General features: G+C 66.8%; 94 protein-coding genes and 1 riboswitch (1 of these 95 running past the window's edge). Of the genes, 62 read left to right on the forward strand and 32 right to left on the reverse strand.

Going from position 1 to position 115,343, the window contains the following annotated elements:
• Positions 1-42: 42 nt before the first annotated feature.
• From QZ709_RS13585 to QZ709_RS13600, 4 genes are all read left to right on the forward strand, one after another.
• Complete coding sequence (locus QZ709_RS13585) at positions 43-807, forward strand: ABC transporter ATP-binding protein (RefSeq protein ID WP_294637843.1); 765 nt, start codon at positions 43-45, stop codon at positions 805-807.
• Positions 794-1,510, forward strand: a complete 717-nt coding sequence (locus tag QZ709_RS13590; RefSeq protein ID WP_294637845.1) for an ABC transporter ATP-binding protein — start codon at positions 794-796, stop codon at positions 1,508-1,510. The genes QZ709_RS13585 and QZ709_RS13590 overlap by 14 nt, the downstream gene beginning before the upstream one ends.
• A gap of 49 nt (positions 1,511-1,559) precedes the next feature.
• Entirely contained in the window at positions 1,560-2,726 is a 1,167-nt protein-coding gene (locus tag QZ709_RS13595) for an ABC transporter substrate-binding protein (RefSeq protein WP_294637846.1), read from the forward strand.
• 123 nt (positions 2,727-2,849) lie between these two features.
• Positions 2,850-3,647, forward strand: a complete 798-nt coding sequence (locus QZ709_RS13600) for an IclR family transcriptional regulator (RefSeq protein ID WP_294637847.1) — start codon at positions 2,850-2,852, stop codon at positions 3,645-3,647.
• Here the strand turns inward: QZ709_RS13600 and QZ709_RS13605 are convergent, their stop codons facing one another.
• Together QZ709_RS13605 and QZ709_RS13610 are read right to left on the reverse strand one after the other, a co-directional pair.
• Complete coding sequence (locus QZ709_RS13605; protein WP_294637848.1) at positions 3,648-4,100, reverse strand: PaaI family thioesterase; 453 nt, start codon at positions 4,098-4,100, stop codon at positions 3,648-3,650.
• 51 nt (positions 4,101-4,151) lie between these two features.
• Positions 4,152-5,957: an acyl-CoA dehydrogenase gene (locus tag QZ709_RS13610; RefSeq protein WP_294637849.1), complete on the reverse strand. Its 1,806-nt coding sequence runs from the start codon at positions 5,955-5,957 to the stop codon at positions 4,152-4,154.
• 180 nt (positions 5,958-6,137) lie between these two features.
• Between QZ709_RS13610 and QZ709_RS13615 the strand changes: the two genes are divergently transcribed.
• Genes QZ709_RS13615 through QZ709_RS13625 form a run of 3 tightly spaced genes read left to right on the forward strand, consistent with a single transcriptional unit; the run spans position 6,138 to position 11,158 of the window.
• Positions 6,138-8,240, forward strand: a complete 2,103-nt coding sequence (locus tag QZ709_RS13615; protein WP_294637850.1) for a 3-hydroxyacyl-CoA dehydrogenase NAD-binding domain-containing protein — start codon at positions 6,138-6,140, stop codon at positions 8,238-8,240.
• 9 nt (positions 8,241-8,249) lie between these two features.
• Positions 8,250-9,428: an acetyl-CoA C-acyltransferase gene (locus tag QZ709_RS13620; RefSeq protein WP_294637851.1), complete on the forward strand. Its 1,179-nt coding sequence runs from the start codon at positions 8,250-8,252 to the stop codon at positions 9,426-9,428.
• A 41-nt stretch (positions 9,429-9,469) separates the two neighbouring features.
• Entirely contained in the window at positions 9,470-11,158 is a 1,689-nt protein-coding gene (locus tag QZ709_RS13625) for a long-chain fatty acid--CoA ligase (protein WP_294637852.1), read from the forward strand.
• A gap of 25 nt (positions 11,159-11,183) precedes the next feature.
• Here the strand turns inward: QZ709_RS13625 and QZ709_RS13630 are convergent, their stop codons facing one another.
• The 5 genes from QZ709_RS13630 to ssb all read right to left on the reverse strand — a co-directional run bounded on the left by QZ709_RS13630 (position 11,184) and on the right by ssb (position 16,983).
• The gene (locus QZ709_RS13630) at positions 11,184-11,867 is read right to left on the reverse strand and encodes a PRC-barrel domain-containing protein (RefSeq protein WP_294637853.1); all 684 of its coding nucleotides are present in this window, start codon (positions 11,865-11,867) and stop codon (positions 11,184-11,186) included.
• Positions 11,868-11,987: 120 nt separating this feature from the next.
• Entirely contained in the window at positions 11,988-14,552 is a 2,565-nt protein-coding gene (gene ligD / locus QZ709_RS13635; RefSeq protein ID WP_294637854.1) for a DNA ligase D, read from the reverse strand.
• 11 nt (positions 14,553-14,563) lie between these two features.
• Positions 14,564-15,403, reverse strand: a complete 840-nt coding sequence (locus QZ709_RS13640) for a tetratricopeptide repeat protein (protein ID WP_294637855.1) — start codon at positions 15,401-15,403, stop codon at positions 14,564-14,566.
• On the reverse strand, positions 15,400-16,320 hold the full coding sequence (locus QZ709_RS13645; protein WP_294637857.1) for a Ku protein: 921 nt from the start codon (positions 16,318-16,320) through the stop codon (positions 15,400-15,402). Before QZ709_RS13645 ends, QZ709_RS13640 begins: the two co-directional genes overlap by 4 nt.
• 129 nt (positions 16,321-16,449) lie before the next feature.
• Positions 16,450-16,983, reverse strand: coding sequence for a single-stranded DNA-binding protein (ssb, locus tag QZ709_RS13650; protein WP_294637858.1), 534 nt, complete (start codon positions 16,981-16,983; stop codon positions 16,450-16,452).
• Between the two features lie 197 nt (positions 16,984-17,180).
• Between ssb and QZ709_RS13655 the strand changes: the two genes are divergently transcribed.
• On the forward strand, positions 17,181-17,951 hold the full coding sequence (locus QZ709_RS13655; RefSeq protein ID WP_294637859.1) for a class II glutamine amidotransferase: 771 nt from the start codon (positions 17,181-17,183) through the stop codon (positions 17,949-17,951).
• Positions 17,952-18,006: 55 nt separating this feature from the next.
• On the opposite strand, the gene QZ709_RS13660 is transcribed toward QZ709_RS13655, so the two are convergent.
• The 11 genes from QZ709_RS13660 to QZ709_RS13710 all read right to left on the reverse strand — a co-directional run bounded on the left by QZ709_RS13660 (position 18,007) and on the right by QZ709_RS13710 (position 31,567).
• Positions 18,007-19,197 carry an isovaleryl-CoA dehydrogenase gene (locus QZ709_RS13660; protein WP_294637860.1) on the reverse strand — a complete coding sequence of 397 codons (1,191 nt, stop codon included), beginning with the start codon at positions 19,195-19,197 and terminating at the stop codon, positions 18,007-18,009.
• Positions 19,198-19,266: 69 nt separating this feature from the next.
• Positions 19,267-20,178 (reverse strand): hydroxymethylglutaryl-CoA lyase, encoded by a 912-nt coding sequence (locus QZ709_RS13665; protein ID WP_294637862.1) that lies wholly within the window; start codon positions 20,176-20,178, stop codon positions 19,267-19,269.
• Between the two features lie 2 nt (positions 20,179-20,180).
• Positions 20,181-22,295 carry a biotin carboxylase N-terminal domain-containing protein gene (locus QZ709_RS13670; RefSeq protein WP_294637863.1) on the reverse strand — a complete coding sequence of 705 codons (2,115 nt, stop codon included), beginning with the start codon at positions 22,293-22,295 and terminating at the stop codon, positions 20,181-20,183.
• 17 nt (positions 22,296-22,312) lie between these two features.
• Positions 22,313-23,200 (reverse strand): enoyl-CoA hydratase-related protein, encoded by an 888-nt coding sequence (locus tag QZ709_RS13675; RefSeq protein WP_294637864.1) that lies wholly within the window; start codon positions 23,198-23,200, stop codon positions 22,313-22,315.
• 8 nt (positions 23,201-23,208) lie between these two features.
• Entirely contained in the window at positions 23,209-24,831 is a 1,623-nt protein-coding gene (locus tag QZ709_RS13680; RefSeq protein WP_294637865.1) for a carboxyl transferase domain-containing protein, read from the reverse strand.
• A 127-nt stretch (positions 24,832-24,958) separates the two neighbouring features.
• Positions 24,959-26,143, reverse strand: a complete 1,185-nt coding sequence (locus QZ709_RS13685; RefSeq protein ID WP_294637866.1) for a thiolase family protein — start codon at positions 26,141-26,143, stop codon at positions 24,959-24,961.
• A gap of 12 nt (positions 26,144-26,155) precedes the next feature.
• Entirely contained in the window at positions 26,156-26,944 is a 789-nt protein-coding gene (locus QZ709_RS13690; protein WP_294637867.1) for an SDR family NAD(P)-dependent oxidoreductase, read from the reverse strand.
• A gap of 181 nt (positions 26,945-27,125) precedes the next feature.
• Positions 27,126-28,646 (reverse strand): CoA-acylating methylmalonate-semialdehyde dehydrogenase, encoded by a 1,521-nt coding sequence (locus QZ709_RS13695; protein ID WP_294637868.1) that lies wholly within the window; start codon positions 28,644-28,646, stop codon positions 27,126-27,128.
• 23 nt (positions 28,647-28,669) lie between these two features.
• Positions 28,670-29,698 carry a Gfo/Idh/MocA family oxidoreductase gene (locus QZ709_RS13700; protein ID WP_294638135.1) on the reverse strand — a complete coding sequence of 343 codons (1,029 nt, stop codon included), beginning with the start codon at positions 29,696-29,698 and terminating at the stop codon, positions 28,670-28,672.
• A gap of 16 nt (positions 29,699-29,714) precedes the next feature.
• Positions 29,715-30,701, reverse strand: a complete 987-nt coding sequence (iolG, locus tag QZ709_RS13705) for an inositol 2-dehydrogenase (protein WP_294637869.1) — start codon at positions 30,699-30,701, stop codon at positions 29,715-29,717.
• Positions 30,698-31,567, reverse strand: coding sequence for a MurR/RpiR family transcriptional regulator (locus QZ709_RS13710; protein ID WP_294637870.1), 870 nt, complete (start codon positions 31,565-31,567; stop codon positions 30,698-30,700). The genes iolG and QZ709_RS13710 overlap by 4 nt, the downstream gene beginning before the upstream one ends.
• Positions 31,568-31,746: 179 nt before the next feature.
• Between QZ709_RS13710 and QZ709_RS13715 the strand changes: the two genes are divergently transcribed.
• Both QZ709_RS13715 and QZ709_RS13720 read left to right on the forward strand, forming a co-directional pair.
• Positions 31,747-32,985 (forward strand): FAD-dependent oxidoreductase, encoded by a 1,239-nt coding sequence (locus tag QZ709_RS13715; protein ID WP_294637871.1) that lies wholly within the window; start codon positions 31,747-31,749, stop codon positions 32,983-32,985.
• Positions 32,986-32,989: 4 nt separating this feature from the next.
• On the forward strand, positions 32,990-33,994 hold the full coding sequence (locus tag QZ709_RS13720) for a xylose isomerase (RefSeq protein ID WP_294637872.1): 1,005 nt from the start codon (positions 32,990-32,992) through the stop codon (positions 33,992-33,994).
• 30 nt (positions 33,995-34,024) lie between these two features.
• Here QZ709_RS13720 and QZ709_RS13725 read toward each other — a convergent pair whose 3' ends face one another.
• The 3 genes from QZ709_RS13725 to QZ709_RS13735 form a co-directional block, all read right to left on the reverse strand.
• A complete protein-coding gene (locus QZ709_RS13725) occupies positions 34,025-34,420 on the reverse strand; it encodes a SirB2 family protein (RefSeq protein ID WP_294637873.1) in 396 nt (131 codons plus the stop codon).
• A gap of 61 nt (positions 34,421-34,481) precedes the next feature.
• Entirely contained in the window at positions 34,482-34,796 is a 315-nt protein-coding gene (locus QZ709_RS13730) for a MocE family 2Fe-2S type ferredoxin (protein WP_294637874.1), read from the reverse strand.
• A 28-nt stretch (positions 34,797-34,824) separates the two neighbouring features.
• On the reverse strand, positions 34,825-35,937 hold the full coding sequence (locus QZ709_RS13735) for a fatty acid desaturase family protein (RefSeq protein WP_294637875.1): 1,113 nt from the start codon (positions 35,935-35,937) through the stop codon (positions 34,825-34,827).
• A gap of 199 nt (positions 35,938-36,136) precedes the next feature.
• On the opposite strand from QZ709_RS13735, the gene QZ709_RS13740 reads away from it, so the two are divergent.
• The 15 genes from QZ709_RS13740 to QZ709_RS13810 all read left to right on the forward strand — a co-directional run bounded on the left by QZ709_RS13740 (position 36,137) and on the right by QZ709_RS13810 (position 57,806).
• Entirely contained in the window at positions 36,137-37,186 is a 1,050-nt protein-coding gene (locus QZ709_RS13740; protein ID WP_294637877.1) for a LacI family DNA-binding transcriptional regulator, read from the forward strand.
• A gap of 142 nt (positions 37,187-37,328) precedes the next feature.
• Complete coding sequence (locus tag QZ709_RS13745; protein WP_294637879.1) at positions 37,329-38,141, forward strand: TIM barrel protein; 813 nt, start codon at positions 37,329-37,331, stop codon at positions 38,139-38,141.
• A gap of 71 nt (positions 38,142-38,212) precedes the next feature.
• Complete coding sequence (locus tag QZ709_RS13750) at positions 38,213-39,133, forward strand: sugar ABC transporter substrate-binding protein (RefSeq protein ID WP_294637881.1); 921 nt, start codon at positions 38,213-38,215, stop codon at positions 39,131-39,133.
• Between the two features lie 118 nt (positions 39,134-39,251).
• On the forward strand, positions 39,252-40,799 hold the full coding sequence (locus QZ709_RS13755) for a sugar ABC transporter ATP-binding protein (protein ID WP_294637883.1): 1,548 nt from the start codon (positions 39,252-39,254) through the stop codon (positions 40,797-40,799).
• A gap of 18 nt (positions 40,800-40,817) precedes the next feature.
• Entirely contained in the window at positions 40,818-41,840 is a 1,023-nt protein-coding gene (locus QZ709_RS13760; RefSeq protein ID WP_294637884.1) for an ABC transporter permease, read from the forward strand.
• 59 nt (positions 41,841-41,899) lie between these two features.
• Positions 41,900-43,837 (forward strand): 5-dehydro-2-deoxygluconokinase, encoded by a 1,938-nt coding sequence (iolC, locus tag QZ709_RS13765; RefSeq protein WP_294637885.1) that lies wholly within the window; start codon positions 41,900-41,902, stop codon positions 43,835-43,837.
• Between the two features lie 10 nt (positions 43,838-43,847).
• Positions 43,848-45,710 (forward strand): 3D-(3,5/4)-trihydroxycyclohexane-1,2-dione acylhydrolase (decyclizing), encoded by a 1,863-nt coding sequence (gene iolD / locus QZ709_RS13770; protein WP_294637886.1) that lies wholly within the window; start codon positions 43,848-43,850, stop codon positions 45,708-45,710.
• A gap of 30 nt (positions 45,711-45,740) precedes the next feature.
• Positions 45,741-46,661 carry a myo-inosose-2 dehydratase gene (gene iolE / locus QZ709_RS13775; RefSeq protein ID WP_294637888.1) on the forward strand — a complete coding sequence of 307 codons (921 nt, stop codon included), beginning with the start codon at positions 45,741-45,743 and terminating at the stop codon, positions 46,659-46,661.
• Positions 46,661-47,449: a 5-deoxy-glucuronate isomerase gene (gene iolB / locus QZ709_RS13780; protein ID WP_294637890.1), complete on the forward strand. Its 789-nt coding sequence runs from the start codon at positions 46,661-46,663 to the stop codon at positions 47,447-47,449. The genes iolE and iolB overlap by 1 nt, the downstream gene beginning before the upstream one ends.
• Positions 47,450-47,631: 182 nt before the next feature.
• Complete coding sequence (locus tag QZ709_RS13785; protein WP_294637892.1) at positions 47,632-48,843, forward strand: carbohydrate porin; 1,212 nt, start codon at positions 47,632-47,634, stop codon at positions 48,841-48,843.
• Between the two features lie 263 nt (positions 48,844-49,106).
• Positions 49,107-51,920 carry a phosphoenolpyruvate carboxylase gene (gene ppc / locus QZ709_RS13790; RefSeq protein WP_294637894.1) on the forward strand — a complete coding sequence of 938 codons (2,814 nt, stop codon included), beginning with the start codon at positions 49,107-49,109 and terminating at the stop codon, positions 51,918-51,920.
• 118 nt (positions 51,921-52,038) lie between these two features.
• On the forward strand, positions 52,039-53,913 hold the full coding sequence (gene recQ, locus QZ709_RS13795) for a DNA helicase RecQ (RefSeq protein ID WP_294638137.1): 1,875 nt from the start codon (positions 52,039-52,041) through the stop codon (positions 53,911-53,913).
• 207 nt (positions 53,914-54,120) lie between these two features.
• The gene (locus tag QZ709_RS13800; RefSeq protein WP_294637896.1) at positions 54,121-55,176 is read left to right on the forward strand and encodes a porin; all 1,056 of its coding nucleotides are present in this window, start codon (positions 54,121-54,123) and stop codon (positions 55,174-55,176) included.
• Positions 55,177-55,460: 284 nt separating this feature from the next.
• The gene (locus QZ709_RS13805; protein ID WP_294637898.1) at positions 55,461-56,522 is read left to right on the forward strand and encodes a porin; all 1,062 of its coding nucleotides are present in this window, start codon (positions 55,461-55,463) and stop codon (positions 56,520-56,522) included.
• Between the two features lie 213 nt (positions 56,523-56,735).
• Complete coding sequence (locus QZ709_RS13810) at positions 56,736-57,806, forward strand: porin (RefSeq protein ID WP_294637901.1); 1,071 nt, start codon at positions 56,736-56,738, stop codon at positions 57,804-57,806.
• Positions 57,807-57,813: 7 nt separating this feature from the next.
• Here QZ709_RS13810 and metW read toward each other — a convergent pair whose 3' ends face one another.
• Entirely contained in the window at positions 57,814-58,398 is a 585-nt protein-coding gene (gene metW, locus QZ709_RS13815; protein WP_294637903.1) for a methionine biosynthesis protein MetW, read from the reverse strand.
• A 17-nt stretch (positions 58,399-58,415) separates the two neighbouring features.
• Positions 58,416-59,627, reverse strand: a complete 1,212-nt coding sequence (locus tag QZ709_RS13820) for a homoserine O-acetyltransferase (protein ID WP_294637905.1) — start codon at positions 59,625-59,627, stop codon at positions 58,416-58,418.
• A gap of 52 nt (positions 59,628-59,679) precedes the next feature.
• A riboswitch (SAM riboswitch) is annotated at positions 59,680-59,754 on the reverse strand.
• Positions 59,755-59,929: 175 nt separating this feature from the next.
• Here QZ709_RS13820 and QZ709_RS13825 point away from each other — a divergent pair.
• The gene (locus QZ709_RS13825) at positions 59,930-61,594 is read left to right on the forward strand and encodes an FMN-binding glutamate synthase family protein (RefSeq protein WP_294637907.1); all 1,665 of its coding nucleotides are present in this window, start codon (positions 59,930-59,932) and stop codon (positions 61,592-61,594) included.
• A gap of 16 nt (positions 61,595-61,610) precedes the next feature.
• Here QZ709_RS13825 and QZ709_RS13830 read toward each other — a convergent pair whose 3' ends face one another.
• Positions 61,611-62,231 carry a glutathione S-transferase gene (locus QZ709_RS13830; protein ID WP_294637909.1) on the reverse strand — a complete coding sequence of 207 codons (621 nt, stop codon included), beginning with the start codon at positions 62,229-62,231 and terminating at the stop codon, positions 61,611-61,613.
• A gap of 212 nt (positions 62,232-62,443) precedes the next feature.
• On the opposite strand from QZ709_RS13830, the gene QZ709_RS13835 reads away from it, so the two are divergent.
• The 4 genes from QZ709_RS13835 (at position 62,444) to QZ709_RS13850 (ending at position 66,991) form a co-directional block, all read left to right on the forward strand.
• The gene (locus QZ709_RS13835; protein WP_294637911.1) at positions 62,444-63,694 is read left to right on the forward strand and encodes a DUF898 family protein; all 1,251 of its coding nucleotides are present in this window, start codon (positions 62,444-62,446) and stop codon (positions 63,692-63,694) included.
• 78 nt (positions 63,695-63,772) lie between these two features.
• Entirely contained in the window at positions 63,773-65,146 is a 1,374-nt protein-coding gene (purB, locus tag QZ709_RS13840) for an adenylosuccinate lyase (protein ID WP_294637913.1), read from the forward strand.
• An 18-nt stretch (positions 65,147-65,164) separates the two neighbouring features.
• Positions 65,165-66,004, forward strand: a complete 840-nt coding sequence (gene pyrF, locus QZ709_RS13845; RefSeq protein ID WP_294637915.1) for an orotidine-5'-phosphate decarboxylase — start codon at positions 65,165-65,167, stop codon at positions 66,002-66,004.
• Positions 66,005-66,058: 54 nt separating this feature from the next.
• Positions 66,059-66,991 carry a fumarylacetoacetate hydrolase family protein gene (locus QZ709_RS13850; RefSeq protein ID WP_294637917.1) on the forward strand — a complete coding sequence of 311 codons (933 nt, stop codon included), beginning with the start codon at positions 66,059-66,061 and terminating at the stop codon, positions 66,989-66,991.
• A 24-nt stretch (positions 66,992-67,015) separates the two neighbouring features.
• On the opposite strand, the gene QZ709_RS13855 is transcribed toward QZ709_RS13850, so the two are convergent.
• The gene (locus tag QZ709_RS13855; RefSeq protein WP_294637918.1) at positions 67,016-67,705 is read right to left on the reverse strand and encodes a TetR/AcrR family transcriptional regulator; all 690 of its coding nucleotides are present in this window, start codon (positions 67,703-67,705) and stop codon (positions 67,016-67,018) included.
• 132 nt (positions 67,706-67,837) lie between these two features.
• Here QZ709_RS13855 and QZ709_RS13860 point away from each other — a divergent pair, with 132 nt between their 5' ends.
• From QZ709_RS13860 to QZ709_RS13870, 3 genes are all read left to right on the forward strand, one after another.
• On the forward strand, positions 67,838-68,821 hold the full coding sequence (locus tag QZ709_RS13860; RefSeq protein WP_294637919.1) for an alpha/beta fold hydrolase: 984 nt from the start codon (positions 67,838-67,840) through the stop codon (positions 68,819-68,821).
• Positions 68,822-69,098: 277 nt separating this feature from the next.
• Positions 69,099-71,966 (forward strand): excinuclease ABC subunit UvrA, encoded by a 2,868-nt coding sequence (gene uvrA, locus QZ709_RS13865; protein WP_294638138.1) that lies wholly within the window; start codon positions 69,099-69,101, stop codon positions 71,964-71,966.
• 162 nt (positions 71,967-72,128) lie between these two features.
• Entirely contained in the window at positions 72,129-73,571 is a 1,443-nt protein-coding gene (locus QZ709_RS13870; RefSeq protein WP_294637921.1) for a hypothetical protein, read from the forward strand.
• A gap of 52 nt (positions 73,572-73,623) precedes the next feature.
• On the opposite strand, the gene metH is transcribed toward QZ709_RS13870, so the two are convergent.
• From metH to QZ709_RS13885, 3 genes are all read right to left on the reverse strand, one after another.
• Positions 73,624-76,437 carry a methionine synthase gene (gene metH / locus QZ709_RS13875; protein WP_294637922.1) on the reverse strand — a complete coding sequence of 938 codons (2,814 nt, stop codon included), beginning with the start codon at positions 76,435-76,437 and terminating at the stop codon, positions 73,624-73,626.
• 96 nt (positions 76,438-76,533) lie between these two features.
• On the reverse strand, positions 76,534-76,764 hold the full coding sequence (locus QZ709_RS13880) for a DUF465 domain-containing protein (protein WP_294637923.1): 231 nt from the start codon (positions 76,762-76,764) through the stop codon (positions 76,534-76,536).
• Between the two features lie 92 nt (positions 76,765-76,856).
• Positions 76,857-78,005 (reverse strand): patatin-like phospholipase family protein, encoded by a 1,149-nt coding sequence (locus QZ709_RS13885; protein WP_294637924.1) that lies wholly within the window; start codon positions 78,003-78,005, stop codon positions 76,857-76,859.
• Between the two features lie 209 nt (positions 78,006-78,214).
• Between QZ709_RS13885 and recA the strand changes: the two genes are divergently transcribed.
• The 22 genes from recA to QZ709_RS13990 all read left to right on the forward strand — a co-directional run bounded on the left by recA (position 78,215) and on the right by QZ709_RS13990 (position 101,632).
• Complete coding sequence (recA, locus tag QZ709_RS13890) at positions 78,215-79,270, forward strand: recombinase RecA (protein ID WP_294637925.1); 1,056 nt, start codon at positions 78,215-78,217, stop codon at positions 79,268-79,270.
• A gap of 22 nt (positions 79,271-79,292) precedes the next feature.
• Positions 79,293-79,793 carry a recombination regulator RecX gene (gene recX, locus QZ709_RS13895; RefSeq protein WP_294637926.1) on the forward strand — a complete coding sequence of 167 codons (501 nt, stop codon included), beginning with the start codon at positions 79,293-79,295 and terminating at the stop codon, positions 79,791-79,793.
• Between the two features lie 246 nt (positions 79,794-80,039).
• Positions 80,040-81,200 (forward strand): ADP-forming succinate--CoA ligase subunit beta, encoded by a 1,161-nt coding sequence (sucC, locus tag QZ709_RS13900; protein WP_294637927.1) that lies wholly within the window; start codon positions 80,040-80,042, stop codon positions 81,198-81,200.
• Positions 81,201-81,223: 23 nt separating this feature from the next.
• Positions 81,224-82,117 carry a succinate--CoA ligase subunit alpha gene (sucD, locus tag QZ709_RS13905; RefSeq protein ID WP_294637928.1) on the forward strand — a complete coding sequence of 298 codons (894 nt, stop codon included), beginning with the start codon at positions 81,224-81,226 and terminating at the stop codon, positions 82,115-82,117.
• An 88-nt stretch (positions 82,118-82,205) separates the two neighbouring features.
• Positions 82,206-82,901 carry a TerC family protein gene (locus tag QZ709_RS13910; RefSeq protein ID WP_294637930.1) on the forward strand — a complete coding sequence of 232 codons (696 nt, stop codon included), beginning with the start codon at positions 82,206-82,208 and terminating at the stop codon, positions 82,899-82,901.
• Between the two features lie 3 nt (positions 82,902-82,904).
• Positions 82,905-84,410: a serine/threonine-protein kinase gene (locus QZ709_RS13915; protein ID WP_294637932.1), complete on the forward strand. Its 1,506-nt coding sequence runs from the start codon at positions 82,905-82,907 to the stop codon at positions 84,408-84,410.
• A 57-nt stretch (positions 84,411-84,467) separates the two neighbouring features.
• Entirely contained in the window at positions 84,468-85,268 is an 801-nt protein-coding gene (locus QZ709_RS13920; protein ID WP_294637934.1) for a Stp1/IreP family PP2C-type Ser/Thr phosphatase, read from the forward strand.
• A gap of 31 nt (positions 85,269-85,299) precedes the next feature.
• On the forward strand, positions 85,300-86,037 hold the full coding sequence (locus QZ709_RS13925; RefSeq protein WP_294637936.1) for an FHA domain-containing protein: 738 nt from the start codon (positions 85,300-85,302) through the stop codon (positions 86,035-86,037).
• 29 nt (positions 86,038-86,066) lie between these two features.
• Entirely contained in the window at positions 86,067-86,891 is an 825-nt protein-coding gene (locus QZ709_RS13930) for a 3',5'-cyclic-nucleotide phosphodiesterase (RefSeq protein ID WP_294637938.1), read from the forward strand.
• A gap of 237 nt (positions 86,892-87,128) precedes the next feature.
• Complete coding sequence (locus QZ709_RS13935) at positions 87,129-87,539, forward strand: prepilin-type N-terminal cleavage/methylation domain-containing protein (RefSeq protein ID WP_294637940.1); 411 nt, start codon at positions 87,129-87,131, stop codon at positions 87,537-87,539.
• A 56-nt stretch (positions 87,540-87,595) separates the two neighbouring features.
• Complete coding sequence (locus QZ709_RS13940) at positions 87,596-88,780, forward strand: glycosyltransferase family 2 protein (RefSeq protein WP_294637941.1); 1,185 nt, start codon at positions 87,596-87,598, stop codon at positions 88,778-88,780.
• A gap of 85 nt (positions 88,781-88,865) precedes the next feature.
• Positions 88,866-89,570 carry a hypothetical protein gene (locus tag QZ709_RS13945; RefSeq protein ID WP_294637943.1) on the forward strand — a complete coding sequence of 235 codons (705 nt, stop codon included), beginning with the start codon at positions 88,866-88,868 and terminating at the stop codon, positions 89,568-89,570.
• A gap of 27 nt (positions 89,571-89,597) precedes the next feature.
• Complete coding sequence (locus tag QZ709_RS13950; RefSeq protein WP_294637945.1) at positions 89,598-90,806, forward strand: hypothetical protein; 1,209 nt, start codon at positions 89,598-89,600, stop codon at positions 90,804-90,806.
• Positions 90,803-91,651: a glycosyltransferase family 2 protein gene (locus QZ709_RS21325; RefSeq protein ID WP_366937181.1), complete on the forward strand. Its 849-nt coding sequence runs from the start codon at positions 90,803-90,805 to the stop codon at positions 91,649-91,651. Before QZ709_RS13950 ends, QZ709_RS21325 begins: the two co-directional genes overlap by 4 nt.
• A 10-nt stretch (positions 91,652-91,661) precedes the next feature.
• A complete protein-coding gene (locus QZ709_RS13955; RefSeq protein ID WP_294637947.1) occupies positions 91,662-92,909 on the forward strand; it encodes an oligosaccharide flippase family protein in 1,248 nt (415 codons plus the stop codon).
• A 93-nt stretch (positions 92,910-93,002) separates the two neighbouring features.
• Positions 93,003-93,665 (forward strand): DUF268 domain-containing protein, encoded by a 663-nt coding sequence (locus QZ709_RS13960; protein ID WP_294637949.1) that lies wholly within the window; start codon positions 93,003-93,005, stop codon positions 93,663-93,665.
• Positions 93,662-94,540 (forward strand): alpha-1,2-fucosyltransferase, encoded by an 879-nt coding sequence (locus QZ709_RS13965; protein WP_294637950.1) that lies wholly within the window; start codon positions 93,662-93,664, stop codon positions 94,538-94,540. The genes QZ709_RS13960 and QZ709_RS13965 overlap by 4 nt, the downstream gene beginning before the upstream one ends.
• Positions 94,541-94,575: 35 nt before the next feature.
• Positions 94,576-95,466 carry a glycosyltransferase gene (locus QZ709_RS13970; RefSeq protein WP_294637951.1) on the forward strand — a complete coding sequence of 297 codons (891 nt, stop codon included), beginning with the start codon at positions 94,576-94,578 and terminating at the stop codon, positions 95,464-95,466.
• 23 nt (positions 95,467-95,489) lie between these two features.
• Complete coding sequence (locus tag QZ709_RS13975; RefSeq protein WP_294637952.1) at positions 95,490-96,380, forward strand: glycosyltransferase; 891 nt, start codon at positions 95,490-95,492, stop codon at positions 96,378-96,380.
• Between the two features lie 89 nt (positions 96,381-96,469).
• Positions 96,470-98,518, forward strand: coding sequence for a transketolase (gene tkt / locus QZ709_RS13980; RefSeq protein WP_294637954.1), 2,049 nt, complete (start codon positions 96,470-96,472; stop codon positions 98,516-98,518).
• Between the two features lie 100 nt (positions 98,519-98,618).
• Positions 98,619-99,620: a type I glyceraldehyde-3-phosphate dehydrogenase gene (gap, locus tag QZ709_RS13985; protein WP_294637955.1), complete on the forward strand. Its 1,002-nt coding sequence runs from the start codon at positions 98,619-98,621 to the stop codon at positions 99,618-99,620.
• Positions 99,621-99,721: 101 nt separating this feature from the next.
• A complete protein-coding gene (locus tag QZ709_RS13990) occupies positions 99,722-101,632 on the forward strand; it encodes a S8 family serine peptidase (RefSeq protein WP_294637956.1) in 1,911 nt (636 codons plus the stop codon).
• Here QZ709_RS13990 and QZ709_RS13995 read toward each other — a convergent pair.
• The 3 genes from QZ709_RS13995 to QZ709_RS14005 are packed head-to-tail and all read right to left on the reverse strand — an operon-like array spanning position 101,616 to position 103,816.
• Positions 101,616-102,356, reverse strand: coding sequence for a hypothetical protein (locus QZ709_RS13995; protein WP_294637958.1), 741 nt, complete (start codon positions 102,354-102,356; stop codon positions 101,616-101,618). The genes QZ709_RS13990 and QZ709_RS13995 overlap by 17 nt on opposite strands.
• A gap of 18 nt (positions 102,357-102,374) precedes the next feature.
• Positions 102,375-103,292, reverse strand: coding sequence for a biotin--[acetyl-CoA-carboxylase] ligase (locus tag QZ709_RS14000; RefSeq protein WP_294637959.1), 918 nt, complete (start codon positions 103,290-103,292; stop codon positions 102,375-102,377).
• A 5-nt stretch (positions 103,293-103,297) separates the two neighbouring features.
• Entirely contained in the window at positions 103,298-103,816 is a 519-nt protein-coding gene (locus QZ709_RS14005) for an SET domain-containing protein (RefSeq protein ID WP_294637961.1), read from the reverse strand.
• Between the two features lie 145 nt (positions 103,817-103,961).
• Here QZ709_RS14005 and QZ709_RS14010 point away from each other — a divergent pair, with 145 nt between their 5' ends.
• The 7 genes from QZ709_RS14010 (at position 103,962) to QZ709_RS14040 (ending at position 113,090) form a co-directional block, all read left to right on the forward strand.
• Entirely contained in the window at positions 103,962-106,604 is a 2,643-nt protein-coding gene (locus QZ709_RS14010) for a DNA topoisomerase III (protein ID WP_294637962.1), read from the forward strand.
• A 108-nt stretch (positions 106,605-106,712) separates the two neighbouring features.
• Entirely contained in the window at positions 106,713-108,107 is a 1,395-nt protein-coding gene (locus tag QZ709_RS14015) for an MBL fold metallo-hydrolase (protein WP_294637964.1), read from the forward strand.
• A 69-nt stretch (positions 108,108-108,176) separates the two neighbouring features.
• Positions 108,177-109,190, forward strand: coding sequence for a protein-methionine-sulfoxide reductase catalytic subunit MsrP (gene msrP, locus QZ709_RS14020; protein WP_294637966.1), 1,014 nt, complete (start codon positions 108,177-108,179; stop codon positions 109,188-109,190).
• 10 nt (positions 109,191-109,200) lie between these two features.
• Complete coding sequence (locus QZ709_RS14025; protein ID WP_294637968.1) at positions 109,201-109,845, forward strand: sulfite oxidase heme-binding subunit YedZ; 645 nt, start codon at positions 109,201-109,203, stop codon at positions 109,843-109,845.
• 59 nt (positions 109,846-109,904) lie between these two features.
• Positions 109,905-110,891: an AEC family transporter gene (locus QZ709_RS14030; RefSeq protein ID WP_294637970.1), complete on the forward strand. Its 987-nt coding sequence runs from the start codon at positions 109,905-109,907 to the stop codon at positions 110,889-110,891.
• A 94-nt stretch (positions 110,892-110,985) separates the two neighbouring features.
• Positions 110,986-111,537: a GAF domain-containing protein gene (locus tag QZ709_RS14035; protein WP_294637972.1), complete on the forward strand. Its 552-nt coding sequence runs from the start codon at positions 110,986-110,988 to the stop codon at positions 111,535-111,537.
• Positions 111,534-113,090 (forward strand): EAL domain-containing protein, encoded by a 1,557-nt coding sequence (locus QZ709_RS14040; protein ID WP_294637973.1) that lies wholly within the window; start codon positions 111,534-111,536, stop codon positions 113,088-113,090. Before QZ709_RS14035 ends, QZ709_RS14040 begins: the two co-directional genes overlap by 4 nt.
• A gap of 20 nt (positions 113,091-113,110) precedes the next feature.
• Here QZ709_RS14040 and QZ709_RS14045 read toward each other — a convergent pair whose 3' ends face one another.
• Positions 113,111-115,343: the end of an excinuclease ABC subunit UvrA gene (locus QZ709_RS14045; RefSeq protein WP_294637974.1), read on the reverse strand. 3,845 nt of this gene lie beyond the right edge of the window; 2,233 of the gene's 6,078 nt are visible here — the last part of the coding sequence; its start codon lies off the right edge, out of view; the stop codon is at positions 113,111-113,113.

Here is a 115,343-nt window from a genome sequence, read left to right on the forward strand (position 1 = left end):
CGCCGGCCCCCCCTGTGTCGGCCCCCCGAACCGGAGCCCGCCATGCTTGAAATCCGCAACCTCACCAAGCGGTTCGGTGGCCTCACGGCCGTGAACGATGTGTCGGCCACTTTCGAGGCGGGCCGCATCAACGCCATCATCGGCCCCAACGGGGCGGGCAAGACGACGTTCTTCAACCTGATCGCCGGCACGCATGCGCCGTCGGCCGGGCAGATCATCGTGAAGGGCGAGGACGTGACCGGCATGCGTGCGGACCAGATCGCGCGGCTGGGCGTGGCGCGCACCTTTCAGGCCACCACGCTGTTCGACCAGGCCAGCGTGCTGGACAACCTCATCGTGGGCCACCGGCTGCGCACGCGGTCGGGCCTGTGGGACGTCATCCTCAACACGGCGCTGCTGCAGCGCGAGGAGCGGCTGTGCCGCGAGAAGGCCGAAGCCGCACTCGAGTTCGTGGGACTGAACCGCGTGGCGCACCGGCTGGCGGGCGATATCACGCAGGAAGAGCGCAAGCGTGTGGCCTTTGCGCTGGCGCTGGCCACCGAGCCCGACCTGCTGTTGCTGGACGAGCCGGCCGGCGGCGTGAACCCGGAAGAAACACTGGGCCTGGCCGAGCTGATCCGCAAGCTGGTGGCCCATGGCAAGACCGTGTGCCTCATCGAACACAAGATGGACATGATCATGAGCCTGGCCGACAAGATCATCGTGCTGAACCATGGCGAGAAGATCGCCGATGGCACGCCCGCCGAGATCCGCAGCAATCCGCACGTCATCGACGCCTACCTGGGAGCCGAGCATGTTGAAGCTTGAAGGGGTGTCGCTGTCGTATGGCAGCTTCCGTGCGCTGGACCAGGTCAGCCTGCATGCTGACAAGGGCGAGCTGGTGGTGCTGCTCGGCGCCAACGGGGCGGGCAAGAGCTCGATCTTCATGGCCATCAGCGGCATCCACAAGGCCTGCAGCGGCTCGATCGCGTTCGATGGCCAGGAGCTGGTGGGCATGCGGCCGGCTGCCATCGTGGCGCAGGGCGTTGTGCACTGCCCGGAGGGCCGCAAGCTGTTTCCGCAGATGTCGGTGCAGCAGAACCTGATGCTGGGTGCCTATGTGCACCGCAACGCGCCCGACACCCGCGCGCGGTCGCAGCAGATCCTCGACGAGGTCTACACGCTGTTCCCGATCCTCGCGCAGAAGCGCCACGACCCGGCGGGTTCGCTGTCGGGCGGGCAGCAGCAGATGGTGGCGATCGGGCGCGCGCTCATGGGCCGGCCCAAGGCCCTGTTGCTGGACGAGCCCTCGCTGGGCCTGGCGCCCCTGGTCGTCAAGCAGATGTTCGAGATCATCCAGCAGATCAACGCCAGCGGCGTGACGGTGCTGCTGGCCGAGCAGAACGCCTATTCGGCCCTGCGCATCGCGCACCGCGCCTATGTGCTGGAGCGCGGCCGCATCGTCATGGAAGGCCTGCCCGAGCAGCTGCTGCACGACGAGGGCATCCGCAAGGCCTACATCGGGGCCTGAGGGGCCTCATCCGTTTCTCGACGTTCCAACCCACAAGAGGAGACCGCACATGCCATCCCGTTTCTTTGCGCTCAAGCGCCTGCCGCTGACGGTGGCCGTGACCCTGGCCCTGGGCGCCGGCAGCAGCCTGGCCCAGGAGGTCGTCAAGATCGGCTACACCGGCCCGCTGAGCGGCGGTGCCGCCCTGTACGGCAAGAACGTGCTCAACGGTCTGCAGCTGGCAGCCAAGGAGATCAACGCCAAGGGCTTCGACGTCAAGGGCAAGAAGTACAAGGTCGAGATCGTGCCGCTGGACGACAAGTACGCGCCGGCCGAGTCGGCCATCAACGCGCGCCGGCTGCGGCAGCAGCATGGCGTGCCGGTGGTCTTCGTGCCGCACTCGGGCGGGGCGTTCGCGTTGCAGGCCTTCAACCAGCAGGAGAACTTCCTGCTGATGGCCTACACCAGCGTGCCGACCATCACCGAGAAGGGCAACAAGCTCACGATGCGGATCCCGCCGAACTTCCTGACCTACATCGAGCCCTTCATTCGCAGCCAGATGAAGTACGGTAAGAAGCTGGGCATGGCACCGGCGGATCACGACTATGCCAAGGCCTGGGTGGCGGCGTTCGAGCCGGCCTGGACCAAGGCAGGTGGCGCCGTGGTTGCGAACAACCCGATGTCGTACAACAAGTCGGCCGACTTCTACACCGGGGTCAGCCGCGTGCTGGAAAGCAAACCGGACGTGATGTTCATTGGCGGGCCGTCCGAGCCGACCGGGCTGGTGGCCAAGCAGGCGCGCGAGCTGGGCTTCAAGGGCCCGTTCGTCATCATGGACCAGGCCAAGATGGACGAGATGGCCCGCGTGACCGGGGGGCTGCAGATGCTGGAGGGCTCGATCGGCACGTTGCCGCTGACGGCGGACGAGCGCCCGGGCGCGAAGGCCTTCGTCGCTGCGTACCGCGCGTCCTACGGGGCCGACAGCAACCCGTCGTCGGAGGCGTCGCTGAACTACACGGCGCTGCATCTGGTGGTCCAGGCGATGCAGCTGGCGGGCAGCGTCAGTGAGCCGGCCGCCATCCGCGCACAGCTGGACGCGGCGGCCAAGGCCTTGCCCGATGCCGTCAATCCGAACGACCTCAACGGGGTCGACGAGAAGGGCGGCTCGGAGCTCAACACGGTGGTGGGCGTGGTTGAAGGCGGCAAGATGAAGGCGATGCGACTGAAGTCGCTGTAAGCGCCTCGAGAGCCCGCCGGTGCCTGGGAACGGGGCCCGGGCCGGCGGGCCGCCTGAGATAATGCCGACGTGGTCGCTGCCCGGTCGGGCGGCCGGCTGCGCAGTCAGGAGAAGAAGTCGATCATGCACGACCCCGTTGCCGCCGAGGTGGCCGAGAAGGAAGACCGCCATTTCGTGACCGCCCTGGCCCGTGGCCTGGAAGTCCTCTCGTGTTTCCGCTCGGGTGACAAGGCCCTGGGCAACCAGGAGATCGCCAAGCGCTGCAAGCTGCCGAAATCGACGGTGTCGCGGCTCACGTACACGCTCACCCGGCTGGGCTACCTGATCCAGATCGAGGGCAGCGGCAAGTACCGGTTGGGCACGGCGACATTGGCCCTGGGCAGCTACATGCTGGCCCGCCTGGATGTGCGCCAGCTGGCGCGGCCGATGATGCAGGAGCTGGCCGACTACTGCAAGGCCACCGTGTCGCTTGGCACCCGCGATCGCCTGTCGATGCTGTATGTCGAGAACTGCCGAAGCTCGGCGGCGCTCACCCTGAGCGTGGACGTGGGTTCGCGCATTCCCATCGTCAACTCGGCCCTGGGCCGGGCCTACCTGGCCGTGTCGAGCGAGGCGGAACGCCACGAGATCCTCGAACGCGTGCGCGAGTACGACGAGCAGGCCTGGCCGGCCATCCAGCAGGGCGTCGAGACGGCGCTGGCCGACTATCGCACGCTGGGCTGCACGCGCTCGTTCGGAGACCTGCAGGCCCACGTCAACGGCATCGCGGTGGCGTTCAATCCGGGCGGCGGTCTGCCGTGCATGGCCATCAGCTGCGCCGGCCCGGCCTTCAGCCTGTCACAGGAGTTCCTGCTGGACGAAGCGCGGCCCCGCCTGATCGAGCTGGTGCGCAAGCTGGAAGCGTCGGCCGGCCGGCTCTGATCAGGCCGGACCGATCACCGCAAAAGCCCCGCTGGCGCGCAGCAGCACGCGCTCGCCAGCGCGCAGGCGGCAGCTGGCGAAGGCCATGCGCTGCCCCAGGCGTTCGATCTCGACGTGGGCTTCCACCCAGTCGCCCAGGCGTGCGGCGGCCAGGAAGTCGGTGCTCAGGCTCACGGTGACGATGGACAACGGCCCCCCGCGCGCGTGGTTGATGGCGTGCCCCAGGGCGGTGTCGGCCAGCGTGGCCATCAGGCCGCCGTGCGGGATGCCGCGCAGATTCAGGTGATGGGGCGCGATGCGCAGGCCGATCACCGGCGGTCCGCCCGGCACGTCGCGCACATGCACCGGCCCGATGAGGCTGATGAAGCCGCCCGAAGCCGTGTGAAAGGGCGCGAACCCGGGCGGGACAGGCTGCGAGGGGGAGGGCGTGGATGACGGGTCTGGATGGCGCATGGACAGGGGCAGAGGGAGGGGCGGGGCGCTGGCGCACACCCGGACGGGGCATCAGAACCAGCCGGCGTTCATGTCCAGCGGCGTCTCGTCCAGCGTGCGCAGCAAGGCGTACTGTGCCTGTGTGCGCGGCAGTTCCCAACGGCAGAAGTACCGACAGGCCTGCAGCTTGCCCTCCAGAAAGGCCGCTTCGTCTGCGTGCGGCCCCGCGGACAGGGCCGAAGCGGCCACGCGCGCCTGCTCCAGCCACAGCCAGGCCAGCACGGTGTGGCCGCACGCCTCCAGGAACACGGCGGCATTGGCCAGGCCCCGCACCGGGTCTTCGGCCAGCACAGGGTGCAGCACGGCCTGCGTCGACTGCAGGTCGGCCAGTGCGGCGCGCACCGCCTCGGCCATCTCTTGCAGCATCGGGTTGAGGTGGGTGGCCTGGATGGTCTGGCTCATTCGATGAGCCAGCAAGGCCATGCCGGCCCCTTGCTGCATCATCATCTTGCGGCCGAGCAGGTCCATGGCCTGGATGCCGTGCGTGCCCTCGTGGATGGGGTTGAGCCGGTTGTCGCGGTAGAACTGCTCGACCGGGTACTCGCGGGTGTAGCCATAGCCGCCGTGCACCTGGATGGCCAGGTCATTGGCTGCCAGACACCATTGCGAAGGCCATGACTTCACGATGGGCGTGAGCACGTCCAGCAGCAGGGCGGCTTCCTGGCGCTGGGCCTCGTCGGGGTGCGTGTGCTGGTCGTCCACCAAGCGGGCTGCGTACAGACACAAGGCGTAGCCGCCCTCCACATAGGCTTTCTGCGCCAGCAGCATGCGGCGCACGTCGGCGTGCTCGATCAGCTTGCGCTGGGGTTCCTGCGGGTTCTTCGAGTCCGGCAGGCGGCCTTGCGGGCGGTCGCGTGCGTAATCGAGGGCCGCCAGGTAGCCGCGGTAGCCCAGCATCGCGGCCCCCATGCCGACCCCGATGCGGGCCTCGTTCATCATCTGGAACATGCACGCCAGCCCCTGATGCGGCGGGCCGATGAGCTCGCCATGGCAGGCATCGCGCTCACCGAACGACAGCATGGTCGAGGTCGTGCCCCGCCAGCCCATCTTGTGGATGAGGCCAGCCAGGTTCACGTCGTTGTGGGGGCCGAGCTGGCCGTCGTCGTGCACGCGGAACTTGGGCACGATGAACAGCGAGATGCCCTTGACGCCGGGCGGCGCGTCGGGCAGGCGGGCGAGCACCAGGTGAACGATGTTCTCGCTCAGCGCGTGATCCCCGGCGGAGATGAAGATCTTCTGGCCCTTGATGGCGTAACGGCCCTCGCCCATCGGGGTGGCGGTCGTGCGGATGTCGGCCAGGCTCGACCCGGCCTGGGGCTCGGTCAGCGCCATCGTGCCCATGAAGCGCCCACTGAGCAGGTGGGGCAGGTAGCGCTGGCGCTGGGCTTCGGTGCCGAAGCGCAGGATCACGTTGGCATTGCCCTGCGTGAGCCCCGCGTACGAACTGATGGCGATGTTGGCGGCCTTGAACAGCGAGCCGCAGGCCTGCGCCACCAGCGTGGGCAGTTGCATGCCCCCGAGCTCGAAGTCGTGGCTGGCGGCCAGCAGCCCGGCATCGCAGTAGGCGCGCAGCGCGTCGCCGACCTCGGGCGGCAGATGGACGCGTTCGCCATCGAAGCGGGGCTCGTGCTCGTCACAGAGGCGGTTCAGCGGCGCGAAGCGGTCGCGGGCGACGGCCTCGGCCGTGTCGATGGCCGCACTCAGGGTGGCGCGGGTGTGCTCGGCATGCCGCGGGCGCTCACACAGGCGCTCGGCCTGCAGCCAGTCGAACACCAGGAAATCGAGGTCGCGGCGGTTGATCAGAGGGGAAATCGACATGAAGGCCTGCATTGCAGAACAATGTTCTGTACTTTGGGGTTTTACAGGCTGCATTGTGAGAAAACGGCTGCCCACGAAAACGCACGTAAACCCTATTCACGGTGCACGCAGGCCGGGTTACGCTGAAAAAGTACAAAACACTGTTCTGCATTGCAGAACTTCATGGTGCCAGGAGACCCGATGCCGAACGCTCCCTACGTTCTGAATGGCCGTGTGGCCGTGATCACGCTGGACAACCCTCCCGTCAATGGCATGGGCCTCGCCGTGCGGCAGGCCGTCGTGGGCGCGTTGGATGCCGCCGCGGCCGACCCCGCCGTTGCGGCCGTGGTCATCACCGGCAACGACCGCTTCTTTTCAGGCGGGGCCGATGTGCGGGAGTTCGGCACGCCGCTGTCGACCCAGGAACCCACGCTGCACACGCTGATCGCGACGGTGGAGCGGTTGACCAAGCCGGTGGTGGCCGCCATCCAGGGTGTCTGCATGGGAGGTGGGCTTGAGCTGGCGCTGGGCTGTCATGGCCGCGTGGCCGGCCTGGATGCAACGGTGGCCTTGCCCGAAGTCAAGCTGGGCCTGCTGCCCGGGGCAGGCGGCACGCAACGCTTGCCGCGCGTGGTGGGGCTGGAGACGGCCCTCAACATGATCCTGTCCGGCGCCCAGGTGCCGGCCGCCCAGCTCGTGCACACCGCGCTGTTCGATGCGGTGGTGGCGTCCGAAGCGGTGCTGCCCGCCGCTCTGGCTCGGGCCGAACAGCTTGCGGCCCAGCAGGCCGAGCAGGGCACGCTGCCTCGCGTGCGCGACCGCGTTGTCGACGCCCCGCTGGCCGAGCCGTTCCTGCAGTTCGTCCGGCAGAACGTGGCGGCAGCATCCAAAGGCTACCCGGCTCCGCTGGCCTGTGTCGAAGCCGTGGCCGCCTCGGTCAGCAGCCCGTTCGACGAAGGCCTGCGCCGTGAGCGCGAGGGCTTTCTGGCGCTGATGCAGACGCCGGAATCCCGCGCGCTGCGCCATGTCTTCGCGGCCGAGCGGGCGGCGCCGAAGATCCCCGACGTGCCGGCCGACACACCGCTGCGGCCGGTGGGCCTGGTGGGCGTGATCGGCGCCGGCACCATGGGCGGTGGCATCGCGATGAACTTCCTCAACGCGGGCATCCCGGTCGTGATCCTGGAACGCCAGCCCGAGGCGCTGGAGCGCGGGGTCACCACCATCCGTCGCAACTACGAGAACTCGCAGAAAAAGGGCAAGCTCACGGCCGCGCAGGTACACGAGCGCATGGCCTTGCTCAAGCCCACGCTGTCCTATGGTGATCTGGCCAAGGCCGATCTGGTCATTGAAGCGGTGTACGAAGACATCGGCGTCAAGGAGGAGGTCTTCCGTACGCTCGATGAGGTCTGCCGTCCCGGGGCCATCCTGGCCTCGAACACCTCCACGCTGGACCTGAACCGCATTGCCGCCTTCACCCGCCGGCCGCAGGACGTGATCGGCCTGCACTTCTTCAGCCCCGCCAACGTGATGCGCCTGCTGGAAGTGGTGCGGGGCGAGCACACCGCCAAGGATGTGCTTGCCACGGCCATGCAGCTGGCGCGCACCCTCCGCAAGATTGCGGTGGTGTCCGGTGTGTGCGACGGCTTCATCGGCAACCGCATGATCCATCGCTATGGCGCGGCGGCCAACGACCTCATCGTGCAGGGGGCCTCGCCCCAGCAGGTGGACCGCGCGCTGGAGCGCTTCGGCATGGCCATGGGGCCGTTCCGCATGGGCGACCTGGCCGGGCTGGACATCGGCTGGGCGATCCGCAAGCGCCGCGCAGCCGAGCACCCGGACGATGCGCGCCCCAGCGTGGCCGATGCCTTGTGCGAGGCCGGACGCTTCGGGCAGAAGACCGGCGCGGGTTGGTATCGCTATGAAGCCGGCCAGCGCAACGCCGTGCCCGACCCGGATGTGGATGCCCTGATCGCCCGCTTCCGTGCCGAGCAGGGCATCACACCGCGCCGCATCACTGACGAGGAGATCATCGAGCGCTGCATCTATGCCCTCGTCAACGAGGGCGCCCGCCTGGCGGAAGAGGGCATTGCGCAACGCGCGTCCGACATCGACATCGTCTACCTGAACGGCTACGGCTTTCCGGCCTACCGCGGTGGCCCCATGCGCTATGCCGACGAGGTGGGGCTGGTGAACGTGGTGCGGGCGCTGAACCGCATCGCCGCCGAGCCTGGCGTGGACCGCGCCTTCTGGACACCCGCGCCCCTGCTGGCCCGCCTGGCCGCCGAAGGCCGCAGCTTCAACTGAGGAATGCACATGACCGACGCCGTCATCGTTTCCACGGCCCGCACGGGCCTGGCCAAGTCCTGGAAGGGCGCGTTCAACATGACCTACGGGCCCACACTGGGTGCCCATGCCGTGTGCCACGCGGTGCTGCGGGCCGGCATCGAAGCCGACGAGGTCGAAGACGTCATCATGGGCGGCACCTTCGGCGAAGGGACCACAGGGGGCAACGTGGCCCGGCAGATTGCCCTGCGCGCGGGCCTGCCCGTCACCACCGCCGGCATGACCGTCAACCGCTTCTGCTCGTCGGGTCTGCAGACGATTGCCCTGGCTGCGCAACGCGTCATCGCGGGGGAGGGGCAGGTGTTTGTGGCCGGCGGCGTCGAGAGCATCTCGTGCGTGCAGAACGAAGCCAACACCCACATGCGGCGCGACCCGTGGCTGGTGGCGAACAAGCCCGAGATCTACTGGAACATGCTGCAGACGGCCGAGCAGGTGGCCGCGCGCTATGGCGTGAGCAAGGAAGCGCAGGACGCGTACGGCGTGCGCTCCCAGCAGCGCGCCGCAGCGGCGCAGCATGCCGGCCTGTTCAACGACGAGATCGTGCCGATGACCACCACCATGGCCGTGGTCGACAAGGCCACAGGCCGCTTCACCACGCGCGAAGTGACGATCTCGTCCGACGAGGGCATACGCCCGGACACCACGCTGGAGGCCGTGCAGAAGATCCGCGCGGCGCTGCCCGGTGGCGTGGTGACCGCCGGCAATGCGAGCCAGTTCTCCGATGGCGCCTCGGCCTGCGTGGTGATGGACCGCCGCCTGGCCGAACGCCGCGGCCTGAAGCCGCTGGGCATCTTCCGGGGTTTTGCCGTGGCGGGCTGCGAGCCCGATGAAATGGGCATCGGTCCGGTGTTTGCCGTGCCCAAGCTGCTCGCCAAGGCCGGCCTGAAGGTCGATGACATCGGGCTGTGGGAGCTCAACGAGGCCTTTGCCGTGCAGGTGCTGTATTGTCGGGATCGTCTCGGCATCCCGGATGAGCGGCTCAATGTCAACGGGGGCGCCATTGCCGTCGGCCATCCCTACGGGGTCTCGGGCTCGCGGCTCACGGGGCATGCGTTGATCGAAGGCCGGCGCCGCGGCGTGAAGTACGTGGTGGTCACCATGTGCATCGGCGGCGGGCAAGGCGCAGCCGGCCTGTTCGAAGTGTGTTGATGCCCCCTGCGCCCTCCCGCCTGCCCAACTCCCTTTCTGCCATGTCCGATCGCCACTTCGCCCACTGGCCCCGCCATGTCAGCCGCCACCTGAGCGTGCCGGCCACCAACCTGTACACCAACCTCGAGATCTCGGCCCTGCGCTTTCCCGACAAGCGCGCGCTGGTCTTCTACGACTCGGTGACCACCTACGCCGAACTGAAGGACCAGACCGAGCGGCTGGCCGGCCATCTGCAGCAGGTGTGCGGCGTGAAGGCGGGCGACCGCGTGCTGCTCTACATGCAGAACAGCCCGCAGTTCGTCATCGGGTACTACGCCATCCTGCGTGCGAACGCGGTGGTGGTGCCGGTCAACCCGATGAACCTGACCGAGGAGCTGCGCCACTATGTGAGCGATGCCGATGCCCGCGTCGTGCTCTGCCCGCAGGATCTCTTTGCCCAGGTCCGCCCGCTGCTGCAGGAAGGCCGCGCGGCCGCGTCGGTCGATGACGCCGCGCCGGGGCTGCGCCATGCCCTGGTCGCAGCCTACAGCGACCACCTGACGGTGCCCACCGAACTCCCGGTGCCGGCCTTCGTGAAGGACCCGCGCCAGCCGCTGGACGAGCCGGGTGCCCAGGGATGGGTGGACGCCCTGACGGCGAACCACCGCCCCGGCCCCCTCACGCAGGGCCCGGACGACCTGGCCGTGATGCCCTACACCTCGGGCACCACCGGCCATCCGAAGGGCTGCATGCACACACACCGCAGCGTCATGTACAACACCGTGGCCGGCACGCAGTGGCTGATGACCACGCAGGATGCGGTGCAGCTGGCGGTGCTGCCCTTCTTCCATGTCACGGGCATGGAAAACGGCATGAACGGCTCGATCTACGTGGGCGCGACCATCGTGGTGCTGCCCCGCTGGGACCGTGATGCCGCGGCGCAACTCATCCAGCGCTACCGCGTCACGGGCACGCAGATGATCGTCACCATGGTGATCGACCTGCTGTCCAACCCGCGGCTGGCCGAGTACGACCTGTCCAGCATTTCGCGCCTCAGCGGGGGCGGAGCCGCCATGCCCGAGGCCTTGGCCACGCGCCTGAAGGAGATGTGCGACCTCGACTACCTCGAAGGTTATGGCATGTCGGAGACCATGGCGCCCACGCACATCAACCCGCCGCAGCGGCCGATGAAGCAGTGCCTGGGCATCCCCATCTTCGACGTCGACGCCCGCGTGGTCGACCCCGACACCTTTCATGAGCTGCCGCCCGGCGAAGTCGGCGAGATCGTGGTGCACGGCCCGCAGGTGATGCAGGGCTACTGGAAGCAACCGGCCGCCACGGCATCGAGCTTCATCGAGCTGGATGGCAAGCGCTTTCTGCGCACCGGCGACCTGGCCCGCACCGACGAGCACGGCTACTTCTACATGGTCGACCGGCTCAAGCGCATGATCAACGCCTCGGGCTTCAAGGTCTGGCCGGCCGAGGTCGAGGCGCTGATGTATGCCCACCCGGCCATCCAGGAGGTCTGCGTGATCGCGGCCCGTGATGAGCGGCGCGGCGAGACGGTCAAGGCCGTCGTCGTGCTGAAGGAGGCGCACCGCGGCCGCGTCACCGAGCAGGAGATCGTCGACTGGGCGCACGAGCACATGGCGGCCTACAAGAGCCCCCGCGTGGTCGCCTTTGCCGACACGCTGCCGAAGTCGGGCGCCGGCAAGGTGCTGTGGCGCGCGCTGCAGGCTCAGGAAGCCTGACGCAGCGCGCGGGGCGGGGCGCCACTCAGTGGTACGCCGGCCAGCTTTGCAAGGTTTCCTTGTCGGCGCTCACGTAGACCGCATCGTGCTCGCGGTCGATGCCGCGGGTCAGCGCGACCGGCACGGCGATCTCGCCGCCAGGCCGCCACCGTGCGGTGTCGACCACCAGTTGCTGCACCGCCCAGGTCTGCTCGTCGATCAGCAGGTCTTCCACCTTGCCGATCTGGCCGTCCGGCGTGGTCAGGGTGTAGCCCAACACCTCGCGTGTGCAGTGGACATGGGCCTCGGCCAGCGGCCGGGTGGCATCCAGTTCCAAGGCCTGCCCGTCGATGCCGGATGCCGGCGGAACCGGGAGCTCACCGGCTTCCATCGGATCGGGCAGGCGTTCCCAGTACAGCGGGGTGTCGTAGTACGCGGCATAGGCGCGCTCCTGGCGGCGTGTCAGCGGCCGTTCCCCGTCGAACTGCGGCCCGTGGAGCACGTCCTCCTTGAGCAGGGCGAGCTGAAGTTGCCGGTCGGTGGACGCATCCTGCCGAACGGCGGTCGGTGGAATGAGCAGGTGCCGCTCGCTGGGCCAGTGGCCTGTGCGCACGCCGAGGTAGCGGATGCCCCATTGCTCGTCGTCGAAGTACAGGGCGTCGACCACGCCCACCTCGCCGTCCAGCGCCGTGACGACGGCGCCCTTGAGTTGGCTGGCTTTGTGCAACATGTCGAATCTCCTTTCTTGAGGGATGCCGATCCGGTTGCGGCAAGGGGCGTTCCCAGCACATCGCCGGGTGCATCGCCCGATGGTTCGGGCGCGGGGTTTGCCCGCGCGTTCTCATCCCGCTCAAGCCGAGCGTCGCGGTGTGGGCCGCGCAAACCCGAGCGCCTTCATCGCGCCCGCAAGCTCCTGTTTCGCGCTGCCGTGGTCGCGCCACGGGTCCTGGGTCTGAAACGACAGGTGGTCCCGGGCCGTGGCGATGGTCCAGTGCGCTCCGCTTCGGAGTTGCATCAGGTCGGCCCAGTCCACGGGCATGGAGACCCCCAGCCCCGGTCGCGCCCGCGCCGAGAACGCCGCCACGGTCGTCGCCCCATGGCCATTGCGCAGGTAATCCACGAAGATGCGCCCCACGCGGTGCGAGGCCCCTGGCTTCGCGACAAAGCGTGACGGGATCGTTTGAGCCAGATGCTGCACGATGGCCTGCGAGAAGGCTTTCACCGTGTCGAAGTCATGGCGCGGCTTCAAGGGCACCACCACATGCAGGCCCTTGCCGCCGCTGGTTTTCAGCCACGACCGCAGTCCGACCGCCTCGAGCAAGGTCTTCACCAGCAGCGCAGCCTCCTGAACTTCGGGCCACTTCGTGCCTTCTCCCGGGTCCAGGTCGAAAACCATGCGGTCGGGCGCCCCGATCTTCTTGGCCGCGGCGTTCCAGGTGTGGAACTCGATGACGTTGAACTGCGCTGCCCCGACCAGGGCGCTGACGTTGTCCACCGACAGCAAGGGGTCATGGCCCGGCCACAGCGACGCAGCGAGCTCGGTGATGTGAGGAACGCCCGTCTTCCCGCCATGCTTCTGGAAGAACAGCGTCCCCTCGATGCCATGGGGGCCGCGCACCAACGAACAGGGGCGCCCTCGCAGATGCGGCAACATCCATTCCGCCACCGATTCGTAGTACCGCACGAGGTCGAGCTTGGTCAGGCCCGTCGAGGGGTCGATGACGCGTTCGCCATGGCTGACCTGCATGCTGCCCACCCGGGACGGTGGGGCCGTCTGCAGCGTCACCGCGCCTGGGTCCTTGGCCGTCTCCTGGACGACGGACCGGGCCGGTTTGTCGGCACGCAGGGCGATGTAGACCGCGTGGCGGATCTGCTTGTCCGGTGTCCACGCCGCAAACTCGACTTCTGCCACCAGCGTGGGCTGCACCCACCGCTCGCTCCCCGGGCGCCTTCGTGACCACCGGTGTGTCTTGGCGCCGTGGTCCGCGAACGGGGGATCACGGACCTCGAGCCGTGCCAGCCGCTTCTTCAGCGCCTCGGCCTCATCGGCGCGCCAGCCCGTCCCCACGCTGCCCACGGACACCAACTGCCCGCGCTCATCGTGCACCCCGAGCATCAGGCTGCCGATCCGCAGGCTGCCATCCGTGCGGTCGGCGTAGCCGCACACCACGAATTCCTGACGCTGCCGGCATTTGAGCTTGAGCCAGGTGTCATTGCGGGTGGATGTGTACGGTGCATCAAGGCGCTTCGCGATGACCCCTTCCATCCCCATGCGGCAGGCACTGCTGAGCATCGACGTCGGGTCACTGTCGAAGCTCTCACTGAAACGCACGTGCTCGGTGCCTTTCTCCTGAAGCCATGCCTTGAGCAGCTTCCGCCGGTCGGCCAGCGCGGCCCGCCGCAGGTCGTGGCCTTCAAAGAACGGCACATCGAAGAGGAAGTAGACCACCTCGTCGGTGCCGCTGCGGCCGTCAAAGGCCGTCTGCAGTGCATGGAAGTCCGGTGTGCCGTCTTGGCCCAGCACGACGATTTCGCCGTCCAGCCAGCCGGATCGCATGCCGAGCCGGGCGAGTTCGTCCAGCAGCGCGGGCATCTTCGCCGACCAGTCATGCCCGCCCCGTGTGATCAGCGTGGGCCGGCCTTGTTCGAAGCGCGTCAGCAGGCGGTAGCCGTCGAACTTCAACTCGTATGTCCACTGCCCGGTCGAAGGGATGCCGGTGGCCAGCGTGGCGAGCTGGGGCGCAAGCCGATCGGGCAAGGGCGCTTTGACGGCGCCGGGCAGGATGCCGCCCCGGCCCTCGGCCACGGAGGAAGGCGGTGGCACGGGCTTGCTGCCACGCCGTGCCGGCTGCAACGGTCGGGCGATGACGCTGTCCGGATGCGCCGCGGTGACGTCGAACTCGGCTCGGGGCCGCGCAAAACCGTCGCGCTTCTTGAACAGGATCCAGGGCACCTGCTTTTCGCCGCCCTTGGCGATCCTGACCAGTTCCCACAGTCCGGCCATCTTCCGGCCATTCAGGTGAAAGACGAGCTTGCCCTTGGCCAGCCCCTCGTGTGGGTCGCCCACTGGTTCCCAGGTGCCGTGATCCCAGACGATGACGGTGCCGGCGCCATACTGCCCGGGTGGGATGGTGCCCTCGAAAGAACCGTAGGACAGGGGATGGTCCTCGACGCGGATCGCCATGCGTTTGTCGCTCGGGTCGTAGCTGGGGCCCTTGGGCACAGCCCATGACAGGAACACCCCGTCGAGCGCCAGCCGGAAGTCGTAATGCAGGCGCGTGGCCGCATGCTTCTGGATGACGAACGACAGCGCCTTGCCGGCCTTTCGCCGTGCGCCCCGCGGCTCGGGCGTGACGCTGAAGTCGCGTTTGGCCCAGTAGCGTGCCAGGGGCTCCGAAGGATCCGAGGTGGCCATGGCCGTTCCCGTTACGCCGAAGTCTGCTGCAGTCGCTTGTAGGCGCTGAAGTGGCGCAGCGCCATCTGTGTGTCGCCCAGGTGCTCGTACAGCCGGGCCGCATTGAAGTGCGCGTCGGCCAGGCTGGGGTCGAGCGACAGACACCGTTCGTAGCTGGACAGCGCCTGCGCATGCTCACCCTGGTCTTCCAGCGCGATGGCATGGTTGAAATGCAAGAGGGGGGAGCCGGGGCAGCGCGCCACCGCGTCGCGGTACAGCGCCACCGCTTCGCCGCAACGGTGGTGCTCACACAGCAGGGCGCCCAGGTTCAGCAGGGCGTCGCAGTAGTCAGGCGCCAGATCGAGGGCGGTGCGATAGGCCGCTTCTGCGGCGTCGTGGTCCAGCGCCTCGATGGATTCGCCACGCGCCAGCCAGGCCTTGGGGTCGGCGCCTGCGGGGGGCTCGGGCGCCAGGAACGCGATGCCGTCGGGTGAGGGCGCGGCCTCGAAGTCCAGCAGCATCTGACCCGACTCCGCGCCCCAGGCGCCCTTGGGATCGCGCACCGCGACCTCGGCGCCCACGGCGGTGATGCGCAGCCCCGTGAGCGGCATCTCATCAGGCAGCCGCTGCCGCAGCGAAGCGAGCGAACGCAGGATGCGGCGGCCGGGCACCTTCGCCTTGCGCAGGTCCCGGGCCGTGCGCAGCAGCACGAGGTCCTGGAACGAGAAGCGCCACTCGTTGCGCGGGCCGCGCGCCGGGGAAATCACCCCTGCTCTGACGAACACGTCGATCGCAGCCCGTGACATGCCCAGCATGTCCTGGGCACGCCGCAGGCTGTAGGTCGATGCAGCAGAGGGCGGCGAGGTCGTCATCGACGGGCGCGTGCACGGGTGGGGGTGGCGACCGGCTCCTCCGTTCTGGTGGCGCGCCGGGCGCTCTTGCGTTCCTTGGTGTCGAGGGCCGCCACAGGAGGGGCCTTCGCGCTCGCCTTCGGTGGCGCCGTCTTCGCTGCGGGCTTCTTGCCCAGGCTGGCTCGAAGGGCCTCCATCAGGTCGATGACCTGACCGCTGCCTGCCTCTTCCTGGGGCGCCGTGGCGACGACCTGCTTGCCCGCGATCTTCTCGTCGATCGCGGCCAGCACCCGCTTCTTCTCTTCGTCCTCGAACCGGGTCGGGTCGTAGGTGTCTTCCGAGATCTGGTCGATGAGTTGCAGCGCCAGTTGAAGCTCAGACGACGACACCTGGACGTCCTCGATGTCGAGGTCCCTGAGCGACCGCACCTCTTCGGCATAGAGCAACTGCTGGAGGACGAGGCCGTCGTCGGTGGCCCGCACCTGCACGACGTACTGTTTGGCCTTCCAGGCCCACTTGGCCAGGGCGCATTTGCCGCTCTTCTGCATGGCCTCCTTGAGCAGGCCGTAGGGCTTGCCGCCTCGCTTGTCAGGCGCCAGCAGGTAGGCCTTGTCGTAGAACAGGGGGTCTACGGCCTTCTCGGGGATGAAGGAAACGATCTCGACCGCGTGGCTGCTTCCTTCCTCCAGCTTCTTGAGCTCCTCGGGCGTGAACAGCACGAAGCGGTCCTTCTCGAACTCGTAGCCCTTCACCATCTCGTCGCGCGGCACCACCTTGTGCGTCTTTTCAGAGACGTACTGCTGCTTCAGCCTGCCCCCGGCCTTGTCGAGCAGGTTGAACCGGATGCCGGCCGAGGCATCGGTCGCGGAGTAGAGCTTCACCGGGATGGACACCAGTCCGAAGCTGAGGGTCAAGGAAGCGATGGAACGTGCAGCCATGTCGAACCCCATCGGGTGATTGGGCTGTCATCGCAGCAATCGGCGCGCCCGGGACGGGTTGGACATGAAAAAAGCCCTGAGCGGCGGGCGCTCAGGGCTTTTTGAGGGCGGTTCTGGCAGAACGGGTGCTCAGAACGGGATGTCGTCATCCATGTCATCAAACCCGGTCGACGACTTGGGCGCCGGGGCCGGTGCGGGCCGGGGAGCCGGAGCCGGGCGGGCTGCCGGACGGGCCGGGGGGGCTTGCTCGAAGTCGTCGCCGCCGCCCTGACCGCCGCCGTAGCCGCTGCCCTGGGCGCCGCCGCCATAACCACCGCCGCTGCCGCCTTCACGGCCGCCCAGCAGTTGCATCTGCTCGGCCACGATTTCGGTGGTGTAGTTGTCCTTGCCGTCCTTGTCCTGCCACTTGCGGGTCTTCAGGCGGCCTTCGACGTACACGGGGCGGCCTTTTTTCAGGTACTCGCCAGCGATTTCAGCCAGGCGGTCATAGAACACGACGCGGTGCCATTCCGTTTCCTCCATCTTTTCGCCGGAGTTCTTGTCCTTCCAGTTGCGCGTGGTGGCCACCGAGACGTTGCAGACCGCTGCGCCGCTGGGGGTGTAACGCACTTCCGGGTCGCGACCCAGGTTGCCGATGAGGATGACTTTGTTGATGGAGGCCATGGCCGTTCCTAGAGAGAGATGGTTGGTTAAAAAGGGTGCCGTTTGTTAGCCTGCGCATTATCGCCGGACGGCCCGCGGCGAACACCCCCCGGCATCCCCCTGTGGGGCCACTCCGTGTGGGGGAGGGCGCTGGCGCGACTTACACTTCTCCCGCGGTCGACTCCGGCCGCGCTCTGTCCGTTCGCAGGAGCCGCCGCATGTGCCAGCTGCTGGGCATGAACTGCAACACGCCCACCGACATCGTTTTCAGTTTTTCCGGCTTCGCCACCCGCTCGACCGAGCACGGTGACGGCTTCGGCATCGCCTTCTACGAAGGGCGGGGCGTGCGCCTGTTCGTCGACCACCAGGCGGCCCGCGTGTCGCCCGTGGCCGACCTCATCAAGCGCTATCCGATCAAGAGCCGCCATGCGATCGCCCACATTCGCAAGGCGACGCAGGGCGTCGTGTCGCTCGAGAACTGCCATCCCTTCATGCGTGAGCTGTGGGGCCGGCACTGGGTGTTTGCGCACAACGGCAACCTGGTCGATTACCAGCCGCGCCTGCACGGCAGCTTCCAGCCCGTGGGCGACACCGACAGCGAGCGCGCCTTCTGCTGGCTGATGCAGGAGCTGGCCAAGAGCCATGCGTCGATGCCGCCGGTGGCCGAGCTGACGCTGACGTTGAAGGAGCTGGTGCCCCAGATCGCGCGCCACGGCACCTTCAACTTCATGCTGAGCCAGGGCGATGCATTGTGGACGCACTGCTCGACGCACCTGCACTACCTGGTGCGCCGCCACCCGTTCGGCATGGCGCGCCTGCAGGACGAGGACATGGCGTTGAACTTCGCCGAGTTGACCAGCGCCGGCGACCGTGTGGCCGTGATCGCCACGCAGCCCCTCACCAGCAACGAACAGTGGGTGGCGATGCAGCCTGGCGAGTTGCTGGCGTTCGTGGGCGGCGAGCCGGTGGGCTTGAGCCAGGCGAGCTGATGCCCTCCGCGCCCGCCGAGCGCGTCGGCTCTGTGGCCGCGGCGCCGGCCGGCGATCAGGCCGTCGCGTCGAACAGCTCCCGCCCGATCAGCGTGCGCCGGATTTCCGATGTGCCCGCGCCGATCTCGTAGAGCTTGGCATCGCGCCACAGGCGGCCCATCGGGTAGTCGTGGATGTAGCCGTTGCCGCCGAGCAGCTGGATGCCGTCACCCGCCACGCGGGTGGCCTGCTCGGCCGTCCACAGGATGAGCGCGGCGCAGTCCTTGCGGAGGTGACGTGCCCCGCCCGGGCCGGCGGCATCGAGGTTGCGCGCCACGGTGTAGGCCAGGCAGCGTGCGGCCTGCAGCGCGGTGTACATGTCGGCCACCTTGGCCTGCACCAGCTGGAACTGGCCGATGGCCTGGCCGAACTGGTGGCGGTCGTGCACATAGGGCAGGACGTTGTCGAGCACGGCCTGCATGATGCCGATGGGCCCGCCCGAGAGCACGGCGCGCTCGGTGTCCAGGCCGCTCATCAGCACCTTCACGCCGCCGCCCACCTCGCCCAGCACCTGCTCGCGCGGCACGAAGGCCTGCTCGAACACCAACTCGCCCGTGGGCGAGCCGCGCATGCCGAGCTTGTCGAGCCGCTGCGCCACGCGGAAACCCGGCGTGCCTTGCTCGATCAGAAAGGCGGTGATGCCGCGCGGGCCGGCCTCCATGTCGGTCTTGGCGTAGACCACCAGCGTGTCGGCCACGGGGCCGTTGGTGATCCACATCTTGCTGCCGTCGAGCAGAAAGCCGTCGACGCCGTCGCGGCGGTGCGGCGTGGCCTTCAGCCGCATGCTGACCACATCGGAGCCGGCCTCGGGCTCGCTCATGGCCAGCGCGCCGACGTGCTGGCCGCTGATGAGCGGTGGCAGGTAGCGGCGCTGTTGCGCCTCGGTGCCGTGGCGGTGGATCTGGTTGACGCACAGGTTGCTGTGTGCGCCGTAGCTCAGCGCCACCGAGGCCGAGGCGCGGCTGATCTCTTCCATGATGACGAGGTGGGCCAGATACCCGAGCCCGGCGCCGCCGTACGTTTCGCTGACGGTGGGCCCGAGCACGCCGAGTTCACCGAGTCGCGGCCACAGGTCGGCCGGGAAGGCGTCGTCGCGGTCGATGCGGGCGGCGTGCGGCGCGATCTCGCGCTGGGCGAAGGCCTGCACGGCGTCGCGCAGCGCGTCGATCTCGTCACCGAGGTGGTGTTGCAGTCCGGGCAGGTCCATGGCGTCTCCTCGTGTTGTCACGGCGGGCGGCGACCATGGCGGCGGTTAGGCTCAACACGTGAGCCAGTTTCAGCCAGCCGGTGGTCGCTTGGCCAGCAGCGCGTTGGCCACGCGCGAGACCGGCTTGCGGCCCAGCGCGCGGGAAATGAAATCGGCGGTGTCCACCAGGGCGTCCAGGTCGATGCCGGTGACGATGCCCAGGCCGTGCAGCAGGTAGACCACGTCTTCGGTGGCGACGTTGCCGGTGGCACCCTTGGCATAGGGGCAGCCGCCGAGGCCGGCCACGCTGGTGTCGAAGGTGTGGACGCCGAGCTGCAGGCAGGCGTGGATGTTGGTGAGGGCCTGGCCGTAGGTGTCGTGAAAGTGGCCGCTCAGCTCGGCCACCGGCACGCGCTGCAAGGCCCGCTCCATCACGCGCTGCACCTGGCCGGCCGTGCCCACACCGATGGTGTCGGCGATGCCGATGTGGTCGCAGCCGATGCCGAGCAGGCGATCGACCACATCGTCCACATCGTCGACCGCGACCTCGCCCTGGTAGGGGCAGCCCAGCGCACACGACACCGCCGCGCGCACCCGCATGCCATGGGCATGGGCGGCCGCCACCACGGGCTGGAAGCGTGCGATGGATTCGGTGATGCTGCAGTTGATGTTGCGCTGGCTGAAGGCCTCGCTGGCAGCGGCAAACACCACGACTTCATCGGCGCCGGCAGCCAGTGCGCCTTCGAAGCCCTTCATGTTGGGCGTCAGCACGCTGTAGCGCACCCCGGGCTGGCGCTGGATGCCGGCCATGACCTCGGCGGCATCGGCCATCTGCGGCACCCACTTGGGGCTGACGAAGCTGGTGGCTTCGATCTGGCGCAGGCCGGCGGCCTGCAGGCGGTGAACCAGTTCGATCTTGGTGGCGGCAGAAACCGGGGCGGCCTCGTTCTGCAGGCCATCGCGCGGGCCGACATCGACGAGGGCGACGTGGGTGGGCAGCATGTTCAATCCAGACGCAGGAGTTCATCGCCCTCTGCGACCGGGTCGCCCACGGCACAGCGCAGCTCGGCCACGGTGCCATCGCGCGGCGCGCAGAGGGTGTGCTCCATTTTCATCGCTTCCGTGACGGCCAGCGGCGTGCCGGCCTTCACGTGTTGCCCAGCTTCCACCAGCAGGGCCACCACGCGGCCCGGCATGGGGGCGGTGAGTCGCGCATGGCCGGCGTCCTGATTCCGGGATGCCTGAGGTGGGCGCTCGCGCACGGTCAGCGGGTGCGCTTGGGGCCATTCGGCGCAGAAGGCGTGCCAGGCGTCACCCCGCGCGTGCAGGTGCAGGCGATGCGTGCCGCCGGCGGCCTGGGGCGCGTCGCCCTCCACGGGCGTGAGGGTGACGCTGACCTGAGTGTTGCCGTGGCGGTGCAGGACGAGCTGCACCCGGGCGTCGCCGACCTGGAGCGCGTGTGTGCCACCGCGGCGCGTCCACGCCAGCTCGATCGACCGATCACCGCTTTGCAGGGTGTGGCGCGTGGTGCGGGCGCCAGTCAGTTGCCAGGCGTCGGTGGCCGACCATGGGTCGCGCCAACGCGTCTTGAGCGTGCCAGTGTCATCGGGCAGGATGCCGCCTGCAGCCCCCGCGGCCTGGGGCGAAGGCGCCTCCACCCCCGGGGCATGCGCGCCGAGCTCTTGCCCCGCCACCCAGGCCGCAGCCACCCACAGATCGCTGACGGGGTCCGGGTGCAGCAGCGCATCGGCTTCGGTGGCGATCAGCCCGGTGTCCAGCTTCGCCTGCAACCAACGCGGGTGTCGGGCCAGCCGCCGCAGAAAGGCCAGGTTGTGCGGCAGCCCGGCCACATGCAGGTGGTCCAGCGCCTGCTGCAGGCGCCGCAGCGCGGTGGCCCGGTCTTCGCCCCACACAATCAGCTTGGCCAGCATGGCGTCGTAATGCGGGCCGATCGCATCGCCTTCGCCGATGCCGCTGTCCAGCCGCACCGGCGCGATCTGGAAGGCCGCATGCGCCGGGGGGCGCCACACGGTGACCGGGCCGGTGGCCGGCAGAAAGCCCTGCTCGGGTTGCTCGGCGCACAACCGGGCCTCGATGGCATGGCCTCGCAGCGTGATCTGTTCCTGGCGCAAGGGCAGGGGCTCGCCCGCGGCGACGCGCAGCTGCCATTCGACCAGGTCGAGCCCGGTGATGGCTTCGGTGACCGGGTGCTCGACCTGCAGGCGCGTGTTCATCTCCATGAACCAGAAACGGCCCGTGTCGGCCACGTCGGCTTCGCAGATGAACTCGACCGTGCCCGCACCCACATAGTCGACGCTGCGCGCCGCGGCGATGGCCGCCTGACCCATGCGGGCTCGCACGGCGGCGGGCAGGCCGGGTGCGGGGGCTTCTTCCAGCACCTTCTGATGGCGGCGCTGGATGGAGCAGTCGCGCTCGAACAGGTGGACGTAGTGGCCTTGCGTGTCACCGAACACCTGCACCTCGATGTGGCGGGGGCGTTCCACCAGGCGCTCGATCAGCACGCGCGCATCGCCGAAGCTGGCCTGCGATTCGCGCTGGCACGCGCCCAGGGCCGTGGCGAAGTCGGCGGCCTGGTGCACGGCCCGCATGCCGCGCCCGCCGCCCCCCGCCGTGGCCTTGATGAGCACTGGGTAGCCGATGCGCTCGGCTTCGGCGGCCAGCGTGGCCGGGTCCTGGTCCTCGCCGTGGTAGCCGGGAACCAGGGGCACGCCGGCTTCGGCCATCAGGGCCTTGGCGGCGGCCTTGCTGCCCATGGCGGCGATGGCCTCGGCGGGCGGGCCGATGAACACGATGCCGGCCTCTGCGCACGCACGCGCAAAGTCGGCGTTCTCGCTCAGAAAGCCGTAGCCCGGGTGGATGGCCTCGGCGCCGCTGCGGCGGGCCACGTCGATGAGCGCCGCACCATCCAGCCACGCCGAGCGAGGCTGGTGGGGGTCGGCGCAGGGCAGGGGCCAGGCCTCGTCGGCTGCCTGCACATGGCGCGCGCGGGCCTCGTCGGGCGTGTAGACGGCCACGGTGCGCACGCCCAGGCGTCGGGCCGTGGCGGCGATGCGGCAGGCAATCTCCCCTCGGTTGGCGATCAGGATGGTGCGGAACATGGCGCGTCCTTCCTGGCTCAATCGTTGAGCTCGTCGGTGCCGTCGTCGCGCAGCGCGCTGCGGTGCAAACGGTCGGCTTCCAGCCAGTTGGGCGGGCGTCTTTGCAGGAAGGCCTGCAGCCCTTCACGGCCCTCGGTGCTGGCGCGGGCGTCGGCAATGCGGCGGGCCGTCAGTTCGCGCAGCGGGGCGTCGATGGGCTTGCCGGCCACCTCGTCGATCAGGCGCTTGCACGCCCGGATGGCTTGCGGGCTGTTGCGCGCAATCGCTTCGGCCAGCTGCCGCACGGTGGCGTCCAGGGCGGCTTCGTCGGCCGCCACCTCGTGGACCAGACCGTGCGCATGGGCCTGTCGGGCATCGACCGTCTCGGCCGTGACGAACCAGCGCCGTGCCGTGCGTTCACCCACCGCCCGCAGCACATAGGGGCTGATGGTGGCCGGGATGAGGCCGAGGGCCACCTCCGACAAGCGGAAGGTGGCGGTGTCCAGCGCCACGACGATGTCGGCGCAGGCCACCAGCCCGACACCCCCGCCGTGGCATCCTCCCTGCACCCGGGCGAGCACGGGCACCGGGCAGCTGGCGATGGCGTGGAACAGGGCCGCTAGCGCCTGGGCATCGGCATGGTTGGCCGTCCAGTCCTGCTCGGCGGCCGCGCGCATGTGCCGCAGGTCGGCGCCGGCGCAGAAGCTGGTGCCTTCGGCGCGCAGGATGACGGCACGCACACCCGGTGCCCGGGCCATCGCCCGGAAGGCGTCGGTCAGCGCCGAAATCAGGGCCGGATGCAGGGCGTTGTGCTGCGCTGCGCGTTGCAGGGTCACGCGGGCGATGCCGGGCCATTCGGCGTCGGGCCAGTCCAGGCGGAGCGCGGTGGCATCGTGGCGGGTGTCCGGGTCGGGCTGAGCGTTCATGGTGCGCCTCACATGCGGAACACGCCGAAGCGCGTTTCCGGAATCGGGGCATTCAGGCTGGCACTGAGGCCCAGGGCCAGCATGCGGCGGGTGTCGGTGGGGCGGATGATGCCGTCGTCCCACAGCCGTGCCGTGGCGTGATAAGGGTGGCCCTGCGCCTCGTACTGCGCCCGGATCGGGGCCTTGAAGGCGGCTTCCTCCATGTCCGACCAGCTCACACCCTGAGCCTGGAGCGCATCCCGTCGGACCGTGGCCAGCACGCTGGCCGCCTGCTCGCCGCCCATGACACTGATGCGGGCGTTGGGCCACATCCAAAGGAAGCGCGGGTTGTAGGCGCGGCCGCACATGCCGTAGTTGCCCGCGCCGAACGAGCCGCCGATCACCACCGTGAACTTGGGCACCTCGGCGCAGGCCACCGCGGTGACCAGCTTGGCCCCGGCCCGCGCAATGCCCTGGTGCTCGTACTGACGCCCGACCATGAAGCCGGTGATGTTCTGCAGAAAGACCAGCGGAATGCGGCGCTGGCAACACAGCTCGATGAAGTGCGCCCCCTTCTGGGCGCTTTCGGCGAACAGGATGCCCTGGTTGGCCAGGATGCCGACCGGCATGCCTTCGATGTGCGCAAAGCCCGTGACCAGTGTGCTGCCATAGCGGGCCTTGAACTCGTCGAACACCGAGCCGTCCACCAGCCGCGCGATCAGTTCGCGCACCTCGAAGGTCTGGCGCCCGGTCTGGCCCTGTTCGTCCAGCGGGATCAGGCCCATCAACTCGGCCGGATCGTGCCGGGGCGGCTGCGGTGCCTGCAGGGCCAGGCCGCACGCCTTGCGTCGGTTCAGGCGGCTCACGCACTGGCGTGCCAGCGCGAGGGCATGGGCGTCGTCGTCGGCCAGGTGGTCGGCCACGCCGGACAGGCGCGTGTGCACGTCGCCGCCGCCCAGCTCTTCGGCGCTGACGACTTCCCCCGTGGCGGCCCGCACCAGGGGCGGGCCACCCAGGAAGATCGTGCCTTGCTCGCGCACGATGATGGTTTCGTCGCACATGGCGGGCACATAGGCGCCGCCGGCCGTGCACGACCCCATCACCACGGCAATCTGCGGGATGCCGGCCGCACTCATGCGCGCCTGGTTGTAGAAGATGCGGCCGAAGTGGTCGCGATCGGGAAAGACCTCGTCCTGATGGGGCAGATGGGCGCCGCCCGAGTCCACCAGGTAGACGCAGGCCAGGTGGTTGGCTTCTGCGATCTCCTGAGCGCGCAGGTGCTTCTTCACCGTCAGCGGGAAGTAGGTGCCGCCCTTCACGGTGGCATCGTTGGCCACGACCATGCACTCCACCCCGTGGATGCGGCCGATGCCGGCCACCACGCCGGCGCCGGGTGCGGCGTGGTCGTACAGGCCGAGTGCGGCCAGCGGCGCCACTTCAAGAAACGGCGAGCCGGCATCCAGCAACTGCGCGATGCGATCCCGTGGCAGCAGCTTGCCTCTGGCCAGGTGCCGTGCGCGTGCCTCGGCCCCGCCGCCTTCGGCCACACGCGCAAGGTGCGCGTCCAGGTCGGCCACGAGGGCGGCCATGGCCCGGGCGTTGGCCTTGAAGCGGTCCGATCGCGGGTTGAGTTGGGTGTCGAGCACGGGCATGGCGCGGTCCCTTTGCAACCCATCATGCCGGGGCGCGGTGGCGGCGGGCTCCTGTCTTTCCCTGATGTGCGCCGCCGGCCACGCGGTGCAGGCCGCCCGGCGCGTGAGCGATCCCCCGTCCTGCCTGTCAGTCGAGGCGCTCCACCGCGATGGCCGTGGCCTCGCCACCCCCGATGCACAGCGAGGCCACGCCGCGCCGCTCGTCACGCTGGCGCAGGGCGTGCAGCAGCGTCACCAGAATGCGGGCGCCCGTGGCGCCGATGGGGTGGCCCAGTGCGCAGGCGCTCCCGCGCGGATTGAGGTGGTCGGCCGGGATGCCGAGCGCGCGCTGCACCAGCAGCGGCACGACGGCAAAGGCTTCATTGACCTCGAACAGGTCGACATCGCTCACGGCCCACCCCGCACGTTGCAGCACGGCGCGCACGGCATGCACCGGGGCCTCGGCAAAGCGGCCCGGCTCGCCGGCCACGGTGGCGTGGGCCACGATGCGGGCCAGCATGGGCCAGCCCCGGGCTGCCGCCTCGCTGGCGGTGGACAGCACCAGGGCCGCCGCCCCATCCGAGATGGACGCCGAGCTGGCCGCGGTGATGACGCCATCGGGCGCGAACACGGGGCGCAGGCGGGGCACCTTCTCGGGCTGGCAGGTGGCCGGCGTTTCGTCATCCTGCATGGCCAGGTCGGTGGTGGAGCTGCCCGGCAGCAGCACGGGGACGATCTCGTCCTTGAAAAGGCCACGCTGCACGGCGTCCCGCGCCAGCCGCACCGAACGCAGTGCCACGGCGTCCAGATCGTCGCGGGTCAGGCCGGCCTCGCGCGCCATGCGTTCGGCGTGCACGCCCATCAACTGGCCGTCATAGGCGTCTTCCAGGCCGTCGCGCAGCATGTGGTCGAGCGTGCGACCATGGCCCAGCCGGTGTCCGGTGCGGGCGGCCGGCAGGAGGTGAGGCGCCCGGCTCATCGATTCCATGCCCCCTGCGACATACAGAACCCCGTTGCCGGCCCGCAGGGCATCGTGCGCCAGCATCACGGCCTTCATGCCCGAGCCACACATCTTGGTCAGCGTCGTGGCGGGCACGGTGGGCGGCAGGCCCGCAGCCAGCAAGGCCTGCCGCGCGGGCGCCTGACCCAGCCCTGCCATCAGGCAGCATCCCATCAGCACCTCGCTCACCGCGTCGGCGGGGGCCTGGCTGTCATCGAGCGCGGCCCGGATCGCCGCCGCACCCAGTTGCGGTGCCGGCACCTCGGCCAGCCGTCCCATCAGCGCGCCGATGGGGGTGCGCCGTGCGGCCAGGATCACGATGTCGTCGTTCATGGGGATCGGCCTTCAACGAGGGCCCATGCGCAGCGCGCCATCCAGCCGGATGACTTCGCCATTGAGGTAGTCGTTCTCGATCACATGGCCCACGAGGGCAGCAAACTCCTCCGGGCAGCCCAGGCGCGCCGGGTGAGGCACCGTGGCTTCCAGGCTGGTGCGCGCGGCATCGGGCAGGCCCTGCATCATCGGGGTGTCGAACACCCCCGGGGCAATGGTCATGACGCGGATGCGGTCTCTCGCCAGTTCCCGCGCCGCCGGGAGGGTCATGGCGGCCACACCGCCCTTGGAGGCAGCGTAGGCCACCTGGCCGATCTGGCCGTCGAAGGCGGCGATCGAGGCGGTGAACAGGATCACGCCGCGGCAGGCGTCTTCAGCCTGACCGGGCAGCGGCGGGGAGGCGAGCATGGCAGGCACCGCCAGCCGCATCATGTTGAAGCTGCCCAGCAGGTTGACCTGCAGCACGCGCTGGAAGGTGCCCAGCTGGTGAGGCCCTTCGCGGCCATGCACCTTTTCGGCAAAGGCGAGGCCGGCCGCGTTCACCAGCACGTCGAGCCGGCCGAAGCGGTCCTGCGCGGCGTGCACCGCTGCGGTGGCGGCCGTGTCGTCGGCCACGTCGGTGGGCTGCCACAGCCAGCGTTCGCCAGCGGGGTCGAGTGCGCGCAGCGGGTGGCCTGCAGGGGGCTCGGCGCGATCGGCCAGCAGCACGCGCGCACCGGCCTGCCAGGCCATGCGGGCCGTGGCGGCACCCAGGCCCGAGCTGCCGCCCGTGACGAGCGCGACCCTGTCTTGCAGTTGCATGACGACCCCCGCGTGTGCGTTGCCGATGCGTCGGTTGTAGCACCGGGGTCGGGCGTGCGCCAGCGGGGAGGCCCTGCCCCTGTTGCCGACGCACGTAAAAAAAACGCCGTGCGCCCCATCGACGCACGGCGTTGAAAAAGGCGAGCAGAGTGCCCTGACAGGCCCGCCTTGGTTGACACCGTTACTTGGCCGTGGGCATGACGAACTCGTTGCCCTTGCTGATGCTTTCCGGCCAGCGCTGCATGATCGACTTCTGCTTGGTGTAGAAGCGAACACCTTCCTCGCCATAGGCGTGCATGTCGCCGAACAGGCTCTTCTTCCAGCCACCGAAGCCATGCCAGGCCATGGGCACGGGGATGGGCACGTTGATGCCCACCATGCCGACCTGCACGCGCTTGCCGAACTCGCGCGCGATGTTGCCGTCGCGGGTGAACAGCGACACCCCGTTGCCGAACTCGTGGTCGTTGATGATCCGGAGCGCCTGGGCGAAGTCCGGCACGCGCACGCAGCTCAGCACCGGACCGAAGATTTCTTCCTTGTAGATCTTCATGTCGGTGGTCACGTGGTCGAACAGCGTGCCGCCCATCCAGAAGCCTTCGGGGTGCTCGGTGCTCTTGAACGTGCGGCCATCGTGCAGCAGCGTGGCGCCTTCTTCGACGCCAGCGGCGATGTAGCCGCTGATGCGCTCGAGCGCCGCGCGGGTCACGATCGGGCCCATCTCGGCGTCGAGGTGCAGGCCGCTCTTGACCTTCAGCTCGCGGGTGCGCTCGACGAGCAGCGGCATGATGCGGTCGGCCACGTCGCCCACCAGCACCGCCACCGAGATCGCCATGCAGCGCTCGCCGGCCGAGCCGTAGGCGGCGCCCACGAGCGCGTCCACGGTCTTTTCCAGGTCGGCGTCCGGCATCACCACCATGTGGTTCTTGGCGCCGCCCAGGGCCTGCACGCGCTTGCCGAAGTGCGCGCCGCGCTCGTAGATGTAGTTGGCGATCGGGGTCGAGCCCACGAAGCTGATGGCCTTCACATCGGGGTGCTCGATCAGGGCGTCGACGGCGACCTTGTCGCCCTGCACCACGTTGAACACACCCTTGGGCAGGCCCGCCTGCTCCAGCAGCCTGGCCATGAACAGGGCCGGAGACGGGTCAGTGGGGCTGGGTTTGAGCACGAAGGTGTTGCCCGCTGCGATGGCCACCGGGAACATCCAGCACGGCACCATGACGGGGAAGTTGAACGGCGTGATGCCGGCCACCACGCCCAGGGCCTGGCGGGTCGTCCAGTTGTCGATGCCGGTGGAAACCTGTTCGGTGTAGTCGCCCTTGAGCAGCTGCGGGATGCCGCAGGCAAATTCGACGATTTCGATGCCGCGCGTGACCTCACCCTGCGCATCGGTGAACACCTTGCCGTGCTCGCTGGTGATCATGGCGGCCAGCTCGTCGCGGTGCGCGTTGAGCAGGGCAAGAAAGTTGTTCATGATGCGCGCACGGCGCAGCGGGGGGACTTCCGACCACGCCGGGAAGGCCGCCTGGGCAGCGGTCACGGCGGCCTGCACATCGGCGGGTTCGGCCAGGGCCACGCGGCGCAGGGTCTCGCCGGTGGTCGGGTTGCTGATCGGGCTGAAGCGGCCGCCGCTGGGGCGGATCACGTCACCGGCGATGTGGTGACCGACGTCCTGGCGGTCCGTGTAGAAGGTGGGTGTGCTCATGGCAAGGGTGTCAAGGGTTGGGGTCAGACGGGTTCGACCTGACCGCTGCGCAGCGAGCGCGTGATGGCCAGCCCGATGCGGGTGGCCTCGGTGGCGTCCGACAGCGACAGCGGCACCGGGCGGGTGCCCCAGCAGCTGTCGACAAAGGCCTGCATCTCCAGCTGGAAGGCCTGCTCGAATCGCTCGAAGAAATCCTGAACGGCCAGGTGGCGCACGCCATGCTGGTCCGAGTAGACGACGCGGTCGCGGGCGGCGCCTGCGCCGACCTGAAGTTGGCCGCGGGTGCCGATCACCTCGGTCTGGGTCTCATGGCCGTGTGCAAAGGTGCGCGAGGCATACAGCACGGCCCGCGCGCCGCCTTCGAACTCGACGATGGCCAGGCCGTTGTCGACATCCTGGTGCTGCGCCAGATCGGGGTGGCAGGCGATGGTGCCGCTGGCGTAGGCGCGCAGCGCCCTGGGCGAACCGAGCATCCAGCGGGCCAGGTCGATGTCGTGCACGCTGCAGTCCATGAAGATGCCGCCCGAGGTGCCGGCGAAGCGCACGAAGAAGCCGTCGGGGCTGTACTGATCGGCCGTCTGCGAGCGCACCAGAAAGGGCTTGCCCACGGCATCGGCCTGGATGCTCGCGTAGGCGTTCGCGTAGCTGGGGTCGAAGCGCCGCACGAAGCCGACCATGGCCACCTGGTCCGGGTGGCGTGCCTTGACGGCCTCGACCCGTTCGCAGTCGGCGACGTTGAGCGCAAGCGGCTTCTCGATGAAGACGTGCTTGCCCGCTTCGAGCACGGCGATGGTCTGCTCGGCGTGCAGTGACGTCGGTGTCACCAGCACGACGGCGTCGAGATCGGCGCCCTGCAGCATGGCCTCCAGGCTGTCGAACACCTGGGGGATGCCGAGCTGCTGTCGGGCGGCGTCGCGCTCGGAATCGACCGGGCTGCACGCGGCCACCAGATCACAGTGACGCACGCGAAACGTGAGGTTCTCGGCATGGCGCATGCCCAGGCGGCCCAGGCCGGCGATGCCGATGCGCAAGGGGCGATTCGAGGCGGACAGGCTCACGGTGTGATCCTCAGAAGGTGACGATCGCGCCGGTTTCGGCCGAGCGGGCTGCGGCGTCGGACAGCTTCTGGGCGGCCACGCCGTCGGCGATGGTGGTGCGGAACGGGCCGCCGTCCTGCAGGCGGGCGAAGAAGTGCTCCAGCTCCAGCCGGTAGGCATCGCGGTAGCGCTGCAGGAAGAAGGCTTCCGGCTTGTCCTGGCTGATGCCGTTCGGCCCCCAGGCCACCACCTCGGTCGGCTTGTGGTTGCCGCAGGCCAGCAGCCCTTGCGAGCCCAGCACCTCGAAGCGCTGGTCATAGCCATAGGCGGCCCGACGGCTGGTGTTGATCTGGCAGAGCTTGCCGCTGCGTGTGCGGATGTTGACGATGGTGCTGTCCAGGTCACCGGCCTGACCCACGGCGGGATCGGTCAGCACCGAGCCCGTGGCGTGCAGTGAGGCGGCCTCGTCGCCCATGATCCAGCGGAAGACATCGAAGTCGTGGATCAGCATGTCACGGAAGATGCCGCCAGACGACTTGATGTAATCGACCGGGGGCGCGCCCGGGTCGCGGCTGGTGATCACCAGCATCTCGGCCACGCCGATCTCGCCACGGTCCAGGCGCTCCTTGGCTGCATTGAAGGTCGGGTCGAAGCGGCGCTGGAAGCCGATCATGCAGGCCACACCGGCGGCCTCGACGGCGCGCTGGCATTCCTCCGCACGCGGCACCGACAGGTCGACCGGCTTTTCGCAGAAGATCTGCTTGCCGGCGGCCGCAGCGCGCAGGATCAGATCGGAGTGGGTGCTGGTGGGCGAGCCGATCAGCACCACGTCGATGCTGCTGTCGCTCAGGATGGCTTCGACGGTGCGCACCTGCGCGCCGAGTTTGCTGGCCAGCGCGTCGGCGGCGGCGGGCATCGGGTCGCTCACGGCCACCAGCTTGACGCCGGGCAGCGCGGCCACGTTGGTGGCATGGATGGAGCCGATGCGGCCGGCCCCGAAAATGGCAACGTTCTTCATGCAGAGGTCCTTGTGCGTTGGGTGGTGGGCTGGTAGGCCAGCTCCAGTCGGTAGGCCAGGGCGATGAACAGGCTCTGTGCCAGGCTCATCGTCGAGGTGAGAGAACGGAAACCCAGAACGGCGCTTTCCTGCACCAGCAGCAGGGCCTTGGCGTCCTTGGCCAGCGGGCTCATGCGGCTGTCGGTGATGGAGATCAGGCTGGCGCCCTTCTCGGCAGCGGCGGCTGCAACGACCTGGGTTTCCTCGGCATACGGGGCGTAGGAGATAGCGATGACGACGTCGCCCTTGCGGATGCCGCGGGCCTGCCCCTCGTGCGTCGAGCCCAGGGCCGAGACCAGGTGGATGCGCTTGTCGGTGTGCTGCAGCGCGTAGTTCAGGTACACGCAGGCGGCAAACGAGCGCCGTGAGCCGACCAGCCAGATGTTGTCGGCGGCGGTCAGCAGGTCCACGGCCTTCTTGAACGCCGTGGCATCGAGCCCGTCCTGCAGCTCCTGCAGGCCGGCCATGCTGCCCGAGAGGAACTCGTGCGCGATGGCCGCGCTGGTGAGCTGGCCGGCCCCGGCTTCGATCACCTCCCGGATGCGGGCCTTGTAGCTGCGGCCCGGTGCGATCTGCCGCGAGATGACGTCCCTGAACAGCTTCTGCATTTCAGAGAAGCCCGAGAAACCGAAGTGCTTGGCAAAGCGGACGATGGCCGATGGCTGCACGCCACAGGCCGCGGCCACATCCTGGATGCCTTCGAGGCCCAGGTGGTCACGGTGTTCTTCCACGTAGCGGGCGATGACCTTGAGCTGCTTGCTCAGGTCGTCGAACTCGGCCGAGATGGCCTTGAGCAACTGCTCGACGTTGGCGGGTGGATGGGACATGTTCTTGCGATCGCGATGGGTGTCAGACGGGTTCATTGTAGAAATGGATTTCCAAAAAAGAAAACGGGTTTCCCCTAATCCAATAAAACAGAAAAAAATTTGCGTATCGGGGGGTGCGTTCCTAGAATGAAGACAGGGCCGGCGCAACAGACCGCCCCACATTCACAACGGAGACAGACATGGCATCACAACGGGCGATGGCCGTGGTGGGCGCGGGCCACGCGGGTGGCCGAGCGGCCCTGCAATTGCGTGCACAGGGTTGGACGGGGCCCATCGTCGTGTTCGGCGAGGAGCCTGATCTGCCCTACGAGCGGCCGGCCCTTTCGAAGGGACTGCTCACCGGTGAGCAGTCAGCCGATCAACTCATGCTGGCCCAGGCCGAGGGCTACGCCGGCCAGGGCATCACCGTGCGGCTCGGCACGGCCGTGACCCGCATCGACACCGCCGCCCGGCAGGTCCATACCGCGGCCGGCGAGGCCCTGGATTACGAGGCGTTGCTGCTGGCCACGGGCGGCCGGGCGCGCCGGCTCGCCATCCCCGGGGCCGACCAGGCGGGTGTGCAGGCCTTGCGCACGCTGGCCGATGCCCGGGCCTTGCAGGCCCGGCTGCAACCGGGGCAGCGGCTGCTGATCGTCGGGGGCGGCTTCATCGGCCTGGAAGTGGCCGCGTCCGCACGGGCGCGGGGGTGTGAGGTCACGCTGCTCGAAGGGGGCGTGCGGCTGATGGGCCGGGCAGTGCCGGCACCGATTGCGGAGCGTGTGGCCGCCTTGCATCGGGCGCACGGTGTGGACCTGCGCCTGCGCGCCGCGCCGGAGTCCATCGCGGCGCTCAACGGCCGGCTCCACGTGCGCCTGCTCGACGGGGATCTGATCGTGGTGGACACGGTGGTGGCCGGCATCGGCATCGAGCCCGGCGTGCAGCTGGCCCGGGAAGCGGGTCTGCGGGTCGGCCATGGCGTGTGCGTGGACCGCCACCTGCGTACCAGCGACCCGCACGTCTTCGCCGCGGGCGATGTGGCCGAGTGCCCCAGCGTGCTGTCCGGCCTGCCCCTGCGTCAGGAAACGTGGCAGAACGCCGAGCGCCAGGCCGCCGTGGCGGCGGCCAACATGCTGGGTGGCCAGACGGTGTACGACACGCTGCCCTGGTTCTGGTCCGATCAGTATGACCACACCCTGCAGGTGGCCGGTGAGCCCGCCCTGGCGGCCACCGAGGTTCAGCGCACGCTGGGCGAAGGGGCCGTGCTGCACTTCTATCTGGACAGCGACGGACGTGTGGTGGGGGCCAGTGGCTACGGCCCGGCCCGGGATGTCACCAAGGAGCTGAAGCTGGCGCGCGCCCTGGTCGAGCGCCTGGCGCGTCCGCAGGCCGCGGCCTTGCAGGACCCGAACGTCAAGCTCAAATCGCTGCTCACGGCCTGATTCCATGAAAGACCTTCACATGCTGCCCATCGGCATCAACATCGACGGTGTTCTCGACCACGATGGCCTGCCCTGGCCCACGCCCGCCGAGCGCTTCGAGCGCGTGGCCCGGTCGGGCGTGTACGACTACATCGAAAAGAATTTCGATCCGACCGAAGACATCGCGCCCTACCTGCGGCTGTCCGAGCAGGTGGGTGTGCAGTTGCGTGTCATGGGCGGCATCCACCTGGCGGGGCGCGATGAAGCCCGCATCGCACGGGAGATCGCGGTGGCCGGCGAGCAGGGCGCGCGGGTGTTCAACTGCCAGCTGTTCGCACGGCACGCCGACGGGCACGCGCTCACCGACGACGAGGTGGCGCACTTCTTCTTGCTGGCCATGGAACATGGCACGCGCTCGGGCGCCTTGCCGAGCTTCGAGGTCCACGTCGACATGTGGAGCGAAGACCCGCGTCGCGTCGAGCGTGTGGCCGAGCGGCTGGCGCGCCACAACGTGCGGCTGCGCGTGACGCTCGATCACTCGCACCTGATCTTCAAGATCGACAACCCGCCTGAACTGGACCTCAGTGGCATTGCCGAGGATGTGCAGACCGGGCGCGTGGTGCTGCAGCCCGGGCAACCGGACACGGTCTATGCGCTGTGGCTGCGTGAAGGCTGGGTGGCCCATGCCCACACGCGCAGTGTGCAGACGGCAGGCCGGCCCAACCCCTGGATGGCGCGGGGTGACGGGCGTGCCGGTCGCGGCATCCAGTACCCCTTCGTGGCACCGCCCGAGGGCAGCTACCACCAGCCCTGGCAGGCGGGCGAGCTGCTCACCTGGAAGGCTGCGGTCACGGACCTGCTGGCGTGGTGCGCGGCGCATCCTGAGCGCGCCCCGGCCCAGGTCTCGTGCGAGTTCATCCCCTTTGCGGACTATGGGGGCGGAGCGCGCTACAGCATCTTCGAGCAGAACGTCGCGTGTGCCCGCTGGTTGCGTGAGACCTGGGCGTCGCTGGCTGCCACGCCGTCCTGACCGGGCGGCCAGCGACGCCCCCTGCTCGCATCAGAGCCCGAACCAGGCCAGCCACCCGGCTGGCCTTTTGCTGAGCGCCACCGAGGCCATCCAGCCCAATACCATCAGGGCGCTCACCCACGCGGCCGCGCGCACGGCCATCGGCCTTCCGGGGCGGATGGCGACCGTGCCCAGGCCGATGTAGACCACCAACCCGATCAGCTTGGCCATGAGCCAGGGAGCCTGGCCAGGCTGCAGCTTCAGCAGGATGGCCAGCGCCACACCGGAGGCCAGCAACACCGTGTCGACCACGAGGGGCAGCACGCGGGCGGGTTTGGACCGCACCCAGCCTGCGCCCGTGAAAATGCCAAGGCCCCGGGCGGCAAAGCCCAGGGCCGAGAGGGTGATGGCTGCCAGGTGCAGCGTCTTCAGCGTGGTGTAGTCCATGGCGCCGGATTGTGACCCGGACGGGCGCCGATCGTGCTCCGGGTCACACCACCGGGCCGGTTCAGGCCACGGGCTGGATGTAGATCACGCCGTTGTCGATGCGCGCAGGATGCGTCTTCAGGTTCACACACACCGGCGCGCCCATGGCGCGGCCATCCCGCACGTCGAAACGGCCGTTGTGCTTGGGGCACTCGATCACGTGGTCCATCACCAGGCCGTCGCACAGGTGCACCTGCTCGTGGGTGCAGTGGCCGTCCAGGGCATAGACCTGGTCGTTCACGCGGCAGATGGCGTAGCTGTGGCCGTTGTGGTCGAAGCGTGCCACGTCTTCGTCGTCGATGTCGTCGAGCGGGCCGACTTCAATCCAGTTGCTCATGGGGGGTCTCCTGAGGGTGAGGGGTGGGTCAGGCGGTGCGGGGCGACAGCGGCGCGCGTTCCGGCGAGGATGCCGGGGTGGCACCCGGAATCGGGCGCCGCACGTAGTGGCCTGGATCGCGGGCCTGCTTGAGCAGGTTGGGCAGGATCTCGGCATAGGCCGCGGCCGTGCTGGGATAGGCCGGCGGGCAGTCGGCGGCGATCACCTCGTGCAGGCGGGGCAGGGCATGGAAGGGCACCATCGGGAACATGTGGTGTTCGACGTGGTAGTTCATGTTCCAGTACAGGAAGCGGAACACCGGGTTCATGTAGACGGTGCGGCAGTTGGCTCGGTGATCCAGCACGTTCTCGGGCAGCGCCGCATGCTGCGTCAGACCGAAGAAGCTGTAGAGCCAGGCGCCATAGATGCTGGGCAGGCCGATGAACAGCAGCGGCACCCAGGTGCCTGCGGCCACACAGCCCGCCACCAGCGCGGTGTAGATCAGCACCCACACGCGGGCCTCGCGCACGACCTTGGGCCACTCCATCTCCGGGATGTAGCTCTTGTCGTGGGCGCTGATGTGGCCGGTGGCGTTCACCAGCACACGCCAGATCTCGCGCGGGGCGTGGATCAGGCCGAAGAAGCCGATCAGCTGCATGAACACGTTGACGGGCACGGGCACGGCGATCTCCGGGTCGCGGCCCGTCACCAGCGTGTCGGTGTGATGTCGCGCATGCGTCCAGCGCCACACCGTGGGCCGGCGCATCACTTGAAAGCAGGCCAGCTGGTACAGCACCTCGTTCATCCAGCGCGTCTTGAAGGCCGTGCCGTGGCTGGCTTCATGCCAGCGCGAGTCGGCCGGGCCGCAGTACAGGGTGCCGTACAGCAGGAAGGCGGGCACGGCCCACGCGGTGTCCAGGGCCGACCACGCCAGCAGCCCGCTGGCGATGATGAGCGCGTACCACAGGGCGGTGTCACGCAGGGCGCGCGCGTCGTTGCGCTGCATGAGCTCCTTCATCACTGGGCGGGGCACCGCGCAGCGATACCAGTTGGCGTTGACCAGCCCGGCCGAGGCGGCGTGGTTGCCGGCCCCGTGCAGCAGGTCGTAGTCCGACGAGCCGGTGCGGACCGGAGGGCGGGGAAGGTGCAGAGGGGTCTCCATGGGGTGTGTCTCCAATGTCAGAACGAGGCAGGCAGTCCGCAGCGGGTGTCTGCGTTCGAGCCTGATCCATGGAGGGCGATGCTAGGCAGCATGCGGGTTTGGCTCAATGGTCGAGCCTGTCACTCCTATCAGAAACTATCAGGATGACCTGCCAGAACCCATCAAAACCAGCAGCCTGTAGGGGCTGCCCCCAATGGCCATGAGCCCCACCCGACGTCCCACCATGGTGGCGGTGGCCGAAGCGGCCGGGGTGAGTGTGGCCACGGTCGACCGCGTGCTCAACAGCCGCCTTCCTGTCAAGGAGCGCACCGCGGTGCGCGTCATCGAGGCGGCCCAGCGTCTGGGCTATCACGGTGCCGACCTGATGCGCCAGCGTGTGCTGGGCGGGGCAAAGGGGCCGGCGCGCACGTTGGGCTTCATCCTGCAGATGCACCACGACGCCTTCTACCAGCCCTTGGGCGAGGCGCTCTGCCAGGCCGCCGCGGCCGAGACCCGCTGGCGTTGCCAGGCCGTGGTGCGCATGGTCGATGCCCTGCAACCCGAGGCCATGGCCGACGCCATGCGCGATCTGGCCCGCCAGGCCGATGGCATCGGGGTGGTCGCGGGGGACCATCCACACGTCAACCAGGCCGTGGCCGATCTCAAGGCCGCAGGGTGCCCGACGGTGGCCTTGCTGTCCGACATCGGCTCACCCTTGCGGGCGGGGTACGTCGGGCTGGATCACCGCAAGACGGGACGCACGGCGGGATGGGCCATCAGCCGCCTGTCCCGCCAGCCGGGGGAGGTGGCGGTGCTGGTGGGCAGCCACCGCTTCATCGGGCAGGAACTGGCCGAGATGAGCCTGCGCTCCTACCTGCGCGAGCGGGCGCCCGACTTCCGCGTGCTCGATGCCGTCGTCAGCCGCGAGGAAGAGGCCATGGCCTATGAGGCCACCCTGGCCCTGATCGACCGGCATCCCGACCTGGTGGGGCTGCACCTGCCCAGCGGCGGGGTGGCCGGGGTGGTGAGGGCCCTGCGCGAAACGCGCTCGCATGACCACCACATCGTGTCCGTGGCGGCCGAGCTGTCGCCCGTTCACCGTGCCGCCCTGCTCGACGGGGTGCTCGACCTCGTGATCGCCACGCCGCGGCAGGCCGTGGCCCAGGCGGCCGTGCAGCTGCTGTGTGAAGCGCTGGATGCCCACGGGCAATCCTGGACGCCCCGAGCCATGGACCTGCCGTTCGATCTGTTCTCGCCCGAGAACGTGTGAACCATCCGGTACCACCCAACGGTGGCGGAAGATGGAAGGGCGGTTCCAAGAAAACAAAAATTAGAAACGGGTTTCCCCTAGGTCCGAAATGAGAAAATAATTTCTACACTGGCTCCACATTGGAAATCACGACGGAGCCTTCATGCGCTTTTCCCTCAACCGTATCGTAGCCCCTCGCCACAGCCTGCGCGACTTCGTGGCGCTCTGCCAGCGCCTGGACATCACCGACATCGAACTTCGCAACGACCTGCCCGGCATCGAATTCGTCGATGGCAGCTCGCCCGCCGAAGTGGGGCAGGTGGTGCGCGACGCGGGCCTGACGGTGCGCACCATCAACGCGCTGCAGCGTTTCGAGCAGTTCGACGCCCGGCGTGAGGCCGAGGCCCATGCGCTGGCCGATACGGCCGTGGCCTGCGGCGCCCAGGCCCTGGTGCTGTGCCCGACAAACAGCGCGCAGGATGTACGCAGCGCCAGTCAGCGTCATGACGACCTGGTTCATGCCCTGAGCAAGCTGACCCCGATCCTGCAGTCGCGCGGCCTCAAGGGCCTGGTCGAGCCGCTGGGCTTCGGCATCTGCGCCACCCGCACCAAGGCCCAGGCCGTGCGCGCCATCGATGCCGTGGACGGCCGCAACCTGTACAGCCTGGTTCATGACACGTTCCACCATCATCTGGCGGGCGATCCGGCCCTGTTCCCGGAACTGACCGGCCTCGTGCACATCTCGGGCGTCGAGGCCCCCGAGCTCCATGTGGACGAGATGGGCGACCAGCACCGCCTGCTGGTGGGCCAGCTGGACCGCCTGGGCACCGTGTCCCAGCTGAAGGCGCTCCGGGAGCGTGGCTGGGACGGCCTGGTGTCGTTCGAGCCCTTTGCCGTCGAGGTAGCCGAGTCCCCCAACATCGAAGCCGAGCTGCGCGACAGCATCGCCTTCATCCGAGCAGGCCTGGCTGCCTGAAGCGCAGCCGCCGCACACGCAGGCCGGCGCCGCCGGCCCTTTCCCGCCGTTGAGCACAAGAGGAGACAGCAATGAAAAAATGGATCTCGGCCGCCCTGGTGACCATGATGATGCCGGTTGCGGCCATGGCCCAGACCAAAGTGGGCGTCGCGATGGCCCACTTCGATGACAACTTCCTGACCATTCTGCGCGGGGGCATGCAGAAGCACGTGCAGGGTCTGAAGGGGGTGTCCCTGCAGTTCGAAGACGCGCGCGGCGATGTGGGCCGCCAGGTCAGCCAGGTCGAGAACTTCATCGCCCAGAAGGTCAGCGCCATCATCGTCAACCCGGCCGACACGGCGGCGACCAAGCGCATCAGCGAGGCGGCCCGCAAGGCCGGCATCCCGTTGGTGTACGTGAACCGCAAGCCCGACGAAAAGATGGGCAACGGCGTGGCCTTCGTGGGGTCCGATTCGCTGGTGGCGGGGCGCCTGCAGGGTGAAGCCCTGGCCCAGCGCCTGGGCGGCAAGGGCAACGTGGTGATCATGGTGGGTGAACTGTCCACCGACGCAGCACAGGACCGCACCCGTGGCGTGAAGGAAGTCTTCAAGAAGTACCCGGGCATCAAGGTCGTCGAAGAGCAGACCGGCAACTGGCAGCGCAGCCAGGGCATCGACCTGATGAACAAGTGGATGGCAGCCGGCGTGAAGATCGATGCCGTGGCCGCCAACAACGACGAAATGGCCATCGGTGCGCTGATTGCCATGCGCCAGGCCAAGGTGAGCCCGAAGAAGGTGCTGGTGGCGGGCGTGGACGCGACACCGGATGCGCTGGCCGAACTGGTCAAGGGCGACCTGGCTTTGACTGTCTTCCAGAACGCAAAGGGACAGGGCGAAGGTGCCGTGGACCTGGCCTTGCGCATGGCCAAGGGCGACAAGGCCGCGCCGAGCACCGTGATGATCCCGTACGAGCTGGTCACGCTCGAGAACCACAAGAAGTACGCGACCAACTGATCGCGGCTGCCGCCGCTGATTCGCGTGGTGGGTCGGGCAACCGGCTCGCCTCACCACTCCGATCGGTGGGTCCGGGCGTCCTCTGCCCCGTCCCGCCGACGCCCTGGAGCGCACCCTCATGCAAGCAGATCTCGTAGAAATGCAGGCCGTGGCCACGACCGACCAACCCGTCATGCTGGCCGCGCGCCACATCCGCAAGGCCTTCCCGGGTGTGGTGGCCCTGGACAACGTCTCCCTCGACATCCGAGCCGGTGCCGTCCACGCCCTGATGGGCGAGAATGGCGCAGGCAAGTCCACGATGATGAAGATCCTCGCGGGCGCCTACATCGCCGACAGTGGCACGCTGACGCTGCACGGGCAGCCGTTGAACCTGCGCTCGCCCCGCGATGCGCTGGATGCCGGCATCGCCATGATCCACCAGGAGCTGAACCTGCTGGCGGACATGACGGTGGCCGAGAACATCTGGATCGGCCGCGAGCCGCGCAATCGCCTGGGCCTCATCGATCACGGCGAGTTGAACCAGCGTACCCGGGCACTGCTGAGCCGTCTGCACCTGGACATCGACCCCGAAGCCATGCTGGGCGATCTGTCGATCGCCAATCGCCAGATGGTGGAAATCGCAAAGGCCGTGGGCTTCGAGTCCGATGTGCTCATCATGGACGAGCCCACATCGGCCATCACGGAAAAGGAAGTCGCCCGCCTGTTCGCGATCATCGAGTCGCTGCGCGAGCAGGGCAAGGCCATCATCTACATCACGCACAAGATGGATGAGGTCTTCCAGATCGCCGACGACATCTCCATCTTCCGGGACGGCAAGCACATCGTGTCGGGCCCCGCCTCCAGCTTCACGCCGAACTCACTGATTGCCGCCATGGTCGGTCGCGAGCTCAGTCAGCTCTTTCCCAAGGAAGAGGTCGAGATCGGCGACGTGGCGGTGTCGGTTCGCAATCTGACCCGCAGGGGCAAGTTCCACGACGTCAGCTTCGATGTGCGCTACGGCGAGATCGTGGGCTTTGCCGGGCTGATGGGCTCGGGTCGGACCGAGGTGGTCGAGTCGCTGTTCGGCATCGATCCGGCCGACAGTGGCGAGATCACCCTCCATGGGCAGACCCTCCGCATTCGCCATCCCCAGCAGGCCATCGACCAGGGCATGGCGCTGCTGACGGAAGACCGCAAGAAGTCGGGTCTGTTCCTGATGCTGTCGGTGGGCGAAAACATGGAAATCACCGCGATGCGCCACCATGCCCGCGCCGACTTCGTGCGCCAGGGACAGGTCGATGCCTTGTGCGAGGACATGCGCCAGCGCCTGGCCGTCAAGACGCCCAGCCTGCACGAGACCATCGAGAACCTCTCTGGAGGCAACCAGCAGAAGGTGCTCATCGCGCGCTGGCTGCTCAACAAGCCCCGCATCCTCATTCTGGACGAGCCGACTCGAGGCATCGACGTGGGTGCCAAGTCCGAGATTCACCGCCTCATGTGTTCGCTGGCCCGGCAGGGCGTGGCCATCATCATGATCTCCTCCGAGCTGCCCGAAGTGATGGGCATGAGCGACCGCATGGTGGTGATGCACGAAGGCCGTGTCGCCGGCGTGCTGCCTCGCCCCGAATTCAGTCAGGAACGCATCATGGCGCTGGCCTCCGGTGTGCGTGCCGACTTCACGAACTGAACCCAACAGGATCACATCATGAGCCAACCAACCCTCAGTGCGATCAACCTGAACTCGCAGTCCTTCAAGGCCCCCGCACGCCGGTGGCCGCCCGAACTCAGCATCTTCCTCGTCCTGGTCGGCATCGCGCTGTGCTTCGAAGGCCTGGGCTGGATGGTGCGAGACCAGTCCTTCCTCGGCAACCCGGCCGGCCTGCTCATCATGGTGCTGCAGGTCTCTGAAATTGGCCTGATCGCCATCGGCGTCACCATGATCATCATTGCTGGCGGCATCGACCTGTCCTCCGGTTCGGTGGTGGCGCTCACCGCGATGGTGGCGGCCAGCTTTGCACAGAGCAGCGATTACGCCCGCGCCGTATACCCGGCCCTGACCGACATGCCGGCCATCGTGCCGATCTTCATGGGGCTGGCGGTGGGTGCGCTCGTGGGCTGGATCAACGGCACCTTGATCGTGAAGACCGCTGTGCCGGCCTTCATCGTCACGCTCGGCATGATGGTGTCGGCCCGCGGTCTGGCGCGTTTCTACACGCACGGCCAGCCGGTGTCGATGCTGACCGAGCAGTACATGTGGATCGGCAGTGGTGCCAAGCCCGTGGTCGTCTTCCTGCTGACCGCGCTGCTGTTCCACATCGTGCTGCGCTACACCCGCTTCGGCAAGGCCACGTACGCGATCGGCGGCAACCCGGTGGCCGCCCGCGTGTCCGGCATCAACATCAACCGCCATCAGATCTGGATCTACACCCTGGCGGGCCTCCTCGCCGGTCTGGCTGGCGTGATTGCCTCGGCCCGCGCGCAGACCGGTCAGTCGGGCATGGGCATGTCCTACGAGCTGGATGCCATCGCCGCAGCCGTGATCGGTGGCACCAGCCTGTCGGGCGGTGTTGGCCGCATCACCGGCACCGTGATCGGTGCGCTGATCCTGGGTGTGATCTCGTCGGGCTTCACCTTCCTGGGCATCGACTCCTACATCCAGGAAATCATCAAGGGCGCCATCATCGTCGTGGCCGTGGTGGCCGACCAGATGCGCAAGAAGAAGCGCTGAGCCGACGTGTCCCTGACCCTCCGAACCTCCCTAGCGAACCCTGTCTCAAAAGGACACGCATGAGCACCCTTTCCTTTCCGGCCGATCGTCCGATCGACATCGCCTGCCTCGGCCGCCTGGCCGTGGACCTGTACGCCCAGCAGGTGGGCTGTGCGCTGGAAGACGCCTCCAGCTTTGCCAAGTACCTCGGCGGCTCGTCAGCCAACATCGCCTTCGGCACTGCCCGCCTCGGCCTCAAGAGCGCGATGATCTCGCGGGTCGGCAACGAGCAGATGGGGCGCTTCCTGCTCAACACGCTCACGCAGGAAGGCTGCGATGTCAGCCAGGTCCAGATCGACCCGCAACGTCTGACCGGCCTGGTGCTGCTGGGCCTCAAGGACCGCGACACCTTTCCGCTGCTGTTCTACCGCGAGAACTGTGCCGACATGGCCCTCGACGCCAACGGCATCGACGAGGCCTTCATTGCCAAGTGCCGCGCGCTGCTCGTGACCGGCACCCACCTCAGCACGCCGCAGGTGCGCGATGCGTCCCGACGCGCGCTGGCCTTCGCCGGGCAGCACCGTGTCGTGCGGGTGCTCGACATCGATTACCGCCCCGTGCTGTGGGGGCTGACCACGCGCGGCGACGGCGAGACCCGCTTCGTGGCCGATGCCCGCGTCACCAGCCAGATCCAGGAAGACCTGCCTCGGTTCGAGCTCATCATCGGCACCGAAGAGGAGTTTCTGATCGCGGGCGGCGTGCCCGATGACATCATGGCCTCGCTGCGGGCCGTGCGGGCGGTCACCCGGGCGGCGCTGGTGGTCAAGCGCGGCGCCATGGGGTGCAGCTTCATCCCGGGGGCCGTGCCGGCTTCGCTGGACGAGGCGGAAACCGTGCAGGGCGAGCGCGTGGAGGTGCTCAACGTGCTGGGCGCCGGCGACGCCTTCGCCTCGGGCCTGCTCAGCGGCCTGCTGCGCGGCAAGTGCTTCGCTGACGCCGCGGCCATCGCCAATGCCTGCGGGGCGATCGTGGTGTCGCGCCACGCGTGCGCCCCGGCCATGCCGACCCCGGACGAGCTGGCCCACTGGTTCAGCGGCCACCGGCATCCCCGGCCCGACCGCGACCCGGTGCTGTCGCACCTGCACCGCGTCACCGCGGCCCGCCCCCAGTGGCCCGAGGTCTATGTCATGGCCTTCGATCACCGCTCGCAGTTTTACGAACTGGCGCGCGAGAACGGGGCCGATGAAGCCCGCATCCCCGAGCTGAAGCGCCTGATCGCCCGGGCTGCCAGCCTCGTGGCCGACGATCCGGCCACCCGCGGCAAGATCGGGGTGCTGGTCGACGACCTGTATGGCGAGGCCTCGCTGCACGATGTCACCGGCCGCGGCTGGTGGGTGGGGCGCCCCATCGAGCTTCCTGGTTCTTGCCCGCTGCGCTTCGACCGCACGCTGTCGCTGGCCACCAAGCTGCAGAGCTGGCCGCGTGAGCAGGTCGTCAAGTGCCTGGTCTTCTACCACCCGGACCATGCCGTCGACCTGCGCCTGGAGCAGGAGCGCACCCTGCTGGAAGTGTGGGAGGCCACGCGCGCTTCGGGGCACGAACTGCTGCTCGAGGTCATCCCGCCCAAAGGCAGTGTGGTCGATGGCGACATCGGCGATGCCGTGGTGCGTGCGGTCAAGCGCCTCTACAACATCGGCATCAAGCCGGAATGGTGGAAGCTGGGGGTGATGCCGGCGCAGGCCTGGCAAGCACTCGGCAGGCTGGTGGCCGAGCGCGATCCCTACTGCCGTGGCGCGGTCATCCTGGGCCTGAATCAGCCCATGGATGAATTGCTCGACGGCTTCCGTCAGGCCCGTGACCCGATCGTCAAGGGCTTCATGATCGGACGGACCACCTGGGCCCAGCCCAGTGCCCAATGGCTGCGTGGCGAGCTGAACGACCAGGCCTTCACCGAGCGTGTCGCCGCCAATTTCCGTGTCCTGATCGAAGGCTGGCGCGCAGCGCGTGCGGCAGCCTGAGGAGCACCCCATGAGCCATACCCTCCGCTTGACCATGGCCCAGGCCCTGGTCCGCTACCTGGCCGCGCTGCGCATCGAAGAAGACGATGGCAGCCTGCATCCCTACGTCGGCGGCGTCTGGGCCATTTTCGGTCACGGCAACGTGGCAGGCCTGGGCGAGGCCCTGGCCCAGCACCGCGACGAACTGCCGGTCTTCCGCGCCCACAACGAGCAGGCGATGGCGCATTCGGCCATCGCCTATGGCAAGGCGCTGATGCGCCGCCGCATCCAGGTGGCCACCTCGTCCATCGGGCCGGGCGCCACGAACATGGTGACGGCCGCCGCGCTGGCCCACGTCAACCGCCTGCCGCTGCTGCTGTTGCCGGGCGACACCTTTGCCAGCCGCGCCCCGGATCCGGTGCTGCAGCAGATCGAGAGCTTCAGCGAAGGCGACGTGAGCGCCAACGACTGCTTCCGTCCGGTGTCGCGCTACTTCGATCGCATCATGCGCCCCGAGCAGCTGATGACGGCCCTGCCGCGCGCCATGCAGATCCTGACCGATCCGGCCCAGTGCGGTCCGGTCACGCTGGCCCTGCCGCAGGACGTGCAGGCCCAGGCCTTCGACTACCCCGTCGAGTTCCTGCACCCCGAGCCGCTGCGCATCCGTCGCCCGGCCCCCGATGCCCGCGAACTGGCCCTGGCCATCGAGGCCATCCGCGCGGCCCGCCGGCCGCTGATCATCGCGGGCGGCGGCGTGCTGTATGCGGGGGCCAGCGCCGCACTGGCCGCGCTGTCGGAACGCTTCGGCATTCCGGTGGCCGAATCGCAGGCCGGCAAGGGGGCGCTCGGCTGGGATCACCCGATGAACCTCGGCGCCGTCGGGGTCACGGGCTCGCCAGCCGCCAATGCCATGGCCGAGCAGGCCGATCTGGTCATCGGCGTGGGCACCCGCCTGCAGGATTTCACCACCGGCTCACACGCGCTGTTCTCGCAGGCGCGCCTGCTGTCGATCAACGTGCAGCCGCTGGACGCCGTGCGGGCCCGCGCGCAGACCCTGGTGGCCGACGCCCGCCTCGCCCTGCAGCAGCTGGGTGACGCGCTGGCCGGCTGGCAGCCACACGATGGCTGGGGCAGCGAAGCCCGTCAGCGTGCGCAGCAGTGGCGTGACCGCGTTCACGCGTTGACCACGCGCGCCGTGCCGGAGGGCACCCTGCCGTACGATGCCGAAGTCATCGGCGCGGTGCGCGATTCGGTGGAAGACAGCCCCACGCGCGACATCGTGGTGTGTGCGGCGGGCACCCTGCCGGCCGAGCTGCACAAGCTGTGGCGTGCCGGCGGCCCGGGCCATTACCACATGGACTACGGCTACTCGTGCATGGGCTACGAGATTGCCGGCGGCCTGGGCGTCAAGATGGCCCACCCCGACAAGGAGGTCATCGTGATGGTGGGCGACGGCTCCTACCTCATGATGAATTCCGAGATCGCCACGTCGGTGATGCTGGGGCTGCGCCTCACCATCGTCGTGCTCGACAACCGGGGCTACGGTTGCATCAACCGCCTGCAGCGCGCGTGCGGCAGCGAGAACTACAACAACCTCCTGCAGCACTGCATTGCCGAAGGCGGGCTCGACATCCCGGTCGACTTCGCGGCGCATGCGGCCAGCCTCGGTGCACGCTCGGTGCATTGCGCCAGCGTCGAGCAACTCAAGGCCGAGATGGTGCGCGCCCGCCGCGGCGACCGCACCACCGTGCTCGTCATCGACACCACCCCCGAACGCACCACACCGGATGGCGGAACGTGGTGGGAGGTGGGCATCCCGGAGGTGTCCCCTGCCCAGGCCGTTCGCCAGGCTCACGAGGCCGGCCTGCAGGCCAAGGCCCGTCAGCGTCAGTAAACCCGTCTTTCGCATCAACAGGATCACACCATGAGCTGGAACGTCCGCATTGGCATCAACCCCATCAGCTGGAGCAACGACGATCTGCCGTCCCTCGGCGGCGAAACGCCGCTGGAAACCGCCTTGTCCGAAGGCGCCGAGATCGGGTACGAGGGTTTCGAACTGGGCAACAAGTTCCCGAAGGAGCCACAGGCCCTGGCCGACAAGCTCGCCGAGTTCAAGGTGGCCTGCGTGTCGGGCTGGTACTCGGGCATGCTGGCCGAAGGCGGCCTGGACGACGAGATCGAGCGTTGCCACGCCCACATGGCGAAGTTGCAGCACAACGGCTGCAAGGTGGTCGTGTACGGCGAGGTGGCCGGCTCGATCCAGGGCCAGATCGACACGCCGCTGGCCAAGCGCCCGAAGTTCACCACCGACGCCCAATGGCAGACCTACGCGAAGAAGCTGGACGCTTTCGGCGAGCACCTGCTGGCCCGCTATGGCATCTGCCTGGCCTACCACCATCACATGGGCGCCTGGGTGGAGTCGCCCGAGGATGTCGATCGGCTGATGGCCGAGACCAGTTCCAACGTGGGCCTGCTGTTCGACACCGGTCACACCTGGTTCGGCGGCACGCAAGGGGGCCACAGCGTCGACGTGGTGGCCCAACTGCGCAAGCACGTTCGCCGCGTGGTGCACGTGCACTGCAAGGACGTGCGCCCGCAGGTCATCCAGACCGCGCGCAATGACAACTGGTCCTTCCTGCGCTCGGTGCTCAATGGCGCGTTCACCGTGCCCGGCGATGGCGCGGTCGATTTCCGTGGCGTGCTGACCGAACTGCATCAGGCCGGCTACGAAGGCTGGCTGGTGGTCGAGGCCGAACAGGATCCGGCGGTGGCGCCGCCGTATCAATACGCCAAGCTGGGCCACGACACGCTGCGTGCCTTGGTCAACGAACTGGGGGCACGCTGATGAGCCTGCTGGTGAAGGCGGCCCGGGAAGGGCGCGAACTGGTTCACATCACGCCGGCTTCGGCGGGCTGGGGGCATGTGGGTTTCCGTGCCGTGCGCCTGGCCGCGGGCGAGGCGGACGTGTTCCTGACCGAGGGGGTCGAGGTCTGCCTGACCGTGCTCACCGGGCGCGTGGACGTGCAGGTGGGCGACCAGACCTTTGCGGGCCTGGGAGGACGGCAGAGCGTGTTCGACGAGCGTTCGCCCCACGCGGTCTACGTGCCGCCCGGGCAGTCGGTGCAGGTCAAGGCGCTGGACGGGGCCGAAGTGGCCTACAGCAGCGCGCCGGCTCGCGGCCTGTATCCGGTCCGGCTGATTGAACCCGAGCAGATGAAGCGCAGCGTGCGAGGGCAGGGCAGCAACACCCGCTACATCTGCGACATCCTGCCCGAGAGCGAGCCGGCGGAATCCCTGCTGGTGGTCGAGGTCGTGACCCCGCCGGGGCATTCGTCCAGCTACCCCCCGCACAAGCACGACACCGCCACCGACACCGAAACGGTGCTGGAGGAGACCTACTACCACCGGCTGAACCCGGAGCAGGGCTTTGCCTTCCAGCGCGTCTACACCGACGACCGCAGCATCGACGAAAGCATGGCCGTCGAGAACCACGACACCGTGATGGTGCCGCGCGGCTACCACCCCTGTGTGGCTCCCTTTGGCTACAGCCTGTACTACCTCAACACGATGGCCGGTCCGCAGCGCAAGTGGGCGTTCCGGAACGATCCGGCTCACGAGTGGATGTTGCGCTGAACGCACGGCGTCCTAGGGTTCTTCCGGACATTAATTAATCATTAATTAATTAATACTTTGTTAAGAAGGCTGCGGCGGGCTTCCGGAGACCCGCACCGGGTCAGATGGCCCGGCAGACGGCCCTCCCGTTCTTCCACCACCAACTGTGTCGGCAGAAAGACCGACCTACCGAGGAGCAAACGATGAGCAAAGGCATTCGCCTGACCCTGGCCGCCGCCGCGGCCCTGCTGGCCACCCAGGCCATGGCGTTCGAGTTCAATGGCTATCTGCGCGCCGGCCCTGTCCTGTCGGGTGCCGAGTCCTCGGGCGCCACGCAGACCTATGGCAAGTACAGCCTGGGCGGCGCCGGCCAGATGTACCGTCTGGGTAACGAGGGTGATTTCTATGGCGAGTTCCTGCTGTCGCACACTCAGAAGGTGGGCAACCAGACCGTGAAGCTGGGATGGATGCCGGCGATCTTCTCCGCCAAGCCGAACCCCACCTCCGAGAACAACTACGAGACCAAGCAGGCCTTCATCGAAGTGGCGGGCGTGGACTTTGCCCCGAACGTGAAGTTCTGGGGCGGCAAGCGCTATCAGCGCGCAGACGTGCACATCGTCGACACGTTCTACATCAACTACGGCAACGACATCGGTGCCGGTGCGTACGACATCGATGTGGGCGGCGCCAAGCTGGGCATTCATGCTTACTCGAGCGACGAGTTCACCACGAAGGATGGCACCAAGGCGACGGCCGCACGCGTGACGGCCGACCTGTACGACATCCAGACCGGCTCGGACGGCAAGCTGCGTGCGGTGGTCTCGCTCGTCAACGGCGACTACATCAACGGCAGCAGCGGCTTCTCGCTGTCGCTGAAGCACGACCAGAGCAACTTCGGCATGAAGGGGCTGACCAACACCCTGTGGCTGCAGGCGGCCAATGGCCATGCGGCCTTGACGGGCGGCTTCTCGGACACCAAGAGCAAGGGCGTGCGCGCAGTCGATTCGGTCAACTGGCAGTCGGGCCCCTGGGGCGGACAGGCGCAGGCCATGTGGGAGCGGTCCAAGTCCTACGCGGACCTGACCAATGTCGAGACCGAAGTGACCCGTACTTCGCTGGGTGGCCGCGTGTCCTATGCCGTCACGCAGAACTTCAAGCTGCTGACCGAAGTCGGCATCACCTCCGCCAAGCAGGATGGGGTCGCCGGCACCGGCCGCCTGAACAAGATCACGTTTGCACCGACGCTGGCGCTCAATGGCGACTTCTGGTCGCGTCCGGAACTGCGTTTCTACGCCACCCACATCAGCTGGAATGACGCCGCGTACAACATCTCCGGCTCGACCCCGGCGGGCCTGACGGACAAGTCCAAGAAGTCCGCCACGCTGGTCGGCGTGCAAGCTGAACTCTGGTTCTGACCTCGTTCTCCAGTCACCGCAAGGTGAAGCGGCGGTGCCCGCCGTGATGGGTGGATCGGGCACCAGCCAGCCGAGCGGCCCAACCGCTGCACGCCGCCAGGCGTGAAGGCTCGGCCACCTGCCCCCGCGGACGCCACTGGCGTGCGTGGGGGTTTTTTTATGGAAGCGCTGCGGCCGGCCGTCCTGCGGCGCATAACATGTCGGGGCGCTGCGCGTACACCCCCCTTCTTTCCATGTCCCCGCCTTCACAAGAGACCCGGCACATGCATCTGACCGACCAGGAACCCACCTCTTCGCACGACCCTCTGCATCCATTGAGGGAAGACATCCGCCTGCTGGGCCGCGTGCTCGGCGACACCGTCCGTGAACAGCACGGCGAAGCCACATACGAGCTGGTGGACCAGATCCGCCGCCACTCGGTGCGCTTCCGCCGGGCCGATGACCAGGCTGCCCGCCAGGCGCTCGAGTCCACGCTCGACAGCCTCTCGCGCGAGCAGATGCTGCAGGTCATCCGCTCGTTCAGCTACTTTTCGCTGCTGGCCAACATCGCCGAAGACCAGCACCAGATCCGCACCCAGCGGCAGGCGGCCCTGGCCGGCAGCGCCGCCACCGAAGGCACGCTCGAACACGCGCTGAACCAGTTCACCCGCGAAGGCCTGAGTGCGCAGCAGGTGCTGGAGCTGATCGGCCACGCCCAGATCGCGCCCGTGCTCACGGCCCACCCCACCGAAGTGCGCCGCCACAGCATCCTGCACGAACAGATGCAACTGGCCCGCCTGCTGCGCGAGCGTGACCTGACCCCGCAGACGCCCGAAGAGCGCGCCGAATCCGAAGAGGAACTGCGCCGCATCGTGCTGACGCTGTGGCAGACCCGCCTGCTGCGCCCCACCAAGCTGTCGGTGCTCGACGAGGTGGCCAACAGCCTCGAAACCCACGAGCGCACCTTCCTGCGCGAAGTGCCCCGGCTGTACAGCCACCTGGAAGACCGCCTGCGCGCCGACCTCAAGCAGGCTCGGGCGCCCCAGGCCGACGAGCTCGAGCTGCCCAACTTCCTGCACGTGGCCAGCTGGATCGGGGGCGACCGCGACGGCAACCCCTTCGTCACCGCGCAGGTGCTGGACGCGGCCCTGCGCATGCAGGCCGAGTGCGTGCTGCGGTACTACCTGGCCGAGCTGAACAACCTGGGCCTCGAGCTGTCGATCTCGGCGCTGCTGGCCAACCCCTCCGAAGCCTTGCTTCAGCTGGCGGCCCGCTCGCCCGACCAGTCGCAACACCGGCAGGACGAGCCCTATCGTCGCGCCATCAGCGGCCTGTATGCGCGCCTGGCCGCCACCTACCAGCAGCTGGTCGGGCGCAAGCCGGCCCGCCCGGCCCTGGGAGAGGCCCCGGCCTACGAGACCGCAGCCGAACTGCTGGCCGACCTCGACATCATCCACCGCTCGTTGAAGGCCAACGGTTCGGTGTCGCTGACCCGCGGGCGCCTGCGCCAGCTGCGCCGCGCCGTGCAGGTGTTCGGCTTCAGCCTGGCGCCGCTGGACCTGCGCCAGAACTCCGACGTGCACGAGCAGGTCATCGCCGATCTGCTGGAGGCGGCCGAGCCGGGCACCCAGTACCTGGCGCTGTCCGAAGACCAGCGCATCGCCCGCCTGCAGGCCGAGCTCGAAACCGCCCGGCCGCTGTACTCGCCCCACATCGACTACAGCGAACTCAGCCAGGGCGAGCTGGCCATCTTCCAGCAGGCCCGCCTGGCCCATCAGCGCTACGGCAGCCAGTCCATCGCGCAGTGCATCATCAGCAAGACGGCCAGCGTGTCGGACCTGCTGGAGGTGGCCGTGCTGTTGAAGGAATGCGGCCTGCTCAAGCCGGCCCGCGGTGGCGAGGCCCCGACCCTGGCCGTCAACATCGTGCCGCTGTTCGAGACCATCGGCGACCTGCGCGCGGCCCCGGCCATCATGGATGCGCTGCTGTCGCAACCCCTGTACCGCACGCTGCTCAAGAGCCGCGGCGACGTGCAGGAGGTCATGCTCGGCTACTCCGACTCCAACAAGGACGGGGGATTCCTGACCTCCGGCTGGGAGCTCTACAAGGCCGAGATCGGCCTGGTCGACGTGTTCGCCCGCCACGGCGTGCGCCTGCGCCTGTTCCACGGTCGCGGGGGCTCCGTCGGCCGTGGCGGCGGCCCCAGCTACCAGGCCATCCTGGCGCAGCCCGCCGGCGCCGTGCAAGGCCAGGTTCGCCTGACCGAGCAGGGCGAGGTGATCGCCGCCAAGTACGGCCAGCCCGAAACCGGCCGCCGCAACCTGGAGGTGCTGGTGGCCGCCACGCTGACCGCCAGCCTGCTGCCGCCCAACAAGGATGTGCCCGCCGAGTACCTCGACATCATGGAGGAGCTGTCGGCCACGGCCTTCGCGGCCTACCGCAACCTGGTTTACGAGACCCCGGGCTTCGAGCAGTTCTTCTGGGAATCGACCGTCATCGCCGAGATTGCCCACCTCAACATCGGCAGCCGCCCGGCTTCCCGCAAGAAGTCGACCTCGATCGATGACCTGCGCGCCATCCCCTGGGTGTTCAGCTGGGCCCAGTGCCGCATCATGCTGCCAGGCTGGTATGGCTTCGGCAGCGCGGTCGAGGCCTATGTCCAGAAGCACGGCGAGGCCGGTCTGAAGCGCCTGCAGGCCATGCACGCCAACTGGCCTTATCTGTCCAGCCTGCTGTCCAACATGGACATGGTGCTGGCCAAGTCGGATCTGGCCATCGCCTCGCGCTACGCCGGGCTGGTGAGCGACAAGGCCTTGAGCGCCGCCATCTTCGGCCGCATCCAGGCCGAGCACGAGCGCACCCTGCGTCACCTGCTGGCCGTCACCGGGCAGTCCAGCCTGCTCGAGCGCAACGCGGAGCTGCAGCGCCACATCGCCGACCGTCACCCCTACCTCGACCCGCTCAACCACCTGCAGGTTACGCTGCTGCGCAGCTTCCGCGAGCGCCAGCAACGCAACGAGGAGCCGGACGAGCGTGTCCAGCGTGGCATCCACCTGACCATCAACGGTCTGGCGCAGGGGCTGCGCAACAGCGGCTGAGACCGGACGGCCCCGTGGCCGGGTTTGTCCCTCCACCGCAGGAGGGCGCCCCTTGCGGGGGGAGGATGGGCGGGCACAGGGCGCACAATACGGCCCCGTGCCCGCCCATTCTTTTCCCGTGAACGACGCAGCCCCTGCCACGCCGCCCCGCGCCGGCAGCGCCCTCCCGCTCGACATCCTGCAGGAGGTCTTCGGCTACAGCGCCTTCCGGGGTCAGCAGGCCGACATCGTCGACCACGTGACAGCCGGGCACGATGCGCTGGTGCTGATGCCCACCGGCGGTGGCAAGAGCCTGTGTTACCAGGTCCCCGCCATTGCGCGACACCGCCAGGGACGCGGCGTCACCGTGGTCGTTTCCCCGCTGATTGCCCTGATGCACGACCAGGTCGGGGCGCTGGAAGAAGTGGGTGTGCACGCGGCCTTTCTGAACAGCACCCTGAGCCTGGAAGACACCCAGCGCATCGAGCGCGAGATGATGTCGGGCCGCCTGGTGATGCTGTATGCCGCGCCCGAACGGGTGACCAACCTGCGCTTCCAGGCCCAGCTGGCCAGCCTGCACGAACGCGGCCTGCTCAGCCTGTTTGCCATCGACGAAGCGCATTGCGTGAGCCAGTGGGGGCACGACTTCCGGGAGGACTATCTCCAGTTGTCGATGCTGCACGAGCGCTTCCCCGACGTGCCGCGCCTGGCCCTGACGGCCACCGCCGACGCACAGACCCGCGCGGACATGATCGAGCGCCTGCAGCTGCAGGATGCCCGCGTCTTCATCAGCAGCTTCGACCGGCCCAACATCCGCTACACGTTGGTCGAGAAGGACAACCCGCGTCAGCAGCTGCTGCGCTTCATCCGCGACGAGCACCCGGGTGATGCGGGCATCGTCTATTGCCAGAGCCGCCGCAAGGTCGAGGAAACGGCCGAATGGCTGTCCGACCAGGGCGTGCCGGCCTTGCCTTATCACGCAGGTCTGGATGCGGGCGTGCGCCAGCGTCACCAGGACCGCTTTCTGCGCGAAGACGGCCTGGTCATGGTCGCCACCGTGGCCTTCGGCATGGGCATCGACAAGCCCGATGTGCGCTTCGTGGCCCACCTCGACCTGCCCAAGAACATCGAAGGCTATTACCAGGAGACGGGCCGGGCCGGACGCGATGGCGGCGAAGCCGATGCGTGGCTGACCTACGGCCTGGCCGACGTGGTGAACCAGCGCCGCATGATCGACGAGAGCCCCGCCACCGACGAGTTCAAGCGCATCCAGCGCGGCAAGCTGGATGCGCTGCTGGCGCTGGCCGAGGCCCACGACTGCCGTCGCGTGCGCCTGCTGAGCTACTTTGGCGAAGACAGCGCGCCCTGCGGCAACTGCGACAACTGCCTGCGACCACCCGCCACCTGGGACGGCACCGAGGCCGCTCGCAAGATGCTCAGCTGCATCTACCGCTTCTGGCAGCATGGGCAGCAGCGGTTCGGCGCCGGCCACCTGATCGATGTGCTGCGTGGCAAGCAGACCGACAAGGTGCGCCAGTACGGCCACGCCAGCCTGAGCACCTTCGGCGTGGGCGCCGACCTGAGCGAGAACCAGTGGCGCGCCGTGTTGCGGCAGCTGGTGGCCCTGGGTCATGTGGTCGCCGAAGGTGAGTTCAACACCCTGGCCCTGACTGCCTCGGCCCGGGCCGTGCTCAAGGGCGAGGTGCAACTGACCCTGCGGGAGGCCGTCGACGCGCCCCGCCGCAGCAAGACCAGCCGGTCCGGTGGCAAACCCGCCGCTGCGGCTGACCTGAGTGGGGACGCCCTGGCCCGTTTCACGGCCCTCAAGGCATGGCGTGCGGGTGTGGCGCGCGAGCACAACCTGCCCGCCTACATCGTCTTCAACGACGCCACGCTGGCCGACATGGCGCGGGTGGCCCCGCAGACCTTGGGCGAGCTCTCGCAGATCAGCGGTGTGGGGGTCGCAAAGTTACAGGCGTATGGCACCCAGATTCTGGATGTCCTGAATTCCTAATGCATTCAGCGGTTTTGTTGCTACGATGCGACGAAATCGGCTTTCCCGCCCCCCTTTGGACGGACGAACAGGCTTTCTGGCGGGGGAAAACCCCAGCCCGCGCTCTTTTGCTGTGCAGAATCGCCTCATCAGTTTCAGCGCTCGCCCCACGGCGGTGCAGGTCTGCACCAAGCGCGTGCTGATGATCCCTAAGCAAAGGAGAACCACATGTTCGTGAAGAAGAACCTGATTGCTGTGGCCGCTCTGGCCACCCTGGCCGTGTCGGCCCAAGCTCAGTCGAGCGTGACCCTGTACGGCAACCTGGACGTGTCGGGCGCCTACGTGAAGAACAAGCAGGGCGACCAGAGCCAGTCCACGACCGCTGTCGAGTCGTCGATCCTGACTGAGAGCTACCTCGGCCTGAAGGGCGTTGAGGATCTGGGCGGTGGCCTGAAGGCCATGTTCAAGCTGGAAAGCTCGCTGGCAGTGGATACCGGCAATGCCAGCACCACGTTCTACGACCTGGACGAAAGAGATGGTCTCGACTCCAAGAACTTCTGGGACAAGAATGCGCTGGTTGGCGTGTCCGGTGACTTCGGCACCGTGACCCTGGGCAATCAGGAGAGCCTCTTCAAGCTGCAGGCTGCCGCCTTCAACCCGTTTGGCACGTCGCGTCTGCTGGCCACCTCGCAACTGCTGCTGACCGCATCCGGTCTGGGCGGTAGCTGGCAGAACACCGTCGGCTACACCTCGGCCAACCTGAGCGGCCTCACGGTGTCGGCTCAGCACAGCGCCAAGGAAGGCGGCCGTGGCGATGCCACGAAGTACAACGGCGGTGCGACTGCCGTGGCTGCCAACTACGGTGTGGGCCCTCTGGCTCTGTCGGCTGTGTACGGCGACGTTCGCAGCACCAACGCCACCGCACAGGAAACCCGCCAGAAGGCCTACCTGCTGGGTGCTTCGTATGACTTCGGCGCGGTGAAGGCCTTTGCTCAGTATGGCCGGGACAAGGTCCAGCAGAAGGGTGTGCCGGGTGACGACACGGCCAAGTTCTTCCAGCTGGGCGCTGTGGTGCCTGTGACGCAGGCCGGCACCGTGCACGCTGCATTCGGCCAGGTCAAGGACGAGGAAAGCAAGATTCGCCAGATCTCGCTGACTTACAACCACTCGCTGACCAAGCGCAGCGGTGTGTACGCAGGCTTTACCTACATCAAGGACGAGATCAGCGGCGAACCCGATGGCAAGACGACCGCACTGGCCGTCGGCCTGCGCCACGCTTTCTGATGAGCGCGCGGCGTCTGACGCCGCTTGCTTTGATGACTCAAGCGCCCCTCGCGGGCGCTTTTTTGTTGGCGCACCACCTTGGCGCAATGTCCGAAACAACAAGCCTACTGGTGCGGATTGTTGCGCCAGACACACAGATTTCGCTTCACGCTGGTGCATCCTGGTCTGGATTTTGCTTAAGCGTTGGCGATGTTCTGCTTCACTCGCACAATTGTTTGCAAGGAATGCGTGACCAGCGTGTGACGCAAACCGCCGATTCCCCATCTCATTGCTAGGAGAATTTGATGTTTGCAAAGAAGACCCTGGTGGCCCTGGCCGCCCTCGTTGCTGCCGCTGGCGCTGCCCACGCTCAGTCCAGCCTGAAGGTGTACGGCCTGATGGACCTCGGCGTGGGCTCGTTCGAGGGCGCGCATGAGAAGGGCGCCTCGTCCCGCACGACCGAAGTCCGCAGCGGCGCCATGACCACGTCCTTCATCGGCTTTGCCGGCGTGGAAGACCTGGGCGGCGGCCTGAAGGCCGAGTTCACGCTGGAAAGCTTCCTGGCTGCTGATTCGGGCCAGACGCTGAACAACAACGCTGGCTACTTCTGGGGCCGTGCCTCGAACATCGCCCTGAGCGGCGACTTCGGTAAGGTCGCTCTGGGCCAGTACGACAACCCGCTGTTCACCTCGGGCTACACCTACAACCCGTTCGGCTCGTCGATGACCTTCTCGCCGACGATGCGTCACTTCAACTACCTGGGCCAGACGAACATTGCCGGCAGTCCCTCTGGGATGGGCGTCGGCTTCGACACCGGCTGGGTGAACTCCGTGACCTACGAGTCGCCGAACTTCTCCGGCCTGAGCTTCGTCGGTCAGGTCGCTCTGAAGGAAGCCCCCGGCTCGTCGAACAAGAACAGCTACACCGCTGCTGTGTCGTACAACGCTGGCCCGCTGAGTGCCACGCTGACCTACGTGAAGGGTGGCGTGACCATCATCCCGAGTACCACCGCCTACACCGCCAACGAGAAGCTGTGGAACCTGGGTGCTTCGTATGACTTTGGCTTCCTGAAGGCCTTCGGTCAGTACACCTCCATCAAGGACACCACGGCAGCTGAACTGAAGGACAAAATCTTCCAGCTGGGCGTGTCTGTGCCCGTGACCGAGAAGGCCGCCGTGCTGGCTTCGTTCGGTCAGCTGAAGAACACCACCGCTGCCGACGTGGTCACCAAGAACGAAGTCTTCTCGCTGGGCTACGACTACAACCTGTCGAAGCGCACCGACGTGTATGGCGTGTTCTCGAACGTGCGTCAGACCGGTCTGGTGTCCGGCCAGTCGATCGCTGTGGGCCTGCGCCACAACTTCTGATCGGTCTAGGCTCATCTGAGCCGATCTCGAAGCAAAGCGCCCCTTCACGGGGCGCTTTGTCGTTTCTGGCGTGCATGGACGGCGCGCGAGCACGCGCGTGGCCTTCAGGGTCTGCGCCGCATCCCCCCTTCTGGTGCGGCACGGTTCCTGCAAATCTGTATACAGTTCACCAAGGCGGTGAACAGCATCCACCCGATACGGAGTCACCTGTCCATGTCCCTCCAGAAGTACATCGCCCCAGCCGCCCTGCTCGTGCTGGGCTCGGCCGTCCAGGCTCAAAGCTCCTTGAACGTCTATGGCGTCATCGACCTCGCCATTGGCAGCTACCAGTTCAGCGGCACCGATGGGTCGGCTGACAACAGGCGCGTCACGCGGGTCGAGCCCAACCAGCTCACCACCAGCTACCTGGGGTTCAAGGGCGTCGAAGACCTGGGCGGCGGCCTGAAGGCCGGTTTCGTTCTGGAAGGCTTTCTGCGTCCCGATACCGGCGCGTCAGGCCGTTTCGGCTCGGCCGACCCGATGTGGTCGCGCAACGCGAACGTCTACCTGCAGAGCGGGATGGGCAAGGTGACCCTGGGTCGCCAGATCGACATGCTCTACCTGGCTGTTCTGCAGACCGAGGCCTTCGGCGGCTCGTTCGGGCTGTCGCCCATGACCCAGCTGACCTTCGGTGGCAAGTGGGGCAACGACCTGGGCGACTCCGGCTGGAGCAACGCCATCTCGTACTCGACGCCCGTGGTCTCCGGCTTCTCTGCGACGGCGGCCGCGCAGTTCGGCGAGACCGCCGACAAGAGCCAGCGCAACGGCTATGCCCTGCACACCCGCTACAGCAGTGGGCCGTTCACCGTGGTCGGTGCCTGGCAGACCGTGGGCAGCACGGCGGCGCCCAAGGCGGCGTTCGTCAAGGGACAGCGCCAGAACTTCGGCCTGATCGGCGCCAGCTACGACGCAGGGTTTGCCAAGTTCTTCGCGCAGTACGGTGAGCTGGACAACAGTGGCTTCACCGGCGCCAAGAACATCGACACCAAGGTCTGGCAGCTGAGCGCATCCGTGCCGGTCACCCCGTCGGGCAAGATCCTGACGGCATTCGGCCAGAGCAAGGAGCGTCCGTCGGAAGGCAGCGCCTCGACGGTGCGGGTCACGCACAGCATCTTCACGCTGGCCTACGACCACAATCTGTCGAAGCGCACCGACGTGTATGCCGCCTACATGATGGACTACGAGAAGGTGTCGGGCTACAACAAGGGCCACACCTACACGCTGGGCGTGCGCCACGCCTTCTGAGTTCGGTTCAGCCCCGCTCGAACTTGAAGACGGCGGTGCTGGCCAGCAGGTTGGGCCACATGGTCACGGTCTTGCCACCCTGGAGCCCGAACGAGGCCAGGATGCGCAGGCCGTTCTTGCGGGCCAGCACCTCGAAGTCGGCAAAGGTCGAGACGCGGATGTTGGGCGTGTCGTACCACTGGTAGGGCAGGGCGCGCGTGACCGGCATGCGGCCACGCAGCACGCTCAGCCGGTGCGGCCAGTGCGCGAAGTTCGGGAAGCTGACCAGCCCGATGCGGCCCACGCGCGCCGTCTCGCGCAGCATGGCTTCGGTGTTGCGCAGGTGCTGGAGGGTGTCGAGCTGCAGCACCACGTCGAAGCTGTTGTCTTCGAACAGGCTCAGGCCTTCTTCCAGGTTGCGCTGGATGACGTTGACGCCACGGCGCACGCATTCCAGCACCTTGGCGTCGTCGATCTCGATGCCGTAGCCGGTGCATTGGCGGGTGTCGCGCAGGTGGGCCAGCAGGGCGCCGTTGCCGCAGCCCAGGTCGAGCACGCGGGAGCCCGGGGGCACCAGCTCGGCGATCACGTGGTGGAGGTCGCGTTCGATCATCGTGTTCCTCCCCCGCCTCAGACGGCCATGCGCACAGGCTGACCCTGCACGCTGTTCAGCGGGGCGGCTTGGCGGCCCATGTCCTGTGCGATGCGCTCGAAGTAGGCGCGCACGACGCCGTGGTAGCGCGGGTCGTCCAGCAGGAAGGCGTCGTGGCCATGGGGTGCATCGATCTCGGCGTAGCTCACGTCGTGGCGGTTGTCGACCAGGGCCTTGACGATCTCGCGCGAGCGGGCCGGAGAGAACCGCCAGTCGGTCGTGAAGCTGATGACCAGGAACTTCGCCAGGGCCTTGGACAGAGCGGCGCTCAGGTCGCCACCATGGTGCCGTGCCGGATCGAAGTAATCCAGCGCGCGGGTGATCAGCAGATAGGTGTTGGCGTCGAAGTAGTCGCTGAACTTGTCGCCTTGGTAGCGCAGGTAACTTTCCACCTGGAACTCGATGTCCTGCGTGCTGTAGCGCGGGGCGTCACCGAGTTCGCGGCCCACCATCTCGCGGCCGAACTTCTCTTCCATCACGTCGTCCGACAGGTAGGTGATGTGGCCGATCATGCGGGCCACGCGCAGGCCGCGGCGGGGCACCACGCCGTGCTCGTAGAAGTGGCCGTGGTGGAAGTCGGGGTCGGTCACGATGGCCCGGCGCGCCACCTCGTTGAAGGCGATGTTCTGCGCGGACAGCTTGGGCGCCGTGGCGATGGCCACGCAGTGCCCGACACGTTCGGGGTGTTGCAGCGTCCAGCTCAGCGCCTGCATGCCACCCAGGCTGCCGCCCAACACGGCCGCCAGCTTGTCGATGCCCAGGCGGTCCAGCACGCGGGCCTGCGCGTTCACCCAGTCTTCCACCGTCACCACGGGGAAGTCGGCGCCATAGAGCTTGCCGGTGTCCGGGTTGGTGTGCATCGGGCCCGTCGAGCCGAAGCACGATCCCGGGTTGTTGATGCCGATGACGAAGAACTTGTCGGTGTCCAGCGGCTTGCCGGGGCCGATCAGGTTGTCCCACCAGCCCTCGCTCTTGGGAAGAGGGCGCCCCTGTTCGTCGGCATGCACGCCGGCCACATGGTGCGACGCGTTGAGCGCGTGGCACACGAGCACGGCGTTGCTGCGGTCGGCATTGAGCCGGCCGTAGGTTTCGTAGACCAGGGTGTAGTCGCGCAGCACGGCGCCGCTTTGCAGCGGCAGCGGCGTGCTGAAGTGCATGGTGGCAGGGGTGACGACCCCGAGAGAAGACATGACGCTACAACGATGATGACAACAAAAAACCGGCCTCGCATTAAAGCAGGGGCCGGTCTGAGCAGCGCCCTCTTTAGCGGCATTTCTTGAGCGCCCGCAATCCGGACAAATCGGCGCTGTGGGCTTGAGTGTAGCGCAGCCAGGGGCGGGTGTGCGACGCCCGCGCCGCGTGTGACATGTCACGATCTGGACGGGCTTTGACCCGTACTTGAATTGACCTGCATGGTGAACGCGGGTCTAGGATCACCTCGGGGCGTCGTGGCGCGGCCCGATGTCCGGCGCAACAAGAGAAGGAGGCCACCATGCCACGCTGGCTGATGCGGCTCAACGAGCACGTTCCCATCCGCTATGGGGTTCTGGCCCTGGCGCTGCTGATGGCCGTTGTGGGGTGGTGGCGGTGGCTTGGTGGTGCCGGCGGGCAAGGCGCCTTGATCGCGGCCTTGCTGGGAATGGCCTTGTGCGGCCTCGGGCTCAGTGACCTGCGCCAGACCAGCCGGGCGGTGCTGCGCAACTATCCCGTCATGGGGCACCTGCGCTACCTGCTGGAATTCATCCGGCCGGAGATCCGCCAGTACTTCATCGAGGGCGACGGCGAGGCCGCGCCCTTCTCGCGGCAGCAGCGTTCCCTGGTCTACCAGCGCGCCAAAGGCGAGCCCGACAAGCGGCCCTTCGGCACCCAGATGGATGTGGGGCAGGCGGGTTACGAATGGATCAACCATTCGCTGGCCCCCACCACGCTGGCCAGCCACGATTTCCGCATCGTGATCGGTGCGGGCGGCAGTTCCTGCACCCAGCCCTACAGTGCCAGCGTGTTCAACATCTCTGCCATGAGCTTCGGGGCCTTGAGTGCGAACGCGGTGCTGGCGCTCAATGCCGGTGCCAAGCTGGGTCACTTCGCCCATGACACGGGCGAGGGCTCGATCAGCCGCTACCACCGTGAGCCGGGCGGTGACCTGATCTGGGAGATCGGTTCGGGCTACTTCGGCTGCCGTACACCGGACGGCCGATTCGATCCCGAAGCCTTCCAGCGCAATGCCCGCGAGCCCCAGGTGAGGATGATCGAGCTGAAGCTCAGCCAGGGGGCCAAGCCGGGCCACGGCGGAGTGCTGCCCGGCCCGAAGGTCACGCCCGAGATCGCGGAAGCGCGCGGGGTGATGGTGGGCCAGGACTGCGTTTCACCGGCTCGCCACAGCGCCTTCCACACGCCGATGGAGATGATGCGGTTCATCGAACGCCTGCGTCAGCTCTCCGGCGGCAAGCCGGTGGGATTCAAGCTGTGCATCGGCCACCCGTGGGAATGGTTTGCGCTCGCCAAGGCCATGGTGGAATCCGATCTGTGGCCTGACTTCATCGTGGTCGACGGGGCGGAAGGCGGCACGGGCGCGGCACCGCTGGAGTTCACCGACCACGTCGGGGCCCCTCTGCAGGAGGGTCTCCTGCTGGTGCACAACACGCTGGTGGGTCTGAACCAGCGACACCGTGTCAAGATCGGCTGCGCCGGCAAGGTGATCAGCGCCTTCGACATCGCCCGCATGATGGCGCTGGGTGCCGACTGGTGCAATTCGGCGCGGGGCTTCATGTTCGCGCTGGGCTGCATCCAGGCCCAGAGTTGCCACACGGGCCATTGCCCGACCGGCGTCACCAGTCAGGATCCGATGCGCCAGCGGGCGCTGGTCGTGCCGGACAAGACGCAGCGGGTGTTCCGCTATCACCAGAACACGCTGCACGCGCTCAAGGAGCTGGTCCAGGCGGCCGGGCTCACCCATCCCAACGAGATTTCGCCGGATCACATCGTGCGGCGCCTCTCGGGCTACGAGGTGCGGCGACTGTCCAACCTGTTGGTGTACCTGGCGCCTGGCGAAATCCTGGCCGCCGAGCGGGGCGACATGCCATGGCGGCATGCCGCGTTCGAGCAGTACTGGCATCGGGCCAGCCCGCATTCGTTTTCACCGACGACCGACGCCTGAGGTCGCCGCGCAGGGGTCACGCCTTGGGCGGCGTGGTGTCGATGAAGGCCTGGCGCTGCGCGAGCTTGTCCGACAGCTTGGCCAGGTTGGGGTAATCGGTGCGCCAGTCGATGTCCGGGAAACGGAAATCGAGGTAGCCGAGCGCGCAGCCCACGGCGATGTCCGCCAGGCTGTGGTGGTTGCCGGCGCACCAGGGGCGGTCGCCCAGCCCCAGGCTCATGGCCTTCAGGCTCTGGTGAATCTTGGCAATCTGACGGTCGATCCACGCCTGGCTGCGCTGCGCATCGGTCCGGCCGTTCCAGGTCTGCTCCATGCGGGCCAGCACGGCGGCGTCCAGCAGGCCGTCGGCCAGGGCTTCCCAGGTGCGCACCTCGACCCGTTCGCGGCCGCTCAGCGGAATCAGCTTGCCCACCGGCGAGAGGGTGTCGACGTACTCGACGATGACGCGCGAATCGAAGATGGCTTCGCCGCCCTCCATCACGAGACAGGGCACCTTACCCAGGGGGTTGGCATCCGCGATGGCCGTGTCAGGCGCCCACACGTCTTCCAACACGAACTTGTAGTCGAGCTTTTTCTCGGCCAGCACGATGCGCACCTTGCGGACGAAGGGGCTGGTCAGGGATCCGATCAGTTTCATTCTGTGTCGTGATGTGTGTTTGAACGGATTCTAGCCAAGCGCGTCTTTCGTCCAGGAGAGTAGGTTTTCCGAAGAGGGACACCCGATCTGAGGGTCGCTCGGCTGCCACGGGCGGGCCCGGCGACGCTACATTCGTAACTTGATCAACGGACCCCGCCTTCCGTCCCATGCAGTACTTCGCCAGGCTGGTGGGGAGGCTCATGTGTCACGTGATGCCGTCGCGCGCTGGCGCGGCGGACGACGCGGACACGGAGCCCGGACCCGATGCGCTGACCCGGGCCCGCCCCATCGGCGGCCGCCATGAAGGCCCGCCGACCTCGTCCCCGCTCCCGCTGACGGGACCAGGACCGCTCGCCCCGGAACTGGCGGCGTCGCTGTTGCCGCGTCTGCCGCGTGGGGTGGTGCGCGAGGCACGCTTTCATTTCGATGCCCGCCCCCGGGACTTCGTGCGGATCTGGTGGCGCCATGCCCTGATCGTGTTGCTGACGGGCGGGCTGGCGCTGCCCTGGGCGCGGGCCGCGAACCGGCGCTGGCTGTTGCAGCACACCCGGGTTGGGGGGCACGCGTTGAACCTGGATGTGTCGGTGCAGGGCCTGTGGCTGCGGGACTTTCTTGGCGTGAGCCTTCTTGCTGGTGTGGTGGGGGCCCTGGCCGGCGAGGCGCAGTGGGCAGCCCTGCTGGCCGTGGCCCTGGCCTGCGCGGCCGTGCCGATCTGGTTGCACCTCCGCCTGACCGATGACCTGGCCCGCATCACCTGGGCGGGGCGGCGGTTGGCGTTCGACGGATCTTTGCCGGCGCTCTACAGGGGGGTGGGGCTGGCGTTCGGATGCGCAGCCCTGCTGGCTGCGGCCGGGCTCTGGTTGTGGCGCCATCCGCATCCCGCCAGCGCGGTGGCCTGGGGCGTGTGCCTGGCCCTGGTCCTGGCCGGCCTGCCCGCGTGGTGGTGGCGCTGGCTGGCCTACCGGCAGCAGCGCCTGCGGCTCGGGCCGCTGGCGCTGACCTGGCGAGGCGCTCCGTCGGTCTTCTGGCAGTTGGGGCTGCGGACGCTGGCCTGGGGCGGCGTGGCCGCGGCGGGTGTGGGCGGGGCACTCTGCCTGGCATGGGCAGTGGCCGTGATGGCGCTGGGTTGGCAGCCGGCGCCAGGCGTGAGCCGCTGGCTGTTGGTCCTTTGGTGGGGTGGCAGTGCGGTGGCCGTCTGGCCGTTTCTGGTGGCGCTGCTGCAGAACCTGGCCTGGAACCACACCGGGTGCCGGCATCTGAGGTTCCGCAGCAAGCTGCATGCTGGCGTCTACGTGCGCATGCGGCTGACCCACCTGGCTCTGGTGGTGTCGAGTTGCGGGGTGTATTGGCCCTGGGCAGTCTTCCATGCCTGGCGGGCTCGAACCGAGGCCATGTCGGTGCGTGCCCGGGTCGATCCCGAGGTCCTGGCCGCGCACTGGCCAGTGGCCCAGTCGGGACAGTAAAATGGCGGGTTCGCCTGCTGCTGTGCGGGCGATCTCTTTCGAACCCAGCCTGACCCGGTCTTGCGGCCGGCCTCCGCCATGAACCTGTCTGCCCTTTCCGCCCTGTCGCCGCTGGACGGCCGTTACGCCGCCAAGGTCGCCGCGCTGCGTCCGCTGCTGTCCGAGTTCGGTCTGATGCACCGCCGCGTGCAGGTCGAGATCGAGTGGTTCATTGCCCTGTCGGACGCCGGCCTGCCCGAGTTCGCGCCGCTGTCCGAAGCCGCACGCGGCTACCTGCGTGGCCTGGTGGCGCGCTTCTGCGAGGCCGATGCCCAGGCCATCAAGGACATCGAGAAGACGACCAACCACGACGTCAAGGCGGTCGAGTACTGGATCAAGCAGCGCTTTGCCAACCACCCCGAGCTGGAAAAGGCCGGTGAGTTCGTGCACTTCGCCTGTACCTCGGAAGACATCAACAACACCAGCCATGGCCTGATGCTCAAGGCCGCGCGCGAGCAGGTCATCCTGCCGACGATCGACGCCCTGATCGGCACCCTGAGCGGCATGGCCCACCAGTTCGCCGAGATCCCGATGCTGAGCCGCACGCACGGCCAGACGGCTTCGCCCACCACCGTGGGCAAGGAAGTCGCCAACGTGGTGGCCCGCCTGGCCAACGCCCGCGAGCGCATCGCCGAGGTCAAGCTGCTGGCCAAGATGAACGGCGCCGTCGGCAACTACAACGCCCACCTGTCGGCCTACCCCGAGAAGGACTGGGAAGCCTTCAGCCAGTCGGTCATCGAGAACCAGCTGGGCCTGACCTTCAACCCCTACACGATCCAGATCGAGCCGCACGACTACATGGCCGAGCTGTTCGACGCCGTCACGCGCACCAACACCATCCTGATCGACTGGTCGCGCGACGTGTGGGGCTACATCAGCCTGGGCTACTTCAAGCAGAAGACCAAGGCCGGCGAAATCGGTTCGTCGACCATGCCGCACAAGGTCAACCCGATCGACTTCGAGAACGCCGAAGGCAACCTGGGCCTGGCCAACGCCGTGCTGACGCACCTGAGCCAGAAGCTGCCGATCAGCCGCTGGCAGCGTGACCTGACCGACTCGACCGTGCTGCGCAACATGGGCGTGGCCCTGGGCTATGCCCTGCTGGCCTACGACAGCCTGGCGCGTGGCCTGGGCAAGCTGGAAGTCAACCCTCAGGCCCTCGCCGACGACCTCGATGCGTCGTGGGAAGTGCTGGCCGAGCCCATCCAGACGGTGATGCGCCGCTATGCGCTGCCCAACCCGTACGAGCGCCTGAAGGAGCTGACCCGCGGCAAGGCGATCACGCGCGAGTCCATCCAGGCCTTCATCGGCACGCTGGAGCTGCCGGAAGAAGAAAAGGCCCGCCTGATGGAGATGACCCCGGGCAACTACATCGGCAAGGCCGTCGAGCTGGCCCAGCGCATCGGCAAGTAACCCGAGACAGGCGTCGAGATGATCTTCACCGAACAGCTGCTGCGCGTGCAGCAGCAGCACCAGTCGTTGCTGTGCGTGGGCCTGGACCCGGAGCCGTCGAAGTTTCCCGGTGCGTGGAAGGGCCAGCCCGACCGCATCTACGACTTCTGCGCGGCCATCGTGGATGCCACCAAAGACCTGGTCTGCGCCTTCAAGCCGCAGATTGCGTACTTTGCGGCCCACCGCGCCGAAGACCAGCTCGAGCGCCTGATGGCCCACATGCGCCGCGTGGCGCCGAGCGTGCCCGTCATCCTCGATGCCAAGCGCGGTGACATCGGCTCCACCGCCGAGCAGTACGCGCACGAGGCCTTCTCGCGCTACCAGGCCGACGCCGTGACGCTGTCGCCTTTCATGGGCTTCGACACGATGGAGCCCTTCCTCAAGCACCCGGGCAAGGGCGTGATCCTGCTGTGTCGCACGTCCAACCCGGGCGGCTCGGACCTGCAGAACCTGCGCCTGGCCGACATCGACGGCCAGCCCCGCGTGTACGAGCACATCGCGAAGCAGGCGCAGGGCCCGTGGAACACCAACGGCCAGATCGGCCTGGTGGTGGGTGCCACCTTCCCCGAAGAGATTGCCCGCGTGCGTGAACTGGCACCGACCGTGCCGCTGCTGATTCCCGGCGTGGGTGCGCAGGGCGGCGATGCGGCGGCCACCGTCAAGGCCGGCCTGAAGACCGATGCGAGCGGCGCCGTCACCGGCACCATCATCGTCAACAGCTCGCGCGCGGTGCTGTACGCCAGCAGCGGCGATGACTTTGCCAGCGCGGCCCGCCGTGTGGCGATGCAGACGCGCGACACGCTGAACGCCGCCCGCTGAGGCGTTCCGGATCCGGTCGGGGGGCTTGCTCGACCGGCGGGCGCGGATGGGTGCATGATCGGGTCTTCGTTCCGTGCAGACCCCTTGCATTCCGTTCGCACCATGCACCTGTGTACCTTTGAACATGACGGTCAGGCCCGCGCCGGCCTGGTCCGCGGCAGCGACCTCATCGACCTGAGCGCGGTCCTGGGCGACGCCCTGTCGGCCCACCAGCCCATGATCGACCTGATCACCCGCTGGGCCGAGCTGAAAGACCGCGTGGCCGCGTTGACCGAGGCGCCTGCGGATGCCGCCGTCGACGCCGTGCACCTGCTGGCGCCTGTGCCGCGGCCTGGCAAGGCCCTGGCCATCGGGCTGAACTACCTGGAGCACGTTCAGGAAAACATCATCGGCGAGAGCCGCACGGTGCCGGCGCACCAGGTGTGGTTTCCCAAGCTGCCGTCGGCCATCAACGGCCCGTTCGATCCCATCGTGCTGCCCCGTGTCTCAGAGATGACGGACTACGAGGGCGAGCTGGTCGCCATCATCGGCCAGCGTTGCCGGCATGTGCCGCGCGAGCGCGCGCACGAGGTGGTGTTCGGCTACTGCGTCGGCAACGACGTCTCGGTGCGCGACTACCAGAAGCGCACCTCACAGTGGACGCTGGGCAAGTCCTTCGACACGCACGCGCCCTTCGGACCCTGGATCACGACCGCCGACGAGGTGGGCGACCCGCACCAGCTGGCGCTGAGTTGCTGGGTCAATGGCGAGCGCCGGCAGCACAGCCACACCAGCCTGATGATCCACGACATCTGGGCGCAGATCGCGCAGCTCACCGAGGTGATGACGCTGGAGCCTGGCGACGTGATCTTCACCGGCACCTGTAGCGGCGTGGGCGCAGCCTTCGATCCGCCGAAGTTCCTGAAGGATGGCGACACCGTGCGCGTCGAGATCGAGCGCCTGGGGGCCATCGTGGCGCGCTGCGTCGCGGAAGACGCAGCCGACTGACGTCGGCAGCGGCCTGCGGGCCGCTCAGCGCACGCCGTGCGAGCGGGCGTGCGGCTCCAGGGCGTCCAGCACCGTCTTGACGAAGGCGGTCACCTCGGGCGCCAGCTCCAGCAGGCGGTCGCCACGGCCCTGCTCGATCGCTTCCAGGATCAGTTCGTTGACGCCGCCGACCACGGCCATGGCCAGGTTGTGCGACAGCGGCAGGCGCCCCGGCTCGTGCTGGCGCGACAACTCGACCTGGCGGATCACGAAGTTCACGAAGCGCAGCAGGATGGCGCGACGCACGGCCAGGCCGGGCGCGCCCAGGTTCAGCAGTTCGATGCACAAGGTGCGGATCAGGGCAGGCTGCTTCTGGATGTTGCCCAGATAGGCCTCGATCACCCAGTTCAGCTGCGACAGCCAATCCTTGTCCGGGTCGAACCCTTCGGACATCACGGCCAGTGTGCGTTCGCTCAGCAATTCGCACAGGGCCAGCAGGCACTCGTCCTTGCTGGCGAACTGTTCGTAGAACGTGCGCTTGGAGACCCGGGCTTCGGCCACGACATCGGCAATCGTGATCTCGGCATACGGTTTGCGGACCAGGGTCGTGCCCATCGCCGTCATGAGGCGACTGCGGTGATCCGGGGTGGCCGCCGCCTGGGTGGCGTCGAGGGCGGCGCGTTCGACCGACGTCGACGTGGGCATGAGCGGGGCGGTGAGGACGGTTTCAGACATGGCGTGGCAGGAGATGAGCCCTCCCTGCAGGATCAACTGCCAGGGCCGGGGCGAAACAGCGAAAGCGCGCACGGCGCCCTGGGTACGATCTGGCACCGTTCTCCCGCTGTCTGTCGAAGGTCGCTTTTTATCATGCGTACGCCCCTTTTTCCCAGGCGGGTTGCCGCCGCGGCCGGCATTGTGCTGCTGTCGCTGTCCTCGGGCCTGGCCTGCGCCCAGCCCGCGGCGGCCTCTGTGCAGGCCCTCAGCATCCCCTGCGGCAACACCACGTGCGACGCGGAAATCCGCCGTCCGCCCGGGGTGGCGCGCCCGCCGGTCATCGTGATGGCGCATGGGTTTGGCGCACTGCGTGACTGGGGGCTGACCCCGTTCGCCGACCGTTTCGTGCAGGCCGGTTTTGCGGTCGTGCGCTTCGACTATCGGGGATTTGGGCGGAGTGGCGGGCAACCTCGCCGGGTCGTGGACGGCCCCGCCCACGTCGACGACTGGGTGTCGGCGATCGACGCCGTGGCCGCCCGGTCGGATGTGGACGGCACGCGCCTGGGGATCTGGGGGTCGTCCTACAGCGGAGGGCAGGTGCTGGTGGCGGCATCGCGCCGACCGCAGGTTGTGAAGGCCGTCAGTTCCCAGGTGCCCTTTGTGCACGGGCTGTCGAGCGCTTTGCGGTATCCGATCCGGCACCAGCCGGCCGCCATGTGGATGGCCATCCGGGATGCCGTGCGTGGCGACGGGGAAGAGCCGGTCTACATGCCCATCATCTCGGCGGATAGGAGCACAGCCGCGCTGATCTGCGACGAATGCGTCGAGGGCTACAGCAAGCTGGTTCCCAAGGGGCAGGAAGCCGAGAACAAGGTGGCGGCCCGCTTCCTGTTCAGCCTGCCTTTCTTCTATCCGATCGACAGCGCGCCCAAGGTGCAGGCGCCCACGCTGGTGATCGCAGCCGAACGCGACGGCCTGATTCCCATCCAGAAGGTGCGGGACACCGCCAAGGCCCTGCCGCGCGGCGAATACGTCGAACTGCCCGGCGCGCATCACTTCTCGCCTTACCAGGGACCGGTCTTCGAGCAGGTGGTGGCGCGCCAGACGGCCTTCTTCCGGCAGCATCTGGCCCGCTGAGGCGCGGTGGGCCGGAACCCGGATGCCCCTGTGAGGCACTCGGGTGAGGCGGTGTCTGGCGCTCACCCGACGGCGCGACGTATGATGGCCGGTTGCCCTTCTGGCGGCCGGCTGTGCGCGGTAACGAGTGCACAGCATGGCGGACCTCGGGCCTCTTTCTTGCTGCTGACCGCCGATGTCCCGTTCCGTGCCTCCGCTCGATGCCACTGCCGTGGCCCCAGTCGACCTGCCCGCTTCTTCGCCTGCCGTTCGTCAGCCGTCCGGTCAGCCGCCCGGCATGACGCGCCCGCGTGGCGAGCACCCCACGATCCAGATCCGCGGCGCACGCACGCACAACCTCAAGAACATCGACCTCGATCTGCCGCGGCATGAACTGGTGGTCATCACGGGCCTGTCGGGCTCGGGCAAGTCCAGCCTGGCGTTCGACACCCTGTACGCCGAGGGCCAGCGCCGCTATGTGGAGAGCCTGAGCGCCTACGCGCGGCAGTTCCTGCAACTGATGGACAAGCCTGATGTCGACGTGATCGAAGGGCTGTCGCCCGCGATCAGCATCGAGCAAAAGGCCACCAGCCACAACCCACGCTCGACCGTGGGCACGGTCACGGAGATCCACGACTACCTGCGCCTGCTGTACGCCCGGGCCGGCACCCCGTTCTGCCCCGAGCACGGCGAGCCGCTGCAGGCGCAGAGTGTGAGCCAGATGGTCGACGCCGTGCTGGCGTTGCCGGAGGACACCAAGCTGATGATCCTCGCGCCGGTGGTGCGGGACCGCAAGGGCGAGCACGCCGAGCTGTTTGCCGACATGCAGGCGCAGGGCTATGTGCGCTTTCGCATCAATGGGCAGATCACCGAGGCGGTCGACCTCAAGCCGCTGGTGAAGAACGAGAAGCACGACATCGACGTGGTCGTCGACCGCGTGAAGGTGCGCGGGGACATGGCACAGCGCCTGGCCGAGAGCTTCGAGACGGCCCTGCGTCTCGCCGAGGGGCGCGCGATTGCGCTCGAGATGGACACCGAGAAGACGCACCTGTTCTCGGCCAAGTTCGCCTGTCCGGTGTGCAGCTACTCGTTGTCAGAGCTCGAGCCCCGCCTGTTCTCGTTCAACTCGCCGCAAGGCGCCTGCCCGACGTGCGACGGCCTCGGCCATGTCATCGCCTTCGATCCCCACCGTGTGGTGGCCTTCCCGTCGCTCAGCATCGGCAGCGGGGCCGTCAAGGGCTGGGATCGCCGCAACCCCTACACCTACAGCCTGATCGAGAGCGTCGGCCGGCACTACGACGTCGACATCGAGCAGCCTTTTGAAGAGCTGCCTGCGCATATCCAGCACGTGCTGCTGTATGGGTCGGGCGCCGACGAGATCGAGTTCACTTACGAGGCGGACGGTCCGAGCGGCAAGAAGCGCAAGGTCAAGCGCACGCATCCCTTCGAAGGCATCATCCCCAACTTCGAGCGCCGCTTCAAGGAAACCGATTCGGCTGCGGTGCGTGAAGAACTGGCCCGCTACCAGCAGCCCAAGGCCTGCCCCGATTGCCACGGCACGCGCCTGCGCCGCGAGGCCCGCCACGTGAAGCTGCTCGACGCCCACACCGGCGACCGCAAGGCCATCTACGAGATCGGCCACGCCACGCTGGCCGAGGCGCACCGTTATTTCGAAGGACTGCAGCTGCAGGGCGCCAAGGCCGAGATTGCCGCCAAGGTGGTCAACGAGATCCGCTCACGCCTGCGCTTCCTCAACGACGTGGGCCTGAACTACCTGAGCCTGGATCGCAGCGCCGACACGCTGTCCGGAGGCGAGGCGCAGCGCATTCGCCTGGCCTCGCAGATCGGCTCCGGCCTGACGGGCGTGATGTACGTGCTCGACGAGCCCAGCATCGGCCTGCACCAGCGCGACAACGACCGCCTGATCGGCACGCTCCAGCATCTCCGCGATCTGGGCAACAGCGTGATCGTCGTCGAGCACGACGAGGACATGATCCGCGCTGCCGACCATGTGGTCGACATGGGGCCGGGTGCCGGCGTGCACGGTGGCCGCGTGATGGCGCAAGGCAAGCCGGACGAGATCGCGGCCAACGCCGAGAGCCTGACCGGGCAATACCTGGCGCGTGCGCTGCGCATCCCCGTGCCGGCCGAGCGTCGGCCTTTCACCGACGAGACGCCGCGCCTGCGCGTGGTCAACGCACGGGGCCACAACCTCAAGGGCGTCACCGTCGAGGTGCCGGTGGGGCTGCTCACGTGCGTCACCGGCGTGTCGGGCTCGGGCAAGTCCACGCTGGTGAACGACACGCTGTATGCCGCGGTGGCCAAGAAGCTCTACCAGAGCCACGCCGAGCCCGAACCGCATGACGAGATCGAAGGGCTGGAGCTGTTCGACAAGGTCATCAACGTCGACCAGTCGCCGATCGGGCGCACGCCGCGCTCCAACCCGGCCACCTACACCGGCCTGTTCACGCCCATCCGCGAGCTGCTGGCCGACGTGCCGACCGCCCGCGAGCGCGGCTACAACGCCGGGCGCTTCAGCTTCAACGTGGCCGGTGGCCGCTGTGAAGCCTGCCAGGGGGACGGTGTGCTCAAAGTGGAGATGCACTTCCTGCCCGATGTGTACGTGCCGTGCGACGTGTGCCAAGGCAAGCGCTACAACCGCGAGACGCTCGAGGTGCTCTACAAGGGCAAGAACATTCACGAGATCCTGGGGCTGACGGTCGAGGACGCACTCGAGTTCTTCAGCGCCGTGCCCGCCATCGCCCGCAAGCTGCAGACGCTGATGGACGTGGGCCTGGGGTACATCCGCCTGGGGCAGAGCGCGACCACGCTGTCGGGCGGCGAGGCCCAGCGCGTCAAGCTGGCGCTGGAACTCAGCAAGCGCGACACCGGCCGCACCCTCTACATCCTCGACGAGCCGACCACCGGCCTGCACTTCCACGACATCGCGCTGCTGCTCAAGGTGCTGCACCAACTGCGCGATGCGGGCAACACCATCGTCATCATCGAGCACAACCTCGACGTCATCAAGACGGCGGACTGGCTGATCGACATGGGGCCCGAAGGAGGCTCGGGCGGCGGTGAGTTGCTCGTGGCGGGCACGCCGGAGGCGGTGGCCGCACATCCGGGCAGCCACACGGGGCGGTATCTGGCGCCCTTGCTGTGAGGCCGGCCCTGGTCTGACGCACGATGTGTCGTCCGATCGGGGGGCGGGTACAGGGTGGGTGAGGGTTTGGGGCGTTTCTGCGGAGGTAGCATTCCGACACGCTGTCAGGCGTGCACGTGGACGAGGCCCGTGCCAACAAAACCAACCAGAGAGGATTCACCCATGCATTCGTCATCTTTCAAGTGGGGCGCCGCGGCCCTGGCTGCCGGCCTGCTGGCAGGCTCGCCCGCCGCCTTGGCTCAGTTGCAAATGGTTGCCCAGCAGGGCGCGCTGTCGGCCACCCTCCAATCGGGTTCGATGTACGTGCCGCTCAATCCGGTGCCCTTTGCACAGGATGTGAGGACCAGTACAGATCAACCGCTGCTGTTGACGGCAAAAGCGACGAGCTTGGCCAGCTCTGCCGAGGGGCAGGCCGAACTCGCTGCAACGACCGCCCAACTGCGTGCGCGCCTGTACCTGAGAGCGGCGTTCAGCCAGCCCGCCGACGAACTGGCCAAGGCCACCGGGCAGATGTCAGCCACGTTCGACGTCGCGCAACGCAGCACGGTGCAGGTGACGGCCGGCAGTGCCTATGGTGGAGGCAACAGCAACGTGCAGTACGCCCTGTACGCGGTGGAGGGGGCCACTGAGACACCGGTGTCAGTGAGCTTCGAGGGGCAGGCGACGCTGTCACCGGGGCGATACATCCTCCGTGTGCAGGGGCAGGCAGAACTCGCCTCCTGGTACCTGCGCGGCAGCCCGAGTGGTGCCTACGGTGTCGATCGCACCATCGTGCTCGACGTGAGCCCGGTCATCGACACGGCCCATGGTCCCGCTCCGGATGCCACGCTCGGCAGCCTGCCGGGACCTTTCCCTGTCGCCACAATGGCGCTGCCGCCGGCGACAGGTGTGCCCTCCGCCACGGTCTATTGGCCGAATGTCCAGGGGGAGCGTCCGTTCGCGCTGGCCGTGATCGCACCGGGCCTGCTGGAAGATCGCCGTGCGACGTCCTGGCTGGCGCAGAGGCTGGCGTCTCAAGGCTTCGTGATCGTCGCCCATGACACCCGCTCGCTCTTTGACTCGACCGCTTCGCGCAATGCGCAGAGCCTGGCTGTGCTGCAAAAGCTGGTGGATTGGAGTGCCCAGGCGGGAACCCCGCTCTACGGGAAGGTGGATGCGAGCCGCCGTGCCGTGCTCGGCCACGGCGCCGGGCAGCCCATGGCGCTTGCCCGAGCCAACGGGCCTGTGAAAGCGGCCGTGGCGTTGGCGCCAGCAACGCAGGTCAAGGACCACAGTGGGGTGACGGTGCCGACGCTGGTCGTGGCGTGCCAGTCCGATGCCTTTGCGCCCCCACGGGCGCATGCCGACCGGATCTACGAGACTGTGCCTGCCTCGGTCAGCAAGGCGCTCATGGAGCTCAAGGGCTCGAGCGCGTGCACCAACACCTCAGCCCCAGCCCTTCAGCGAGAAAAGGTTGCTCGCTACGTGACGGCCTGGCTCAAGCGCTTCGTCGATCAAGACACCCGATACAGCCCGTTCCTCTGCGGCGCGCAACATGAGGCAGCCATCAGCTCGGCCGTGTCGCCGCAGGTGGTGACACGCTACAAGCAGAACTGCCCTTACTGATCTGCTGAATGGCACGCAGGAGGGGCCGCGCAAGCGGCCCGTTCCTGCAGCCTCACAACAGCGGTGCCAGCGCCCGCTGCGCATCCATCAGGCTGTGTCCCGTGCGCTGCGCCCAGTCCTCGACCTGGTCCCCGCCGATCTTGCCCACATTGAAGTAGGCCGCCTCGGGGTGCGACAGGTAGAAGCCGCTGACGCTGGCGGCCGGCATCATCGCCAGGCTCTCGGTCAGGTGCATGTGGATGTCGTGTGCCTCGAGCACCTTGAACATGTCGCGCTTGACCGTGTGGTCCGGGCAGGCCGGGTAACCCGGTGCCGGGCGGATGCCGCGGTACTGCTCCTTGATGAGCTGCGCGTTGTCGAGCTGCTCGGCTTCGGCGTAGCCCCAGAACTCCTTGCGCACGCGCTCATGCATGCGCTCGGCAAAGGCCTCAGCCAGGCGGTCGGCCAGGGCCTTGAGCATGATGGCCGAGTAGTCGTCATGGCGGGCCATGAACTCGGCTTCCTTCTTCTCGATGTTCAGGCCGGCGGTCACGGCGAACATGCCGATGTAATCGGCCTTGTCGCCCTTCGGTGCCACGAAGTCGGCCAGTGAGCGGTTCGGGCGTTTCACCCCATCCACGACAGGCCGCTCGCTCTGCATGCGCAGCGGGTGCCAGCGCATCAGCTCGGTGGTGCGGGCTTCGTCGGCATACAGCACGATGGCGTCGTCTTCTACCGTGTTGGCCGGGTACAGGCCGATCACGCCGTTGGCCGTCAGCCAGCGACCCTCGACGATCTTCTTCAGCATGGCCTGGGCATCGGCATACACCTTGCGCGCCTGTTCGCCCACCACCGCGTCATCCAGGATGCCGGGGAAGGCGCCATGCAGGTCCCAGGTCTGGAAGAAGGGCGTCCAGTCGATGTAGGGGGCCAGCTCGCCGAGGTCGTAGTTCTTGAACACGCGCCGGCCGATGAACTTGGGTGCCTCGGGCGTGTGGCTGTCGAAGTTCACCACGGCCTTGTTGGCGCGTGCGTCGGCCAGCGACACCAGTGGCGTGGCCTTCTTGTTGGCGTGCAGCTGGCGCACCTTCTCGTAGTCGGCGTTCAGCTCGGCAATGTAGTCGGCGTGGCGTTCTTCGCTCAGCAGGTCCGAGCACACGCCCACGGCGCGCGAGGCGTCGGGCACGTACACCACCGGGCCGCTGTAATTCGGTGCGATCTTCACCGCCGTGTGCACGCGGCTGCAGGTGGCGCCGCCGATCAGCAGCGGCGTCTTGCGCTCGCGGAAGTACGCATCGCGTTCCATCTCGGCGGCCACATACTGCATCTCTTCCAGCGACGGCGTGATCAGGCCCGACAGCCCGATGATGTCGGCACCCACTTCCTTGGCCTTGGCGAGGATGTCCTGGCACGGGACCATCACACCCATGTTGACCACCTCGAAGTTGTTGCACTGCAGGACCACGGTCACGATGTTCTTGCCGATGTCGTGCACATCGCCCTTCACGGTCGCGATCACGATCTTGCCCTTGGCCTTCACGTCACCGCCGGCCGCTTCCAGCTGGCGCTTTTCTTCCTCGATGTAGGGCACCAGATGCGCCACGGCCTGCTTCATCACGCGGGCCGATTTCACCACCTGGGGCAGGAACATCTTGCCCGCGCCGAACAGGTCGCCCACGGTGTTCATGCCGGCCATCAGTGGGCCTTCGATCACGTGCAGCGGCCGGCCACCGCGGGCCTTGATCTGCTGCCAGCATTCTTCTGTGTCCTGCGTGATGAACTCGGTGATGCCGTGGATCAGGGCATGGCTCAGTCGTTGATCCACCGGTGCGGGTTCCTCGGCCGTGCCGCGCCAGGCCAGCTTGGCCGAGTCGTCCTTGGCCGCGCCCTTGACCTGCTCCGCAATGCCCAGCAGGCGCTCGGTCGGCGTCAGCGAGGTGTCTTCGCCGTCCTTGTAGACCGGCTGGCGGTTGAGCACCACGTCTTCCACCAGCTCGCGCAGGTGCGCATCGAGCTGGTCGTACACGCCCACCATGCCGGCGTTGACGATGCCCATGTCCATGCCTGCCTGGATGGCGTGGTAAAGGAACACCGTGTGGATGGCCTCGCGCACCGGTTCGTTGCCGCGGAAGCTGAACGACACGTTCGACACGCCGCCCGATACCTTGGCGCCCGGCAGGTTCTGCTTGATCCAGCGCGTGGCGTTGATGAAGTCGACTGCGTAGTTGTCGTGTTCTTCAATGCCCGTGGCGATGGCAAAGATGTTCGGGTCGAAGATGATGTCTTCCGGCGGGAAGCCCACCTCGTCGACCAGCATGCGGTACGCGCGCTCGCAGATCTCGACCTTGCGCTGGTAGGTGTCGGCTTGGCCGACCTCGTCGAAGGCCATTACCACGGTGGCCGCGCCATAGCGCTTGATCAGCCGGGCCTGGCGCTTGAACTCGTCCACGCCTTCCTTCAGCGAGATCGAGTTGACGATGCCCTTGCCCTGGATGCACTTCAGGCCCGCCTCGATCACGTCCCACTTCGACGAGTCGATCATGATGGGCACGCGGGCGATTTCCGGCTCACCGGCGATCAGGTTCAGGAAACGCACCATGGCGGCCTTGCTGTCCAGCATGGCCTCGTCCATGTTGATGTCGATGACCTGGGCGCCGTTCTCGACCTGCTGGCGCGCCACCGACAGGGCGTCCTCGAATCGCCCCTCGAGAATCATGCGCGCAAAGGCCTTCGAGCCCGTCACGTTGGTGCGCTCGCCGACGTTCACGAACAGCGAGCCCTGACCGATCAGCACGGGTTCCAGCCCGGAAAGGCGCATGGGCGCCACAGCGGCAGGAGATGGGGTGCCGGATTCAGCGGCGGCGGAGGGGCGGACAGCGTCGGTCATAACCGCCCATTTTACGAGGCGGGCACGCCGTCTGGACGCCACAAACAAAGAGGCCCTGGACGTCGGCCAGGGCCTTTTTCAAATGAGGGAGAGGCGTCAGGCCTTCAGCAGGGCGTACAGCTCGTCCTTCAGGGCCACACGCTGCAGCTTCTTCTGCTCGAGTTCGTTTGCCGAACTGTGCTCAATGCCGCTTTCCAGTCGCCCGATGGCCTTGTCCAGCTCCTCGTATTCTTTCTCCAGCCGCGCGAAGTGCGCGTTGCTCGTCTTCAAGGTGTGAATACGGTCCTTGAGTTCAGGAAAATCCTTGATCAGCGGGTGGTGGTCCATCGGCACTCCTTTGTTGTGTGGAAGAGGGATCTGTCTGAGCCTCATCGTGCACCTGGCACCCGCCACCTGGGTTGTGGCAGATCAAGCCGCCGTCAACCCGGGGTGCCCGGGCGAGGGGGCGCCTGAAGAAAGGCCGATTCGATGTCGAACGTGCTGTCCTGGCCCACCGTGTTGCGGTGTTCGTGCAGCCACGCATCGGCCGCTCTGTGGCCCAGACGGTGCAGCTCCTGCAGGAAGGCCCAGTCCGTGTTGAACTTGCTCGAGGCGTTGAAGGGCGTCATGCCTTCGTCGTCCGCGATCATGTGCATGTGCAGGTTCTTGTAGCGGCCGCGGTCCAGGCGGTCGTCCCGCAGCAGCTTCTTCACGAAGTGAATGGCCCGCATTTCGCTGATCAGGCTGGCGTTGAAGGTGATTTCGCTGAGGCGGTCGATGATGTCGATGCTGCGGGTGGGGGTGTCCTCACGTTGCATCGGGTTGAGGCGCACCAGCAGGATGTCGCTCAGGTCGGTCTGGTAGATCAGCGGGTAGATGGCCGGATTGCCGGTGTAGCCCCCGTCCCAGTACCCCTCGCCGTCGATCTCGACCGCCTGGAACACGAAGGGAAGGCACGCCGACGCCATCAGCGCGTCTTCCGACAGCGTGGGGCCGGTGAAGACCCGCGCCTGACCGGTCCGCACCGAGGTCGCGGTCACGAACAGCGGGATGCCGCAGGTTTCGCAGCCGGCGTGCAGCGCGGGCACATCGACGTGTCGGCGCACCACGTCGCGCAGCGGGTTGAGGTTGAGCGGGTTGAACTCATACGGGCTGAATGCCCGCATGAACAGGTTCAGCCACTGGTAGGCCGGAAACTGGTCGAAGTTGAACTGGTTGCGAAGCAGCCCGTTGGACTGGATCGTCAGCGGCGAGAACAGGGGGCCGTGCTGGCTGACGTCGCGCCAGAAGTCATGCAGCGCTTGCCGGGCGGCGGCACGCGCGGACGTGACGCCGCCCTTGGCGTGGCCTTGCACGTACCCCGACAGCATGACGGCGCCGTTCAATGCGCCGGCGCTGGTGCCCGAGATGCCTGCGATGTCGAGGCCGTCGTCGCCCAGCAGCCTGTCCAGCACGCCCCAGGTGAAGGCGCCGTGGCTGCCTCCGCCCTGAAGCGCCAGGTTGACCGTGGGGCGGGCGGCGGCGGGGCCGCCGGGCGAGGCGTCGAGCCTGACGGGGGCAGTGGGACGGGGGCGGCGAGGGGAGGGCATGGGGCCAGTCTAATGCGAAACCGCTCAGCCATGCTGCGGTGCAGCATGATCATGTGTCGCGTGGTCTGTCTCTGAATCGTCCCGCTCTTCAGAGGGAGCAAATAAAACCCCACAAACACTGTACAGGCATCCAGCTTTTGCCATAATGACGCCCAGTTCAAGCGACATGCGCCAGCGCTCTGCTGCGCCGCCCCATCCGGAGACCCTTCATGGAAACCACCGCCAAGTCCGCCCTCAACGCCGAGAAGGCCAAGGCCCTTCAGGCCGCCCTGGCCCAGATTGAAAAGCAGTTCGGCAAGGGCTCGATCATGCGCCTCGGCGAAGGCGAAGCCGTGGAAGACATCCAGGTCGTGTCCACCGGCTCGCTGGGGCTCGATGTCGCCCTGGGCGTCGGGGGCCTGCCGCGCGGTCGCGTCATCGAAATCTACGGTCCTGAGTCTTCCGGCAAGACCACCCTCACGTTGCAGGTCGTGGCCGAAATGCAGAAGCAGGGCGGCGTGTGCGCCTTCATCGACGCCGAGCATGCGCTGGACGCCCAGTACGCCCAGAAACTGGGTGTCAACCTGCAGGACCTGCTGATCTCTCAACCGGACACCGGCGAACAGGCGCTCGAGATCGTGGACGCGCTGGTGCGCTCCGGCTCGGTCGACCTGATCGTGGTCGATTCGGTGGCCGCCCTGACCCCGAAGGCCGAACTCGAAGGCGAAATGGGCGATGCTCTGCCGGGTCTGCAGGCCCGTCTGATGAGCCAGGCGCTGCGCAAGCTGACGGCCACGATCAAGAAGACCAACTGCACCGTCATCTTCATCAACCAGATCCGCATGAAGATCGGTGTCATGTTCGGCTCGCCGGAAACGACCACGGGCGGCAATGCGCTGAAGTTCTACGCGTCCGTGCGTCTGGACATCCGTCGCATCGGTTCCATCAAGAAGGGCGATGAGGTCATTGGCAACGAGACCAAGGTCAAGGTGGTCGAGAACAAGGTGTCCCCACCCTTCAAGACCGCCGAGTTCGACATCCTGTATGGCGAAGGCATCAGCCGCGAAGGCGAGATCATCGACATGGGCGTCAATGCCAAGATCGTCGACAAGTCGGGGGCCTGGTATGCCTACGGTGGCGAAAAGATCGGTCAGGGCAAGGACAACGCCCGCGAGTTCCTGCGCGAGAACCCGGACCTGGCCCGTGAGATCGAGAACAAGATCCGCGATTCGCTGGGCATCGCCCTGCTGCCCGCTGTGCCGCCCGTGCCCGGCGACGAAGCCTGATCAGACAACCTGCTGAACGGAGATGGCCGACCGAGAGGATGATGCAGGCGGCGCTAGGTCGCGCCGTCCCACCCTCTCCCTGAAAGGCCGGGCACTCAAGTACCTTGCGGCACGAGAACATTCTCGCGTCGAACTGCGCCGAAAGCTGGGCCCTTACGCCGAGACGCCCGACGAAGTGGAGCGTGTGCTCGATGAGCTCGAGTCTCGCCGTTTTCTCTCGGCGGAACGCTTTGCCGAATCCGTGGCGCACCGCCGGGGTGCCCGGTACGGCGCAGCCCGTGTCCAGGCAGAACTGGCACAGCATCAGTTGCCTCCGGAGGTGGTCCGTGAGGCGGTGCAGACCTTGCGCGATTCCGAATTCGATCGTGCCTGGACTCTGTGGGATCGGCGATATGGTGCGGTTCCGGCCGAGGCGGCCGAGCGTGCCCGTCAGGCCCGGTTTCTCGCTTCACGCGGGTTCTCGGGCGACATCATTCGCCGCATCCTCCGGGGGGAAATGCCCGATCCCCCTGCGGAAGAGTAAGGCGCGCTCCCTGTCCGGCATGGGGCGGTGACGCGCCGTCGCCCTAGGGAAAACACCGACCAAAATCCCGCGACCTTGCTGGGCTGTCGCGCCGTGAGACAGCGCCTCGACAGGTGCTCGGTGCTATCCTTGCACGCTGCAACGCAACAAGCCCATCCCTTGAAAGCGTGGCGCCGAGCCAGCCCGATCGGCCGTGCGCGGCATTGTCAATCCGACAAGAACGCAACACCAGACTGCGAGACACCCATGAAGATCCATGAGTACCAAGGCAAAGAGATCCTGAGCCGATTTGGCGTGCCGGTCCCAAGAGGCATTCCGGCATTTTCCGTTGATGAGGCTGTTGCGGCAGCTGAGAAGCTGGGCGGCCCCGTGTGGGTGGTCAAGGCGCAGATCCACGCCGGTGGGCGCGGCAAGGGCGGTGGCGTGAAGGTTGCCAAGTCCATCGAGGACGTCAAGGCCCGCGCCACCGACATCCTGGGCATGCAGCTGGTCACGCACCAGACCGGCCCGGAAGGCCAGAAGGTCCGTCGCCTGTACATCGAAGAAGGCGCTGACATCCAGAAGGAATACTACCTGTCCGTCGTGACCGACCGCGGCACGCAGAAGGTGGCCTTCATCGCCTCCAGCGAATGCGGCATGGACATCGAGGAAGTCGCGCACAGCACCCCCGAGAAGATCATCACCGTCTTCGTCGATCCGCTGGTCGGCCTGACGCAGGCACAAGGTGAAGAGCTGGCCAAGGGCGTCGCGATGCCCGCCGACTCGGTGGCCCAGTTCATCGACATCTGCCAGAAGCTCTACCAGTGCTACATGGAGACCGATGCGTCGCTGGTTGAGATCAACCCGCTGAACCGCGACAGCAAGGGCAACATCATCGCCCTGGACGCCAAGTTCAACTTCGACTCCAACGCTCTGTTCCGCCACCCCGAAATCGTGGCCCTGCGCGACCTGGACGAAGAAGATCCCGCTGAAGTCGAGGCCTCGAAGTTCGACCTGGCCTACATCCAGCTCGACGGCAACATCGGCTGCCTGGGCAACGGCGCCGGTCTGGCCATGTCGACGATGGACACCATCAAGCTGTTCGGCGGCGAGCCCGCCAACTTCCTCGACGTGGGCGGTGGCGCCACGGCCGAGAAGGTCACCGAAGCCTTCAAGATCATGCTGAAGAACCCGGATGTCAAGGGCATCCTGGTGAACATCTTCGGCGGCATCATGAAGTGCGACACCATCGCCGATGGCGTCATCACCGCCTGCAAGGCCGTGAACCTGAACGTGCCGCTGGTGGTCCGCATGAAGGGCACCAACGAAGACCTGGGCAAGAAGATGCTGGCCGACTCCGGTCTGCCCATCATCTCCGCCGATTCGATGGCTGAAGCCGCGACCAAGATCGTCGCCGCTGTCGCCTGAGCCAAGCACCCAGAGGATTCGTCATGAGCATTTACATCAACAAAGACACCAAGGTCATCACCCAAGGCATCACGGGCAAGACCGGTCAGTTCCACACCCTTGGCTGCCAGGCCTACGCCAACGGCAAGAACGCGTTCGTGGCCGGCGTGAACCCCAAGAAGGCGGGCGAGAAGTTCTCGGACATCCCCATTTACGCCTCCGTCAAGGAAGCCGCCAAGGAAACCGGCGCCACCGTGTCGGTGATCTACGTGCCGCCCGCTGGCGCTGCTGATGCCATCTGGGAAGCCGTCGAGGCCGACCTGGACCTGGTCATCGCCATCACCGAAGGCATCCCCGTGCGCGACATGCTGATGGTGCGCAACAAGATGAAGGCCAAGGAAGCCGCCGGCGGCAAGAAGACGCTGCTGCTGGGCCCGAACTGCCCCGGCCTGATCACGCCCGACGAGATCAAGATCGGCATCATGCCGGGCCACATCCACCGCAAGGGTCGCATCGGCGTGGTGTCGCGTTCCGGCACCCTCACGTACGAAGCCGTGGCCCAGTTGACCGAACTGGGCCTGGGTCAGTCGAGCGCCGTTGGCATCGGTGGCGACCCGATCAACGGTCTGAAGCACATCGACGTGATGAAGGCCTTCAACGACGATCCCGAAACCGACGCCGTCATCATGATCGGCGAAATCGGGGGTCCGGACGAAGCCGAGGCGGCCCAATGGTGCAAGGCCAACATGAAGAAGCCGGTCGTCGGCTTCATCGCTGGCGTCACCGCCCCTCCGGGCAAGCGCATGGGCCACGCCGGTGCCCTGATCTCGGGTGGTGCCGACACCGCTGATGCCAAGCTCGCCGTCATGGAGGAGTGCGGCTTCAAGGTCACGCGCAACCCGTCGGAAATGGGCAAGATCCTCAAGAGCCTGATCTGAGGCCGGACTGCCGGGGCTGCACACCACACGCCCCGGCCCCCACGATTGACCACAGCCCCTCTCAGAGGGGCTGTTCTGTTTGAGTCCCATGGACACCTTTCTGACACCTGAATTCTGGCTGGCCGTCGGTCAGATCGTGATGATCGACGTGCTGCTCGGCGGAGACAACGCCGTGGTGATCGCCCTGGCCTGCCGCAATCTGCCCCCCTCGCTGCGCACCCGCGGCATCATCTGGGGGACGGCCGGCGCCATCGTGCTGCGGGTCGTGCTGATCTTCTTTGCCATGTCCCTGCTCAAGCTGCCTTACCTGAAGCTGGTGGGCGCCGGGCTGCTGTTGTGGATCGGCATCAAGCTGCTCGTACCCGAGGACGATGCGCACGAGGTCAGCGGCAGCGATCGCCTCTTGGGCGCCATCAAGACCATCATCGTGGCCGACTTCGTCATGAGCGTCGACAACGTCATCGGCATCGCCGGTGCGGCCCAGGGCTCGGGCCATGCGGGACACGAGATGCCGCTGGTGATCTTCGGTCTGCTGGTCAGCATTCCCATCATCGTCTGGGGCAGCACCATCGTGCTGAAGCTGATGGACCGCTTCCCGCTCATCATCACCGCCGGCGGCATGCTGTTGGGTTGGATCGCCGGGACGCTGGCGGTAACCGACCCTGCTCTGGCGAGCCATCTGGACGTCGCCGCAGGCACCCGCTACGTGTCCGGTGCGCTCGGTGCGTTGTTCGTGTTGGCGATCGGTACCATGATGGCTCGACGCGCTGCTGCGGAAGCCTGATTCATGCCTCTTGTGCTGCTCCTGCTGGTCATCCTCGTGCTGCTGTTGCTGGCAGGCGGCCTCACCCTTTGGTTGCTGCGCCACCGGCGCACGGTGGCGGGCAAGCCGTCCGGACGGGTTGGTGCTGCCACCCGTCCGCTGGCCCGCGAGGCCGATGCCGGGGCACGCGAGTCGTGGCACGCCCCTGATTCAGAGTCGGATGCAGGCCCGGAAACCGTGCTGTCCTACCTTGATGTGCCGCCCCGCCATGGGGAGTCGCATGGCAGACCGACCGACCCGGGACCGAGCACCTTGCCCCATGCGCTGACGGAACTGGAGGCAGCCGATTGGATGCGCATCCAGCCTGGAGGGCGCGAGCGGATCGAGCGGGCGCTGCAGGCCCTGGGCGATGGTCCGGTGGACCGCGCCTGGGATACCCTGCGTGGCTTCTTCCCGGAAGCGGCTCACCGTGAGGCCGCGCTTGAAACCCTGGACCGCATTGCGACCGCATTCGAACGGGCTGGTCGGTACGACGCGGCAAGGGACGTCTACGAGCACATGGCGGACATCGACCCGGGCTGGCGCCAGGTCAAGCTCAGGCTGATGCGCGCACGAGGGCTGGCGCAGGCCGCCACCGTCAACACCTGGGGCACCGTGCCGCCGCGGCCAGTGCCTGACGCCGCATACAAGCAGCTTGGCAAATACCTGGTCGAGCGCCAGATCGGCAAGGGTGCGATGGGAGCGGTCTACCTGGGGTACGACCCGGCGACCGACCGGCGCGTCGCGCTCAAGACGATGTCCCTGGTGCAAGAATTCCAGGGCGAGGAACTGGCCGACGCCCGGGCACGCTTCCTGCGAGAAGCCGAAATGGCCGGGCGTCTGCAGCATCCGGACATTGTGAGCATCATCGACGCGGGCGAGCAGGATGGCGTCGCCTACATCGCCATGGAACTCGTCCAGGGAGTGGACCTGTCCCGGCACACGCAGTCCGGCAGCCTGCTGCCGTTGCACCAGCTTCTGCCGATCGTGGCCAGGGTGGCCGAGGCCCTCGCCTACGCGCACAGTCGCGGCGTCACCCACCGCGACATCAAGCCGGCGAACATCATGGTCGACCTGTCCTCGGGCAACGTGAAGGTGATGGACTTCGGCGTGGCCCGGGTGGCCGACGCGGCCCGGACGCGCACCGGCGTGGTTCTGGGAACGCCCACCTTCATGTCGCCCGAGCAACTGGCCGGCCAGACCATCGACGGCCGCAGCGACCTGTACTCGCTGGGGGTCACGCTGTTCCAGTTGCTCACGGGCCAGTTGCCTTACCGGAACGACTCGATGGCCGTGTTGATGCGTGCGATCGCGAACGACGCGGCGCCCAATGTCTGCAGCTTGCGCTCTGATCTGCCGACCGCCCTGGGGGACATCGTCGCCCTGGCCCTGCAGAAGCATCCGAACACCCGCTACCCGAACGGCCACGAGATGGCGATGGACCTGTTGGCCGTTGCGCGCGCCTTGCAGCCCCTCGATATCCCGCTGTAGGGGTAAGGCGGCAACCTTGTGACGGGTTTGACCACAAAAGAAGGTGACAATCCAGCCATGGACTTCGAGTTCTACAGTCAAACGGACACAGGCCGGGTGCGGACGAACAATGAGGATTCGGTCGCGCTGGATGAGCGTTGTGCTGTGGCCGTGCTGGCCGACGGCATGGGTGGCTATGCCGCCGGCGAAGTGGCCAGCGGCATGGCGTGCGACTTCATCAAGGCCGAACTGGGTCGCTGGTTGACGGAGGCTGCAGACACCGCGAGCGATGCCGATGTCCGCCGCGCCATGGACATCTGTGTGGACAACGCCAACCGCGCGATCTTCTCGGCGGCCTCCTCGAACCCGCAGTACGCCGGCATGGGGACCACGTTGGTTCTGGCGGTGTTCCGGTCGGGACGTGTGCTGCTGGGACACATCGGGGACTCCCGCGCCTACCGCTGGCGTGGGGGGATGTTGCAGCAGGTGACAAAAGACCATTCGTTACTGCAGGAACAAATCGATGCTGGCATCCTGACGCCCGAGCAGGCCCAGTTTTCTGCCAACAAGAATCTCGTCACCCGCGCCGTAGGGGTGGAGGAGATGGCCCTGCTCGAGACGCACCAGCACGATGTGGAATCGGGCGACGTGATCCTCATGTGTTCTGACGGACTTTCGGACATGCTGCCCGACGGTCGCATCGCTGAGATCATGGCGACTCACGAGACGCTGTCAGACATGGGGGCGGCCCTGGTATCAGCTGCAAATGAAGCAGGTGGCCGGGATAATATTGCGGTGATACTGGTTCGAGCGCAGGGAGCGGCCGAACCGCCTGCACGCTCCTGGTGGCCTTTCCGTCGCCTGGGCGGCGCTGGCTGAGCACCAAGAAGATCAACCCGAGAGGTTACGAATGGGAAAGCTGGTTGTCTCGCTTGACGGAGTCGTCATCAAGGAAGTCCAGATCACGAAGGACAGGACGTCTCTGGGGCGTCGTCCGTACAACGACATCGTCATCGACAACCTGGCAGTCAGCGGCGAGCACGCTGTTCTGCAGATGGCTGGTCAGGACGTTTTCATCGAAGACCTCAACAGCACCAACGGCACCTACATCAACGGCAAGGCCGTCAAGAAGCAGCTGCTGCAGCACAACGACACGGTCGAGATCGGCAAGTACAAGATCAAGTACCTGGTCGAAGACGGCAACGATTACGAGAAGACCATGATCATGCGCCCTGGCACGCCGATGGCGGCTGCGCTGGGCGGTCATACCGGGCCGGGCGCCCTGGGTGGTGTGCCGGTGGGCGCGCCGCCCAGCGCACCTCCGCCGTCCTTTCCGGCCAGCACATCGGGTGGCTTGAACACCAGTTTCGGTGGCCTGGGTGCGCAATCGCCCGCGTCCATCAAGGTGTTGAATGGCGCTGCGGCCGGTCGAGAGGTCGCGCTCACAAAGGTGGTGACCACCGTGGGCAAGCCGGGCGTGCAGGTGGCTTCGATCACCAAGCGCCCCGGGGGCTATGTGTTTGCGCACGTTGAAGGAACGGCCCGGCCGACCGTCAATGGCGCGCCGGTGGTCGGCGAGCCGGTTCATCTCAAGAGCGGAGACGTGATCGAGCTGGCCGGCACGCAGATGCAGTTCGTGCAGGCCTGAATCGGCCCGGGCCCGCGCAAGGGGAGTCCATGATCCGGGTTCTGGGTTGCCATGGGTCGATCGCGGCGCGGTGCCACACCACGGCTTTCCTGGTCGACGACGACATCTTGATCGATGCCGGCAGTGGCGTGGGCGAGTTGCGCCTGGACGAGCTGGCGCGGATCGACCACATCGTGCTCACGCACAGCCACCTGGACCATGTGCTGTCCATCCCCCTGCTGGCCGACACCGTCATCAAGCTGCGCCAAGGGCCGGCCGGACTGACTGACCTGCGACCTATTCATGTCCACGGGCTGCCTGAAACGCTGGAGGCCTTGCGCCGGCACGTTTTCAATGGCGTGATCTGGCCGGACTTCACGCGCTTGCCTTCGGCCGCCAGGCCGATTCTGATCCTGCACGAATTGCAGGTGGGCGACGAACTGCTCTTTCCCGCGCGTGGCGGGCTGCCCGACCGGCGCATTCATGTGCTCCCGGCGGCCCACACGGTGCCGGCCGTGGGCTATGCGGTGGAGACGCCAAAAGGGTGGTGGGTGTTCACGGGCGACACCGGACCGAACCCGGCGCTGTGGCTCGCCCTGCAGGGCAAGCGGATCTCGGAGTTGGTGATTGAAACGGCCTTTGGCAACGAGGAGGCCCATCTCGCACAGATCAGCGGGCACCTGTCGCCACAGAGCCTGGCGCAGGAGCTGGCTCTGCTGGATGGCGAGGTGAGCGTGTACATCACCCACCCGAAGCCCGGCGAGGTGCCGGCGGTGCTGTCGCAGATCCGCGCGCTGGACAGCCGCCATCTGATCGAGCCGCTGCGGGAGGGGCAGCGGTTTCACCAGGTGCGCCACCCCGAGGACACACTCTGACGCATAGGTGACAAAGCCTGTCACCTTGTCTTGAAGTGACAAGCTTTGCTAGTGCTTTGGGTGAGTGGTGCGCGCGAGGGTGTCGAAGATTGTCACCTCGTCGACAGGATTGTGCGGTAAATCACAGCATTTCATGACGTGGGGGCTGGCACGGAGTCTGCGATGCCAATGTCATGGCTGGACAAGGTGTCCTGCCGAAGCAAGTGATCAAGAGAGGCGAGTCCTCAAGGAGTGAACATGAAGCGCGTTCAACAAGGTTTTACGCTGATCGAACTGATGATCGTCTTGGCGATCATCGGTATTCTGGCTGCTGTGGCGCTGCCGGCTTATCAGGACTACACGAAGAAGGCCCGTGTTTCGGAAATCGTGCTGGCAGCAAGCAGTGCCCGTACCTGCGTGAGCGAGATTGTTCAGTCGTCTGGCGCGACGAACCTGGATTCTTGTGCTTCTGGTTTTGCCTCGACGCAATTCGTTTCCAACCTGACCATCAACGCGACCACTGGCGTCGTCACGGCAACCGGCAATGCCACTACTGTGGGCGAAGCTGTGACCGTGACGCTAACTCCCACCATCAGCGGCAACACCATTGCGCGTTGGGTTTGTTCGGGCTCCCCCACCCGTCTGATGCCGGGTTCTTGCCGCGGCTAAGCCGTACTTGGTAGCAAAAGGGGCGGCGCATGCCGCCCTTTTTTCATGGAGTGGTGATGGAGTTGACCGTTCTGATTCCCTGCTTGAACGAGGCCAGAACAATTGGCACGTGCGTTGACAAAGCAGTCGACTTCATACGGCGTGTGGGGATCGAAGCAGAGGTGCTTGTAAGCGACAACGGCTCTTCCGACGGCTCCGTGAACATTGCCGTTGAGCGAGGCGCCAGAGTGGTTCATACGGACCAGCGCGGTTATGGGGCGGCATTGATCAACGGGATCAAACACGCCAAGGGTCGGTACGTGATCATGGGCGATGCCGATGACAGCTACGACTTCTCGCGACTGGATCCCTTTGTCGAGCGCCTTCGCGCGGGTGCAGACTTGGTTGTGGGCAACCGGTTTCGGGGAGGAATCGAGCCGGGAGCAATGCCTCCCCTCCACCGCTATCTCGGAAATCCTGTGCTGAGTTTCGTTGGGCGGCTGTTCTTTAGGATCCCGGTTGGTGATTTTCATTGTGGCCTGAGAGGCTTCTCAAAGGAGGCGATTTCTCGTCTGGGACTGATCAGCCCAGGGATGGAGTTTGCGACCGAGATGATCGCCAAAGCTGCGCGGGCCGGTCTCGTGGTGGCTGAGGTGCCAACCACCTTGTCGCGGGACGGTCGGGATCGGCCTCCTCACCTCCGGACATGGCGAGATGGCTGGCGACATCTCCTGTTCATGCTGTTGTTTTCACCGCGATGGCTCTTCCTCCTACCAGGGCTGGCGCTGTCCGGGGTGGGAGCGCTCCTCGCGTTCCTGCTTACGTCTGGCCCAGTACGGGTTGGAGGGGTCGGGCTAGACGTTCACTCGTTGCTCTACGCCAGTGGCGCGGTCATTCTCGGAGCGCAGTTGCTGCAATTCGCGGTTCTGACGAAGTGGATTGGCGTGTTGGCGGGCATGCTTCCGGAAGGCCGTCTGGTCGCCGCGCTCAATCGTTCTGCCAGCGTTGAATGGGGGCTGGTTCTGGGAGGCGTCGTTTTTCTGGTCGGTCTAGCGTGGTCCGGGTATCTCGCCGGCATGTGGTCAGATGCCGGATTCGGCGAGCTGGATCCCAGGCAGAAAATGCGGGCCGTCATCCCCGCTGTGACCATGATGATTCTTGGGCTTCAAGCTTGCGCGGGAGCAATGCTCGCTGCGGCCATGGGGTTGGCTTGGAAAACAGTGAGGGCAAAGCCGAATGAAATGCCGGGCGATCAATCTTGAGCTTTTGGCTGCGCTTCTTCTCGCTCTCCTGCTCTTTGTAAGTGTGCCTGTATGGCGTCAGGGGCTCGGTTTGAGCTGGGACTCGATGAACCATCACGTCTATCTGGGGTGGATTGCATCTGAATCACGATTCGACCGAGATTATTTCGCGGCCTCGTCCCAGTCATACCAGTTTCCTTACCTGTACTGGCCCATTTATCAGATGATGCGACTCGAGGTGCCCGGTTGGGTCGCTGGAGTGATGTGGTCATGCGCACACTCGCTGGTTGCGATACCGCTCTGGTTATGCTCAAAGGCGCTCATCTGCGAGGATGGTGTTGTGGAGACCATCTTTCGGCTTTCGGGGGTGGTGTTGTCCGTCGGAACAATACTGGCGCTGCGTGCGCCGGAGACGACCGGCAATGACCTCTTGGCAGCAATTCCTTACATGTTCGCTCTGGCCCTTGGCCTGCAGGCCACACGACGGGATATCCCCGGAAGACCTTTTCGAAAGAGCGTTGTCACCTCCATCTACATGGGGCTGCTTGTCGGCGTCGGCGTAGCGTTCAAGCTAAGCAACGGCGTGCTTGCGCCCCTCCTCGTCGTTCCCTGCTTTTTCATGGTGCAGACGTGGAAATCCCGCATTGCTCTCGCTCTTTCTACCGTTCTGTCAATCGGCGCAGGCTTCTTGATCGTGTACGGGTGGTGGGGCTGGCAACTCTGGCTTCACTTTGGCAACCCTGTTTTCCCGTTCGCTGATGGACTTTTTCAACCTTTGCGTTCCTACCTCGGCTGGGTTCCGTTGTATTGAGCGATGATCCGGTTTTCCCCCGATAGCTTGCTGGAAGCCCTGCTAAGGCCCGTCGTGATGGCGTTGCCTCAGGGATGGGTGTACACGGAAATCACTGCTCCCGATCTCCGTTTCGCTTGGCTGCTGCTCCTGTGCCTGGCCTGCCCGGTCGTTTCGGCATGGCATCGCAGGCGCTGGAGTGTCAGCACGCCTGTCGTTACATGCTTGCTTCTCTTTCCTCCGGCGTTTGCGCTGTGGCTCGCATCAGGAGGAAATGGCCGGTACTTTATGCCCTATATCTTGCTGGTGGGGGTGGCAAGTGTAGGGGTGCTTTACGCGGCCCCGTTCACTCGCCCGATGCGTTTGACGATGCTCGCGTTGATCATGGTCCTCCAATCCGGTGCAGTATGGGTCAATTCGCCATGGCAGCCGTTTGATTCGCTCGAATGGATCAGGTGGAGAACAAGCAGCTACTTCGATGTCGACGTCTCGGCGATAGAGCGCCACGAGAACGTCATGTATGTGACATTTGCGGGGCAGTCTCATTCGTTTGTTGCCCCTTATTTTCCTGCGAGTTCGAAATGGATGAACCTTTCTTCGTTCGAGGGGCGGGATTTTCTAGCCGGCAACGAACCGGTGGTGAGGGGCGCTCGCCGACGGCTGCGGGAAAATCAGGATATACGCGTGATGCTTCGATCGCAGCCGAGGCAGGCTGAAGCGGAAACAGGTTTGCCGAACAAACTTGCTCTCGAGTCCATCAATGGATATCTGGCGCAATTCGGACTTTCAATCAAGTCTCACGGTCTATGTTGGCTTCTTCCATCGAAGTCGCTCGGGGCGATGACCATGCTCGTTTCGTCGGACACACCAGAAGAAATCACAAAACTGAAGTCGCATGCCGGGTTCTGGGTATGTCAGCTTGCATTCTCGGGCACGAGGGCTGCGACAGCAGAAGGGCGAGCGCAAACAGAGCATGCAAAAGAAATCATCGGGCGAGTTGAGCAACTTTGCCCCAGGCTCTTCCCTCCGGGGCAGCAAGAATTGAAGCGCGTTGGGTATGGATTTATACGATCGTATTCCGAGAGTGATGCCACTCTGACGTATGTTGTTACAGAGGGGGTGGTTTATGTGAAATTCCTTCGTGCGCTCAATCCCCAGCGCATTGGCGTCGTGGACGAGATCCTCCATCCCTCGTTTCAGTTGAGATGTGATGGATTTATCAGTCGAGAAGGGTTGCCGTGGATGAGGGACCTGTGATACCTATCATATCTATCATCATCCCATGCTTCAATGATGGCCGGTTGGCGGTTTCGGCAATCAATTCCTGCATCGAGCAGACGGCGAACTTTTCGATGGAGATCATATTTGTCGACGACGGGTCCACGGACGGGTCGGCAGGTCTCATTTTGCACCATTTTTCTGCTAGCCCGCTGGTGAAGGTTGTGCGGAAAGAAAATGGAGGGCTTTCCAGTGCGAGGAACTGCGGCCTTCGGAGTAGCGTCGGGGAGTGGGTTCTCTTTCTTGACTCTGATGATCTGCTTGCCAGGGATTTCATAAAAGGGGTGCGAGAGGCAATGAGGGCCCAGCCCGCGGCGACAGCGATTGTGGCCCCATTTTCGTATTTTTCGGATACGCCTGGCAGCATTGCATGGAGCCGGCGCTTGCTGGTGGCGTTGTTTCGGGTTCCTCGCTTTCGAGGTTGGTATTTTTGGGATCGATTCCTTGTCCGTACGGGAAACTGTTTCCCGGTGAGCGCTTGCGTCATTTCGCGTAAGCAGATAGCAGGCGGAGATCTTTTTGACGAGGGTCTTAAGGCGCACGAGGACTGGGATGCTTGGATTCGCTTGGTGGACGGAGGGGCGCGTTTCGCGTACACCCGGACCGAGGCGGGGAACGAGACGTGCATTCGCCTGCGGCACGGAATGAGCGCAAATTCGCCTTTGATGAGGGTTACACGTGGAACTGTGCGGCAAAGGTACTGTCAGGGATGGCCGTATTCGATCCTGCTTCGGCGGACCGTGCTCGTCCCCATCCTGGCTCTTCGTACCTTGGCTGGATTTGTGGAATCCCTCTTCTACCGTCGCCGAACGCGTATCGGCTAGGCTTGACATCATGGGAATCAGAGCAGATGTTCTAGCGAACTACGTTTCAGCCATTGTCGCCGGTTCGGTAACCTTGCTTCTCATGCCTGTTTATGCTCGCTTGATGGGTGCGCAGGCATGGGGGGGGGTGGCCCTTTGTCTCGCCGCCCAGAGTTTGATTCAATTGTGGGATCTGGGGCTCTCTCAGGTGGTACCTCGAGATGTCGCTCAGGCCGAGAGCTCGTCTGACCCAGGCGCTCATTCATTGCATGCTTATGGTCGCCTGTACGCCGGCATCGGCGCTGTTGCCGTCGTGTCCGGGCTCGCCGTGGTCCAATGGTTCGGGCCGCTTTGGGTTCCCGCGATGGCGAGCGATGGCTCGCTGCAGACAGGAATGAAGCTTGCAGTGCTATGCGGAGCCCTGCAGTTGATGAACGGATTGCCGATTGCCTACTGGAATGGCTCTGGGCGTCAGGTTTTTGCCGTCAAGCGGACCTGTTCCTTCTTGTTGCTCCGCGGGGCCGTGATTTTGGCCGCCCTCATGTTCCTGGGTGCTGGTGTGGAGGTGTTCATGTGGGCGTCGCTCTGCACGACGGGCGCAGAGTGTATCTCGAACCTGGTCCGCTTTCATCGGGAGACGGGCGCGCTTGCTATTCGAGGCGCCCGTGCTGCGTCCGTTTTGCGGATTATCACCAAGAATTGGCCCATCTCGGTCAGTATCCTGATGGGGGCCCTCGTTTCCCAGGCGGACAAGATGGTGCTTCCGCGAAGTATATCTGTGGAAGACTTCGGCGTGTATGCTATGACGCTTGCTTTGGGGCTTGCATTTCTGCAGTTGCAGTATCCGGTGATGACCGCGATGTACCCACGGGTTGCCGTTGATCCTCGTATGACGCTTTTACGTCGTAATGTGGGAAGCCTGTTGGTGGTGTGCGCTTTGCCTTGTTTGGTGGCTGGGGTGTGCGCACCTTGGTTTTTGCCCTTGTACATTGGTGAGCAGCGTGACGAGCTGTCCCTCGTGGTCACTTTTGACCTTATTCTTTTTTCTGCGGGACTTAACGCCGTTTATCACGCCTTCTATCAGTACATGGTGGCGGCGGGTGATGGTCGCTGGATCGCGGTGGCCAACGGGCTGTCTTTGATCTGGGTTCTCTCTGTCACGCTCATGTTGGCGAGCGACCTCGGTGTCGTGGCAGGCGGCCTCGCATGGGCGGGGGTTTCTTCAATCCAGCTAGTTGTTGCCATTTTGTGGTGGCGTGGAAGAAGAGGGCGAAAGTAGATGCGGTACGTAATGAGGGTTATCCGCTCGCGTCTCTCGATGCTAATTGGTCTGCTCCGCCAGGGTGGTAGTTTTCCTTCACGATTTCTTTCCTTGAGGCGCCATTCTGGGCCTTTCCTTGTGCGCGTTTGCGATATTCGTCCGCAGCTCTTTGACGATGGACGTTTCACTCCATTCGATCGGCACTACGTCTATCACGTCGCGTGGGCGTTGAGAGTGTTGCGTGAGTCCTCACCGCGGGAGCATCTGGATATCGCCAGCTCACTGCACTTCGTGGCTGCTGCATCCGCGTTCGTGCCGACGCGGTTTGTCGATTACCGCCCTGCGAATCTGGTTCTAGATGGCCTGAGTACCGGGGCTGCGGACGTTTTGCGGCTCGACTTTTCGCCCGACAGCATCGCATCGTTGTCCTGTATGCATGTCATAGAACATGTCGGGCTTGGACGGTATGGGGATGCTTTCGATCCCGCAGGGGATCGCAAAGCGATCGCTGAGTTAAAGCGGGTCGTGGCGCCTGGCGGAACTCTGCTTTTTGTTGTGCCGGTTTCTGGTAAGCCTCGAATCGAGTTCAACGCTCATCGCGTCTACTCCTATCAGCTCGTGATCGAGTTGTTCGAGGGGTTCGAGTTGATCGAGTACGCGTTGATTCCGGACCGAGCAGAAGAAGGCGGGCTTATCCGCCATGCTGACCCGGATCTGACGGCCCGCCAGCGTTACGGGTGCGGTTGTTTTCACTTCCGGAAGCGCTTGGCATGATCGTCGTCCGGATGCAAGGCGGGCTGGGAAACCAGTTCTTTCAGTATGCTTGCGGTCGCGCGTTGTCAGGGCGCCTGAGATGTCCTTTATGGTTAGACCTATCGTGGTTCCGTCGTCTGCCCAAGGCCGCAACGCCCCGCGCTTTCGAGTTGGGGCGTTATCCCATCCGGGCATCGATTCTGGACCCTGATCGCACTGGAGGAGTAAGGTTCTACTCGGCGGAGCGCTTGGGATGTCTCGCCCGTATCGATGGCACGTGGACCTGGGCGCGTCCCTTTCGCGAGCGATCGCTCGATTTCGACGAGCGCATCTCGGGCGTGCAGGCTCCGCGTACATTGGAAGGCTATTGGCAAAGTCCCAGGTACTTTGACGGCCTGCGCGATACGCTATGGAACGAGTTGCAACCCGATGTGCCCTTGAGTGAAGCGGACAGCAGGGTGGCTGCGTTGATACGCCAGAGCGGCAATCAGGCAGTTTCAGTGCATGTGCGTCGGGGAGACTATCTGGTTGGGGTCCACGCGACTCACCATGGCGTCTGTGAAGAGACCTACTACTCACGGGCGCTCTCCCATCTCCGCGGTGAGATGGGGGCATTGAGGCTATTTGTCTTCTCCGACGATCCTGAATGGGTGCAAGGTCGCAGCGATCTGTTCGGCGACGCCACCGTCGTTTCTCACAATCGCGGGTCGACCGCCTTCCAAGATCTGAGGCTGATGTCCATGTGCCGCGGACATGTGATTGCCAACAGCAGCTTCAGTTGGTGGGGGGCTTGGCTCAGCCGTGCCTCGGACAAGAAGGTGATTGCGCCACTTCAGTGGCTGCGAGATGGGCGCGCGCTCCCTGATCTCATCCCACGGGACTGGGTGCGCCTATGACGCCTATGAAGCGCGCCCCGTTGGTCAGCGTGGTCATGCCTGTTCGCAATGGCGAACTTTATGTCGACGACGCGATTCGCTCCGTATGCGAGCAGACCTATCCGCACTGGGAACTCGTCGTCGTGGACGATGGCTCCACGGACCGTACACCGAATCTGCTCAGCCGGTGGGTAGCCAGCGATCCGCGCATCCGTGTGATCCGGCAGAAGCCTTTGGGATTGGTCGCCGCGTCCAATGCTGGGATTGCGGCCACGCAAGGAGAATACATTGCGCGGCTTGATTCCGACGACGTCGCGAGCCGCCATCGGCTTCGCATTCAGGTCGCCGTCATGGAATCGCGCCGAGATCTGGTCGTGCTGGGGTCAGCGATTCGATTGTTCGGTGCTCGGCGTGGCATCCTGCTCACGCCAATGACGGACTGGGGCTGTCGCGGGCGGCTCCTCTTCGAGAACTGCTTTGCTCATTCTTCGGTCATGATGCGAAAGTCTTGCATCACGTCGCTCGAACCGTTGTACCAAGCCAGTACGGAGTTTTCCGAAGACTACGGTGTCTGGGTGCGCCTGACCAAAGTGGGGCGTTTTGCCAATCTTCCACTGCCCTTGGTGAAGTACCGGGTGCATGCGCGGCAAATCAGTCGGGAAAAAGCCGAAAGACTTCGGCAGGCGCATGCGGAGATCGTGACTTCGATGTGGCGCTCGTGGGGCGTTGACGTGTCGGAGGATCGATTTCTTCGCGTTCGATGGCCGGACTTTGGAGGCGCCACATACGGCGAGTTTCTCCGTGATGCTCGGTACCTGTCGGGCGCCTTGGGGCCTTTATGGCGCTCTCGTCATGCGCCGCATGTCATGGTCTGGCTGCTGCTTGTCGTTGCCCGTGGGTCCCTGAAGGCAGTGTCGGCACGGATTGCCGAGAAAGCGAATCGGTGAAGGCCGTGCGTTGCGTTGTGCTCATGTCGACCTACAACGGTGCCCGCTTTGTTGCCGAGCAGATTCGATCCATACTGGCTCAACTGCCCCCCGACGGGATTCTTCTCGTGCGCGATGATGGTTCGACGGATGCTACGAGTGAATCAATAGCGCAGTTCAACGACGCGCGAATCCAGTTTGTATGTGGCAGCAATGTCGGTTTCGCGCGAAGCTTCTTCGAGTTGATGCGAATGGCCCCGCGTGGTCGGGACATGTACATGCTCGCCGATCAGGACGACATCTGGCTGCCGAACAAGATTTCTCGCGCTTGGTCTCAGGTCTGCCTTCACGACGGGCACCCCTTCCTCTACTGTGCGGTCCCTCAATTGGTGGATGTCACGCTGCAGCCTATCGGATTGGGCAGGCAGTCGGCTGCAGGCGTGACGTTGCTGAATGCTCTGGTGGAGAATCAGGTGACGGGCTGCACCGTGGCGATGAATGAAGCGCTGTTGAAGTTCGCGCTCCCTGATGAGCAGTCGCTGCCCGACATTCACTTCCACGACTGGTGGCTTTACGTCGTTGCGGTGGCTTTTGGTACGGTCTATTGCGATAACACGCCCACGATTCTCTACAGGCAGCACGACGGAAACTACATGGGGTATGGGGCAGGGCTGAAGCGTTACTGGAGGATGTTGGACTACCTCCGGCGGAAGAACTGGCTGGCGTCCATGCTTTCACAGGTAAGAGCGTTCCGCCGCATGCACGGCGATGCTCTGTCCGTAGGGCAACTCGCGGCGTTGGATGCCGTGCAAGCGCCCTCCGGACAGCTGCGTCGCTGGAAAATGGTGTGTGCCGCCCGCCGTCATCGACAGACGCTAGGGGGAGAGTTGCTGCTGCGTGCGCTGTTGGTGTGTGACTGGCGCAGCCTGCGGTAGGTCTGGGCAGGGCCTTGGGGGGGGCGGCTGGCGCGCGAGGAAGCTCGACCTGGTCTTAAAATCGCGCTTTTGTGTCTTTGCCGCCCACCATGCCCAACCCCACCAAGAACTCCACCGCCATGGCCAACGCCATCCGCGTCCTGGCCATGGACGCCGTCCAGCAAGCCAACTCCGGTCACCCGGGCGCGCCGATGGGCATGGCCGACATGGCGGTGGCGCTGTGGAGCCGGCACCTGCGTCACAGCCCGACGAACCCGCAGTGGCTGGACCGTGACCGCTTCGTGCTGTCGAACGGCCACGCCTCGATGCTGATCTACGCGCTGCTGCACCTGAGCGGCTACGACGTGTCGATCGACGACCTCAAGGCCTTCCGCCAGATGCACAGCAAGACCCCGGGCCACCCGGAAGTCGGCATCACCCCGGGCGTCGAAACCACCACCGGCCCGCTGGGGCAGGGCATCACCAACGCCGTGGGCTTCGCGCTGGCCGAGAAGCTGCTGGCCGCCGAGTTCAACCGCGAAGGCCACCGCATCGTCGACCACCACACCTACGTGTTCCTGGGTGATGGCTGCCTGATGGAAGGCATCAGCCACGAAGCCGTGGCCCTGGCCGGCGCCTGGAAGCTGAACAAGCTGATCGCGCTGTACGACGACAACGGCATCTCGATCGACGGGCAGGTCACGCCCTGGTTCATCGACAACACGCCCAAGCGTTTCGAGGCCTGTGGCTGGAACGTGGTTGGCCCCGTCGACGGCCATGACATCGACGCCGTGGACGCCGCCATCGAGCGCGCCAAGCTGAGCGGCGACAAGCCCACGCTGATCGTCTGCAAGACCCACATCGGCAAGGGCTCGCCCAACCGCGCCAACACGGCCAAGGCCCACGGCGAGCCGCTGGGCGGCGACGAGATCAAGCTGACCCGTGATGCGCTGAGCTGGGTGCACGAGCCCTTCATGCTGCCGGAAGAGGTGTACGCCGACTGGAGCGCCAAGGCCGACGGCGAGTTGCTGGTCAACGACTGGAACAGCCGCTTCGACGCCTACAAGGCCGCCTTCCCCGAACTGGCCGCCGAGTACGTGCGCCGCATGGCCGGTGAGCTGCCTGCCAACTTCTCGGAGATCGCGGTGCAGGCCGTGGCCGCCGCCCACGACAAGGCCGAGACGGTCGCCACCCGCAAGGCCAGCCAGCAGGCGCTGGAGCACTTCACCGCCGCGCTGCCCGAGCTGCTGGGTGGATCGGCCGACCTGACCGGCTCGAACCTGACCAACACCAAGAGCACGCCGCCTGTGCGCTTCGAGGACGACGGCTCGGTGGCCGTCACGGAGCTGGGCAAGCCCGGCCGCCACATCAACTACGGCGTGCGTGAGTTCGGCATGGCCGCCATCATGAACGGCGTGGCCCTGCACGGCGGCTTCATCCCCTACGGCGGCACCTTCCTGACCTTCAGCGACTACAGCCGCAACGCCATCCGCATGGCCGCGCTGATGAAGCAGCGCGTGATCCACGTGTTCACGCACGATTCGATCGGCCTGGGTGAAGACGGCCCGACCCACCAGTCGGTGGAGCATGCCGCCAGCCTGCGTCTGATCCCGGGTCTGGACGTCTGGCGTCCGGCCGACACCACGGAAACCGCCGTGGCTTGGTCGATCGCGCTGGCCAACAAGAACCGCCCGACCGCGCTGCTGCTGTCGCGCCAGAACCTGCCGTACGCACCGAAGGTTGATGCCGACGTCATCACCCAGGGCGCCTACATCCTGGCCGAGCCGTCGGAAGTGGGCCTGAAGAAGAAGCCGGTGGCAGTCATCATCGCCACGGGTTCGGAAGTGCAGCTGGCCCTGCATGCGCAGGCCGAGCTGGCCAAGCAGAAGATCCCCGTGCGCGTGGTGTCGATGCCGTCGACCACGGTGTTCGACCGCCAGGACGTGGCCTACAAGAAGGCCGTGCTGCCGAACAAGCTCCCCCGCATTGCGGTGGAAGCCGGTGTGACGGACTTCTGGTGGAAGTATGGTGTGGATGCTGTCGTCGGCATCGACACGTACGGCGAATCGGCGCCGGCCGGCGTGCTGTTCAAGCACTTCGGCTTCACCACCGAGAACGTGGTGGCCACGGTCCGCAAGGTTCTGTCGATCAAGAAGTAAAAGGGCGCAGTCTGGTCATGGGGCTGCCCCGGCGGCCCTGTGTCGCGCCGGGCGCCTGACCCCATCACCCAGTTCATTCACTCTCTGAGGTAAGACCAACATGACGATCAAGATCGGTATCAACGGCTTCGGCCGCATCGGCCGCATGGTGTTCCGTGCTGCAGTCCAGAACTTCGCCAACGACATCGAGATCGTCGGCATCAACGACCTGCTGGAGCCCGACTACCTGGCTTACATGCTGAAGTACGACAGCGTGCACGGTCGCTTCAAGGGTGACGTGGCCGTCGACGGCAACAACCTGATCGTCAATGGCAAGAAGATCCGCCTGACCGCCGTGAAGAACCCGGCCGAGCTGGCCTGGAACGAAGTCGGCGCCGACATCGTGATCGAGTCGACCGGCCTGTTCCTGACCAAGGAAACCGCCGAAGCCCACATCAAGGCCGGTGCCAAGAAGGTCATCATGTCGGCCCCGTCGAAGGACGACACCCCGATGTTTGTCTACGGCGTGAACGACAAGACCTACGCCGGTCAGACCATCATCTCGAACGCCTCGTGCACCACCAACTGTCTGGCTCCTGTGGCCAAGGTGCTGAACGACACCTTCGGCATCAAGCGCGGCCTGATGACCACCGTGCACGCTGCCACCGCCACGCAGAAGACCGTGGACGGCCCGTCGAACAAGGACTGGCGCGGCGGCCGCGGCATCCTGGAAAACATCATCCCCTCGAGCACTGGCGCTGCCAAGGCCGTGGGCGTGGTGATCCCCGAGCTGAACAAGAAGCTGACCGGCATGGCCTTCCGCGTGCCCACCTCCGACGTGTCGGTGGTCGACCTGACCGTCGAGCTGAACACCGAAGCCTCGTACGAAGACATCTGCAAGGCCATGAAGGCCGCTTCGGAAGGCGCCATGAAGGGCGTGTTGGGCTACACGGAAGACAAGGTCGTGGCGACCGACTTCCGCGGTGAGCCGTGCACCTCGGTGTTCGACGCCGAAGCCGGCATCGCCCTGGACAAGACCTTCGTGAAGGTCGTGTCCTGGTACGACAACGAGTGGGGCTACTCGAACAAGTGCCTGGAAATGGCACGTGTGATCGCCAAGTAAACTGGCGCACAGCTTGTTTCAGAAGGCCCCGCAAGGGGCCTTTTTCATGGGGGGTACGGGCGCGTCGCTGCCCATAATCCGGCTCTGCTCTGGGAGCCCTTGTGAACTGGCATGTCGCTTATCTGAACCGTTGTCTGTCGGCCGTGGGCCATCGTCGCGCCGGGTGCGTGGGTGTCCTGCTGGGTGTTGTCGCGTCGTGTGCCGGGGCTGCCGTGCCGGCGGTGCAGACCGGGCGTGCGGCCGCTCCCGACGAGGGGGCCGCGCTCGGTCTGATCGTGAAACTCAGGGAGTCCGGGGGCGTGCCCTCGGTGGTGCGCCTCGCTGCCACGGCACGCCCTGCCGACTCGGAGCGGGTCCAACTCGGCCGCCTGCATGCGGCGGCCCATCGACGCAGCACCGGCTTTCTGGCGCACAAGGCGACGGCGTTCGGGGCGCACGTGGTCCACCCCGGTCGGGTCATGTCCCTGCGCGAAGCCGAGCAGGAGGCGGCCCGCTGGCGGGCGGATCCGGACGTCGAGTGGGTGGTGGTCAACGAGCGACTCAAGCCCATGGCGACCCCCACGGGCGGGCACCTGCCGAGCGCTGTCACCACGACCCCGATGTGGTTCGAGCAGCAGTGGTGGCTGCAGGACACGGCGGCCCTGGCCGAGCGTGAGGGCGTGCCCAACATCCGTCCTGCATGGGAGCGACTGGCCGGATCGGGCCGCCAGCTGTATCCGGTGGCGGTGGCGGTGCTGGACTCGGGCTGGCGAGACTTGCCGGGCATGTCGGGCCGCTGGATTCCGGGTTACGACTTTGTCAGTGAAGCGGCGTATGCCAAGGATGGAGATGGGCTGGACGCCGACGCCACCGACCCGGGAGATGGGCTGACAGAGGCCGAGATCGCTGCCAATCCGGGGACGTATCCGTCCCCGTTCTGCGGAGCGCACGCCAGTTCCTGGCACGGGCCGGCCATCGCCGGCATGCTCGGCGGCCAGGGCGACTCCTCCCTGGGCGTGATGGGCATGCTGCCGCAGCTGGGGCGCGGCGGTCAGGGTGGGCCGCTGATCATGCCGGTGCGCATCAGCGGCAGTTGCGGCGCTTTCGTCAGCGACGTGATCGAGGGCCTGTTGTGGTCGGCCGGCGTGCGCTACCACGGTGAGCCCTCGGTGAACCTGAGTCCCGCGCGGGTGCTCAGCCTGAGCTTTGGGGGCTCGGGCACCTGCCGCAATCCCGACAGCGAGGCCGACCGGCTGTACCAGCAGGCCGTCGCCGCATTGCGCGCCAAGGGGGCGCTGGTGGTGGCGTCGGCTGGCAATGGCGATGGCAGCACGGGCGCGGGGGGGGCTGCACGGCCGGCCAACTGTGAAGGGGTGCTGGCCGTCACCGGCCTGACGCGTCGTGGGTTGAAGGCGAGCTATGCCAACAAGATCGAATCGGGTTTGGCCACGGTGTCCGGGGAGGCGGGATCCCAGTCTGCGGGCTTGCTGATGCCGGGCTATGCCGAGGCAGGCCCGGCGGCCGTGGTCGCCCACGGGACCAGTTTTGCCTCTCCGATCGTGGCCGGAGTGGCAGCCATGATGCTGTCGCTCGATCCATCCCTGACGGTGGACGAGTTGCGCACGCTGCTGACCCGCACCGCTGCGTTCGACGGGGTTCTGCGCCCTCACATCGCGTCCACCGATCTGGTGAGTCCCCCTTTGCCGGTGCCCCCCGCGTGTCAGGCGGATGGCGTGCCTCAGGGAAACTGTTTCTGCACCACCGAGACCTGCGGTGCGGGCATTCTGGATGCCGATCTGGCCGTGGCGACCGTGCTGAGCCGACTGGACGCCCGGGGCGGTCCCCAGGCGTTTGACGAACCGAGTGTCACCGCGGCGTGGTTCACGCCGGATCGGCTGCAGCCCGGCACGCCAGGGGGGCCGTCGCGTTCGGGCGGGGGCGGCGGCGGGGCGTTGTCATGGCCGTGGCTGCTGTGCTGGGCGGCACTGCTGGCCCTGGCGCCGCGGCGTCGTCGGGTCAACGGCAAGCGCTGAAACGGCGCTCCTGCGGAAGGACGAGCGCAGTCAGGGCCTGTTGCTCGGCTGCGGTGGCGCGAGGCACCCGTGCGGTCAGTTCCTCTCCTGCAGGGCGCAAGATGACCACGCGCGCGGTACGGATGCCGCGGACGCGCAGTCGCTCCAGCGCGGCGTTGGCCTCGGCTTGTTGCGTGTAGCGGCCGAGCGAAATGCCCAGGGCGAGGTTGGCCGGGGCGCGGACGGGCTCGAAGTCCAGTCCGCGGATGCGTCGCAGCTCGTCCTGCTTGCGCGCCAGCATGTCGGCGTCGGCATAAGGGCCCATGTACACCATCCACAGCCCCGGGGTGGCGGCGATGTTCAGGGTGAGCGCGGTAGAACCGATCACGGGGCGCAACAGCGCCTCAAGCTGTGGTCGCACACCAGGCGCGAAAGGGCCCGCCTCCAGGCAGAGGGCGCCGGTTGTCTGGTCTGCTGAAGCCGCGCCTTGCTGCGCCGACGGTGCTGCGCTGTCCGTCGCGGCCGCGGCGATGGCGGCTGGCGTCGCGGCATCGGGTGCGTTCGGCGCCTTCAAGGTGGGCGGCACGACGACCTCGATCTGTTGGGCTGCGAGCTGCTGGCCCAGGCGCTGCGGTTCACGGTGCCCGTCTGGCCGCACGCCGACGACGGCATCGAGCCATCCCTGCGTCCAGGCGAAGAACGCGGCGTTCACGAGCAGCAGGATCAGCACCAGGGAGCGAAGCATCGTCGGGCAACAAGCGGGTCAGGGCACGCAGGGGCGGACGGACACTTCGCCGCTGGACCACGTGCGCAGTCCGGAGTCAGTATGCACGAGCAGGCTGCCGTGGGCGTCCACGCCGGCCGCCAGGCCGGTTTCCTGGGGCGTGTCCTGCGTGGGTTGAGTGCCCGGGCGTGTCCACAAGGCCACGCTCTGGCCCGCCAGCACATCGCGTTGGGCATAGGCCGCCTGCAGCGGCGCAAAGCCCTGCTGGGCGAAGGTGCGCACGGTGTCGAGCAGCATCGGCACGATGGCGGCCCAGGTGGCGCCCACCGCGGGGGCGTGGCTGGCTGGCAGGCCGTCGGCGACGCAGGCGGCCGGGGCGAACACCCCGGCGCGCACATTGAGCCCGATGCCCACCACCACCCACCGGTGCCCTGGCGGCAGGTGGGCGCCCTGACGGGCCTCGATCAGGATGCCGCCCAGCTTGCGCCCCCCCAGCCACAGGTCGTTGGGCCACTTGATGCCCAGGGCGGCCGGGGCGGGAGCGCCAGCCTGGGCGGCCCGGCCGGCACGCAAGGCATCAAGGCCCTGGGCGACGGCCAGCCCCACGGCGAGCGACAGCGCGCCCGCGCCGCCGGGAACCCGGTCGAACGCGAGGGGCAGGGCCAGCGAAAAGGCGAGGCTGTCACCCGGCCTCGCCACCCACTGTCGACCCTGCCGTCCCCGGCCCGCCACCTGGTGGGCTGCCGTGAGCAGCATGGGCGCGGGCGCGGGGTCGTCGGCCCGGTTCATCAGCTCGGTGTTGGTGGAGCCCACCTCGGGGCGCACCTCGATGGCGAGGTCCGGCCAGTCCGTGTGGCAGGCCAGCCAGATCTGCTCGGCCGCGTTGTTCAGGTCCGCGACGACGGCGTCCCGGTCTGCCGATGCCGATGCCGAGGCAGGCCCTTGTCCGGTGTCCATGCCGGTCAGCGGCGGCGCTTGGGCGCCAGCATCGTGCCGCGGCAGCTCGGTGCCCCGCACCAGCACGCGTATTCTTTCTTGAGCTTGGCCGTCATGCGGGCGTCGATGATCAGGCCATAGTCGAAGAACAGTTCTTCGCCGGGCTCGATGTCGCGCAGCGCATTCAGGAAGACCCGGTCGCCCACCTGCTCCGCCTCGAGGTTGGGGGCACAAGAATGGTTGATCCATTTGGCCGAGTTGCCCAGGTACTTGCCATCGATGACATGGCCGTCGTCGAGGTGGAAGTAGAACGTGTGATTGGGCTGCTCGGGATCATGGGGATGGCGGTCGAGTGCCTCTTCCCAGGTGATGATCTCGCCCTTGTATTCGAGCACCCGCTCGCCGGCCCGGATGGGCCGCACCGCGAACACCCCTTTCCCGTGGACGCCGGAATCCCGGACCTGGGTGCGGCGCCCACCTGTGGCGGGGGCGCTGCTGGGGGCCGTGCGGGCGGCAGGGTGGGGCTTGGTGGCGGCTTGCGTCATCGGCCTTTTTGGTTACATTGAATTGGTGGGCGCGCGCGTGCGTGTGTGCACGTGCACGTACGTGTGCACGTGCGCGCGAGGCCCGATTGTAAGAACGGAACCCTGCCTCCAACGCAGAGGCCGAGTGAAGATATAAACACCCCCCATGAGCAAAGCCCTGGTCATTGCAGAGAAGCCGTCGGTCGCACAGGACATCGTGCGGGCGCTGACGCCCGTGGACGGCAAGTTCGAGAAGCACGACGAGTACTTCGAATCCGAGCACTATGTCGTCAGCTCGGCCGTGGGTCACCTGGTCGAGATCAAGGCGCCGGAAGAATTCGACGTCAAGCGCGGCAAGTGGAGCTTCGCCAACCTGCCGGTCATCCCGCCGCATTTCGATCTGAACCCGATCGACAAGAGCAAGGGGCGCCTGAACGCCCTGGTCAAGCTCATCAAGCGCAAGGACGTCACCACGCTGATCAACGCCTGTGACGCGGGGCGCGAAGGGGAGCTGATCTTCCGCCTGATCGTGCAGTACGCGCAGGACAGCACGGCCACGACCAAGGCCAAGGGCCTGGGCAAGGACGTGAAGCGCCTGTGGCTGCAGAGCATGACGCCAGCCGCCATCCGCGACGGCTTCGAGGCCCTGCGCACCGACGAGCAGATGACCCCGCTGGCCAGCGCCGCCCGCTGCCGCTCCGAAGCCGACTGGCTGGTGGGCATCAACGGCACGCGGGCGATGACGGCCTTCAACTCGCGCGATGGCGGCTTCTTCCTGACCACCGTGGGCCGCGTGCAGACGCCGACGCTGTCCATCGTGGTCGAGCGCGAAGAGAAGATCCGTAAGCACGTCTACCGCGATTACTGGGAAATCAAGGGCACGTTCGACGCCGCTGCCGGCACCTACGACGGCAAGTGGTTCGACCCGGACTTCAAGAAGGACAAGACCGCTGCGGAAGGCTCGGCCGAGGCCGAGTTCAAGGCCGACCGCGTCTGGAGCGCCGCCGAAGCCCAGGCCATCGCCGATGCTGTGCGGGGCCAGACCGGCACCGTCACGGAAGAGGCCAAGCCCAGCACCCAGTCGAGCCCGCTGCTGTACGACCTGACCACGCTGCAGCGCGAGGCAAACTCGCGTTTCGGCTTCAGCGCCAAGACCACGCTGGGCCTGGCGCAGGCGCTGTATGAAAAGCACAAGGTGCTGACTTACCCGCGTACCGATTCGCGCGCGCTGCCGGAAGACTACGTGAGCGTGGTCAAACAGACCATGGCGACCCTTGCCGACGAGGACCTGCCCGGCCCGCTGCGCGAACTGTCGCAGCATGCCCGCAAGGCGGTCAACGACGGCTACATCAAGCCCAACAAGCGCGTGTTCGACAACGCCAAGGTGTCGGACCACTTCGCCATCATCCCGACGATGCAGACGCCCAAGAGCCTGACCGAGGCCGAGGCCAAGCTGTACGACATGGTGGTCAAGCGCTTCATCGCGGTGTTCTACCCGGCGGCCGAGTTCATGGTGACCACCCGCATCACGAAGATTCCGGCGGCCGGCAAGACGCACCACTTCCAGACCAACGGCAAGGTGCTGGTCAAGCCGGGCTGGCTGGCCGTGTATGGCAAGGAAGCTGCGGAAGAGGGCGACGACACCACGCTGGTGGCCGTGCAGCCGGGCGAGGCCGTGCGCAATGAAGACGTCGTGGTCAACGCCCTGAAGACCAAGCCGCCCGCCCGCTACTCGGAAGCGACGCTGCTGAGCGCCATGGAAGGCGCCGGCAAGCTGATCGACGACGAGGAACTCAAGGCTGCGATGCAGGAGAAGGGCCTCGGTACGCCGGCCACGCGCGCCGCCATCATCGAAGGGCTGCTGACCGAGAAGTACATGATCCGCGAGGGCCGCGAGCTGATCCCCACGGCCAAGGCCTTCCAGCTGATGACGCTGCTGCGCGGCCTGGGCGTGGAAGACCTGACCAAGCCTGAGCTGACCGGCAACTGGGAGCACAAGCTCTCGGAGATGGAGCGCGGGCGCCTGAGTCGCGAGGCCTTCATGGCCGAGATCGCGGCGATGACCCAGCGCGTGGTGCAGAAGGCCAAGGAGTACGACCGCGACACCATCCCGGGCGACTACGCCACGCTGAGCACGCCGTGCCCGAACTGCGGTGGCGTTGTGAAGGAGAACTATCGCCGCTTCACCTGCACCGGCAAGGGCGGCGGGGATGCCGAAGGCCACACCGGTTGCGGCTTCAGCATGACCAAGATCCCGGCCGGCCGCAGCTTCGAGCTGCACGAGGTGGAGCAGCTGCTGCGCGAGCACAAGCTGGGCCCGCTGGAAGGCTTCCGCTCGAAGGCGGGCTGGCCCTTCACTGCCGAACTCAAGCTCGTCAAGGACGCCGAGCTCAACAACTGGAAGATGGAGTTCGACTTCGGCGAAGACGCGAAGAAGGAAGAGGAGTCCGGCGAGGCCGTGGACTTCAGCAACGCCACCACGCTGGGCGCCTGCCCCAAGTGCGGCGGCAGCGTCTACGAACACGGCACCAACTACGTGTGTGAAAACACGCTGGGCGCCGCCAAGGGCAAGTGCGACTTCAAGAGCGGCAAGGTCATCCTGCAGCAACCCATCACGCCGGAGCAGTTCGGCAAGCTGCTGGAAACCGGCAAGACCGACCTGCTCGAGAACTTCGTGTCGAACAAGACGCGGCGCAAGTTCAAGGCCTTCCTGAGCTGGGACGCCAAGGCTGGCAAGGTGGGCTTCGAGTTCGAGCCGCGTGCGCCGCGTGCAGCAGCCAAGAAGGCGCCGGCCCGCAAGGCTGCCTGAGTGGCGCGCGCCACACATCGCCCGGCGCAGCGAGCGCGCGGTGCGATGTGTGGCAAGGTCACCGGCGCGTCGCTGTGCTAGCGTTGAATGATTCAACGGAGAGCACCGATGCGCATGACTTTCTACGGGGCCAACGCCACCGTCACCGGTTCCAAGACGCTGGTTGAAGTGGGCGGCCTCAGGCTGCTGGTGGACTGCGGCCTGTTCCAGGGTTTCAAGACACTGCGCGAGCGCAACTGGGCCGGTTTCCCGTTCGACCCGGCCAGCCTGGATGCCGTGCTGCTGACGCACGCCCACATCGACCACAGCGGCATGCTGCCCGCGCTGTACCGCGATGGCTTCAAGGGCCCGGTGTGGACGACGGCGGCCACGGCCGATCTGGCCGAAATCCTCATGCAGGACACGGCCCACCTGCAGGAAGAAGAAGCCCGCTACCGCAACCGGCACGCGGCGACCAAGCACACGCCCGCCAAGCCGCTCTACACCGTGCGCGATGCGCAGAAGGCCATCCAGCACCTGAGGCGCGTCGAGGCCCACGCGGTGGTCGCATTGGAAGGTGGCGTGAAGGTGCGCTTTACGCCGGCCGGACACATCCTTGGCGCGAGCAGCATCGCCATCGAGCACAAGGGCAAGTCGGTGCTGTTCTCGGGTGACCTGGGACGCGACGACGACCTGGTGATGCTGCCGCCCGCGCAGGGCCAGATGGCCGACTGGGTAGTGGTCGAATCGACCTACGGCGACCGCCTGCATGCCGACGTCGATGCCATCGAGGTACTCGGCGATGTGATCCGGCGCACCGCGGCGCGCGGCGGCACGGTCATCATCCCGGCCTTTGCCGTGGGCCGCACCCAGGGCTTGCTGTACTCGCTGTATCGTCTGCGCGAGGCCGGTGCCATTCCACGCCTGCCCATCGTGCTCGACAGTCCCATGGCCATCTCGGCCACCGAGCTGTACCGCCGCCACATGGACGAACACCGCCTGACGCCGGAAGAGTGCCAGGGCATCCAGGAGATGACGCGCTTCGTGCGCGATGTGGCCGAGTCGCAGGCGCTGATGCGGCAACGCTATCCCATGGTGATCATTGCCGGCAGCGGCATGCTGACGGGGGGTCGGGCGCTGCACCACATCTCGCACTTCGGACCGCAGGCGCGCAACGCCATCGTGCTCAGCGGCTTCCAGGCCGGCGGCACGCGGGGCGCCTCGCTGGTGGCGGGAGCGACATCGCTCAAGATCTTCGGCGAGTACGTGCCGATTCGCGCCGAGGTCACGCAGATCGAAGGGCTGTCGGCCCATGCCGACCAGCGCGGCCTGCTGAACTGGCTGAAGCACCTGGGCAAGCCGCCCAAGCACGTGTACGTGGTGCACGGCGAGCCGACCGCGGCCGACACGCTGCGCCTGCGCATCGAGGAAGAATTGGGCCTGGCCGCGAGCGTGCCCGATTACCGTGACACCGCCGAACTGGTGCGGCCCCGAGCGGCAAAAGCCCCAGCCGCCAAGGCCTGATCCGCCGGCGTCGGGACGGCAAGGGCCCGAGGGTGTAAGGTGCGCGGCGTCCGCGTCGTGGAGCCTGTCATGTCTTTCATCCGCACCCGCCATCACCGCCTGCACCCTGACAGCGGCTTCGTGCTGCCCGAGCACGAGGTCACGCCACAGGCGGTGTACGCCGACCGGCGTCGCGTGTTGCAAGGTCTGGCCATCGGGGCGGGCGCCGCATTCGGTGGGGCGGCCCTGGCGCAGGCCCCAGCGTCGGCCGTCAAGCGGCCCGGCAAGCTGACCGCGCTGGCTGCCACGCGCAGCGGCGTGCCCGGCGCGCAGGTGATGGACAAGCTCACCTCGTACGAGGACATCACCCACTACAACAACTTCTACGAATTCGGCACCGACAAGAGTGACCCGGCCGAGTACGCGCACACGCTCAAGCCCCGGCCGTGGTCGGTGCTGGTGGATGGCGAGGTCGGCAAGCCGCAACGGCTGGCACTGGAAGACCTGATGCGCGTGGCGCCGATGGAAGAGCGCATCTACCGGCTGCGCTGCGTCGAAGGGTGGTCGATGGTGATCCCGTGGATCGGGTTCTCGTTGTCGGCGCTGGCCAGCCGCGTCGAGCCCACTGGCCGAGCCAGGTACGTGTCGTTCTACACGCTGGCGGATCCGAGGCAGATGCCGGGCGTGCAGTCTCGTGTGCTCGACTGGCCTTACGTGGAAAGCCTGCGCATCGACGAGGCGATGCACCCGCTCACGCTGCTGGCGTTCGGGCTGTACGGCGAGGTGCTGCCCAACCAGAACGGCGCGCCCGTGCGCCTGGTGGTGCCCTGGAAGTACGGCTTCAAGAGCGCCAAGTCCATCGTGCGCATCCAGTTCACCGAGAAGCCGGTCACGCCGAGCTGGGTCAAGGCCAACCCGCAGGAATATGGCTTTTATTCCAACGTGAACCCCAAGGTGGACCACCCGCGCTGGAGCCAGGCCACCGAGCGCCGCATCGGCGAAGGCGGGCTGTTTGCGCCTCGCAAACCGACGTTGATGTTCAACGGCTACGAAGCGCAGGTGGCGCAGTTGTATGCTGGCATGGATCTGAAGAAGAACTACTGACACCGCGCCCATGCCTGCTTTGCCCTCCCTGTCTCCTGCGAACGCCTGGCTGGTCAAGCCCTGGCTGAAGCCCGTGTTGTGGTTGCTGTGTGCGGTGCCGGCCGGGGTGCTGCTGGCCCGTGCCTGGGCCGATGCGCTGGGGCCCGATCCGGCCGAAGCATTGATCCTCGAAACCGGTGAGTGGACGCTGCGCTGGCTGTGGCTGACGCTGGCCATCACCCCCTTGCGCGAACTGGTCGGCCTGCCGGCGCTGGTGCGTTACCGCCGCACGCTGGGGGTCACGGCGTTTGTCTATGCCGTGCTGCACTTCCTGTCCTATGCCTGGTTCGACCAGGGGCTGGTGCTCGACGACATCGTGCGCGACGTGCTCAAGCGCAATTTCATCCTGGTGGGCATGCTGGCGCTGGCGGTCATGACCCCGCTGGCGCTCACCTCGTTCAACGCGGCGGTGCGCGCCCTGGGCGGGCGGCGCTGGCAGATGCTGCACCGGCTGGCCTATGTGACGGCCTTGCTGGGCCTGCTGCACTTCTACCTCAAGAAGGATGCCAAGAACGACACGGCGGAGGTGATGGTCTACGCGGTCATCCTGGCGGTCCTGCTGGGTTGGCGGGTGATGCGCCGCGGCGGCTTTCTTGCGATGTGGCGTGTGCGCTGAGCGCCCGCGAGCCCTTGCGCGCGAACGGTGTGTGACGGCCGTGCCGTGACAATGCCGCCATGTGGTCGCTGCTGTCGCTGTTGTTGCCGTTCTTCGCCCTGGTCCTGATCGGCTGGGCGGCCGCCCGCCGTGGGCTGCTGCCGGTGGAGGGCATCGGTGCCCTGATGGTGTTCGTGCTGTACTTCGCCCTGTCGGCCCTGGTGTTTCGTTTGGGCGCGGGCGGCCGCTTGCAGGCGGGGCCGGTGTGGGGGCTGCTTGCGGTGTATGCGGTGTCCAGCGCGACCGTGACCTTGCTCGGCCTCCTGTTGGCAAAGCGGTCTGCTCTGGGACGACGCGACGCGGGGATGGTCGCCCTGGTGGCAGCGTTCCCGAACACGGGCTTTCTGGGCCTGCCCTTGCTCACCGGCCTGTTGGGGCCGCAGGCCGCAGGCCCCGTGGCGGCGACCCTGCTTGTGGACGTGATCCTCACGTGCTCGGCCTGCGTGGCATGGATCCACGCTGGGGGCGCCGGCGGGGGCGACGCGATGGCGTCGATGCGGGCCTCCCTGAGGGGCGCGCTCCGCAATCCGCTGCTGCTGGCCATGGCCGCCGGCATGGCGGTGGCTGCCCTGGGGTGGCCGGTGCCGGCTCCGGTGGACGACACCCTGCGTCTGCTCGGGCAGGCGGCCACGCCGGCAGCCTTGTTCACGCTGGGTGCCATCGTTGCGCGGGCGCAGATGCGCGCCAGCGGCGGTGCCTCGTCGGAGCGGGCGGGCCGTCCGGTGGGCATACAAGGGCCTGTCCTGTTGAAGCTGGTGGTTCACCCCCTGCTGGTGTGGGCGATGGGGCAGGTGCTGGCGGAACTGGGGCATCCCCTGCCGCCTCCCGGCCTCACGGCCGTCACATTGGCCGCCGCGTTGCCGGCTGCGGCCAATGTGTCCATGCTGGCCGAACGAGAAGGGGCAGACACGGGGCGCATTGCCCGGATCATTCTCTGGACCACGGTCGGCTCGGTGGGATCCCTGCTGATTTGGGCGGCCCTGCTGGGCGTGCACGAGAGGGCCTGACTGTCCGCATCGACCAAACGTGCGCTGTTGTTCACGCAACCGACCGTTTATGATGTTGTTACAGCTTGTTTCGCCCTCTCCCTCTGCGCCCCACATGCTGCTGCCCTTCCCGCCTCGTGCCGAGGCCCGACTCGTCGAGTGCGCGCCGCCCATTGTTCGCGATGAGCGGCGTCTTGCTGTGCTGCGTGCACTGGCGCTGCTGGACACCGGGGCCGACCCCACGTTCGACGCCATGACCCGGCTCGCCGTGACGGTCACCGGCTGCCCGATTGGGGCGCTGGGCCTCGTCGATGCCGAGCGCACCTGGTTCATGGCCGCGGTGGGCCTGCCCCAGGGAGGGGCATCGGACAATGCGTTTTCCTTCTGCGCGCGCGCCATTGCCGCGCCCGGGCTGTTCGAGGTCCCGGATGCGCAGTCTGATCCTGTCTTCGCGGCCAATCCGCTCGTGACCGGGCCGCCCCATGTGCGCTTCTACGCGGGGGTGCCGCTGGTGTGCGACGGGCAGGCCGTGGGGACGCTGTGCGTGGTAGACCATCGGCCTTATCGCTTGCGCGCAGACCAGCGTGCGGCGCTGAACGACCTGGCTCAGGTGGCCACGCAGTCCTTGCAGACGCGGCTCGAACTCGCCCGGGTGCTGCCGGGATGAGTGCGGGCCGTGTCCCCGTGGTGGTGGTGAGCCTGGATGCGGACGAGGTGTTGTCGAGCTTCGGGTCGGCGCCGGCGGCCGGTCTCAAGGTGATCGGGCTGGTCAGCCGGGTCGAGCAGGTCCTGCCTCTGCTGAGCGAGAGTCGCCCGGCCCTGGTGCTGGTCGAACAACCCTTGCTGGTGGATGCCGGCTCGGCTGCCGTGGTGCAGGCGATCCGGGATGGCTGGCACACGCCAGTGGTGATGCTGGTGGACGGCACGGCGGCGTCCCGCCTGGGGACAGGGCTCGGTCCCTATGCGGTGTCGCCCGTGCTGGTCGGTGAAACAGGGGCGGGCGGCGCAGATCTCGCCGTCATGGCCATTCAGATCGATCGCTATGGCTTTGTCCGAGACACCTTGCCCGCCGATGCCGGATCGGCCCTGCCTGGCGTCATCCTGGCGCGGCTCCGCCAGAGTCTGCCGCCTGGCGTCGGCATGGTGGCCTCGCACGATGGCGCAGGCGGGTGGGTGCTGGCCTGGCGGACCGATGGCGAGGGCGTTCTTCAGGCACAGGAGCTACTGGATGCGCTGCAATGCCCCCTGAGCGTGACACGCCACCACAGCGTCCGGCTGGCGGGCTGCGCCGGACTTGCCCTCGGGGCCGCCGAGTCTGCGCGCATCGACGGGCTGCTCAATCCGGCGCTGGGGGCCCTGGCCTGCGCGCATGGGCGAGGACAGCTCGCGGTGCACATGCCGGCGATGGCGCGCCGACATGCTGTGCAACGGGCCGCTGCAGAGGTGCTTGCGCAGGAGTTGGCGCAGCCGAGGTCACTGGGCCTGGCTTACCAGCCGGTGATGTCGCTGGACGGTGGTGCGGTGATCGCGCTCGACGCCCAACTGCATTGGCCTGAGCAAGGCCCCGCTCCGATGCGTGGCCCCGTGTGGGCCAACGTGGCAGAAGAGGCCGGCCTGCGCGATGCGCTGGACCTCTGGACGCTCCGCACCGCGTGTGGGTTCGCGGCAGATCTGCACCGCACGGGGAACGGCGTGCCTGTGGCTGTGTCCATCCGCAATTCCCAGCTCACGTCGGCCGCCTTCGTGGACCTGGTGGCTCAGGTTCTGAGCGAGACCGGGCTGCCCGCAGACCACCTCATCCTCGTGTTTCATGAGTCGGCGATGCTGGTGATGCAGGATCATCGGGAGGTGGTCAGCGGTCTGCATGCCCGCGGTGTGCGGATCGCGCTGGACGACATGGGCGCTGCCCTTTCCTCCATCCCCATGCTGTCCTTGCCGTGCATTCACGGCGTCCGCATCGATGCGACGCTGGCCCAGGCGCTGGAGCACGACCTCGCCTGCGCCCGCATTGTCCAGGCCATGGTCTCGCTGGCGCACAACCTCGGGCTGATGGTCGTGGCGAAAGGGGTGACCTCGCCCGGTCAAGTCCAAGGGCTGCAACAGGTGGGTTGCCTGGTCGGCCAGGGCGAATGGCTGGCACCACCGCTGCCGCCAGCTCGTGTTCCGGCCTGGATGCAACAGGCTGCCGGTGGTGCCGTTCGACGCGATCGCTTGCACTGAGCACGCGGCGTGCCCCGCACTCAGCGCTGCAGCACCCCTTTGAGCGCCACCCCGGTGTGCGAGCGGCTGGCCACGACCTGATCCGGCGTGCCGAGTGCCGCTACCTTGCCGCCACCCGAGCCGCCTTCCGGGCCCATGTCGATGATCCAGTCGGCCTCGGCGATGACATCGAGATCGTGCTCGATCACCACCACGCTGTGGCCGCCGTCGACCAGGCGGTGCAGCACCTTGATGAGCCGCTCCACGTCGGCCATGTGCAGGCCCACGGTCGGTTCATCCAGCACGTACAGCGTGTGCGGGGCCTTCTGGCCGCGGCGGGTGATGTCATCGCGCACCTTGCTGAGCTCGGTCACCAGCTTGATGCGCTGTGCCTCGCCACCCGACAGCGTGGGCGAGGGCTGGCCCAGCGTGAGGTAGCCCAGGCCCACGTCCTGCAGCAGCTTCAGCGGGTGCGCGATCGACGGCATCGAGGCGAAGAACGCGACTGCCTCGTCCACCTCCATCTTCAGCACGTCGCCGATGTGCTTGCCGCGCCAGGTGGCCGCCAGCGTCTCGGGGTTGAAGCGCATGCCGTTGCAGGTGTCGCAGTGCACCTTCACGTCGGGCAGGAAGGCCATTTCGATGGTGCGGATGCCCTGGCCTTCGCAATCGGGGCAGCGGCCTTCGCCGGTGTTGAAGCTGAAGCGGCCCGGGCCCCAGCCGCGCGCGCGCGCTTCCAGCGTGTCGGCAAACAGCTTGCGGATCGTGTCCCAGAAGCCGATGTAGGTGGCCGGGCATGAACGTGGGGTCTTGCCGATCGGCGTCTGGTCGACTTCGAGCACGCGGTCGACGAGGCCCCAGCCGTCGATGCCTTCGCACCCATGCCACGTGGGCCGCGTGGTGGCACGGGCCTTCGGCGGGATCGCAACAGCGGCCTGCACGTTGGCCAGCAGCACGTCGCGCGCAAAGGTCGATTTGCCCGAGCCCGACACACCGGTGACGGCCACCAACCGGTGGAGTGGCACCTCCACCGTGACCTGGTCGAGGTTGTGCAGCCGGGCCTTCTTCACCGTCAGCAGCGGGGTGTCGGCCGCGATGGCACGGCGCGCCAGGGGCTGGCCTTCTTCATCGCGACGCAGCGGGTGCACCATCGGCGCCCGCAGGCAGCGGCCCGTGACCGAATCGGCCGAGGCCATGATGTCGGCCACCGTGCCCTGTGCCACCACCGTGCCGCCGCGCACGCCGGCGCCCGGGCCGATGTCGATGACGTGCTCGGCGCGGCGGATGGTGTCCTCGTCGTGTTCGACGACGACCAGGGTGTTGCCTTCCTTGCCCAGCGTGTGCAGGGCATCGAGCAGCAGCTGGTTGTCGCGCGGGTGCAGGCCGATGGTCGGCTCGTCCAGCACGTAGCACACGCCCTGCAGGTTGCTGCCCAGTTGCGCCGCCAGGCGGATGCGTTGGGCCTCGCCGCCCGAGAGCGTGGGCGCGGCGCGGTCCAGGCTGAGGTAGCCCAGGCCCACCTGCTCCATGAAGGCCAGGCGCGACTTGATCTCGCTGACGATGTCGCGCGCGATCGTGGCCTCGCGGCCATCGAGCTTGAGCTTCTCGGCCCACTTGCGCGCGTCCTTCACGGCCAGCGCCGACACATCGGCAATCGAGTCGCCGCGCAGTTGCACCGCGCGCGCCACCGCGTTCAGGCGCGCACCGTGGCAGGTGCCGCATTCGACGTCTTCCACGTCCTCGACCTCGGGCTCGGCAAAGGTCTGTTCGCGGCCGCGGTTGTCGTCCTGTTGCGAGTCGTCGAGCGCCAGGCGCTGCTCACGCGTCAGCGCCAGCCCGGTGCCCACGCAATCGGGGCACCAGCCATGCTTGCTGTTGTAGCTGAACAGGCGCGGGTCGAGCTCGGGGAAGCTGGTGCCGCAGCTCGGGCAGGCGCGCTGCGTGGAGAACACCTTCACACGGCCCATGTGCAGCGTCGATTTGCCCGTGGCCAGCGCATCGGCCAGGCCATCGAGCCCGGTGATCAGGTGCACCACGCCCTTGCCATGTTCCAGCGCGCTGGCCAGCAACTCGCGCAGGCGGCCTTCGTTCTCGGGCGTGACGACGACGTCGCCCACCGGCAGTTCGATGGTGTGCTCGCGGTAGCGGTCGATCTTCGGGCCCTTGGCCGTGCCCCAGCCCGCGACGGGCAGGAACTCGCCATCGACCCGCAGGTGCGTGAAGCCCTTGCCGGCGGCCCACTTGGCCAGCTCGGTGTAGATGCCCTTGCGGTTC

Source organism: uncultured Aquabacterium sp., from assembly GCF_913773725.1.
In the GTDB taxonomy this organism is placed as follows: Bacteria; Pseudomonadota; Gammaproteobacteria; order Burkholderiales; family Burkholderiaceae_C; genus Aquabacterium.

Coding starts and splice junctions, on each gene's coding strand:
- QZ709_RS13605 (WP_294637848.1), bottom strand. CDS start 4,100: ATGCGCCATCCAGACCCGTCATCCACGCCCTCCCCCTCGCAGCCTGTC.
- QZ709_RS13740 (WP_294637877.1), top strand. CDS start 36,137: ATGAGCCCCACCCGACGTCCCACCATGGTGGCGGTGGCCGAAGCGGCC.
- iolB (WP_294637890.1), top strand. CDS start 46,661: ATGAGCCTGCTGGTGAAGGCGGCCCGGGAAGGGCGCGAACTGGTTCAC.
- pyrF (WP_294637915.1), top strand. CDS start 65,165: ATGATCTTCACCGAACAGCTGCTGCGCGTGCAGCAGCAGCACCAGTCG.
- QZ709_RS13665 (WP_294637862.1), bottom strand. CDS start 20,178: ATGCTGCCCACCCACGTCGCCCTCGTCGATGTCGGCCCGCGCGATGGC.
- QZ709_RS13975 (WP_294637952.1), top strand. CDS start 95,490: ATGTCGACCTACAACGGTGCCCGCTTTGTTGCCGAGCAGATTCGATCC.
- QZ709_RS13620 (WP_294637851.1), top strand. CDS start 8,250: ATGACCGACGCCGTCATCGTTTCCACGGCCCGCACGGGCCTGGCCAAG.
- QZ709_RS13735 (WP_294637875.1), bottom strand. CDS start 35,937: ATGGAGACCCCTCTGCACCTTCCCCGCCCTCCGGTCCGCACCGGCTCG.
- QZ709_RS13695 (WP_294637868.1), bottom strand. CDS start 28,646: ATGAGCACACCCACCTTCTACACGGACCGCCAGGACGTCGGTCACCAC.
- iolD (WP_294637886.1), top strand. CDS start 43,848: ATGAGCCATACCCTCCGCTTGACCATGGCCCAGGCCCTGGTCCGCTAC.
- QZ709_RS13945 (WP_294637943.1), top strand. CDS start 88,866: ATGAACCATCACGTCTATCTGGGGTGGATTGCATCTGAATCACGATTC.
- QZ709_RS14010 (WP_294637962.1), top strand. CDS start 103,962: ATGAGCAAAGCCCTGGTCATTGCAGAGAAGCCGTCGGTCGCACAGGAC.
- QZ709_RS13680 (WP_294637865.1), bottom strand. CDS start 24,831: ATGCCCGTGCTCGACACCCAACTCAACCCGCGATCGGACCGCTTCAAG.
- ppc (WP_294637894.1), top strand. CDS start 49,107: ATGCATCTGACCGACCAGGAACCCACCTCTTCGCACGACCCTCTGCAT.
- QZ709_RS13675 (WP_294637864.1), bottom strand. CDS start 23,200: ATGAACGCTCAGCCCGACCCGGACACCCGCCACGATGCCACCGCGCTC.
- QZ709_RS13800 (WP_294637896.1), top strand. CDS start 54,121: ATGTTCGTGAAGAAGAACCTGATTGCTGTGGCCGCTCTGGCCACCCTG.
- ssb (WP_294637858.1), bottom strand. CDS start 16,983: ATGGCCTCCATCAACAAAGTCATCCTCATCGGCAACCTGGGTCGCGAC.
- iolC (WP_294637885.1), top strand. CDS start 41,900: ATGAGCACCCTTTCCTTTCCGGCCGATCGTCCGATCGACATCGCCTGC.
- uvrA (WP_294638138.1), top strand. CDS start 69,099: ATGACGCGCCCGCGTGGCGAGCACCCCACGATCCAGATCCGCGGCGCA.
- recX (WP_294637926.1), top strand. CDS start 79,293: ATGGCCGACCGAGAGGATGATGCAGGCGGCGCTAGGTCGCGCCGTCCC.
- QZ709_RS13730 (WP_294637874.1), bottom strand. CDS start 34,796: ATGAGCAACTGGATTGAAGTCGGCCCGCTCGACGACATCGACGACGAA.
- QZ709_RS13970 (WP_294637951.1), top strand. CDS start 94,576: ATGCCTGTTCGCAATGGCGAACTTTATGTCGACGACGCGATTCGCTCC.
- QZ709_RS13585 (WP_294637843.1), top strand. CDS start 43: ATGCTTGAAATCCGCAACCTCACCAAGCGGTTCGGTGGCCTCACGGCC.
- QZ709_RS13995 (WP_294637958.1), bottom strand. CDS start 102,356: ATGCTTCGCTCCCTGGTGCTGATCCTGCTGCTCGTGAACGCCGCGTTC.
- QZ709_RS13820 (WP_294637905.1), bottom strand. CDS start 59,627: ATGTCTTCTCTCGGGGTCGTCACCCCTGCCACCATGCACTTCAGCACG.
- QZ709_RS13690 (WP_294637867.1), bottom strand. CDS start 26,944: ATGCAACTGCAAGACAGGGTCGCGCTCGTCACGGGCGGCAGCTCGGGC.
- QZ709_RS13885 (WP_294637924.1), bottom strand. CDS start 78,005: ATGCCCTCCCCTCGCCGCCCCCGTCCCACTGCCCCCGTCAGGCTCGAC.
- QZ709_RS13965 (WP_294637950.1), top strand. CDS start 93,662: ATGATCGTCGTCCGGATGCAAGGCGGGCTGGGAAACCAGTTCTTTCAG.
- QZ709_RS13725 (WP_294637873.1), bottom strand. CDS start 34,420: ATGGACTACACCACGCTGAAGACGCTGCACCTGGCAGCCATCACCCTC.
- metW (WP_294637903.1), bottom strand. CDS start 58,398: ATGATCGAACGCGACCTCCACCACGTGATCGCCGAGCTGGTGCCCCCG.
- msrP (WP_294637966.1), top strand. CDS start 108,177: ATGTCTTTCATCCGCACCCGCCATCACCGCCTGCACCCTGACAGCGGC.
- QZ709_RS13655 (WP_294637859.1), top strand. CDS start 17,181: ATGTGCCAGCTGCTGGGCATGAACTGCAACACGCCCACCGACATCGTT.
- QZ709_RS13910 (WP_294637930.1), top strand. CDS start 82,206: ATGGACACCTTTCTGACACCTGAATTCTGGCTGGCCGTCGGTCAGATC.
- QZ709_RS13760 (WP_294637884.1), top strand. CDS start 40,818: ATGAGCCAACCAACCCTCAGTGCGATCAACCTGAACTCGCAGTCCTTC.
- QZ709_RS13880 (WP_294637923.1), bottom strand. CDS start 76,764: ATGGACCACCACCCGCTGATCAAGGATTTTCCTGAACTCAAGGACCGT.
- QZ709_RS14040 (WP_294637973.1), top strand. CDS start 111,534: ATGAGTGCGGGCCGTGTCCCCGTGGTGGTGGTGAGCCTGGATGCGGAC.
- QZ709_RS13645 (WP_294637857.1), bottom strand. CDS start 16,320: ATGGCTGCACGTTCCATCGCTTCCTTGACCCTCAGCTTCGGACTGGTG.
- QZ709_RS13955 (WP_294637947.1), top strand. CDS start 91,662: ATGGGAATCAGAGCAGATGTTCTAGCGAACTACGTTTCAGCCATTGTC.
- QZ709_RS13805 (WP_294637898.1), top strand. CDS start 55,461: ATGTTTGCAAAGAAGACCCTGGTGGCCCTGGCCGCCCTCGTTGCTGCC.
- tkt (WP_294637954.1), top strand. CDS start 96,470: ATGCCCAACCCCACCAAGAACTCCACCGCCATGGCCAACGCCATCCGC.
- QZ709_RS13640 (WP_294637855.1), bottom strand. CDS start 15,403: ATGACGACCTCGCCGCCCTCTGCTGCATCGACCTACAGCCTGCGGCGT.
- QZ709_RS13915 (WP_294637932.1), top strand. CDS start 82,905: ATGCCTCTTGTGCTGCTCCTGCTGGTCATCCTCGTGCTGCTGTTGCTG.
- QZ709_RS13835 (WP_294637911.1), top strand. CDS start 62,444: ATGCCGTCGCGCGCTGGCGCGGCGGACGACGCGGACACGGAGCCCGGA.
- QZ709_RS13710 (WP_294637870.1), bottom strand. CDS start 31,567: ATGTCCCATCCACCCGCCAACGTCGAGCAGTTGCTCAAGGCCATCTCG.
- metH (WP_294637922.1), bottom strand. CDS start 76,437: ATGACCGACGCTGTCCGCCCCTCCGCCGCCGCTGAATCCGGCACCCCA.
- QZ709_RS13630 (WP_294637853.1), bottom strand. CDS start 11,867: ATGTTGCACAAAGCCAGCCAACTCAAGGGCGCCGTCGTCACGGCGCTG.
- QZ709_RS13610 (WP_294637849.1), bottom strand. CDS start 5,957: ATGTCGATTTCCCCTCTGATCAACCGCCGCGACCTCGATTTCCTGGTG.
- QZ709_RS13670 (WP_294637863.1), bottom strand. CDS start 22,295: ATGTTCCGCACCATCCTGATCGCCAACCGAGGGGAGATTGCCTGCCGC.
- QZ709_RS14025 (WP_294637968.1), top strand. CDS start 109,201: ATGCCTGCTTTGCCCTCCCTGTCTCCTGCGAACGCCTGGCTGGTCAAG.
- QZ709_RS14000 (WP_294637959.1), bottom strand. CDS start 103,292: ATGGACACCGGACAAGGGCCTGCCTCGGCATCGGCATCGGCAGACCGG.
- QZ709_RS14035 (WP_294637972.1), top strand. CDS start 110,986: ATGCTGCTGCCCTTCCCGCCTCGTGCCGAGGCCCGACTCGTCGAGTGC.
- recA (WP_294637925.1), top strand. CDS start 78,215: ATGGAAACCACCGCCAAGTCCGCCCTCAACGCCGAGAAGGCCAAGGCC.
- gap (WP_294637955.1), top strand. CDS start 98,619: ATGACGATCAAGATCGGTATCAACGGCTTCGGCCGCATCGGCCGCATG.
- QZ709_RS13625 (WP_294637852.1), top strand. CDS start 9,470: ATGTCCGATCGCCACTTCGCCCACTGGCCCCGCCATGTCAGCCGCCAC.
- QZ709_RS13600 (WP_294637847.1), top strand. CDS start 2,850: ATGCACGACCCCGTTGCCGCCGAGGTGGCCGAGAAGGAAGACCGCCAT.
- QZ709_RS13935 (WP_294637940.1), top strand. CDS start 87,129: ATGAAGCGCGTTCAACAAGGTTTTACGCTGATCGAACTGATGATCGTC.
- QZ709_RS13825 (WP_294637907.1), top strand. CDS start 59,930: ATGCCACGCTGGCTGATGCGGCTCAACGAGCACGTTCCCATCCGCTAT.
- QZ709_RS13660 (WP_294637860.1), bottom strand. CDS start 19,197: ATGGACCTGCCCGGACTGCAACACCACCTCGGTGACGAGATCGACGCG.
- QZ709_RS13615 (WP_294637850.1), top strand. CDS start 6,138: ATGCCGAACGCTCCCTACGTTCTGAATGGCCGTGTGGCCGTGATCACG.
- QZ709_RS13855 (WP_294637918.1), bottom strand. CDS start 67,705: ATGTCTGAAACCGTCCTCACCGCCCCGCTCATGCCCACGTCGACGTCG.
- QZ709_RS13755 (WP_294637883.1), top strand. CDS start 39,252: ATGCAAGCAGATCTCGTAGAAATGCAGGCCGTGGCCACGACCGACCAA.
- QZ709_RS13925 (WP_294637936.1), top strand. CDS start 85,300: ATGGGAAAGCTGGTTGTCTCGCTTGACGGAGTCGTCATCAAGGAAGTC.
- iolE (WP_294637888.1), top strand. CDS start 45,741: ATGAGCTGGAACGTCCGCATTGGCATCAACCCCATCAGCTGGAGCAAC.
- QZ709_RS13830 (WP_294637909.1), bottom strand. CDS start 62,231: ATGAAACTGATCGGATCCCTGACCAGCCCCTTCGTCCGCAAGGTGCGC.
- QZ709_RS13685 (WP_294637866.1), bottom strand. CDS start 26,143: ATGAACGACGACATCGTGATCCTGGCCGCACGGCGCACCCCCATCGGC.
- QZ709_RS14005 (WP_294637961.1), bottom strand. CDS start 103,816: ATGACGCAAGCCGCCACCAAGCCCCACCCTGCCGCCCGCACGGCCCCC.
- QZ709_RS13850 (WP_294637917.1), top strand. CDS start 66,059: ATGATCGGGTCTTCGTTCCGTGCAGACCCCTTGCATTCCGTTCGCACC.
- purB (WP_294637913.1), top strand. CDS start 63,773: ATGAACCTGTCTGCCCTTTCCGCCCTGTCGCCGCTGGACGGCCGTTAC.
- QZ709_RS13715 (WP_294637871.1), top strand. CDS start 31,747: ATGGCATCACAACGGGCGATGGCCGTGGTGGGCGCGGGCCACGCGGGT.
- QZ709_RS13590 (WP_294637845.1), top strand. CDS start 794: ATGTTGAAGCTTGAAGGGGTGTCGCTGTCGTATGGCAGCTTCCGTGCG.
- QZ709_RS13745 (WP_294637879.1), top strand. CDS start 37,329: ATGCGCTTTTCCCTCAACCGTATCGTAGCCCCTCGCCACAGCCTGCGC.
- QZ709_RS14015 (WP_294637964.1), top strand. CDS start 106,713: ATGCGCATGACTTTCTACGGGGCCAACGCCACCGTCACCGGTTCCAAG.
- ligD (WP_294637854.1), bottom strand. CDS start 14,552: ATGGCCACCTCGGATCCTTCGGAGCCCCTGGCACGCTACTGGGCCAAA.
- sucD (WP_294637928.1), top strand. CDS start 81,224: ATGAGCATTTACATCAACAAAGACACCAAGGTCATCACCCAAGGCATC.
- QZ709_RS13810 (WP_294637901.1), top strand. CDS start 56,736: ATGTCCCTCCAGAAGTACATCGCCCCAGCCGCCCTGCTCGTGCTGGGC.
- QZ709_RS13940 (WP_294637941.1), top strand. CDS start 87,596: ATGGAGTTGACCGTTCTGATTCCCTGCTTGAACGAGGCCAGAACAATT.
- QZ709_RS13870 (WP_294637921.1), top strand. CDS start 72,129: ATGCATTCGTCATCTTTCAAGTGGGGCGCCGCGGCCCTGGCTGCCGGC.
- QZ709_RS13860 (WP_294637919.1), top strand. CDS start 67,838: ATGCGTACGCCCCTTTTTCCCAGGCGGGTTGCCGCCGCGGCCGGCATT.
- QZ709_RS13720 (WP_294637872.1), top strand. CDS start 32,990: ATGAAAGACCTTCACATGCTGCCCATCGGCATCAACATCGACGGTGTT.
- iolG (WP_294637869.1), bottom strand. CDS start 30,701: ATGAAGAACGTTGCCATTTTCGGGGCCGGCCGCATCGGCTCCATCCAT.
- QZ709_RS14030 (WP_294637970.1), top strand. CDS start 109,905: ATGTGGTCGCTGCTGTCGCTGTTGTTGCCGTTCTTCGCCCTGGTCCTG.
- sucC (WP_294637927.1), top strand. CDS start 80,040: ATGAAGATCCATGAGTACCAAGGCAAAGAGATCCTGAGCCGATTTGGC.
- QZ709_RS13920 (WP_294637934.1), top strand. CDS start 84,468: ATGGACTTCGAGTTCTACAGTCAAACGGACACAGGCCGGGTGCGGACG.
- QZ709_RS13930 (WP_294637938.1), top strand. CDS start 86,067: ATGATCCGGGTTCTGGGTTGCCATGGGTCGATCGCGGCGCGGTGCCAC.
- QZ709_RS13750 (WP_294637881.1), top strand. CDS start 38,213: ATGAAAAAATGGATCTCGGCCGCCCTGGTGACCATGATGATGCCGGTT.
- QZ709_RS13595 (WP_294637846.1), top strand. CDS start 1,560: ATGCCATCCCGTTTCTTTGCGCTCAAGCGCCTGCCGCTGACGGTGGCC.
- QZ709_RS13785 (WP_294637892.1), top strand. CDS start 47,632: ATGAGCAAAGGCATTCGCCTGACCCTGGCCGCCGCCGCGGCCCTGCTG.